Origin of the sequence: Camelimonas lactis (assembly GCF_004342915.1) — a bacterium.
Classification (GTDB): Bacteria; Pseudomonadota; Alphaproteobacteria; order Rhizobiales; family Beijerinckiaceae; genus Camelimonas; species Camelimonas lactis.
Genome location: NZ_SLWL01000004.1, coordinates 57672 through 171295 on the forward strand (window position 1 = coordinate 57672; position 113624 = coordinate 171295).

At 67.7% G+C, this 113624-nt stretch carries 102 protein-coding genes, 1 tRNA gene and 1 pseudogene (2 of these 104 cut by a window edge); 30 read left to right on the forward strand and 74 right to left on the reverse strand.

Annotated elements, in window-relative coordinates:
* Together pepN and EV666_RS06285 are read left to right on the forward strand one after the other, a co-directional pair.
* Window positions 1–351 carry the final stretch of an aminopeptidase N gene (pepN, locus tag EV666_RS06280; RefSeq protein WP_132005345.1) on the forward strand. It extends 2304 nt beyond the left edge of the window, so the window shows 351 of its 2655 coding nt (coding positions 2305–2655); its start codon lies off the left edge, out of view; it ends in the stop codon at window positions 349–351.
* A gap of 266 nt (window positions 352–617) precedes the next feature.
* Window positions 618–2882, forward strand: a complete 2265-nt coding sequence (locus tag EV666_RS06285) for a PAS domain-containing sensor histidine kinase (protein WP_245514256.1) — start codon at window positions 618–620, stop codon at window positions 2880–2882.
* Window positions 2883–2905: 23 nt separating this feature from the next.
* Here EV666_RS06285 and EV666_RS06290 read toward each other — a convergent pair whose 3' ends face one another.
* From EV666_RS06290 to EV666_RS06405, 24 genes are all read right to left on the reverse strand, one after another.
* Complete coding sequence (locus tag EV666_RS06290; protein ID WP_245514257.1) at window positions 2906–5830, reverse strand: bifunctional [glutamine synthetase] adenylyltransferase/[glutamine synthetase]-adenylyl-L-tyrosine phosphorylase; 2925 nt, start codon at window positions 5828–5830, stop codon at window positions 2906–2908.
* A 50-nt stretch (window positions 5831–5880) separates the two neighbouring features.
* A complete protein-coding gene (locus EV666_RS06295; RefSeq protein ID WP_245514258.1) occupies window positions 5881–7296 on the reverse strand; it encodes a HAMP domain-containing sensor histidine kinase in 1416 nt (471 codons plus the stop codon).
* On the reverse strand, window positions 7280–7963 hold the full coding sequence (locus EV666_RS06300) for a response regulator transcription factor (protein WP_132005348.1): 684 nt from the start codon (window positions 7961–7963) through the stop codon (window positions 7280–7282). Before EV666_RS06300 ends, EV666_RS06295 begins: the two co-directional genes overlap by 17 nt.
* 171 nt (window positions 7964–8134) lie before the next feature.
* Complete coding sequence (locus EV666_RS06305) at window positions 8135–9706, reverse strand: Do family serine endopeptidase (protein ID WP_132004796.1); 1572 nt, start codon at window positions 9704–9706, stop codon at window positions 8135–8137.
* 119 nt (window positions 9707–9825) lie between these two features.
* On the reverse strand, window positions 9826–10320 hold the full coding sequence (locus EV666_RS06310; RefSeq protein WP_132004799.1) for a cytochrome c-type biogenesis protein: 495 nt from the start codon (window positions 10318–10320) through the stop codon (window positions 9826–9828).
* Window positions 10317–12320, reverse strand: coding sequence for a heme lyase CcmF/NrfE family subunit (locus EV666_RS06315; protein ID WP_132004802.1), 2004 nt, complete (start codon window positions 12318–12320; stop codon window positions 10317–10319). The genes EV666_RS06310 and EV666_RS06315 overlap by 4 nt, the downstream gene beginning before the upstream one ends.
* Window positions 12317–12775, reverse strand: coding sequence for a cytochrome c maturation protein CcmE (gene ccmE / locus EV666_RS06320; protein ID WP_132004805.1), 459 nt, complete (start codon window positions 12773–12775; stop codon window positions 12317–12319). Before ccmE ends, EV666_RS06315 begins: the two co-directional genes overlap by 4 nt.
* A 9-nt stretch (window positions 12776–12784) precedes the next feature.
* Window positions 12785–13891, reverse strand: a complete 1107-nt coding sequence (gene ccmI, locus EV666_RS06325) for a c-type cytochrome biogenesis protein CcmI (protein ID WP_132004808.1) — start codon at window positions 13889–13891, stop codon at window positions 12785–12787.
* Between the two features lie 105 nt (window positions 13892–13996).
* Window positions 13997–15451 carry a sensor histidine kinase gene (locus EV666_RS06330; RefSeq protein WP_132004811.1) on the reverse strand — a complete coding sequence of 485 codons (1455 nt, stop codon included), beginning with the start codon at window positions 15449–15451 and terminating at the stop codon, window positions 13997–13999.
* Window position 15452: 1 nt separating this feature from the next.
* On the reverse strand, window positions 15453–16145 hold the full coding sequence (locus EV666_RS06335) for a response regulator transcription factor (protein ID WP_132004814.1): 693 nt from the start codon (window positions 16143–16145) through the stop codon (window positions 15453–15455).
* Window positions 16146–16275: 130 nt separating this feature from the next.
* Entirely contained in the window at window positions 16276–16479 is a 204-nt protein-coding gene (locus EV666_RS06340) for a PepSY domain-containing protein (protein WP_132004817.1), read from the reverse strand.
* Window positions 16480–16751: 272 nt separating this feature from the next.
* Entirely contained in the window at window positions 16752–17702 is a 951-nt protein-coding gene (locus EV666_RS06345; protein WP_132004819.1) for a glycoside hydrolase family 108 protein, read from the reverse strand.
* 43 nt (window positions 17703–17745) lie between these two features.
* Window positions 17746–19212 carry a DUF2793 domain-containing protein gene (locus tag EV666_RS06350; RefSeq protein ID WP_132004822.1) on the reverse strand — a complete coding sequence of 489 codons (1467 nt, stop codon included), beginning with the start codon at window positions 19210–19212 and terminating at the stop codon, window positions 17746–17748.
* A gap of 19 nt (window positions 19213–19231) precedes the next feature.
* A complete protein-coding gene (locus EV666_RS06355) occupies window positions 19232–23179 on the reverse strand; it encodes a baseplate multidomain protein megatron (protein ID WP_132004825.1) in 3948 nt (1315 codons plus the stop codon).
* Between the two features lie 27 nt (window positions 23180–23206).
* The gene (locus EV666_RS06360) at window positions 23207–23674 is read right to left on the reverse strand and encodes an NlpC/P60 family protein (RefSeq protein ID WP_132004828.1); all 468 of its coding nucleotides are present in this window, start codon (window positions 23672–23674) and stop codon (window positions 23207–23209) included.
* Window positions 23671–24567 (reverse strand): DUF2163 domain-containing protein, encoded by an 897-nt coding sequence (locus EV666_RS06365; protein WP_132004831.1) that lies wholly within the window; start codon window positions 24565–24567, stop codon window positions 23671–23673. Before EV666_RS06365 ends, EV666_RS06360 begins: the two co-directional genes overlap by 4 nt.
* Before the next feature lie 21 nt (window positions 24568–24588).
* Window positions 24589–25227 carry a DUF2460 domain-containing protein gene (locus EV666_RS06370; RefSeq protein WP_132004834.1) on the reverse strand — a complete coding sequence of 213 codons (639 nt, stop codon included), beginning with the start codon at window positions 25225–25227 and terminating at the stop codon, window positions 24589–24591.
* 16 nt (window positions 25228–25243) lie between these two features.
* Window positions 25244–25759 (reverse strand): phage tail tape measure protein, encoded by a 516-nt coding sequence (locus EV666_RS06375; RefSeq protein ID WP_245514276.1) that lies wholly within the window; start codon window positions 25757–25759, stop codon window positions 25244–25246.
* A 124-nt stretch (window positions 25760–25883) separates the two neighbouring features.
* A complete protein-coding gene (locus EV666_RS06380) occupies window positions 25884–26048 on the reverse strand; it encodes a phage tail assembly chaperone (protein ID WP_132004837.1) in 165 nt (54 codons plus the stop codon).
* Entirely contained in the window at window positions 26048–26506 is a 459-nt protein-coding gene (locus tag EV666_RS06385; protein ID WP_132004840.1) for a gene transfer agent family protein, read from the reverse strand. The genes EV666_RS06380 and EV666_RS06385 overlap by 1 nt, the downstream gene beginning before the upstream one ends.
* 11 nt (window positions 26507–26517) lie before the next feature.
* Window positions 26518–26931 (reverse strand): phage major tail protein, TP901-1 family, encoded by a 414-nt coding sequence (locus EV666_RS06390; protein WP_132004843.1) that lies wholly within the window; start codon window positions 26929–26931, stop codon window positions 26518–26520.
* A 14-nt stretch (window positions 26932–26945) separates the two neighbouring features.
* On the reverse strand, window positions 26946–27392 hold the full coding sequence (locus tag EV666_RS06395; protein ID WP_132004846.1) for a DUF3168 domain-containing protein: 447 nt from the start codon (window positions 27390–27392) through the stop codon (window positions 26946–26948).
* Window positions 27389–27727 (reverse strand): head-tail adaptor protein, encoded by a 339-nt coding sequence (locus EV666_RS06400; RefSeq protein WP_165909912.1) that lies wholly within the window; start codon window positions 27725–27727, stop codon window positions 27389–27391. Before EV666_RS06400 ends, EV666_RS06395 begins: the two co-directional genes overlap by 4 nt.
* An 11-nt stretch (window positions 27728–27738) precedes the next feature.
* Window positions 27739–28302 carry a head-tail connector protein gene (locus EV666_RS06405; RefSeq protein WP_132004852.1) on the reverse strand — a complete coding sequence of 188 codons (564 nt, stop codon included), beginning with the start codon at window positions 28300–28302 and terminating at the stop codon, window positions 27739–27741.
* Between the two features lie 113 nt (window positions 28303–28415).
* On the opposite strand from EV666_RS06405, the gene EV666_RS06410 reads away from it, so the two are divergent.
* Window positions 28416–29183: a S1 family peptidase gene (locus EV666_RS06410; RefSeq protein WP_132004854.1), complete on the forward strand. Its 768-nt coding sequence runs from the start codon at window positions 28416–28418 to the stop codon at window positions 29181–29183.
* Window positions 29184–29198: 15 nt separating this feature from the next.
* On the opposite strand, the gene EV666_RS06415 is transcribed toward EV666_RS06410, so the two are convergent.
* From EV666_RS06415 to EV666_RS06460, 10 genes are all read right to left on the reverse strand, one after another.
* Window positions 29199–30458, reverse strand: a complete 1260-nt coding sequence (locus tag EV666_RS06415; protein ID WP_132005357.1) for a phage major capsid protein — start codon at window positions 30456–30458, stop codon at window positions 29199–29201.
* A gap of 221 nt (window positions 30459–30679) precedes the next feature.
* Entirely contained in the window at window positions 30680–31201 is a 522-nt protein-coding gene (locus tag EV666_RS06420) for an HK97 family phage prohead protease (protein ID WP_132004857.1), read from the reverse strand.
* A gap of 2 nt (window positions 31202–31203) precedes the next feature.
* Complete coding sequence (locus tag EV666_RS06425; RefSeq protein ID WP_165909913.1) at window positions 31204–31452, reverse strand: hypothetical protein; 249 nt, start codon at window positions 31450–31452, stop codon at window positions 31204–31206.
* Between the two features lie 191 nt (window positions 31453–31643).
* Entirely contained in the window at window positions 31644–31829 is a 186-nt protein-coding gene (locus tag EV666_RS06430) for a hypothetical protein (RefSeq protein ID WP_132004863.1), read from the reverse strand.
* Window positions 31830–31868: 39 nt separating this feature from the next.
* The gene (locus EV666_RS06435) at window positions 31869–32711 is read right to left on the reverse strand and encodes an SMI1/KNR4 family protein (protein WP_132004866.1); all 843 of its coding nucleotides are present in this window, start codon (window positions 32709–32711) and stop codon (window positions 31869–31871) included.
* A gap of 108 nt (window positions 32712–32819) precedes the next feature.
* Entirely contained in the window at window positions 32820–34016 is a 1197-nt protein-coding gene (locus tag EV666_RS06440; RefSeq protein WP_132004869.1) for a phage portal protein, read from the reverse strand.
* Window positions 34017–34079: 63 nt separating this feature from the next.
* Window positions 34080–35405 (reverse strand): DNA-packaging protein, encoded by a 1326-nt coding sequence (locus tag EV666_RS06445; protein WP_132004872.1) that lies wholly within the window; start codon window positions 35403–35405, stop codon window positions 34080–34082.
* A complete protein-coding gene (locus EV666_RS18185) occupies window positions 35329–35598 on the reverse strand; it encodes a hypothetical protein (RefSeq protein WP_165909914.1) in 270 nt (89 codons plus the stop codon). The genes EV666_RS06445 and EV666_RS18185 overlap by 77 nt, the downstream gene beginning before the upstream one ends.
* A gap of 836 nt (window positions 35599–36434) precedes the next feature.
* The gene (locus EV666_RS06455; RefSeq protein ID WP_245514259.1) at window positions 36435–37247 is read right to left on the reverse strand and encodes a lytic murein transglycosylase; all 813 of its coding nucleotides are present in this window, start codon (window positions 37245–37247) and stop codon (window positions 36435–36437) included.
* 437 nt (window positions 37248–37684) lie between these two features.
* Window positions 37685–38356, reverse strand: a complete 672-nt coding sequence (locus tag EV666_RS06460) for a transglutaminase-like domain-containing protein (RefSeq protein ID WP_132004881.1) — start codon at window positions 38354–38356, stop codon at window positions 37685–37687.
* Window positions 38357–38643: 287 nt separating this feature from the next.
* Between EV666_RS06460 and EV666_RS06465 the strand changes: the two genes are divergently transcribed.
* On the forward strand, window positions 38644–39465 hold the full coding sequence (locus tag EV666_RS06465; RefSeq protein WP_165909915.1) for a L,D-transpeptidase: 822 nt from the start codon (window positions 38644–38646) through the stop codon (window positions 39463–39465).
* A gap of 6 nt (window positions 39466–39471) precedes the next feature.
* Here the strand turns inward: EV666_RS06465 and EV666_RS06470 are convergent, their stop codons facing one another.
* Entirely contained in the window at window positions 39472–40017 is a 546-nt protein-coding gene (locus EV666_RS06470; RefSeq protein WP_132005363.1) for a YcgN family cysteine cluster protein, read from the reverse strand.
* Between the two features lie 194 nt (window positions 40018–40211).
* Here EV666_RS06470 and EV666_RS06475 point away from each other — a divergent pair, with 194 nt between their 5' ends.
* Genes EV666_RS06475 through EV666_RS06485 form a run of 3 tightly spaced genes read left to right on the forward strand, consistent with a single transcriptional unit; the run spans window position 40212 to window position 43557 of the window.
* Window positions 40212–42437 carry a transglycosylase domain-containing protein gene (locus EV666_RS06475; RefSeq protein ID WP_132005366.1) on the forward strand — a complete coding sequence of 742 codons (2226 nt, stop codon included), beginning with the start codon at window positions 40212–40214 and terminating at the stop codon, window positions 42435–42437.
* A complete protein-coding gene (locus EV666_RS06480) occupies window positions 42428–43003 on the forward strand; it encodes a DUF1214 domain-containing protein (protein WP_132004884.1) in 576 nt (191 codons plus the stop codon). Before EV666_RS06475 ends, EV666_RS06480 begins: the two co-directional genes overlap by 10 nt.
* On the forward strand, window positions 43000–43557 hold the full coding sequence (locus EV666_RS06485; protein ID WP_132004887.1) for a DUF1254 domain-containing protein: 558 nt from the start codon (window positions 43000–43002) through the stop codon (window positions 43555–43557). Before EV666_RS06480 ends, EV666_RS06485 begins: the two co-directional genes overlap by 4 nt.
* A gap of 88 nt (window positions 43558–43645) precedes the next feature.
* Here the strand turns inward: EV666_RS06485 and EV666_RS06490 are convergent, their stop codons facing one another.
* The 3 genes from EV666_RS06490 to EV666_RS06500 all read right to left on the reverse strand — a co-directional run bounded on the left by EV666_RS06490 (window position 43646) and on the right by EV666_RS06500 (window position 45676).
* On the reverse strand, window positions 43646–43990 hold the full coding sequence (locus tag EV666_RS06490; RefSeq protein WP_132004890.1) for a DUF1491 family protein: 345 nt from the start codon (window positions 43988–43990) through the stop codon (window positions 43646–43648).
* A 152-nt stretch (window positions 43991–44142) separates the two neighbouring features.
* A complete protein-coding gene (locus EV666_RS06495) occupies window positions 44143–44778 on the reverse strand; it encodes a peptidoglycan-binding domain-containing protein (protein ID WP_132004894.1) in 636 nt (211 codons plus the stop codon).
* 106 nt (window positions 44779–44884) lie between these two features.
* Complete coding sequence (locus EV666_RS06500; RefSeq protein ID WP_165909916.1) at window positions 44885–45676, reverse strand: sensor histidine kinase; 792 nt, start codon at window positions 45674–45676, stop codon at window positions 44885–44887.
* 396 nt (window positions 45677–46072) lie between these two features.
* Here EV666_RS06500 and EV666_RS06505 point away from each other — a divergent pair, with 396 nt between their 5' ends.
* Together EV666_RS06505 and EV666_RS06510 are read left to right on the forward strand one after the other, a co-directional pair.
* Window positions 46073–46366 (forward strand): hypothetical protein, encoded by a 294-nt coding sequence (locus tag EV666_RS06505; protein WP_132004900.1) that lies wholly within the window; start codon window positions 46073–46075, stop codon window positions 46364–46366.
* A 227-nt stretch (window positions 46367–46593) separates the two neighbouring features.
* Window positions 46594–47019 carry a SufE family protein gene (locus EV666_RS06510; protein ID WP_132004903.1) on the forward strand — a complete coding sequence of 142 codons (426 nt, stop codon included), beginning with the start codon at window positions 46594–46596 and terminating at the stop codon, window positions 47017–47019.
* Between the two features lie 27 nt (window positions 47020–47046).
* Here EV666_RS06510 and EV666_RS06515 read toward each other — a convergent pair whose 3' ends face one another.
* Window positions 47047–48003: a DUF6456 domain-containing protein gene (locus tag EV666_RS06515; protein ID WP_245514260.1), complete on the reverse strand. Its 957-nt coding sequence runs from the start codon at window positions 48001–48003 to the stop codon at window positions 47047–47049.
* A gap of 364 nt (window positions 48004–48367) precedes the next feature.
* On the opposite strand from EV666_RS06515, the gene EV666_RS06520 reads away from it, so the two are divergent.
* A complete protein-coding gene (locus EV666_RS06520) occupies window positions 48368–50494 on the forward strand; it encodes a S9 family peptidase (RefSeq protein ID WP_132004906.1) in 2127 nt (708 codons plus the stop codon).
* 182 nt (window positions 50495–50676) lie between these two features.
* On the opposite strand, the gene EV666_RS06525 is transcribed toward EV666_RS06520, so the two are convergent.
* Window positions 50677–52452, reverse strand: coding sequence for a hypothetical protein (locus tag EV666_RS06525; RefSeq protein WP_132004909.1), 1776 nt, complete (start codon window positions 52450–52452; stop codon window positions 50677–50679).
* A gap of 619 nt (window positions 52453–53071) precedes the next feature.
* Between EV666_RS06525 and EV666_RS06530 the strand changes: the two genes are divergently transcribed.
* The 3 genes from EV666_RS06530 to murJ all read left to right on the forward strand — a co-directional run bounded on the left by EV666_RS06530 (window position 53072) and on the right by murJ (window position 58946).
* The gene (locus EV666_RS06530; RefSeq protein ID WP_132004912.1) at window positions 53072–53668 is read left to right on the forward strand and encodes a superoxide dismutase; all 597 of its coding nucleotides are present in this window, start codon (window positions 53072–53074) and stop codon (window positions 53666–53668) included.
* A 211-nt stretch (window positions 53669–53879) separates the two neighbouring features.
* Window positions 53880–54557 carry a hypothetical protein gene (locus tag EV666_RS06535; RefSeq protein ID WP_132004915.1) on the forward strand — a complete coding sequence of 226 codons (678 nt, stop codon included), beginning with the start codon at window positions 53880–53882 and terminating at the stop codon, window positions 54555–54557.
* A 2859-nt stretch (window positions 54558–57416) separates the two neighbouring features.
* Window positions 57417–58946 (forward strand): murein biosynthesis integral membrane protein MurJ, encoded by a 1530-nt coding sequence (gene murJ, locus EV666_RS06540; protein WP_132004918.1) that lies wholly within the window; start codon window positions 57417–57419, stop codon window positions 58944–58946.
* Window positions 58947–59028: 82 nt separating this feature from the next.
* Here the strand turns inward: murJ and EV666_RS06545 are convergent, their stop codons facing one another.
* The 3 genes from EV666_RS06545 to EV666_RS06555 form a co-directional block, all read right to left on the reverse strand.
* Window positions 59029–59616, reverse strand: coding sequence for a nuclear transport factor 2 family protein (locus EV666_RS06545; protein ID WP_132004921.1), 588 nt, complete (start codon window positions 59614–59616; stop codon window positions 59029–59031).
* Between the two features lie 37 nt (window positions 59617–59653).
* The gene (locus EV666_RS06550; RefSeq protein WP_132004924.1) at window positions 59654–61048 is read right to left on the reverse strand and encodes a M20/M25/M40 family metallo-hydrolase; all 1395 of its coding nucleotides are present in this window, start codon (window positions 61046–61048) and stop codon (window positions 59654–59656) included.
* A 391-nt stretch (window positions 61049–61439) separates the two neighbouring features.
* Complete coding sequence (locus EV666_RS06555; protein ID WP_132004927.1) at window positions 61440–62948, reverse strand: helicase HerA-like domain-containing protein; 1509 nt, start codon at window positions 62946–62948, stop codon at window positions 61440–61442.
* A gap of 488 nt (window positions 62949–63436) precedes the next feature.
* Here EV666_RS06555 and EV666_RS06560 point away from each other — a divergent pair, with 488 nt between their 5' ends.
* The 3 genes from EV666_RS06560 (at window position 63437) to EV666_RS06570 (ending at window position 69667) form a co-directional block, all read left to right on the forward strand.
* Window positions 63437–65383 carry a methylmalonyl-CoA mutase subunit beta gene (locus tag EV666_RS06560; RefSeq protein WP_132004930.1) on the forward strand — a complete coding sequence of 649 codons (1947 nt, stop codon included), beginning with the start codon at window positions 63437–63439 and terminating at the stop codon, window positions 65381–65383.
* A 182-nt stretch (window positions 65384–65565) separates the two neighbouring features.
* Window positions 65566–67722, forward strand: coding sequence for a methylmalonyl-CoA mutase (scpA, locus tag EV666_RS06565; RefSeq protein WP_132004933.1), 2157 nt, complete (start codon window positions 65566–65568; stop codon window positions 67720–67722).
* 502 nt (window positions 67723–68224) lie between these two features.
* Window positions 68225–69667, forward strand: a complete 1443-nt coding sequence (locus tag EV666_RS06570; RefSeq protein WP_245514261.1) for a cytochrome P450 — start codon at window positions 68225–68227, stop codon at window positions 69665–69667.
* A 64-nt stretch (window positions 69668–69731) separates the two neighbouring features.
* On the opposite strand, the gene EV666_RS06575 is transcribed toward EV666_RS06570, so the two are convergent.
* Window positions 69732–70649 (reverse strand): hypothetical protein, encoded by a 918-nt coding sequence (locus EV666_RS06575; protein WP_207906344.1) that lies wholly within the window; start codon window positions 70647–70649, stop codon window positions 69732–69734.
* Window positions 70650–70812: 163 nt separating this feature from the next.
* On the opposite strand from EV666_RS06575, the gene EV666_RS06580 reads away from it, so the two are divergent.
* On the forward strand, window positions 70813–72498 hold the full coding sequence (locus tag EV666_RS06580; protein WP_132004936.1) for an alkaline phosphatase family protein: 1686 nt from the start codon (window positions 70813–70815) through the stop codon (window positions 72496–72498).
* 58 nt (window positions 72499–72556) lie between these two features.
* Here the strand turns inward: EV666_RS06580 and EV666_RS06585 are convergent, their stop codons facing one another.
* Window positions 72557–73645: an alpha/beta hydrolase gene (locus EV666_RS06585; protein ID WP_245514262.1), complete on the reverse strand. Its 1089-nt coding sequence runs from the start codon at window positions 73643–73645 to the stop codon at window positions 72557–72559.
* 328 nt (window positions 73646–73973) lie between these two features.
* Here EV666_RS06585 and meaB point away from each other — a divergent pair, with 328 nt between their 5' ends.
* A complete protein-coding gene (gene meaB, locus EV666_RS06590; protein ID WP_132004938.1) occupies window positions 73974–74981 on the forward strand; it encodes a methylmalonyl Co-A mutase-associated GTPase MeaB in 1008 nt (335 codons plus the stop codon).
* Between the two features lie 78 nt (window positions 74982–75059).
* Here the strand turns inward: meaB and EV666_RS06595 are convergent, their stop codons facing one another.
* On the reverse strand, window positions 75060–75827 hold the full coding sequence (locus EV666_RS06595) for an SDR family NAD(P)-dependent oxidoreductase (protein WP_132004940.1): 768 nt from the start codon (window positions 75825–75827) through the stop codon (window positions 75060–75062).
* Between the two features lie 89 nt (window positions 75828–75916).
* Here EV666_RS06595 and EV666_RS06600 point away from each other — a divergent pair, with 89 nt between their 5' ends.
* Window positions 75917–76735 carry an FkbM family methyltransferase gene (locus EV666_RS06600; RefSeq protein ID WP_165909918.1) on the forward strand — a complete coding sequence of 273 codons (819 nt, stop codon included), beginning with the start codon at window positions 75917–75919 and terminating at the stop codon, window positions 76733–76735.
* 302 nt (window positions 76736–77037) lie between these two features.
* Here EV666_RS06600 and EV666_RS06605 read toward each other — a convergent pair whose 3' ends face one another.
* On the reverse strand, window positions 77038–77553 hold the full coding sequence (locus tag EV666_RS06605) for a Ros/MucR family transcriptional regulator (protein ID WP_132004946.1): 516 nt from the start codon (window positions 77551–77553) through the stop codon (window positions 77038–77040).
* Window positions 77554–78364: 811 nt separating this feature from the next.
* Between EV666_RS06605 and EV666_RS06610 the strand changes: the two genes are divergently transcribed.
* Window positions 78365–78637 (forward strand): hypothetical protein, encoded by a 273-nt coding sequence (locus EV666_RS06610; protein ID WP_165909919.1) that lies wholly within the window; start codon window positions 78365–78367, stop codon window positions 78635–78637.
* A 39-nt stretch (window positions 78638–78676) separates the two neighbouring features.
* Here the strand turns inward: EV666_RS06610 and EV666_RS06615 are convergent, their stop codons facing one another.
* Entirely contained in the window at window positions 78677–79216 is a 540-nt protein-coding gene (locus tag EV666_RS06615; RefSeq protein ID WP_132004952.1) for a MarR family winged helix-turn-helix transcriptional regulator, read from the reverse strand.
* 58 nt (window positions 79217–79274) lie between these two features.
* Between EV666_RS06615 and EV666_RS06620 the strand changes: the two genes are divergently transcribed.
* Window positions 79275–80228, forward strand: coding sequence for a quinone oxidoreductase family protein (locus tag EV666_RS06620; RefSeq protein WP_132004955.1), 954 nt, complete (start codon window positions 79275–79277; stop codon window positions 80226–80228).
* A 107-nt stretch (window positions 80229–80335) separates the two neighbouring features.
* Here the strand turns inward: EV666_RS06620 and EV666_RS06625 are convergent, their stop codons facing one another.
* Both EV666_RS06625 and EV666_RS06630 read right to left on the reverse strand, forming a co-directional pair.
* Window positions 80336–81544, reverse strand: a complete 1209-nt coding sequence (locus EV666_RS06625) for a patatin-like phospholipase family protein (RefSeq protein WP_165909920.1) — start codon at window positions 81542–81544, stop codon at window positions 80336–80338.
* A 29-nt stretch (window positions 81545–81573) separates the two neighbouring features.
* Entirely contained in the window at window positions 81574–83082 is a 1509-nt protein-coding gene (locus tag EV666_RS06630) for an amidase (protein WP_207906345.1), read from the reverse strand.
* Window positions 83083–83446: 364 nt separating this feature from the next.
* Here EV666_RS06630 and EV666_RS06635 point away from each other — a divergent pair, with 364 nt between their 5' ends.
* Both EV666_RS06635 and EV666_RS06640 read left to right on the forward strand, forming a co-directional pair.
* Entirely contained in the window at window positions 83447–83857 is a 411-nt protein-coding gene (locus tag EV666_RS06635) for a bifunctional (p)ppGpp synthetase/guanosine-3',5'-bis(diphosphate) 3'-pyrophosphohydrolase (protein ID WP_132004961.1), read from the forward strand.
* 200 nt (window positions 83858–84057) lie between these two features.
* Window positions 84058–84282 carry a hypothetical protein gene (locus EV666_RS06640; protein WP_132004964.1) on the forward strand — a complete coding sequence of 75 codons (225 nt, stop codon included), beginning with the start codon at window positions 84058–84060 and terminating at the stop codon, window positions 84280–84282.
* Window positions 84283–84394: 112 nt separating this feature from the next.
* Here the strand turns inward: EV666_RS06640 and EV666_RS06645 are convergent, their stop codons facing one another.
* The 10 genes and pseudogenes from EV666_RS06645 to EV666_RS06690 form a co-directional block, all read right to left on the reverse strand.
* Entirely contained in the window at window positions 84395–85018 is a 624-nt protein-coding gene (locus tag EV666_RS06645) for a hypothetical protein (RefSeq protein ID WP_132004967.1), read from the reverse strand.
* A gap of 42 nt (window positions 85019–85060) precedes the next feature.
* Window positions 85061–85630, reverse strand: coding sequence for a type 1 glutamine amidotransferase domain-containing protein (locus tag EV666_RS06650; protein WP_132004970.1), 570 nt, complete (start codon window positions 85628–85630; stop codon window positions 85061–85063).
* Between the two features lie 380 nt (window positions 85631–86010).
* Window positions 86011–86370, reverse strand: a complete 360-nt coding sequence (locus EV666_RS06655) for a PaaI family thioesterase (protein ID WP_245514263.1) — start codon at window positions 86368–86370, stop codon at window positions 86011–86013.
* A 476-nt stretch (window positions 86371–86846) separates the two neighbouring features.
* Window positions 86847–86924, reverse strand: a tRNA-Pro gene (locus EV666_RS06660).
* Between the two features lie 828 nt (window positions 86925–87752).
* Window positions 87753–88013: pseudogene (locus tag EV666_RS06665) on the reverse strand (MerR family transcriptional regulator); the annotation flags it as partial.
* A gap of 397 nt (window positions 88014–88410) precedes the next feature.
* A complete protein-coding gene (locus tag EV666_RS06670) occupies window positions 88411–88722 on the reverse strand; it encodes an integration host factor subunit alpha (RefSeq protein ID WP_132004976.1) in 312 nt (103 codons plus the stop codon).
* A 95-nt stretch (window positions 88723–88817) separates the two neighbouring features.
* Window positions 88818–89795 (reverse strand): beta-ketoacyl-ACP synthase III, encoded by a 978-nt coding sequence (locus tag EV666_RS06675; RefSeq protein WP_132004979.1) that lies wholly within the window; start codon window positions 89793–89795, stop codon window positions 88818–88820.
* 193 nt (window positions 89796–89988) lie between these two features.
* Window positions 89989–91035, reverse strand: a complete 1047-nt coding sequence (gene plsX, locus EV666_RS06680; RefSeq protein ID WP_132004982.1) for a phosphate acyltransferase PlsX — start codon at window positions 91033–91035, stop codon at window positions 89989–89991.
* Window positions 91036–91206: 171 nt separating this feature from the next.
* Complete coding sequence (locus tag EV666_RS06685) at window positions 91207–91749, reverse strand: YceD family protein (protein ID WP_165909921.1); 543 nt, start codon at window positions 91747–91749, stop codon at window positions 91207–91209.
* Window positions 91750–91993: 244 nt separating this feature from the next.
* Window positions 91994–92548: a ubiquinol-cytochrome C chaperone family protein gene (locus EV666_RS06690; protein WP_245514264.1), complete on the reverse strand. Its 555-nt coding sequence runs from the start codon at window positions 92546–92548 to the stop codon at window positions 91994–91996.
* Between the two features lie 279 nt (window positions 92549–92827).
* Here EV666_RS06690 and EV666_RS06695 point away from each other — a divergent pair, with 279 nt between their 5' ends.
* Complete coding sequence (locus EV666_RS06695; RefSeq protein WP_132004991.1) at window positions 92828–93289, forward strand: outer membrane protein assembly factor BamE; 462 nt, start codon at window positions 92828–92830, stop codon at window positions 93287–93289.
* A 264-nt stretch (window positions 93290–93553) separates the two neighbouring features.
* Here the strand turns inward: EV666_RS06695 and EV666_RS06700 are convergent, their stop codons facing one another.
* From EV666_RS06700 to EV666_RS06755, 12 genes are all read right to left on the reverse strand, one after another.
* The gene (locus tag EV666_RS06700) at window positions 93554–95692 is read right to left on the reverse strand and encodes a sodium-translocating pyrophosphatase (RefSeq protein WP_132004994.1); all 2139 of its coding nucleotides are present in this window, start codon (window positions 95690–95692) and stop codon (window positions 93554–93556) included.
* A gap of 673 nt (window positions 95693–96365) precedes the next feature.
* Window positions 96366–97364, reverse strand: coding sequence for a thiamine-phosphate kinase (gene thiL, locus EV666_RS06705; protein WP_132004997.1), 999 nt, complete (start codon window positions 97362–97364; stop codon window positions 96366–96368).
* A 324-nt stretch (window positions 97365–97688) separates the two neighbouring features.
* Window positions 97689–98150 carry a transcription antitermination factor NusB gene (nusB, locus tag EV666_RS06710; RefSeq protein ID WP_132005000.1) on the reverse strand — a complete coding sequence of 154 codons (462 nt, stop codon included), beginning with the start codon at window positions 98148–98150 and terminating at the stop codon, window positions 97689–97691.
* Window positions 98151–98155: 5 nt separating this feature from the next.
* Window positions 98156–98644, reverse strand: coding sequence for a 6,7-dimethyl-8-ribityllumazine synthase (gene ribH, locus EV666_RS06715; protein ID WP_132005003.1), 489 nt, complete (start codon window positions 98642–98644; stop codon window positions 98156–98158).
* Between the two features lie 101 nt (window positions 98645–98745).
* Window positions 98746–99399 carry a riboflavin synthase gene (locus EV666_RS06720; protein WP_132005006.1) on the reverse strand — a complete coding sequence of 218 codons (654 nt, stop codon included), beginning with the start codon at window positions 99397–99399 and terminating at the stop codon, window positions 98746–98748.
* Window positions 99399–100517 (reverse strand): bifunctional diaminohydroxyphosphoribosylaminopyrimidine deaminase/5-amino-6-(5-phosphoribosylamino)uracil reductase RibD, encoded by a 1119-nt coding sequence (gene ribD, locus EV666_RS06725; RefSeq protein WP_245514265.1) that lies wholly within the window; start codon window positions 100515–100517, stop codon window positions 99399–99401. Before ribD ends, EV666_RS06720 begins: the two co-directional genes overlap by 1 nt.
* A gap of 114 nt (window positions 100518–100631) precedes the next feature.
* Window positions 100632–101147, reverse strand: coding sequence for a transcriptional regulator NrdR (gene nrdR / locus EV666_RS06730; RefSeq protein ID WP_132005012.1), 516 nt, complete (start codon window positions 101145–101147; stop codon window positions 100632–100634).
* A gap of 332 nt (window positions 101148–101479) precedes the next feature.
* Window positions 101480–102775 carry a serine hydroxymethyltransferase gene (gene glyA / locus EV666_RS06735; RefSeq protein WP_132005015.1) on the reverse strand — a complete coding sequence of 432 codons (1296 nt, stop codon included), beginning with the start codon at window positions 102773–102775 and terminating at the stop codon, window positions 101480–101482.
* Between the two features lie 374 nt (window positions 102776–103149).
* Window positions 103150–104427, reverse strand: a complete 1278-nt coding sequence (locus tag EV666_RS06740; RefSeq protein ID WP_376885375.1) for a L,D-transpeptidase family protein — start codon at window positions 104425–104427, stop codon at window positions 103150–103152.
* Window positions 104428–104848: 421 nt separating this feature from the next.
* Window positions 104849–105232 carry an arsenate reductase (glutaredoxin) gene (gene arsC / locus EV666_RS06745; RefSeq protein WP_132005018.1) on the reverse strand — a complete coding sequence of 128 codons (384 nt, stop codon included), beginning with the start codon at window positions 105230–105232 and terminating at the stop codon, window positions 104849–104851.
* A 4-nt stretch (window positions 105233–105236) separates the two neighbouring features.
* Window positions 105237–105692: a DUF6163 family protein gene (locus tag EV666_RS06750; protein WP_132005021.1), complete on the reverse strand. Its 456-nt coding sequence runs from the start codon at window positions 105690–105692 to the stop codon at window positions 105237–105239.
* A gap of 241 nt (window positions 105693–105933) precedes the next feature.
* Entirely contained in the window at window positions 105934–106992 is a 1059-nt protein-coding gene (locus EV666_RS06755) for an enoyl-CoA hydratase/isomerase family protein (RefSeq protein ID WP_165909922.1), read from the reverse strand.
* A gap of 238 nt (window positions 106993–107230) precedes the next feature.
* Here EV666_RS06755 and hemB point away from each other — a divergent pair, with 238 nt between their 5' ends.
* The 6 genes from hemB (at window position 107231) to EV666_RS18595 (ending at window position 111936) form a co-directional block, all read left to right on the forward strand.
* A complete protein-coding gene (gene hemB / locus EV666_RS06760) occupies window positions 107231–108262 on the forward strand; it encodes a porphobilinogen synthase (protein ID WP_132005024.1) in 1032 nt (343 codons plus the stop codon).
* Between the two features lie 29 nt (window positions 108263–108291).
* A complete protein-coding gene (locus tag EV666_RS06765) occupies window positions 108292–108867 on the forward strand; it encodes a hypothetical protein (protein WP_132005027.1) in 576 nt (191 codons plus the stop codon).
* 183 nt (window positions 108868–109050) lie between these two features.
* A complete protein-coding gene (locus EV666_RS06770; protein ID WP_132005030.1) occupies window positions 109051–109524 on the forward strand; it encodes an RDD family protein in 474 nt (157 codons plus the stop codon).
* 277 nt (window positions 109525–109801) lie between these two features.
* A complete protein-coding gene (locus EV666_RS06775; protein WP_132005033.1) occupies window positions 109802–110548 on the forward strand; it encodes an arginyltransferase in 747 nt (248 codons plus the stop codon).
* Entirely contained in the window at window positions 110545–111564 is a 1020-nt protein-coding gene (locus EV666_RS06780) for an acetyltransferase domain-containing protein (protein WP_132005036.1), read from the forward strand. Before EV666_RS06775 ends, EV666_RS06780 begins: the two co-directional genes overlap by 4 nt.
* 183 nt (window positions 111565–111747) lie before the next feature.
* A complete protein-coding gene (locus EV666_RS18595; protein ID WP_245514266.1) occupies window positions 111748–111936 on the forward strand; it encodes a hypothetical protein in 189 nt (62 codons plus the stop codon).
* 87 nt (window positions 111937–112023) lie between these two features.
* Here EV666_RS18595 and EV666_RS06790 read toward each other — a convergent pair whose 3' ends face one another.
* On the reverse strand, window positions 112024–113217 hold the full coding sequence (locus tag EV666_RS06790; RefSeq protein ID WP_132005039.1) for an acyl-CoA dehydrogenase family protein: 1194 nt from the start codon (window positions 113215–113217) through the stop codon (window positions 112024–112026).
* A 64-nt stretch (window positions 113218–113281) separates the two neighbouring features.
* A protein-coding gene (locus tag EV666_RS06795; protein ID WP_132005042.1) for an acyl-CoA dehydrogenase family protein crosses the window boundary here: on the reverse strand, window positions 113282–113624 show its 3' end. Its footprint extends 806 nt past the window's final position; the window shows 343 of its 1149 coding nt (coding positions 807–1149); its start codon lies off the right edge, out of view — the gene reads right to left on this strand; its stop codon occupies window positions 113282–113284.

Here is a 113624-nt window from a genome sequence, read left to right on the forward strand (position 1 = left end):
CCCGAGGCGGGAACGCTGGACCGCGTCCGCCGGCTGATGTCACATCCTGGCTTCACCATGACCAACCCCAACCGCGTGCGGGCGTTGCTCAGCGCCTTCTCCCTGTCCAATCCGACGCAGTTCGCGCGCGCCGACGGCCAGGGCTTCGAGCTGATCGCCGACGCCATCCTCGAACTGGACCGGATCAACCCCCAGGTGGCCTCGCGCATGCTCACCGCCTTCCGGGCATGGCGGACCCTGGAGCCCGGCCGGCGCGTCCGCGCCCTCGCCGCCCTGCAACGCATCGCGGCCAGGACCGGACTTTCGGTGGATGCGCAGGACATTCTCAACAGAATGCTGGCGGCGAACTGAAACGCACCACACCTACAACATCCAGGGGGAGAAATTAACGCTCCCCCTACCCCCAGGACCACCATCCAGCCACGGCGCCAACCCCCGCCAAGCGGACGGAAACCACTCTGGACAAAGCAACAAAATACGATTCAGATGGTGATGATTCGGGAAGATGCGGCACATCAACCTGATGGTTTTTGGCGGGATTCCGAAGGGGGACTGAGATGGCGCGCGTCCAAGCGACGCCCGCACGCGCACCTGCGCGCGCGGCCACCGTTCTGGGAGTGGCGAAATCCATCACGCACCCTGCCCTGGGCAGGCTGGTCGCCGCTGAACCCTGGCTGAAACTCGCCGTCCCCTGCCTTCTTGGCGTTTTCGTTCTCACCCTCGCCTTCAGCGCCGTGCTCCAGGCCGTCAGTTCCCGTTCGGAAGCCGTGGATGACGCCGCAATCACCATCGACCTGCTGGCCGCATCGCTGACCCATGCGGCCGCGACGCCCGGCGCCCTCAATTCCAGCAGCCCCGCAACCGCGGGCCGCGCCCTGCTCGAAGCCCATGCGCCCTCACAGGCGCTTGGCGCCGGCCGTTCCGTCATCGTCACCGACGCCGCAGGAACCATTGTCGCCGCAGCGCCAGCGGGCGCGCCGACCCGGGGGCGGCTGGCCACGTGGCTGGGGCCTTCCCAGCCCCTCACCACCTTCGCCGACCGCGCCGGCGTCATGGAAATCTCGCTCGCCAACAACCAGAGGGTGCTCGCCACGGTCCGCAACCTGCCGGCTCCACTGGGGCAACTGGCGGTGGTCCAGCCGCTTGACGACGCCCTCTCTCCATGGCGCGCCCTGACGCGAAACTACGGAACCCTGCTGCTGACCGCCTCGCTGGTCCTCATCGCCGTCGCGGCAGCCTATTTCATGCAGTCAGCGCGGGCCCGCGACGCCGACGACATCACCGAACGGGTGACCGAGCGCATCGACACGGCGCTGAACCGTGGCCGCTGTGGCCTCTGGGACTGGGACATCGCCCGCGGCCGCATCTACTGGTCCGACAGCATGTACGCCCTGCTCGGTCTGACCCGGCAAAACGAATTCCTGTCGTTTGGCGAAGTCAACGCCATGGTTCACCCGGACGACGGCGATCTCTATGGGCTCGCCGACATGCTGGCGGGCGCCCGCGCCGATACGGTGGATTACGAATTCCGCATCCGCAACGCCGCCGGGGAATGGATCTGGCTGCGTCACCGCAGCGAACTGGTGGAGCGCGGCGATGACCAGGATGGTCCGCACCTGATCGGCATCTCGGTCGACATCACCGAGCAGCGTCGCATGGCCGCGCTGAAGAAAACCTCCGACAACCGTCTCAGCGACGCGATCGAGAGCATCTCTGAGGCCTTCGTTCTGTGGGGGCAAGACCAGCGCCTGGTCACCTGCAACTCCAAATTCCGCAGTCTGCACCGCCTGCCGCCGGAGCTTCAGGTCGCCGGGATGACGCAGGAAGAGCTGATGCAGCAGGGCAATCTGCCGATCGTGCAGACCCGGCCCATCAACGGCGCTGTCGCCAGCCGCGACGCCCAGACTTACGAGGCCGAGCTGGCCGATGGCCGATGGCTGCAGGTCAACGAGCGCCGCACCAAGGACGGCGGCCTGGTCTCCATCGGCACCGACATCACCGGGCTGAAGCGCCACGAGGAACAGCTGGTGGATTCGGAGCGCCGCCTGCTGGTGCTGGTTTCCGACCTGCGCCGCTCCCGCCAGGCGCTGGAAATGCGCGGGCAGCAGCTTGCTGATCTGGCGGAAGGTTATCGCGAGGAAAAGGGCAAGGCTGAAGCAGCCAACCGCGCCAAGTCCGAATTCCTGGCCAATATGAGCCACGAGCTGCGCACGCCGCTCAACGCCATTATTGGCTTCTCGGAAATGATGGAAGGGGAGATGTTCGGCCCGCTCGGCAACGCCCGATACACGGATTACTCCCGTGACATCCGGGGCAGCGGCCAGAAATTGCTGGCGATGGTCGAGGACATTCTGGAAATGTCGCGCATCGACACCGGCAGCCGGAGAATTGAGCCCCAGCCCATTGACGGCCGGGCTGTCATCGACGCCGCCGTCTCGGCCATCAGCGAAGCAGCCAGCGGCAAAGGACTGCATCTTGAGGTTGACGCTCCGGCGAAGCTGGGTATGGAGGCCGATCCGCGCGCGCTACAGCAGATCCTCGTCCGCCTGCTGCGCAATTCGGTAAAGTTTACGCCAGAGGGCGGCGCGATCACCGTGCGCGCCCGGACAACCGGCGACCTGGTCGACATCCACGTCATCGACACCGGCGTCGGTATCGCCGCCGAGGCGATCGACACACTTGGACGTCCGTTCGAGCAGGTGGAGGGAGAATTCAACAAGGCCAACAAGGGCGCGGGGCTTGGCCTCGCCATCGCCCGGTCGCTGGCGGAGATGCATGGCGGCGGGCTGAACATCCAGTCACAGCTGGGGCATGGCGCCATGGTGACCGTGCGCCTGCCGCTGCACGCCCCCGTGCACGACGCCGACCACGTCGCCGCCTGAGCCGCGCCGGTGGGACATCTCTCTTAACCGCCCAACACGCGCCTGAAGGTGGCGCGCACATCACCGCGCAGCGTCGCCAGGTGCGCCTCCAGCATCTTCACATCCGGCAGGCCCACCGCATTGGCGATGCGCTTCAACACCGCCGGCGCGACGTTCCTGGCATTGAAGTCGCCGTCCACGGTCAGGCGCTCCCACTGCAACACGTCTTCCATCACCGCATAACCGGCGCAAAGCGGCTCGCCGTCCCCAGGCGGCAGCACACCCTGGTCAATGGCGGCATGGATGATCTGCCCAGCGTCAGACCGCTCCAGTCCAGCGGCAAGGCCCGGCCAGCCGAGCGCCAGATATTGGGCGACGAACTCCACGTCCATCAACCCGCCGGAGGCCAGCTTAAGGTCCCAGGGATTGCGATCGCCCTTCTCCCGCGCCACCAGGGCGCGCATGTCGCGCACGCTTTTAGCCAGCGCCGCGCGGTCGCGCTGCTGGTCGATCACGGCGCGCACCGCATCCGCGACGCGTTGGGCCAGGCCTGTATCGCCAGCGACAACGCGGGCGCGCGTCAAGGCCATATGCTCCCAGGTTTCCGCTTCGGTGGTCTGGTAACGGGTGAAACCGGAGAATTGGGTGGCGACGGCGCCCTTGCGACCATCGGGACGCAACCGCATGTCCACGTCGTAAAGACGACCGCGTCGGGTCGGCACGGTCAGGGCGCTGACCAGACGCTGCGTCAGGCGGTTGTAATAGACGGAAGCATGCAGGGGGCGGGCGCCGTCGCTCTCCGGCTGCTCCGGATCAAAGTCATAAATAACCACCAGATCGAGATCGGATGAGGCGGTGAGCTGGCGCGAACCGAGGCGGCCATAAGCCATCACCACGATTTCGCCGCCCGGGATGTCGCCATGGTCCGCCCGGAACGCCGACAGCACGGCGTCAAGCGAGGCGGCGATGACCGCATCGGCGATAACAGCGAAGCCCTGTCCCGCCCGCTCCGGCGCGTAGATGCCGGTGAGCATGCGGGCGCCGACGACGAACTGGGCGAGTCGGGCGGCGTCCCGGGCCCGGTCGAGAAACTCCTCGAAACTGGCCGGTTTGCCGATATGGCCGCGAATGCGCGCGGCGAGGCTGTCAAGGTTCTGGGCGTCCTCGGCGAAGGCCGGGTCAATAATGGCGTCCAGCACATGCGGACGCTCCGAAACGATGTCGGCCAGACGTGGCGCCGTGCCCAGCAGATCGGCGAACAGGTTCAGCAAGCGCTCATTCGAGCGCAACATTGATAACAGTTCGACTGCGGCGGGCATGCGGCCGAAAGCACGATCCAGAGCGGCCAGCGCTCCATCGGGATCGGCGGTGCGGCCAAGGGCGCCGAGCAACCCGGGCGTCAGCTCGGTCACGACCTCCCGGGCCCGGGCGCTGGTGATGGCCGGGCGGCGGCCAAAATGCCAGCCACGGATGGTTTCCGTCACCACCGACGGGTCACGGAACCCGATGCGGCGCAAGGTTTCGAGGGTGTCGGGGTCGTCGCTGGAGCCGGTGAACACAAGGCTGCCAGCCTCAGTGGCCAACGCCGGGCCTTCTTCGAACAGCAGGCCGTAATGATGCTGGACAGTGCGCGCAATTTTCTCCAGCGCCGTGCCCAGGGCTTTCGCCGAAGCGAAGCCGGCGAAACGGGCGAAATCCTGCAGCCGCTCCGCATCGTCGGGGAGGCGCTGGGTCTGCTCATCGCCGACCATCTGCAGGCGATGCTCCAGCGTGCGCAGGAATCGGTAGGCGTCGCTGAGCTCGTCCCGGGCTTCGGTCGAAATCCAGCCGTCCTCAGCCAGGGCGGCCAGCATGTCGAGGGTGCGCGCTCCGCGCAGATTCTCGCGCCTGCCGCCGAACACCAGTTGCTGGGTCTGGACGAAAAATTCGATCTCGCGAATGCCGCCGCGGCCGAGTTTGATGTCGTGGCCCGCCAGGGCGATCTGGTCGTGCCCCTTCACCACATGGATCTGCCGCTTCATGGCGTGAATGTCGGCGATGGTGGCGAAGTCAAAGTATTTGCGCCAGATGAACGGGCGCAAATCTTTCAGGAACGCTACCCCGAGCTGCACGTCGCCGGCGATCGGCCGCGCCTTGATATAGGCGGCGCGCTCCCAGTTCTGGCCCACCGTTTCATAGTAAGAAAAAGCGGCGGGAAGAGAGATGGCCGGCGCGGTGGAGCCAGGATCGGGGCGCAGACGCAAATCGACCCGGAAAACATAACCGTCCCCGGTGCGCTCCTGCAGGATTTTGGCCAGCGACTGGGTGAAACGGACAAAAACCTGGGAAGCGGCGAGCCCATCCCTGAGCGGGGCGTCCAGATCATAAAACACAACGATGTCGATATCGCTGGAATAATTGAGCTCGCCGGCGCCGTGTTTGCCAAGGGCGAGAATCGTCAGTCCACAGCCCTGTTCGGGATTCTGCGCGTCAGGAACCAGCAGGCGACCCTGCCGCGCCAGTTCGGCCAGCAGGAACCGCGCCGCTGCGCCGACACAGGCGTCGGCAAACGCGGTCAGGGCGCGCGTCACCTGCCCGACGTCCCACACACCGCCAAGATCGGCCAGAGCCACCAGCAACGCATTATCGGCCCGCAGACGGCGCAGCGCCTTCATCAGCGCGGCCTGATCACCAGCTTGGCGCCAGGCGTCGGCGGCCTCGGCCACAAGGGCGGCGTGCGTCGCCTCGGGCGGCGTTAGCAAAAACCCGTCGATGCGACCCGCCCGCGCCCGCAGCAGGCGCGACAGGAAGGGAGAATGGGCGAAAACGCCAAGCAACACGTCGCGCACCAGCGGCGTTTTATCCAGCGCCGCAGCAAGGGCGCCGCCCTTTTCGCTGTTCTCCGCGACCAGTTCGGCCACGCTCGCCCGGGCTGCCCGCATTGCCGCAGCGTCGCCCCCCTTGGGGGCGCCAACGAAACGCGTGGCCATGGCAGATTGTCCTGGCGTTGCGGCGTCCGCCTGCTCTCCCGATGTCCTGCTCATGCGGATGCACCCTTCCCTGGCAGTTCGAGTATGACGCGCAGCCCCGGGTGATTGTCTTCGATCCGCAACCGTCCGCCATGCAGTCGGGCCACCGCCGATACAAGGCTTAACCCAAGTCCGAAGCCGGGGCGACTGCGCGATCCCTCCAGACGCACGAAACGCTCCACGACGTGGTGGCGGCTATCTTCCGGAATGCCCGGCCCGTTATCGGAAACGATGATTTCCACACCCGCCCCTGCCCTGGCGGCGGAGATGCACAACGCCGGCGTCGGGCCCCTTGCCGTCCCTTCGGGCGGGACAGCGTATTTGAAGGCGTTGTCGAGAAGGTTGGCGAGCGCCTGCCCCAGCAGTTCACGGCTGCCATACATGGGCAGATGCGCGGGCATGTCGACGGAAACAGTCATGCCGGCGTCTTCGGCAAGGGGCTCGTAAAGCTCGACAACACTGCGGGCCACGTCGGCGGCGTCAAACTCCGCCATACTGTCCTGCGGCTCACCGCCAGCCTCAAGGCGCGCAATCATCAACAGGGCGTTGAACACCTTGATGAGATTGTCAGACTCCTCGATGACAGCTCCCAGCGCCGCCGCATACTCGTCCGGCGTGCGGCTGCTGCGCAACGCCTCCTCGGCGTGATTGCGCAGGCGGGTCAGCGGCGTTTTGAGGTCGTGAGCGATATTGTCCGAGACTTCTTTCAGCCCGTTCATCAGCTCGCCGATGCGTTCGAGCATGGCGTTGAGGTGCATGGCGAGACGGTCAAGCTCGTCGCCGGCTCCCGTCACGGGCAGACGCCCGGCCAGATCGCCGCCCATGATCGTCTTCGCCGTGTCCGAAATGTCCTCAACGCGCTTGAGGACGCGCCGGGTGATGAACCAGCCGCCAATGCAGCCGAGAATGGTGATGAAGGTGAGCGAGATGCCGGCGGCGCGCCACATGACGGCGCGCAGGCGCTCCTGCTCCTCCAGGTCGCGGCCAACCAGCAGACGAAAACCGCCGGGCAGGACATAAACCTGCACCAGCGCCCGGCCATTGATCTGCCTGTCCTCGTGGCGATCATCGCGGCGGTATTCGATGACGCGCGTCGCCTGCTCGTCCAGGACGCCCGCCGGCAGTTCGCCGACATTGCCGGCAAGACGCTCGCCGGTGAAGGTTGTGAGGAGGTATAGCGAGGCGCCCGGCAAGCGCGTGCGGCGCTCGACCACGTGCACAAGGCGGCGGACGCCGCCAAGGCGATATTGCTCGGCCAGGCCGCTGGTCTCTGCAGCGATGGTCGAGCGGGTCTGTTCCAGCAGGAGTTCGCGCGCGCTCTGCGTGACATAAGCGAGCACGCAGCCCGCCATCACCACGAAGACGACGAGATAGGCAAGCGTCAGCTTGAAGGCGGTGGCGCGGACGAGCTTACCGAGCGCTGTCACGGATCATGTATCCAGCGCCGCGGATGGTGTGAATAAGCTGGACGGCGTGGCCCTTGTCGACCTTGGCGCGCAAACGCGAGACATGCACGTCGATCACATTGGTCTGGGGGTCGAAGTGATAATCCCAGACATTTTCAAGTAACATGGTGCGCGTCACCACCTGTCCAGCATGTCTCATGAGGTACTCGAGCAGCCGGAACTCGCGCGGCTGCAATGCAATCTCCTTGCCGCCGCGCGTGGCGCTATGGGCCAACCGGTCCAGCTCCAGATCGCCGACCCGATAGGTGGTCTGCTCGGCAGCCGGCGCATGGCGGCGGCGCGACAGCACCTCCACCCGGGCCAGCAGTTCCGAGAAAGCGTAAGGCTTGGGAAGGTAATCGTCGCCGCCGGCGCGCAGGCCCTTCACCCGGTCATCAACCTGGCCAAGCGCTGAAAGGATGACGACCGGCGTCTCAACCTTCTGCTCGCGCAGGGAACGGATCAGCGAGAGGCCATCGAGCTTCGGCAGCATGCGGTCGACGACGAGCACGTCATAGGTTTCCTCACGCGCCAGGGCGTAGCCCTCAAGCCCGTCGGGGGCGTGATCGGCCACATGACCGCTTTCCTGAAACGCCTTGACCATATAGGCGGCGGCCTCAGGATCATCTTCGACAACCAGAATCTTCATATCGGTCATGATAGCGCGCCCATACTGAAAACAAGAAGTCGCGCGCAGCGCGTGATCATCAAAAAACAGGCGGCCCGGTTTGGCGTAACCGGACCGCCTCGTAACGTCTGGCCTTGCACCGGATGTTCCGGCCCCGGGGAGTGAGTGAGCCAGGGCCGGAACGCCGTAAGGTCAGCCGGTCGGCAGGGTCAGGGCCAGGAAGCGGCTTCCCTGGGGCGAAGCCAGTTGCAGCAGCACGGCCTTACGCCCCTCCTTGCGGCTCTTTTCGATGGCGCTGGCCACGTCCTGCGGAGTGGAGACCTTCTGACCGCCGGCCTCGGCGATGACGTCGCCGGCGCGCAGCCCCTTTTCCTCAGCCTGGGAGCCAGGCTCCACGCCGACGATGGCGACGCCCTTGCCTTCCATGCCGCGCACCTCATCGGCCGGCGCAAGCGCAAGGCCGAGCCTGCCAAGATCGGCGGCCGAAGCAGGACCCGCAGCCGCGGTTTTCTCGCCCGGCATGGCCCCCAGTTTCACCTTGACGGTTTCCGTCTTGCCATTGCGGTAGACGGAGAGCTCCGCCGTGGCTCCGGGGTCAAGCATGGCCACCGCGCGGCTCAGGTCGCGGGCGTCCTTCACCGGCTTGCCGTTCAGGGCGGTGATGGCGTCGCCGCTCTTCAGGCCAGCCTTGCTGCCGGGGCTTCCCTCTTCAACCCGCGCCACCAGGGCGCCCTGAGCCTTGTTGAGGCCAATGCCCTCGGCGATATCCAGGGTCACGGGCTGGATTTGCACGCCAAGGAAGCCGCGCTTCACCGAACCATGGTCCTGAATTTCCGCGATCACCTTGCCAGCGGTTTCGGACGGCACGGCGAAAGCGATGCCGACGCTGCCGCCGGAGGGCGAAGCGATGGCGGTGTTCACGCCCACAACCTCACCAGCGAGATTGAAAGTCGGGCCGCCAGAGTTGCCGCGGTTCACCGGCGCATCGATCTGCAGGAAGTCGTCATAAGGTCCGGCGCCAATATCGCGGCCGCGCGCCGAAACAATGCCGGCCGTGACTGTGCCGCCGAGGCCAAAGGGGTTGCCAACTGCGATCACCCAGTCGCCGATGCGCGGCGATTCCTTCGCAAATGGCACGGCCGGAAACGGGCCTTTGTCTTCCGTCTTGAGCAGGGCCAGGTCGGTCTTCGGATCAACGCCAACGACCTTCGCAGCAAGGGTTCGCCCGTCGTCGGTGGTCACCTCGACCTTGGTCCCCTTCTCCACCACGTGATTGTTGGTGACGATGTAGCCGTCGCTGGTCACGAAAAAGCCCGAGCCCTGAGCCTCACCGAAGCGCTTCGGAGCGGGACCGCGGCGCATGTCGCGTCCAGGACCATTGCCGGGGGCATTGTCACCGAAGCGGCGGAAAAAACGCTCCATCGGGCTGCCAGGGGGAAAGCCGAAATCTTCGCCGGACGAAAAACCGCTTTCCTCAGGAGCCGCCGTTTCAGCGACCTTGACGCGGACCGACACGACAGCCGGCTTCACCTTGGCGACGACGTCGGCAAAGGAGGGCTGCACGGCCGCGGGATTGGCGGCGGTTGTCGCGGCGACCGCCTGATTGTACGGCGGCAACAGGGTTCCCTGGGCCAGGCCGGCGACAGTCACCGCGCCGAGGGCAACAGCGCCGAGCAGCAGGGAGGCGCGCCGGTTGCGACCACGCTTGCGCAGGCGGCTGCTGGCGTCAGAAGTATTCGTCTGGTCGTTGTGATTATCGATCATGGCTTCATTCACTCCATGGCGTATTCGCCTTGTTCTGGAGTGGACCATGACGCCCGAAGGCTTACGGCAACCTCACGGCAACATGACAATTTGGTAAGGGGCCCAGGCCGCCGAAAAAATTAGGTGGGAGGCTCCCGCTCCCGCTCATCCAGCAGCTTCCGCAATTGCGCCTGTTCGGCGGCGCTCAGGGCCGGCGCGCCGGCGCGGGAACGCCCGCGGCCCCACAGCACGAGCACGGCTCCGCCCAGCAAGACGATGGCAGGACCCAGCCACAGCAAGAACGTGCGCGCATTGAACGGCGGCTTTAACAAGACGAAGTCGCCATAACGTTCGACAATATAGGCCCGGATTTCGGAATCACTGTCACCCGCCACGAGCCGTTGCCGGACAACGCGGCGCAGATCCTGGGCGACCTGGGCGTCCGAATCGTCGATGGACTGGTTCTGACAGACCAGGCAGCGCAGTCCCAAAGAGATATCGCGGGCGCGCTGCTCGAGCTTGCGATCCGGCAATACCTCATCGGGCTGGAGCGCCTGACCTGGACTGGCGGCGAAGACCAGAGCGCCAAGGGCGATAGCGGCGGCTACGGGCAATTTTATTCCACGCTGGCTCATTGCGCCGCCACCGTCGCCATAGCCGTGGCGTCCTTCGCGGCTGGCTGCTTGCGCCGCCCACGTGTTGGCGCGCCAACGCGCAGACGCCGGTCGCTGAACGAGAGCGCGCCGCCGATGGCGGCGATCACGGCGCCAATCCAGATCAGCAGCACCCATGGCTTCCAGTACAGGCGCACGCCAAGGCCGTGCTCACCGGCGTCGCCCAGCGCCACATAGACCTGGCCCAGGCCGATGGTGGAAATGCCGGCCTCGGTCGTCGACGTGTTCCGCGCCGGGAAAAAGCGTTTGGAGGCATCGACCGTGCGGATGATTGCGCCGCCCTGCAACACGTGGAAGCGGGCGACGTCCTCGCGATAGTTAGCGACCTGCCTGGAGAAGCTGTCGGTGAGCACCACTTCGTAAGGGCCAACGGCCAGTGGCTGGCCTGGGCGCACCGAGGCGAGCGTCTCGATACTCCATGCCTGCGCCGCAAGGCCAATGACGCAAACGCCAACGCCGGCATGGGCCACGGCCGCGCCCCAGGCCGAACGCGGCAAACCCGCCGCCCGGCGCAGAACAACCGACAGCGACGCCCCCCGTTTCCAACTGCGGCTGAGGATTTCGTTGACGCCACCGACAAAAACAAAAATGCCGAGCCAGAGGCCAATGACCGCCAGCACCGGGCCCCCGTGCTGCATGAAGACAATGGCCAGACAGGCGACGATTGACAGGCCCATCACGAACAGCAGCCTGGACACGGCGCCTGCAAGGTCGCCACGCTTCCAGGCCAGCGCCTGACCAAAGGGAATCAGCAGCAGCAACGCCATCGCCAGCGGAACGAAGGTGGCGTCATAAAATGGCGGACCAACGGAAATCTTGTCGCCGGTGAGCCCCTCCAGCGCCAGCGGATACAAAGTGCCAATGAACACGGTGGCGCAGGCGGTGGCGAGCAGCAGATTGTTAACGACCAGCGCGCCTTCCCTTGAGACTGGCGCGAACAGGCCGCCTGTTTTCAGCAGCGGCGCGCGCCAGGCGAACAGGGCGAAGCCGCCGCCAATGAAAAAGACCAGAATGGCGAGAATGAACAAACCGCGGCCGGGGTCGGTGGCGAAGGCATGCACCGAAGTCAGCACGCCGGAACGCACCAGGAAGGCGCCCAGCAACGACAGGGAGAATGTCAGGATCGCCAGCAGAATGGTCCAGACCTTCAGGGCGTCGCGCTTCTCCATCACGAGGATTGAGTGCAGCAATGCCGTGCCGGACAACCACGGCATGAAGGAGGCGTTCTCCACCGGATCCCAGAACCAGAAACCGCCCCATCCCAGTTCGTAATAGGCCCAGTAGGACCCCATGGCGATGCCGAGAGTCAGAAACGCCCAGGCGATGAGACACCAGGGACGCACGGCGCGGGCCCAAATGGCGTCGATGCGTCCGCCAATCAGCGCCGCGGCGGCAAAGGCGAACACCAGCGAAAAGCCCACATAACCGATGTAGAGCAGCGGTGGATGGATGGCGAGGCCGATGTCTTGAAGGATTGGGTTGAGATCCTGTCCCTCGGCCGGCGGCGCGACCAGTCGGGCGAAGGGATTGGAGACGCTGATGATAAACGTCAGGAAGGCCACGCTGATCAGCCCCTGAACCGCCAGGGCGTCCGCCCGCAGCACGCCCGGCGCCATGTTGCGCGCAACCGCCAGCAGCGCGCCGAACAACGCCACCACCAGCACCCACAGCAACATGGAGCCTTCGTGGTTGCCCCACAGGCCAGTAATCCGGAACAGCAATGGCTTCAGGGAGTGGGAGTTCTCGACCACGTTACGAACGGTGAAATCGGACGTCACATAGGCCCAGGTCAAAGCGCCGAAGGCAATGGCGACACAGATGAACACCCCGACGGCGGCAACAGGGCCGATGCCCATCAACGACGCGTCGCGCGCCCGCGCCCCCCAAAACGGAAGCACCGTCTGGATCACGGAAAGCGCCAGCGCCAGAACCAGCGCGTAATGTCCAATCTCAACGATCATGGGCGCGCGGCTCCCGCTGTTTCCTCGCCCTGCCAGACGCCCTGCTTCTTCAGGGCGTCCGCCACCTCGCGCGGCATGTAGCGTTCATCGTGCTTGGCCAGCACCTTGTCGGCCAAGAACGTACGGTCGGGTTGCAGAACGCCCTCGGCGACCACGCCCTGGCCCTCGCGGAACAGGTCAGGCAGCAGCCCCGCGTAGGATACGCGCACGTCCGAAGTTGAGTCGGTAATGGCGAAGCGCACCTGCTGGCTGGCAAGACGCTCCACCGAGCCTTCCTTCACCAGCCCGCCAATGCGCAAACGGGCGCCAGGCTGGATGTTCTTCTGGGCCAACTCCGTTGGCCCATAGAAAAACACGATCGTATCGCGCATGGCGAACAGCACGAGCCCAAGGGCCACGCCCAGCACGGCGACGGCGGAGCCAATCAGCAGCAGCCTGCGTTTCTTTCGCGTCATCGATCGTCCTCAAGGCGTCTTTGGATGAACGCCCAGTTCACGGGCAAAGGCTTCAAGCCGGGCTGCTTCGTCTGGGCGCGCGCCAAGAGCGCGAACGCCGTCGGCCAGCGCGGCGCCTGCTTCTGTCTTTCGGCCCAGCACCACATAGGAACGCACCAGCGTGCGCCAGCCTTCGGGATTATCCGGGTTGGCCTTTAGCCGCTCCGCCAGGCCCTGCACCATGCCGGCGATCGCCGCTTGCTGGGCCTCGGCGGGCGCGGAGGCGATGTCTTTCGCCATCGCCTGCCGCTGCAAACCTTCGATGCGGGCTTCGACCGCAGCGCGCCACGGCGCATCGGGCGGCGCGCTCTTCAGCAACGCTTCAAACGCCTTGCGCGCCCCGTCCATATCGCCGTCCTGGGCGAGCGCGACAGCCAGATAGAATTTTGGCATGGGCGCAGCTGGATCACCCTTTGCCGCGCGCTCGAACAATTCGCGTGCAAAAGATTCCACCACGCCGTTGGAGGAGGCCACCAGCGCCTCGCCATAGCTGGCCAGACGCGCCGGCGTTTCTCCGCGCAACTTCAGTACGCTGGCCCAGGCCTTCACGGCGTCATCCGGGCGCCCCATGCGCAGATAGACCGGAGCCAGCAATTCCCACCCGGCTCCATCGTCCGGTTTCGCGGCCAGATGACGTTCCATCCGCGCCACCAGATCACCAGCGTCAGCCTGGGCGACGGGCCGCGCGCGACGCTCGGCGATGGTCAGGGATCCCAGGTCAGGCGAGCCTACAGCGCCATAAATCGCCAGGGTAACGAGGGGGATCGTCGACAGCGCGATAGCTGAAGCGGCGCGGCGTCGGCGCAGTGCATATTCGCTTTCGCCATCGGCCAGCCCCATCGGAGCTGAACGGCTTTCCCGCAACAGGCGCCGCGCTGCCTCAGCCCGCGCGGCGTCGGCCTCAATGGCGCTGATATAGCCGCTGCCAGCGTCGCGGTTGATCTCGGCAAGGCGCTGTTCATAAAACGCGCGCTCATCCACCTGCCCCGCCGGCGCAGGCGCGCGGCGCGACAGGGGCCACAGAACCGCACCGATCGCCAGGCCGGTCATGAGCGCGAAGATGAACCAGATCGCCATCCAGGCCGTATAACCTGGCGAGCAGCTTCGTCAGATGGCGCGGCGCGGCGACATAAAGTCACGCGAATTCAGAAACATCTGCAATGATCTGTAAACATTAGTGAATCAGTTGACTGCCTGCGGAAGCGCCACAACGCCAGGAAGGGACAACTCTGCCCGCAAGCCGCCCAGCGCCGATTTCTGCAACTGCAGGGCTCCGCCATACATTTCAGCCAGATCCGCGACGATCGACAGCCCCAATCCCGAACCTGGCTTTGCCTCATCAAGCCGCTTGCCGCGCGCCATGGCGTCTGCCCACGCCTCCGCCGCCAGCCCCGGCCCATCATCATCAACCGCAATCCTGATGGTTGGAGCGCCGTCGGCATTCATGACCCCAGCCGTGATGACGACCCGCGAACGCCCCCATTTGAAGGCGTTGTCGGTAAGATTGCCAATCATGTCCTGGAGATCCTGCGCTTCCCCCCGGAAACGCAACCCCTCCTCTACCGAGACATCCAGGGCAATGTCGCGTCCCGCATGAATGCGGAGCAGGGTCCGGGTCAGGCCGTTCACCACCGGCCCCACGTCGGCGAACGCGCCCAGCGCACCGGCCAGCGCCGCGGCGCGGGCGCGGTCCAGATAGTAGTTGATCTGGTTACGCATGATCGCCGCCTGATCCCGGACACGTGTCGGGAAGCCCGATCCGCCAGCCGCGCCCGCGATCTGCTCCGCATCGTTGACGATCACGCTCAACGGCGTCTTCAGCGCATGGGCCAGATTGCCGACCTGAGTGCGCGCCCGGTCCAAAATCTTGCGATTTGCGTCGATCAGCAGATTGAGTTCCGTCGCCAGCGGCGCAACGTCTCGCGGATAGGAGCCGCCTATGTGATCGGAATCGCCGTGGCGCACTTTCTCGATGGCGCTGCGCAGACGGGTCAGCGGCGCGAGGCCGAACCTGACCTGCAGCAGCGTCGACAGGGCCAGCGCCAGCCCCAGCAGCACGAAGGTGAGCGTGACGTAAATGATGAATTCCCGCTTCTCCGCCTCGATTTCATCGGCCGGGCCCGCAACGGCGATATCGAAGCGCCCCTCGTCCCCGAAATCGATGGTGCGGGAAATCACGCGCAAGCGCCGGTCATCTGGTCCGACCACATAGCCTGAACGGACGCCGTCATTGCGCGTCGCCTCATGACGCGCGGCGCGCGGCGGCAATGGTTGCAGTTGCGAGCCGAACAGGGAGCGGGAGGCGCGAATATCACCGGGGCGCCCGCCAGTGCGCGCGATCTGCCAGTACCAGCCGGACAGGGGCAGGTCGAAACGCGGCTCGCCAATGCCCACGCGCTCCTTGCCGTCAGCGCCGACAGGGGCGGCCATCTCCGACACGAGCCCGGTCAGATAAACCTGCAGGCGCTCATCAAAGGCGCGTTCCGTGGCCCGATTGTAGATGGCGGTGAGAATCAGACCGGCGACAACGAAAATCAGCACGCACCAGCAGATAGCCGAAATCACCAGGCGCTCGGCCAGCGATGAATCCCGGCGGATCAGTTGCCCCAATCGCGCGACGCCTTGCCTCAGGCCCATGTCATGTCGCCGTTTTTCCTGCCAGCTGGCCGGGCGCATGGACCAGGATTCGATAGCCCAGTCCCCTGACCGTTTCGATAATTTCAACCCCAAGCTTGCGTCGCAACCGGCCGATAAAGACTTCGATGGTATTCGAGTCGCGATCGAAATCCTGATCATAGATATGCTCGACCAGTTCGGTGCGAGAGATCGTCTTGCCAGGATGGTGCATCAGATAGGACAGCAGCCGGAACTCGTGGGATGTCAGCCGGACCTCGGCGCCGTCCACCGTAACGCGCGCCGCCCCCACATCCAGCCTGACGGGTCCACATGCGAGCACGTTGCTCGCATGCCCGGCGGACCGCCGCAACAGGGCCCGCAGGCGCGCCAGCAACTCCTCCATGTGAAAGGGCTTGGAGACATAATCATCGGCGCCAGCGTCGAAGGCCAGCACCTTGTCATTCCAGCGGTCGCGCGCCGTCAATACCAGAACCGGCGTCGCAACGCCGCCGTCGCGCCATTGCTGGAGAACGGAAAGACCATCAAGCCCGGGCAACCCCATATCCAGAATCGCCGCGTCATAAGGTTCCGTCTCGCCGAGAAAAACCGCCTCACGTCCCTCCAGCGCACGGTCCACCGCATAGCCAGCGGCCTCAAGCGCCTGAGATATCTGCCGGTTCAGCTCGGGGTCGTCCTCAATCACAAGCAATCGCAACCGCGCTCTCCGCCCTGTCCGGCCCGCCGGCGGCCACCGCCTGAGCCTGAATTGTCGAAACGCCATGCTGACTGATGCCAATTACCGGCGAAAACATGGAGACGCCTGCTCCGCCAGGTTTCAAACGCTTCTACCGGGGCGCGTCCGGTCTGGGCGCGCGGGCGTTGACCACCTGATGGATAACGCGGCCATCACGCCTCAGGAGCGTGAGGCGGTAGACATATTGGCCATCACGCCGGCACAGCAGGGCCCGCAGCACCTTTGCTCCTGGCCCAACCGTGGCGCGGGCCTTGCGCAGCACCACGTCCGGCGGCAGCACAGCCTTCTGGCTCACCAGCTCGCGAACCTCCCCCTGCCCCAGACACTGGTCGTCGTTCCTGGGCCGGGCCTGAGCCTGGGAGGTTTCAGTCGCAAGGCATGCGAAAGCCAGGCAAAGCCCCAGCATTCTTATCGCCGATGTCATTTCCGGAAGGCCCAGACAGTTCAGCACGCTTTATCACCCCCGCGCCAGGCCATGCGCGACCCATACCCAAGGGCAATATTGGCATGAGCCGCGACCAGCGTCATGTGGGTAACGCCTGGGATGGGCGCGCGCTACAGCTTACGTTATCGCTCCCCGAACTTTGATCCGCCCGACTGGCCGGGCGCGGGCTCCCACCCCCACATGCGCGACGCCAGGCTCCCGCGCTCCATCGTCCCGTCCATCACACCGCCCATGGCGCCGTCGATCAGGCGCCAGCGCCAGGCGACATAGAGCCGCCAGCCCACGCCCGCGACGAGAAGTACAAGGCCAAGGGCGGTCATCATTGACGCCATGGCGGCGAAGGCGGGAAGCTGCTGGGCCGCCTGGCCAAGCTCCGTCGCCGCCTGGCGCAGGCTGTCGCCGAGCGTTTCCGCGGCCGCAGCCGTGGCCAGGCCCGCGCCAGCGATCGTCTGGGCAAGACCGGCGCCAGCAGGCAGGCGAATCTGGGCCGGGTCAGCGCGGGCGCCGCCATTCCCCGGAACCGGCCTTCGTTTGAGGGGAACCTGTTTCGAGCCGGCCGCCAACATGAGGGCGGTTCGCTCAACGTCAGCAACACGATTTGTCCAGCCGGCGCCGAAACGCCGCCAGGTACGTAATTGTTTCAAGAAGGCCATCCGGCGCGCGCACACGGCGGTGATGAGTGCGGCAATCGCCGGGTGCGACCGCGTCGCAGCCAGCGTCACCTGACCGACAACGCCGTCCGCACGCACGCCAAGCTCCCGCTGCAGCCATTTCACAGCCTGTACCGGGCCGGAATTCACCGCAGCGTCGAAAATTGCGTAATCCAGGCCGGCCGGCAATTCATCGGCGCGCACGCGGCGCCAGTATTGTTCCAGATAAATCGCCCTCACCTCAGTCATTGTGGCAAGGAATACATCGCGCGGCGGTTGCCCCTTGCCCCGTCGCCAGGCGTCATAAACGCGCTGGGTGACGCCGCGGCTCGTCCGCCCTCCCGGATCGCGCGGGTCATCCACATTCCCCCCCTCGTGGGCGAGCACGCGAGCAAGCGCGGTCTGCTGACTGGTCGCTACCATGGCTTCCCCCTTTTTCAGTTTTCACTCTGTTTCTGCCCCGGAATCAGGCGCCGAGATGCGCCAGCTTCGCCGCGAGCGCCGTGGCGCGGCGGGCATTGCCGGAGATCGAGGGATGGACGCCGTCGCCCGACATGTATCCGGCGGCTTCCGCGGCGGCGAAGTCGCCCAGCGCATCCCGCTCATCGAAAAAGGCGCAGCCATGAGCCCATGCGGCGCTCTTCAAAACGGCGTCATGGTAGCGAATGCCTGTGGCGGCCGCGTCGGCGGGGTCCGGCGGCCGCGTCAGCAACAGGCGCGTGCGGGGGCAGCTTTGCAGGCGATCGATGATCCGGCGCAGGCTCTGGCTGAAATCCGCCGCGTTGCGCCGCGCTTCCACATCGGTCTGGGGCGGGAAGCCCCGGTCGTTCATGCCGGCGTTCAGGATGAACACGTCGGCCTGCAGCAGGCCGGCCCACATGCGCATGCGCGCATCATCGAGGCTGGCCCAATCCCGCGCCGCCGCTGAAGGCGTGCCGATATCGAGGACCTGAACGCCGTCGTGACCGACGCCCGCGCCATGCATCTCCACGGCCCAGAAATACAGCGCCTCACCGCAACAGACGATGCGCTCGATATTGATCCCCTTGCCGGCGTAAACCCCACCAATGTCGAGCAACAGCGTCAGCTTGTGGACCACGCCGAGTTCAGGATAATCCGCCTGGCGCACCAGCACGGCGTTATCCAGCACCTCTGTCGGCCATTGCCGCAGCCGGAACGACTGGCCCGGCGCCGTCCACTCAAAATACAGGTCGACCGCGTGAACATCGCTTGCTGGGCCTGAGAGCAGAAGATAGTCGCTGGTCGCCAGTTCATCGGTCGCGGCGTTGAGGCAGAACAACCCCTTGCCGAACAGGCTGCGGCGACGCTTCGCATCGCTCCACGGCAGCGCCGCGATATTGGTAAAGCCGGAACTTACGGCATAGTCGCCGCCGGCCATGCGCAGGGCGATGGTTTCATGATCGAGTGGCAGCAGGCCCGGCCCGGCGTCTCCCAACGATGCTGTCAGCAAACTGCGCAGATTGTCGGTGAACCCCGGCTGCCCGCCGCTGCTGCCGAGGCTGTCCAACCCGACGACGACGCGCTTGCGGGCGCGGCCGCTGAACGGCCCCGCGAATGGATCGGCGAAGCCGGATGCAGCGGCGGCCTCCCGCCAGCGCGTTCCGTCCCAGGCCGTGAAGCGATTGCTCGCCTGCACGTAGGCGACCCAGCCGACTCCCGGCGCATAAAAACGCCAGGCGCCGTCCTGCCACACGGCTACCTCCCCATCCGCGCCGGCCCAGGCGCCAGTTCCCGCTCCAACGATATGGCGATCGCCTTCCGCCGGCGCGGCAGGCGGGGCGGCGCGGCCGGCGTCGCGCACGGCAAGCTGAACCAGGTCGTCCAGAATGGTGAGGCCTTCATTGACGGTGACGTGTTTCTGCGATTGCCCGGCCGCCACCAGGGGAAGGCCAAGGCGCAAGGTCCCGGTCATGGAGAACTCCGCAAAGGTTTCAGGAAATCGTGACAATCGCGCGCGCGGGGAAACCACGCCCGGCGACAGCGCTGATCTGCATGACGGCGAGATCAAGCGTCGCCTGGGCCGCGCCGAAATCAGCCAGTTCCGCCGCGGCCGGATAAAGGATCGCCGGCGCATCGCCACTGAGGGTGCGTTTCACGCCGTCGCCGACATGGATATCGATGTCGTAGCGTTCAAAAGCTTCGCCCAGCGGCGGTTCAGTTTCGCCCCAGGCGTCGGCAAGCAGGCGGCTGCGGCGCACGAAACGGATGAGAACGCCTTCCGGCCCACGCCGCGCCCGGATGTGCACGGGCGCAAGCGGCCGTAGCGCCAGCGCCGAGGGCACCGCCACAAGCTCCTGAAAGGCTCCGTCGCCATGGTCATGGCCGGCAGGTCCCACCCGGTAGCGCATGGTGCGACCAAGATCGTTCAGGTCGCTGGTCAGCGGCGTCAACGCCCGGTCGAGCGCGACGATCCTGGCGCCTGGCGGCAGCAGGCGCGCCGCCGTCGACTCGCTGCCGCCAAGGCCACGCAGCAGCCGGCTGAAGCGCCACATTCTCCCGCCCTGGTCCGCCTCGCCAACCAGTTCAACGCGGCCGGCCGCAAGAATTTCCGCCAGACCGCTGTCATCCAGCAGCGCGAACATATTGGCGCCGCCGAACAGGGCGGCGTCATCGACGGAGGCGATCGCGCCGCCACGAATGACCGCCGTAAAGGCGTTGACGTGGTCAAAACGCCATAGCGGCCCCGGCGGTAGCGGCGTGGTGGTCCGTCCCGCCATGGCGGGAGCCGCGATCTGGCCAACATGATCGAAATGCCCGCCGTCGGCCGAGCGCCACACCGCCAGCGTTCCCGGCCATGGGTCGGCAAAGGCCGCCAGATATTGCAACGGCTCAGGCTGGGCCAGCGCCGCCGGCAGGTCGAGGGCGAGCGCCAGCGGCGGCCCCGGCAGCGGCGGCGACGGGCGCGCCGTGGGCCGCCAGGGAGCGCCGGCGCCGTCCGGCAGCGTCAGGGCGATGGCCTCGGCCTCCAGCGCGCGGCAGGCGCCATCGACGATGCGGGTAATGCGCCAGGTCCGCCACAGGCCGTCGATGGCCACGGCGATCACGTCCCCAGGCTCAAGGGCCAAAGACCTTGGCGAGATGCGAAGGCTGATGTGGTCACGCGCCTGCCAGAGCCGTTGCAGCCAGATGTCAGCCAGGCGTTGCGCCGCGCCGCGGTGGGTCACCGCCGGCACGTCCGCCGCCGCGGCGCGCTGGCTGAAACCGGCGAGTCGATGTGATGTGGCGGCGGCGCGACGATAATCGCCGTCACCATCGGTGAAGCCGATGCGGGCCTCACGCGGCAACTCGCTCTCCTGGGCCCGGGTCAGCAGCCATGGCGCGCCATCGTCATCGGGGAACAGATCGTCCGCCGTGAACCAGGCCGAGATCGCGCCCGAAGGGCCACAAAACCGCACGGTTCCGCCGCTGACGGCGGCCTGGCAACCGTACAGATCGCACAGGGGCTGCAACGCTTCACGCGCCGACATCGGCCGATCGACTACATAGCCGTCGAGATAGCCGTCCACCTCAACGGCGCCGACAGGCGCGTCGGGATCACCGACGCCAAAATCCACCAGCATCTGGCGCAGCAGCGCCGCCACCTCGACGCCCTCCAGCCGGCCGGTGAGCCAGTGGCCGCAGCCCCAGTTGGCGGCGTCGCCCCAAACACCGGACATGGCCGGGAACGCTGGAAACGGTCGCGCGTCCCACGCCCAGACGTAAATGCGCGATGGATCGACCATGCGCCCGCCATAGAGAGGCGAAACCGGGTTCCAGCCGTCGTTCGCGCCAAAGGCGGGGTCAAAGCGGCGGATAATCGCCTGCACGCCGCGCATTTGCATGAGATCATCGCGAAAGCCGAGCGAGAATGGCGGCGCGGCGTTCTCCGACGACTTGGGATCGGGAAAGACGTTGGGGCCGTTGGTTCCCTTGTCGACGGCGGGCACGCCGATCTCGGTCAGCCAGATGGGTTTGCCGGCCGGAACCCAGGCCGTGGGGCCGATCTCGACACCGCCGGCGCGGCGCAGGTGCGGATTGCTCCACCAGCCAACCAGATCCTTGGCGCGATAGATCCATGGCTTACCCCATTCGCCATCGACGATGGGTGAGCGAACCTGCGCCGCCCTGTCGGACCCGGAAGCGTAATACCAGTCGAACGCCTCGCCCGCGCCCAGTTGCCCGGTGAGATAATCCAGATCGTAGACGCTGCCAGCCAGTCCGGCGTCCGCATGGCCGGCGCCGTCACGCCAGTCAGAGAACGGCGGATAATAGTCGACGCCGACCGCATCAATGTGCGGGGAAGCCCAGACCACATCGAGGGGAAAATCCACGTCGGCGCCGCCATTGCGCACATGGGCTCCATATTCGGTCCAGTCCGCCGCATAAACCAGCTTGCAGCCGGCGCCGAGCACGGCGCGAACGTCCCCGGCCAGCGCCGCGAACTGCTCCGCCGCCGGATAACCCGCGGCGCCGCGAACCCGCGTCAACCCAACGAATTCCGAGCCAATGACGAAAGCCTCGACGCCGCCGGCCAGCGCCGCGAGCGCCGCGTAGTGCAGGATAAAGCGGCGATAGCTGCATTGCGGCGCGCCGGAAAACACCACCGTGGCGAAATACGGCGTGAATTCTTCCGGCGCCGCGTCGCCGAAGAAACGCGCCACCTGCGCCGCCGCCGCCGCCGATCCATCCGGCGTCCCGGCCACATCCGGCCCCGGATGGCAGGTCATGCGGCCACGCCAGGGAAACGGCGCCTGCTCGCTCCCGGGATTGCGTGGGTCGGCCCGGCCATTGCCAGGCGCGATATCCATCATGACGAAGGGATAAAGCGTCACGGCGAGCCCGCGCGCGGCCAGTTCCTGAATGATGCGGATCACCGCGGCGTCGGACGGGGTTCCGCCATAGGCTGGCCGGCCGTCGATCAGGCTCACCGGGCGGGTCAACGCGCGGGCCTCGCCGCTGACCATCCATGGATCGCCAGTGGCCGGTTTGTCGTGGCGCTCGACGCGCGGAGCGATGGAGCAGTCGCCGGCGCGCAGGTCGTCGCCGAACCAGCTGACCACCAAGGCCACGCGTTGCAGATTGGGGCACAGGGCCTGCAAGGCGTCGAGCGAGGCGGCGATGTCGGTGGGCCCATGCAACTGATGGCGATTTTCTGGCGCGCTGACGCCCTCGGCAGGCGTTTGCACGCGCCAGAGCGGATCGTAGCCATATTCGGTGGAGCCAGGGATCAGATCGACGGCGCGGATCATGGCGCACAGGCCGTTGACCGGTCGCACCACCTCGAACGAAAACTGTGGAATGCGATTGCCGAAATCGGCCAGCGGCAGACGCTCGAACACCACATAGGCCAGGCCGCGATAGGCCGGCGCGTCGCTGGGGCCCTCCTTCGCGACGATCAGCGGATCAGCCTGCTGATCAGCCGCGCCGGCATGCATGCGCATGGTCACCGTCGCCAGGTCCAGCTCATCGCCATCGGCCCAGACGCGGCGGACAAAGGCGATGGGCCCCTCGCACAGACCCACGGCGAGATTGGCGAAATAGCTCCAGGTCTGATCCGCGCCGCTCCCCGCGTCGGACAGGGCGCCCTTGCCGCCGGCGCCGCTGCGGGCCGACGAAAAGCTGGCGACGCGTTCGATCCGCGTCGCCCAGATCAGTTGCCCGCCAATCCGCGCGCGCCCGTAAACCTTCGGAATCGGAGCGCCTTCTGTGGATGTGAGGCCGGGCACATCGGTCAGGGCCGGCGCGGCGGTCGCCTTGCGGCCGTCCAGGGCGGACAGCAGACTGGAATCGACGGCGCTGCCCGCCAGCGCGCCAAGCGCCCGCCCGGCAATGGCGCCAGCCGGCCCGGCCACGGCCGCGCCCATGGCTCCGCCCGCCACCTGTAACACCAGCGTCGCCATGACAGTCTCCCATCGGGTTTGATTGCATCAGCGGGTCGCGGGCAAATCAGGAAAGGCGAAGGCATACGCCGCATGACGTCGCCACCAGCGGGTGAGCGCGACCTCCGTCACCACCGCGCCGTCGTGGGCGTGGATCATCAGCCCTCCGCCGGTGAGGATGGCGCAGTGCCTGGCGGGCGCGTAAGGCCGGAAGCGGAACAGCAGCACGTCGCCGGCGGCGGCCTCATCCAGCGCGATCTCGCGCAAGTGCCGCCGGGCGGCGTCGCGGAAGCTCTCCTGGCCGCCGGCCTCGGCCCAATCGGGCGCGTAAGGCGGCGGGGTCTCGGGCTCGGCGCCGTAAATCTCGCGCCAGACGCCGCGCACCAGCCCCAGACAATCGCAACCAACGCCGCGCAGCGACGCCTGATGCAAATACGGCGCGCCAAGCCAGCGCCGGGCCTCGCGCACGACCGCGACGCGGACAGCGTCGGCCGTGGGATTATCGCCGGCGCTCACCGGAACATGCTCCCGCCATCCATGGCGCCCCGGCCCGAGGCGCCGCGACCGATGGCGAAATCATTGCCGGGCATGTGCGGAAAACCCCGAAAGTTCGCCACATTGGCGAAACGGTCGCGGCAGCTTTCCAGGCTCCTGTCGCAACCGGCGGTGACAGTAAAGGCGTCGCCGGCCGCTACCGGCTGCACGGTTTCGCCCCACAACATGAGTGCAACGACGCCAGCCAGGGCGTGGTGCTGCTTCACCGCGAAAACGGCGCCGGCGTTGGCGCCCGAGGTCCAGACGAACCGGCCGTGCGTGAACCAGCCGCTGGCGTAGCCGGCGAGGCCGTCGCAGCGGAAGCTGCTGCGGCTGTCACCCGGCTCCGCTACCGTGCCGGCGGCGCGCATACCGGGGCGGTCAAGATCGACCCCGCAGCGCGCGTCGCCAAGGTCGGCGGCGCAGGCGGCGCGATAGACGCCGCCGCGGGTTTCATCCAGCCGGTGCATGACGCTGCGCAGTTCGGCTGTGAAGGCATGATCGCTGCGGCTGACCTCGCCAATGCCGCCGACGTCGAGCAGCAGGCGATGTTGTGGCTCGCGCCAGTCCACCAGCCAGATTTCGACGCGGGCGCCGTCGTAACGGCCGGCCATGATGTCGTCGCCGGTGATGGCGGCGGAGGTCAGGACGCCCGCCGCTTCCCCGCCGCCGATGGCGAACCCCAGCTCCGCCGTGCGTTCGGCCGCCTCAAGCCCGGTCGCCGCCGCGTAAACCACGTCGCCAAAAGCGATATCGCGGTCGTGGTCGGTGAAGCCAAGGACAACGCCGTCAGCACGGGCCAGCCGCCAGCAATGGGCAAGCGTCGTCGTCTCGCTGGCAAGGCGCGCAGCGAAGCCTTCGGGAACAGCGCGCATGACGCCTCCTCGTGAGTCATGTCAGGGAAGAATCTCCACCACCGGGATCGACGGAATGTCCCCGGCGGCGAAGGAGGCCAGATCGATGTCCAGCACGTCGGTATCGAAACGCACCGGCACGTCGAACAAAAAGCCGGCGGTGACGCTGGCGCCCGCCGGTGGCGCGCTCCCGGTGGCAAAGGCGATCTGACCGCTGGCGTGGTCAACGGCGAACACGGCAGGCGACGCCTCCACGCCATTGACGGCGACGCGCACCGAGCCGGCGACCGGCTTGCGGATGCTCCGCGTCCAGGGCGCGAAGCCGCCGCCATAGGTTTTCGCCAGCTGGAACGTCGTCTGCGCCCCGTCGCCAACGCCCACCGCCTGATCAACAGCGGACGGCGCCATGGAGGGCGCGCAACTGCGATCATCAAGCCGGTCACGCCAGCGGAAACCGTGCAGGCGGCCGCGACGCTCCTCAAAGAAGCTCACCACCCCGGCCAGCGCGTCGAGGGTTTTGATCCCGTAACCGGCGTCATAACGCCGGCGGGAGTCGGCCCAGCGGGCGTTGCGATGCTCGCGGCCGGAGCCGAGCGTGACGATATCGGTGCGGCGCTCCGGTCCGCCGCGCGCGCCCAGCGCCACATCGACAGGGAAGCGCACCTCATGAAAATCAGCCATGCAGGCCCCCTTCGGCTCACATGGCCCGCTGGCCGCGCGCCACCGCGCGAGCCACGGCGGCCGAGACCTGCGCCCGCGAGGCGCGGAAACTTTCCACGTCGCGGGCGGCGATGTTCACGGTCACATTGACCGGCCGGCCACCGGCCGCCTGCACGCCAAGCCGGCCATCGGCGCCGCGCTTCAATGGCATGATCGCCTCGGCGCCCTGCTCGCCCATCAACCCGACGCCGCCGGTCATGGGGAAGAAGGTCGGGGCGGCGACGACGCCGCCTTTCGCAAATGGCTGCACACGGCCGCCCGAGAACACATTGCCTTTGGCGCTGGCGGTGACGCCGCCAAGGCTCGCCCCCAGGGTTTTCACCAGGGATTCGAGCCCGGAGCCCAGGGCGCCCTCCAGCGGCTTCAGCGCGGCGTTGAGGGCGATGTTGCTGAGGCGCGCGCCAAGGTTGACCAGCACCTGATCGAGGCTTTTGCCACCCGCCATGCCGCTGGCAAACGCCGCCGTCATGGCGCCCCCAGCCCGGCGGGCCATGTCATCGAGATTGCGGAACGCCTCGGCGGCGTCCTGCACCGCCGAGATATCCCAGGAGGAGCCCTGCCCTCCTGGGCCCATGTCTGGATCATCCGCCATGCAGTTCCTCCATTTTTGCGGGGAATCAGTCCGGGAACGCCGCGGTCAAACCGGCGAAATCGGCGCGCGCCGGCGCATCGGGGGTGGGGCCTGTCTCTCCCGTCCCCCGCATGGCGGCGGCCAGTTCGCGCGGCGTCATCGCCCAGAAGGCCTCGGGCGCAAGGCCAAGCCGGCCAAGGCCGAAAGCCATCACCGCATCCCAGGGAAAAGGCCGCGCGTCCGGATCAGCAGCCGCCGGACAAAAGGGCGCTCTGGCCCCTCCTCCGGCGCCGCGGCGCGCGCCGCGTCAGGATCACCGAAGGTCAGCGCCAGCAGTTCGGCAACCGCGCGCGCCAGGCCAGGCAATTCGCCAGCCACCGGCAGATCAGCCGCTTCGGCGTCGGTGACGCAACGCCCGGCGCCCCGCATGGCCACGGTGACGATGGCCTGCAGATCGCGCGCCGACAGCGCGCCCCGGCCAAAGCGGGCGGCGAGTTGCGCCAGATCGTCGACCTGAAAGGCGGTTTCCAGTTCGGCCAGGGCGCCAAGCGTCAGACGCAGCCGCACCGGCTGGCCGCCGATGGTCGCCACCACCTCGCCGCGCCGGCGGTTGCCCGAATGGCGGAACGCCAGGAAACCCGCCGCCAAAGGCTGTATCGAAACAGACATGAAGCCCCCTGTCAGACCGGTGTGAACGCCAGCGCGCCGGCGGATTCCAGGGCGAGGTCGAAGGTCACCTCGCCCGCGTGTTCGCCGCGATATTCCATGGCGGTGATCTGGAACGGCCCGTCGATGCTCCCGAAGCCGGGAATGACGATGCGCCAGGCGCGGATGTCACCGGCGAAGAACGCCTCGCGCACCAGCGCGTCGCTGGCCTCGTCGAGAAAGACGCCAGCGCCGCTGACGGCGGCGCGCCGCACCCCGGCGCCGGCCAGCAATTCACGCCAGCGGCCGCTGGATTCGGCGTTGGTCACATCCACCGCGTCAGCGTTGAATGCGATCTGCCGCGCCCGCAAGCCGGCCACCGTCATGAAAACGCCGGGCGTTGGCCCGGCGATCTTCAGCAGCAGATCCTTGCCCTTTTGCGCTCCCATCCCGTGCTCCTGTTTCAGGTGACCCCATTCCCGGTGATGGCCGTCAGCGTCAGCCGCACCTGCGGCAGGCCGCTTTGCGGATCGCGACGCACGTCCTCGCGGGCAACGCGCAGCAACACCAGACGATGGCCGGCCAGCGGCAGGTCCGCATCATCCAGCAGCGCCCGGATGCGCGCCGCGGCTTCCAACGCCGGCCGGGGTCCACCCGGCCGCGACCAGACGGTCAGGCTGAATTCATGACTCTCGCGGCGCTGCGATCCGGCCGAGCGGTCACGGGCGGTCGCCCCATCGAACACTACGTAAAGGCCGGAGACGCCGCGCGGCGCGGCGTCGTAGACGCGGGCGCCGCCGAGCATGGCGACCAGCGGCGCATCCGCCGTCAGGGCGGCGTGAACCGCGACGCGCAGCGCCAGAACCGGGGAAAAAATCGTCCCGTCATCACCAGGCTCCGCCCCGTTCATGCCGTTTCCTCCTCGACGCGCACATCAAGCCACGCCTTTCGCCCGTCCGGATCGCCGCCGCCGAGGATGGTGAAAATCCGCGCGCCATCGCGCAGCCGCCGGGTTCCATCGAGATCATCGCGCCAGCGCAGGCGCACGCTCCACACAACCGCCAGCGCTGGCCGGTCAGCCATGTCGCGCGGCGCGGCGCGGATCAGGCGAAACGACGCCCAGACGGCCGCCTGAGGGCTCCAGACACGGCTGAATCCGCCGGCGCCGTCTGGCGTATCGACAGCCTGCTCGATGATGATGCGACGGCGCCGCGAACCGCCGCCGTTGACGCCAGTCGCGTTCATGCGAGCCTCATTCATACGAGCCTTATGGGCCGGAACGGCGCCAGCAGGGCGCGCACCGCATCGGGCAGCAACGACGCGCCGCGCGGCGCCGGGGCCTCGCCCCGGTTATCAAACCAGCAGGCGACCATGGTCCGCACGGCGAGGCGCAACGGCTCCGGCACATCGGACGCCGCCACGCCATGACCCACGCTCACATCGATCTCGACGTGACCGCCAGACAGCTGCGGCGGCGTTGCCGGCATGGCGATCATCCCGGCGCCCGCATCGGCGCGAAACCCCGCGACGTCGAGCGCGGCGGCCTCACCCGCCCGCGACACCAGGCGCACCGCCTCGATGCGGCGCAGCGGGCCAATGGGCGGCGCGACAATGCCGGCGGCGGGCCAGGCGTCGAGGCGAATGCGCCACACCTGTTCGAGCAGCGCCAGATGGGTCGCCGCCTCCACGGTCATGCGGCCGGCCCGGATCATCGCCGTCACCAGCGCGTCCTCGGCGTCGCCGTCGAGCCGCAGGTAAAGCTTCATGTCGTCGAGCGTCACCGGTTCGACGGCGGGGCCGTTGACAAGCATCAGGTTCATGCTTCACCTCCCGTCGCAAAGGCTGGCTTCCCCAGGCGCATAGCCTGGATTGCAGCCACGAATTTCTGTTGGAACGCCTCATCCCTGGTCGGGAAGAACGTGCGAGACGAACCATGCGAGCCCACCGTTCCCACGCTTGCCGCTCCCGGCGCGCCGGCGTCCTGGTTCTGGCGCTGCTGCTGGCGCCGGCGCCGGCGCACGCCATCATTGGCGGCGCGGTCGATAGCGGGCCGGCCAGCGCCGCCGCGGTGATGGTGCTGGGCGCTGGCGGCGCCGTCTGCTCCGGCGTGGTCGTTTCGCCCCGCGCGGTGCTGACGGCGGCGCATTGCGCCGATCCGACGCGCGAGCACCGGGTGCACTACATGGAAAACGGCCAGCCGGTGCTGCTGACGCCCACCGCCTCCGTCACCCATCCGGATTATGTGAAGGACGCCATCCGCCAGCGCCGCCAGTCGGTCGATATGGCGCTGGTGCGGCTGGCGCAGCCGCTGCCATCGCGCTTTGTCCCGGCGGCCCTCTCGGTCGGGCCGCAGCCGCGCGCCGGCGCCACGGTCAACGTCGGCGGCTATGGCTCCGTCGGCCGGCAGCCAGCGGACGGCCGTTTCCGCTCCGTCGCCGCGCCGGTGGTGGAACCGTGGGGGCCGGGCAAGATCCTGCTGTGGATCGGCGCGCCGAAGGGCAAAAGCGCCGGGGCCTGCGCCGGCGACTCGGGCGGCCCCATCTCCGCCATGGATGGCGAGGTCGTCGCTGTCACCAGCTGGTCGAAGGGCGCTGGGTCGGCTCCCTGCGGCCAGACCACGCAAGGCGTGCTGCTGGCTCCGCAACGCAACTGGATCGACGAAACCCTGGCCGGCTGGGGCCTCAGCGCCGGCTGGCGCTGAGGCGGGGCGCCCTGCTCAGGCCGCGAACTTCAGCAGCTTGATGGCGTCGTAGTCCTGGACGCCGCCGCCGACGCGCTTGGTGGTGTAGAACAGCACATAGGGCTTGGCGCTGTAGGGATCGCGCAGCACCCGCACGCCGGCCCGGTCGACCACCAGATAGCCGCGCCGGAAGTCGCCGAAGGCGACTGAAAAGCTGTCCGCCGCCACATCCGGCATGTCCTCGGCCTCCACCAGCGGAAAGCCGAGCAGGGAAGCCGCGCCGCCCGCCGTCGCCGGCGGCGCCCACAGATAGCTGCCGTCGCTGGCCTTGAACTTGCGGATCAGGCTCTGGGTTTTGCGGTTCATGACGAAGGCGGCGTTCTGGCGGTAGCCGGCCTTCAGGGCGTACACCAGATCGACCAGCGCGTCAGAGGGGTCGCTGGCGGCGAAGGCGCCGGCCGCGCCCGTGGCGACGAAGCCGAGGCTGCCCCAGGCCCAGCTGGCGTTGGCGACCTTGGGTGAATTCAGGAAGCCGCGCGGCCGGGCGACGCCGTCGCCATTGACGAAGGCGGCGCTTTCCTGCTCCGCGAAAGCCTGCTCCACCTCCTCGGCGATCCAGCGGTCGATATCGACGATGGCGTCATCGAGCAGGGTCTGGGTGGCCGCCGGCTGAGCGTACAATTCCATGGCCGGGAAGTTCAGCTCGGCCAGCACCGGCGCGTCGGTCTGGGGTCGGGCCGCCGTCTCGGCCACCCAGCCGACGGCCGGACCGGTGGTAGAGAAGGCCTTCCGGTATGTCCCGGACGAAATCATCCGCACCGAGGCGACGCTGCGGATTGGCGACAGCGCCGCCAGGCGACCGAGCACGTCGCGCTCGACCTCCACGGGCGCCAGATAGCCGCCGTCGGGGCCGGAACCGGCCGACAGGGCGCGGGTTTCCAGTTGCTTGAGGCCGGCCGCCTCGCCGCTGCGCACATAAGCGGCGAAAGCCGATTTGTGCTGGCGTTCAAGCGGGTCCGCCCCCTCTGCCGCCGCCCCCAGCATGGGGCGGGCGCTGTCGAGGGCGGCGCGATCATGGCGACGGCGGCTCTCGTCCAGCGCCGCATCAATGCGCGCCAGCTTTTCCTCCAGCAGCACATCCCCGGCGCGCTTTTCCAGCGAGCGCAGCCGGGCGTCATTCGCTTCCTGATACGCCGCGAAATTGCGGGAAAACTCCTCGAAAGCCTGCGCGACGTCCGGCGACGGCGGCGCGCCGTCAAGAGCCTTGCGCTCCATCCTGGGCGTCTGCTCCGGCATGGCGATTGCGGTCATGACCACTCCATCATCAGGGTTCAAGGGTTGCAAATGGATGCGTGCGGGCAACAAAAAACCGCCGGCGAGCAGCCGGCGGTTGAGGAAAGCTGTTACAGCGAACGGGCCGCGAACCGGGCCCCATGCCCGACGCGACAACGCCGCCGTTTTCGCTCCCTCTCCAGGGGCGACGCATTCGCGCGCTGGAAAGCCCAGGCCGTTCAGGGTCAGCCTGAGGCGGCGCCTTGCAAGGCGCCGGACATGCGCCTGATGCTTGCGAGCAGCCCCTGTTCCAGCGCCCGGTCGCCACGGGTGTCCATCACGCGCGCGGCCGGCTGCATCGGAAAGGTCACCAACGAGATTTCCCAAAGGTCCACATGCAGCAGCCGGCGCAGGCCGTTGCGCCCGTCCCGGCTGGCGCGCACGGCGTGAAAGCCGATGGACAGGCCGTCGACGGCTTTCTGCGCCATCAGGGCCTGCAATTCGCGGGCGCGCTGCACCGCCAGATTGAGCTTGCCGCGCACGCGCAGGCCCCGCGCGTCCTCACGGATATCGAGCCACTGCCCCAGCGGCTGGGCGGCGTCGTGCTGCCACAGCATCCGCACGCGTCCCGCCCCGCGACGGCCCAAGCTGGCCGCGAAAGCGCCGCGCTGGATGATGTCGCCGCCCAGATCGGGGACCTCGAACAGGCTGGCGTAGCCGGAAAAAGTCCCGTCAGGGGTAACGTCCTGCGCTATATGAACACCCATGTTCAAGCCTCCGCGACAGTCCTGACGGCGGCCGCAGCTTCCCCGGGGGAGGCCGGATGGTTGGCCGCGCGGGCCGCGTCGAGGCGACTCAGCACGCCAACGAAGGTGGCGATCACCTCCACGGCGGCGCCCGGCTCATGTTGTTTGCGGCTGCGCCCCCAGCCGGCGGAGATAGCCGTGAACCGTGGCTGTTCCGCGGGCCAGCCGGTCGCATCGGCGCGACGGCATACGGCCCGGGCGGCCAACTTCAATCTTCTCACCATCAGTCCCCCCATCTTCATCACATTCCCGGCGGAGCGGACCTTCTCCATCGCGCCGGACAAATGCGTCGAAATAACGATTGGCGATGGCCAATGGGCGATGCGCGGGATACATCGTCCATGGTCAGGCGGTGTTTGGACTTTTCACGGCGCTGATGCGCGCGTCTTCGTCAGGCGATTTCCTATTCGCCGCCAAAACGACGGTTGAAACGCGCCAGCTCCTGAACAAACAGATCAAAGCGACGGTTGGCGGCCCCCAGTTGCTGCATTGCGGCCAGCAACAGGCCTGTGACGCCAACAGCCCATAGCAACAACGCAAGGTCTGCCAGATCGGCGCGGGAAATGAACGCGTCGAGAACTGATCCCATCGCCGGTTCCTTTCCCAATACTGAAGCAGATAACGATGATTACGCCGACCAGCGTCCCAGCAATGGCCCAAAGGTCAGAGGGGGCGCCGCCACATGCGAGGGAGCGCGCTGGCTGGAGGGCGGCTGGCGCGCTGCATTCCCGTCGCCGGCGGCCCGACGCGGCGCCTGGCGAAGCCCCAGGACGAAAGCAGAAAAACTCTCAGCCAGCGGTATGAAATCCTGCTCCCGCCATTCGCCGGCGCGCCAGAAATGGTCGATGCGCCACAATGCAACCGGAGCCTGACGGGCGGTGTCGCCGCCGCGCAGATCCAGACAGACATAATCGCCAGCGCCATTGCCGGCGATCGGGATCACGCCGTCCGGCGCGCCGCCGGCATACAGCTGGCGCACATAGTCCAGGTTGCAGGTCGACCACGGGAGGCCAAAACCGAAGAAACATTGCAGCGCGTCAAACCCGCCATCCGCGTCCGGCGCGTCAAAAAACCGGGCAATCTGGGCGGTGAACTGGCCTGCCCGCAGAAACTCCACATAATCGCGCGGCAAGGGCGCGCCGCAGGCGTTCTCAAAGGCGCCGATCTCCTGAAACGTCGCTGGTCGCCCGAAAACGCCGCCAGCGGCGATCTGCTCCAGCTGCCGGCGCATCGCGTCATCCGATGGGCAGAAAAGCGCGTCGTCCTCCTGCCGGGGTGGCGGCGGCGGCGCGGCGCCTAGCCGGCCCTGGCGACGCCAGGCGTCTTCCGGCGCAAGGTTTAGCGCGCCGCCTGGCCCCTGCTCGCGCCACACCCAGCCCGGCGGCGTATTGCGAAACCCGTTGCAGCAATTGGCCAGTTCACGCCGGCCACAATCACCGGACGCCCCAGCAAGAAACAAGACAACGCTCATTCAACACCCCAAATTTATACATCAACAATGATCCATTAACAGATCATTTCATGAAATCAACTTATGTAAAAAAGATTAATACCTTAGAAAAATACTGTTGTATATTCATCATGACCGGTCAGATCCATAGCCCACGGCCTCGCGTTTTTCGCCATCACTCAGGAACGACGCCGCATTGACCCGCCGCCAGAGCGCCTCCCGCTCCGTCGACAGGGCTTCGATGGCGTCCAGGTCCGGCTCCAGGCGCAGGTCGCCGCCCCATGCCGGCGCAAGCCAGTGCGCCAGGCTGGCGCCGGTCCGGCGCGCCAGCGGCAGCACGGTCTGGCGCCAGAAAGCGCGGCTGGCCTCGGCGTAATTGCTGTAAGTGCTGTCGCCTGGCAGTCCCAGCAGCAGCGGCGGCACCCCAAGGGCCAAAGCGATTTCCCGCGCCGCCGCAGCCCGCGCCTCGATGAAATCCATGTCTTTTGGCGTCAGCGACAGCGGCTTCCAGTCAAGGCCGCCATCGAGAAGCAGAGGCCGGCCGGCGTTGGCGGCGCCCTGGAACTGCGCCTCCATCTCGGCCCGCAGCCGGGTGAACTGGGCGTCGCTCAGGCCCGCGCCCTGGGCGCCGGAATACACCAGCGCGCCAGACGGGCGGGCCGCGTTGTCGAGCAGCGCCTTGTTCCAGGCGGACGCGGCGTTGTGCAGGTCCAGCGCCGTCGCCGCGGCCTCCATGGCGGAGAAGCCGTAATGGTCGTCGGCGGGGTGGAACTGCTTCAGATGCAGGATGGGGCTGAGGCGCCCGGCGGCCCGCCGGAACCGCACGCTGCGCCCGCCCACCGTGTATTCCCAGGCTTCGGGCCAGCCATCCGCGCCCGGGACAACGCGCATGCGATCAGGCCGCAGGACGTAGAGTTCGCGCGGAACATCGTCGAGTTGCACCGCCTCCACATAGGCGTTGCCCGCCACCAGCAGATGTCCGTAGATCGCCTCCATCAGCACGCCGCCGCCCTCGTGCGGGTTGGGCCGGGCCAGCAGATCGAGCAGCGGATGGCTGGTCAGTTCACGCCGCCCGTCATAGAGCAGCAGGGGCGTCGAGGCGGCCGCTTCGCTGACCAGGCGCACGCAGCGGTGGGCGATGGCGTTGGCCTGAAAACCCTCCTTCGCGAAGGCGCCGCAATCACGCGCCGACCACACCGGCCTCCCCGGCGTGGACCAGGCGACGAACGCGCCGGCGGTCGCCGACCGCCGCTCCGCCGCTCCGGCCAGGGGCGCCCCTGGCGCCGGCGAAAAACGATCCAGCAACCGGCGCAACAGACGCGGCATGGCATGCTCCCTGTATGTAACGGATTCTGCTGCGGATTCAGACGGCGCGAACCGGGCCCGACGTCACAGGGACCGGATGCGTGGCGGCGCGCCATCGCCCATCAGGGCGGTGACGGCCCAGACCATGGCGTCCATCCGGTCGGGCGAGCGCCCGCCGGACAGGCCGTCCGGCCCGAAATCGCAAAGTTCGTCTTCCAGTTCGGGGAAAACTCCGCAGAATTTCAACCGCCCCTGTTCCGCCAGGGCGGCGACCGGCTCGGCGCGCACATATTTGCCGCGCGTCGCCCGCACCGGCGTCACCGGCGCGGCGGCGTCGCACTGGCGCAGCACCGCCGTCGCCATCTCGCCGCCCTGGTTCACTTCCACCACCAGCGCGTCGGCGACATGCCGGTGATAGAGCGCGATGGCGCGGGCGGCCCAGGCGGCGGGCGTGGCGCGGGCCAGGGTTGCGTCCTCCAGCACATGGATCACGCCATCAGCATCCCGCCCCGCCGCGACAATCCCGCAGCGGTCGGCGCGCCGGCCGGAGCTGGCGGGCGGATCAATGGCCACGACGAGGCGAACGAACGGCGGCGCCAGCGTGACCCGCGCCGCCTCGATGGCGCCGCGCGACCACAGGGCGTCGGAGCGTTCCTCCACCAGTTCCCCATCCAGCTCCTGACGCCCCAGCCGCGTGCCGGCGTAGCGGCCAACCACCGCCTCCAGAAACGCCGGAGCCAGATTGGCGGCGTTGTCCCGGGTGCGGGCCCGCGACAGCACGGCGCGGGGGTCGGCCATCAGGGCGCGCAGCAGCGGCATGGGCCGCGGCGTGGTGGTGACCAGCTGGCGCGGACGGACGCCAAGGCGCAGGCCAAATTGCAGCATGTCCCAGGTTTCCCGGGCGTTGCGCCATTTGCAGAGCTCATCACACCAGGCGACTTCGAACTGCGGACCGCGCAGTCCCTGCGGGTCCTCGGCGGAAAAGGCCTGGGCGACAGCGCCATTGGGCCATTCCAGCCGGCGCCGCGCCGGCGACCAGGCCGGCCGGGCGGCCCCTCCGAGGGACAGCAGACCCGAGACGCCCTCGATCATCACATCGCGCACATCGGCGTAGGTTTCGCCCACCAAAGCGATGCGCCCTGCGGGCGTCGTGGCGAAGGGCGGCAGACCGAGGGCCATGCCGCGCACCCATTCGGCCCCGGCGCGGGTCTTGCCGGCGCCGCGCCCGCCAATCATCAGCCAGATGTTCCAGTCACCTGGCGGCGGCATCTGGTCGGCCCTGGCGAACAGCGGCCAGTCGGCGGCGAGGCGCGCCAGAACCTCGGGCGGCAGTTCATCCAGAAACGTCGTCAGCAGCCCCGCGTCGGCGCAATGCAGCAATGCGCGCCGCAAGCTCGCGACGGAATCCATCGGCATCGTCAGGCAGTCCCGCGCCGGCGTCATCGCCCTGGCCTCCCTTGCCTGAAGGTTCGCTGGCGATGGCGCGCTCCAGCGCGGCGAGGCCAGTGGCCACCCGCACCAGCATGGCCATCAGCTTCGCCTCGCGCTCGCGGGCGGCGCCATCGCCAGGCTCCGCCGCCAGGGCGGCTTCGATTTCGTTCATATGGCGCCCGGCGGCGGCCCAGAGCCGCGCCACAAGCTCTGGCCGGGTCGCCCCTGCCGCGTATGACGTTTCTCCGCCAGGCGCATGCCCGACCCCGGCAGGCGCTCCCCTCCCCGCCCGGCGCCTGGAACGCGGCGGCGGAGCCCGCCACTGCTGCTCCTTGCGAATGGCGCTGAACCGGCGGGCCGGAACCCCAAACTCGGCGGCGAGCCCCGCCAGCGTCGCCTCGCCAGCCTCGAAGCGCTGGCGGCAGACGAGCAGCTGTGCGACGGTCAGGCCCGGCGCGGGACGCCTGCCGGCAGCCGCCGCTACGCCTGATGGCGCCGCCCGTCTGGTCCGCCCCCGGCTCCGGCGCTTTCGCGCCGCCGGTCCGACCGCCATCCTTGGCGACGCCGGCGCGGCGCGGCCAGAAGGTCCCGTTCCCCCGCCTCCCATATCCATCAGGCCTCCAGGTTTCCGGTGAAAAAGTCGGCCAAATCGGCGCGTCACGACAATAAAAAAACCGCGCCAATGGCGCGGTTCAACACGAATACCTGAAAAACTGGCGCACGCGCTCCCGATCCAATGGCCAGCCGGAGACGACCGGAACCGGAACGAAGCGCCCGCCTCAGCCCTGACGCTGCAACATCAGCGCTTCAGCTACAATTTCTGAGCATGGATGAACCTTATCCCGACAGCGTGCGATTGTCAAGGACAATTTTCCCATAATTTATTATCGCGTCCCTTTGGGGGACCTTTTGGCGGCTACTGCCAGGGCCAGGATGGGCGCGCATCCGGGCCCTGAAAAGCGCATGCGCCGTCCGGCTTGACCGATACGCGGCGGGTCGGGCGCTGGCTCAGTTTTTCAGCTTGTCCGCGAAATAACCGAGCGCCCTTGCATAGACTTCCGCCTTGTTCCACTCGCGCATCACCGCGAAATTCGGCTGGCCGGGGTGGTAACCGGCGCCGCGCGACCAGCCGTGACCGCGCAGGTAATTGGCGATGGAGCCCAGGGTGTCGGCAGAGCTGTTGATGAGATCGGCGTGGCCGTTGCCATCGTAATCCACCGCGTAGTTGTAGTAGGCCGAGGGCATGAACTGCGCCTGGCCGATCTCGCCGGCCCAGGCGCCGCGCATCTGCTGCGGGCTCAGATCGCCGCGCTGCACGACGCGCAGGGCGTCCATGAGCTGCCGCGTGAAGAAGCTGGAGCGGCGGCAGTCATAGGCCAGCGTCGACAGGGCGCGGAAGGCCGGGGTATTGCCCCGCACCACGCCGTAGTCCGTCTCCATGCCCCAGATCGCCACCACGATCTCGCCGGGCACGCCGTATTGCTGCTCGATGCGGCGCAAGGTGCTGGCGTGCCGCTGCATCATCTGCCGGCCCTTGGCGATGCGGCCGGGGCTGACGCGGTTGGCGATGAATTTCTCGAAGCTGACCCTGAAGTGTTTCTGGTTGCGATCCAGGCCAATGACGCGCCGGTCATAGGCCACGTCGCCGAGCGCGGCGTTGATGACGGCCGGGCGGATGCCGGCCGCGGCGGCCTCCTGCTTGAACTGGGCCAGCCAGGCGCCGAAACCCTCAGGACCGTTGCCGCACTGGGCGGCGCTGGCGGCGGTGGCCGCCAGGGTCATGCCGGCTCCGGCCAGCGCCGCGATTGCCAAACCTCTCATGCTTCCGAAGTTCATCTGTCGCTCCACTGCATGCGGGCCGTTATGGCGCGCGTTGCCCGTTGGGAAAGCCGGCGCCGCCAGGACCCGGCCCGGTAAAAGCCATGCGCCCTCCGCTGGCGACGCGCCTCCGGCAGGGTCCGCGTCCCACCAGAAGCCAGCGCGTCGAATGTGACGGACAACTGGTTAACGATCCGGCGCCCGCTCCCGGAGGCGGCTCCTGGAGGCGGCTCCCGCCTCCAGCAAAATCGCCATCGGCGGAAACCGCTGCGGTTTTCAGCCCCAACCACGCCAGTCTTGACCGCGTTAGTCTTGACCGCAGTAATCTTGACCGCAGTAGTCTTGGCCACGTTAGTCTTGGCCACGCTACCCTTGGCCACGCTACCCTTGGCCACGCTACCCTTGGCCACGCGACTCCTGCCCGCATTCTGGCGCGGCGCTCAGCCGGCGGCCAGGGCCGCGGCTTCAGTCTCCATGTCGGGTTTGACGCCATCCCGGGTCAGCGGCTTTGGATAGCGCAAGGCCATTTCCGCCATGATGTGCTTCGCCGGCACGTCGTGGAAGGCGCCGTGCTGGGCCAGATAGGCCATGAAGGCGTTGCCCGCCCCATCGAACGCCTGCATGAGCGCGTCGTGCTCGCCGTCGAACTCCAGCGGCTCCACCCCCAGCTTGTCGCACAGGGATGCGTTGAAGGTCGGGCTCACCTTGATCCAGCGCCCCTCCGGGTTCACTTCGGTGAAACCATGCCAGTAAAAGATGTTGGAGCCCATGCGCTCCAGCAGTTGCGGCGTCGCCAGGTGATTGGTGACGTCGGCGAAGGCGACGCGGGCCGGCACGCCGGCGGCGCGACAAGCGGCGGCCATCAGCGACGCCTTGCCGACACAATAGCCGCGCCCCGCGGCAAGCACGCTGGACGCGCGGAACACCTCCGGCCCCCAGGTCACATAGGGATCGTAGAACAGTTCGCGCACGGCCCTGTAGATCAGCCGGGCGCGCTCGCGCGGCGTCGCGGCGGCGCCGGCGACATCGCGGGCGAAGGCGATGACGGCGGGATGATCCGAATCGACATAGTCGCCAGGCCCGGTCCAGATCCGGAATTCATCTTCGGTCATGGCGCTTTCTCCCATTTCTTTCATGGCCGGACTGTCGCGGAGGCCAGGCCCAAGGTCAAGGCGGCGCGGGCGTTTGCACCGTCCTGGCCATGCAGGCCGGCCATGATTGTGGCGCAGATGTGTTGCAGCATCCCCCGCTTTACGCCATCGTCGCCAGACCCTGATTTCAAGGAACGTTTTCCGGACGTCCCCCACCCGTTTCATCCTCCGAACACGCCCCGTCGTCAGACGCGCAGCCGGACCGGGACCGGCCATGTGCGACGGAGCCCGCCATCGCCGGAGCTGTCATGCAGGTTCTGTCTCGCCGTTGCTTCCTCGTGGCCGCCTCCACGCTCACCCTCGCCGCGTGCCAGACGCGCGGGCCCGGCAGCCTGGAGAATGAACTGCAGAAAACGGCGGTCGCTCCCGGCAGCGCCCTTCCGCCACAAAATCAGCCGCCGCCGGCGCCGCTGGGCGATCCGACGCCGGATGATTACGCGGCCATGTATGCGCCGGTTCCGGATGACAAATTCCCGGTTCCAGGCGTGCCCCAGGGCAGCATCAATCCGGCGTTCCTGCGCCGCAAGGTGGCGTATAACGGCCCGGAGGCGCCAGGCACGATCGTCGTCGATCCGGCACGCCGTTATCTGTATCTGGTCCAGCCTGGCGGCTCCGCCATCCGTTACGGCGTTGGCGTCGGCCGCGAGGGTTTTGGCTGGTCGGGCGAAGCGACCATCAACAGCAAGCAGGAATGGCCGGACTGGTATCCGCCGAAGGAGATGATCGACCGGCAACCGGAGCTGAAGAAGGTCGTCGTCAAGCTGCAGAGCGGCGTCGGGGTGGCCGGCGGCCTGCGCAACCCGCTCGGCGCCCGGGCGCTGTATCTTTACCAGAATGGCAAGGACACCCTGTTCCGCATCCACGGCACCAACGAACCGCGCACCATCGGTTCGCGCGTGTCGTCGGGCTGCATCCGCATGGTCAACCAGGACGTGATGGATCTTTACGCCCGCACGCCGCTTGGCGCGAAGGTGGTGGTGCTCTCCGGCCCCGGCCACAACGGCATGACCCAGCCAGTCGCCGGCCGGCCGAAGAAGAAGCGCAAGCCCGCGGAAAGCGCGCCGGCCTGACCCCCTTCAGGGGAGCTTTCTGGCGCGGCTCCGCGCTGCGCCGGCCAGCCGTCTGGCAACCGGGGCTGGCGGCCCCTTCGCCTGGCGCGGCGTGCGATCCGGCCAGCGCACAATGCGCTCGATCAGCTCCTCCGGCTCCATGTTCTGTTCAGAGCCGCTGAGGCGGCCGCGCACCGAAACGCCAGCCGCCACGACCGTTTCCGGATCGCCGGACACCAATGGATGCCACCAGGGCAGGTCAGCGCCCTCGCGCAGCAGGCGGTAGGCGCAGGTGGGCGGCAACCAGGTCAGGGTGCGGACGATGTCCGGCGTCAGCCGCACGCAGTCGGGCACCTGGCTCTGGCGGCCCGGATAGTCCCGGCAGCGGCAGGTTTCGCCATCAAGCAGCCGGCAGCCCACATCGGTGTAATGGATGCGGCCGGTGTCCTCGTCCTCCAGCTTGATCAGGCAGCAGCGTCCGCAGCCGTCGCACAGGCTCTCCCATTGCTGGTCATCCATGTCTTCCAGCGCCGTGACGCGCCAGAAGGGCTCCGGCGCATCCGCCGGGGCCATGTCAGGATTGCAACGCTGCTTAACCAAACAATTGCTCCCACATCCGGCAAGGCTGACGGGCCGCCCCCTCGCCTGCTATACTACAGAAAGCGTGGACGCGCCCGTGCGGCGGCGTCCACTGGAGGCAGGGATCACGGACTGTGGCGCCAGGCAAGGGTTCGCTGACGACGAAGATCCGGCATCTCGCGCTCGCCATGGATGCGCGCATCGACTCCGGGCTGTATACGCTCGGGACGCGCGCGGGTGAAGCGTGGCGGACGTGGCGGGACTTCACCGACAGGTTCGCCGTATCCGGCTTCCGGAAGGCTGTCGTCGATCTGTCCTGCGAGGCGCTGACCCTCAGCGTCGGCGCCGGCGTGGTGCTGGTCGCCCTCGCCCAGCCCGCCTTCCGCCTGACCGAGGGCGAGAACTGGCTGAAGCAGACCGATCTGGCCGTCACCTTTCTCGACCGTTACGGCGTGGAGATCGGCCGGCGCGGCATCCGCCAGAACGATGCCCTCGAGCTCAGCGACTATCCCGATTATTTCATCAGCGCCGTGCTGGCCACGGAGGACCGGCGCTTCTTCGATCATTATGGCATCGATCCGATGGGGACAGCGCGCGCCCTCACCGTCAACGCCAATTCTTCCGGCGTGGTGCAGGGCGGCTCCACCATCACGCAGCAGCTCGCCAAGAACATGTTCCTCAGCAACGAGCGGTCGCTCGAGCGCAAGATCAAGGAAGCGTTCCTGGCGCTGTTTCTGGAAACGCGGCTGAGCAAACAGCAGATCCTGAAACTGTACCTGGACAGGGTCTACATGGGCGCCGGCAATTTCGGCGCGGCGGCGGCTGCGGATTTCTATTTCGGCAAATCGGCGCGCGATCTCACCCTGGCCGAGTCCGCCATGCTGGCCGGGCTGTTCAAGGCGCCGACCCGCTACGCGCCGCACATCAACCTGCCGGCCGCCCGGGCCCGCGCCAGCGACGTGCTCGACAACATGGTCGACGCGGGCATGCTTACCGCTGGCCAGGTGACGTCGGCGAAGCGCAATCCGGCGACGGCCCTGGACCGCAAGCGCGACTTCAGCCCGGATTACTTCCTTGACTGGGCCTATGACGATATCCGGTCCATGGCTGAAGCCGGCAAACTCGGCGACGAGCGGGTGCTGACGGTGCGCACCACCCTCGACCCCCTTGCGCAACGCAGCGCCGAGAGCGCCATCGAAAACGCCCTGCGCCAGTATGGCTCGCAATGGGGCGCCTCGCAGGCGGGCACGGTGGTGATGGAGCCGGACGGCGCCGTGCGGGCCCTGGTCGGCGGCCGCGATTACGGCGCCAGCCAGTTCAATCGCGCCACGGATTCGTTGCGTCAGCCCGGCTCGTCATTCAAGCCCTACGTCTACGCCACCGCGTTGCTCGCCGGCATTGTCACCCCCACCAGCACGGTGGTCGACAGCCCGGTGTGCATCGGCAACTGGTGCCCGGCCAACTATGGCCGCTCGTTCGCCGGCTCCATGTCATTGACCACGGCGCTGGTGAAATCGATCAACTCCATCCCCGTGAAACTGTCGATCATGCTGGGCAAGGGCAACGCCCGCATCGGCCGCGCCCGCATCATCGAAATCGCCAGATCCATGGGGCTGGAGCATGAATTGCGCGATTCAACCTCGCTGCCCATCGGTTCGGCGGAGGTGAAGATCATCGAGCACACCTCTGGCTTCGCGGTGTTCGCCAACGGCGGCTTCCGCGCGAAGGCATGGAGCGCGGCGGAGATCCGCACCAGCCACGACAGGATTTTGTGGCAGCATGACCGGGACGCCCCGCCGCCGGCGCGGGTGTTGCCGGCGGGCGTGGTGGCCAACATCAACCAGATGCTGACAAAAGCGGTGGAGGAAGGCACCGGCCGGCGGGCGCGGATCGACGGGGTGCGCGTGGCCGGCAAGACCGGCACCACCAACGCCTACCGCGACGGCTGGTTCGGCGGTTACACCGGGAACTACGTGGCGGCGATCTGGATGGGCAATGACGATTTCTCGTCGACCAACCGGATGACCGGCGGCACGCTGCCAGCGCAGACCTGGCGGGAGATGATGGAGCCGCTGCATCGGGCGGTGCGCCTGCGGCCGCTGCCGGGCGTCGATCCGGCGCCGCCAGCCAGCGCCGCGCCGAGCCAGGCGCCAGCGATCGCCAGCGCCGACGCCGCCGCGCGGGCGGATGTGGTGTCCGCCCACAGCGCCCCGGCGCTGAACGATATCGGAGCCCTGTTCTCGGGCGTGCTCAGGAATGTTTCGGGCAGGGCGGCGGAAACGGCCGGTTCACCGCCGCCATTCGACCGTCGCAACCCAGCCCCGGCTTCGCCCCGCGCCAACGCCAGCACGCCGGCGGGCTGCGACGGCGGCGCCGGAAGCAACGCCCAGAGGAGCAGTCTGCGTTGCGGCTGATTGTCATGACCTTCATCACCCTGCTGGTCGCGGCCATCACCGGATTTGGCTCGACCTGGCTGGCGCTGCGCGAGCAACCGCCGACCGGCGCGGTGCAACTGGGCCAGTGGCGGGCATGGCCCTCGACGGGCGGCCCGGCCATCGACCCTTACGCCCGCGCCATCATCCAGCGCAGCGGCGCGCTGCAACTGGGAACGGGCGAAGGCGTCGAGCTTGTCGCCGACCTCGACAGCGAGGGCCGCCCGCTGTCCGGCGACTGCGTCTACGACATGACCGGCCCTACCCCGGAAGCGCGCATCTGGACGCTGACCGCGACGGCGACCGGCGGCAAGGCGTCCGGTGAGCCGCCCTCCAGCCTGACATCGGAAGGCCTGCTGCGCGGGCCTGGCGGCGCCCTTGCCATCGCGATCGCGGCGACGCCGGAGCCCGGGGCGTGGCTCCGCGTCCCGGCCGGCGAGCCCTTCCGCCTCACCCTGCGCCTTTATGACAGTCCGACCGGCTTCACCACCCGCCCGCATGTGGCCGACCAGCTCACCCCGGTCATTCGCCGCAGGAGCTGCTCATGAAGCTGCGCGGCTCCGACATCGTCATCTCGATCATCGCCGGCATGCTGCTCGGCGCGATCATCCATCTGGTCATCGTCCTGCGCATTCCGGCGGTGGCCCGGGCGGATGCGTTCACGCGCCATGTCGGCCTCGGCGCCAATGGCGAGGCCCAGTTGATCCCCCATGACGCAAAGCGGACGGCGGGCATCGGCGATGATCCGGCCGTGGCGCGCGGCGTCTGCGCCTGGGATCTGCACGACGGGCCGGTGCGCGTCGTCATGCCGTCCTCGGGGCTGGTGCAGACGCTGTCGATCCACGATCGCAATGGCCGGGTGATCTACTCCCTGAGCGACCGGGCCGCCGTGCGCGGCGCCGTGACCCTGACGATCATGACGGCGGCGCAGCAGGAAGAACGCCGGCTGACCCAACCTGACGATGCGGAGGACGACGCTATCGAGGTGGTTTCGCCCACCGGCCGGGGCCTGGCGGTGATCCGCGCCGTCACTGCCTCTCCCGCCTGGCGGGAACGGGCGGCAAGGGCGATCCTCGGCGTGACCTGCACGCCGGAGGACTGACGCCAGCGCGCAAGGGCAGCCAACTGACCCGGCCGGGGGAAAGGCTGAACCTTCGCGCGCCTTTCCCGGAAGCCCCGAAGGCCTTCTCTCACGCCAGATCGAGGAAATGCCGTCCGGCCCGATCTTCGACCTCGACGATCCAGAGATCCCCGTCGAAGTTCAGTTCGCGGCGCAGTTTTTCCTCGGCCGCCAGCGGCGTATTGTCAGACAGCGGGATTTCAATAAAGCGGCGCACGCCATCATCGTCAGTCGCCAGACTCTGCGGCGCCGGTCCGAACAGCCGCGCGGTTCCATCGAGGCAGTCAAGCTTGACGAATATGGCGCCGGCTTCCGCCGCGCCGCGCCGGCGCAGCACGGCGACAACGTCCTGCGCGGCGCAGCGGCGGATATAGGCGGACACCCAGAAATCGGAGCGCAAGCGCGCGGCGCTCATGGCTGCTCTCCCTGCAGTTTTTCCCGCCGTCAAAATCCTGGCGGCGCGAAGCGGCGGCGTTCCGGGGCGGCTACGCCAATCCCTTGTACGCCAATCCCGTGTCCGGGGCATTTTCCTGAAGGAAGGCGGGACCCAATGCTTGCGGCAATGCCCTAGCGGATCGGCGCGCCGGCCGCCGCCCCCAGGGCCTTCAACGTTCTGGGGTTGAGTTCGCCAGTCACCGGCAAGCCCCTGGCTTTTTCAAAGCGCTCGATGGCGGCGCGGGTGCCGGGGCCCATCAGGCCATCGGCGTTGAGCGCGCCAAACCCCAGCTTGCCCAGCGCCTTCTGGGCGGACATGACCTGGGGGACCGGCTGCGGTTTCGGCGGCGCCACTGGCTGCGCGGCCTGCGGCGGCGGCGCCAGGACAGGCCGCGGCGGCGGCACTGGCGCGGAGCCTCCCCTCAGCAGGTCGCCGATCGCATCCTGCCGGCGCGGCGCGTGCTCCGGCGCTGGCGCGGCGGCTGGCCCGGCCGGAACCTCCCGCGCCGCCGGCTGTTGCGGCTGGACCACCGGTGGCTTTACCGGCTGCGGCCGGACGGCGGCCGGCGGATGGGCCATGACCGTCACCGGCCGGTTGCCGCCGAACATGGGATTGGGATGCGCGCCGTTCTGAAGTGTCAGGGCGTTGATGAACACGCCCATCGTCAGGCCGGCGGATGCGATGATAAAGGCCGCCCGACCCGGCCGCGCCAGCAGCCGGCGCCGCAGCGCCACGAGCACGCCGCCCGCGTCGCTGGACCGGGCCATGGCGCTGACGCCGCCCGACCGGGCGCGCGCATTCGCCTGCGAACGCCGTGGGCTTGCAGCCGGGCGCTCGTACTGGACAAAGTCGTTCCGGGATCTGGCGAGAGCTTCACGCAAGGCAGGGCACCATCATGTGGGACGCGCACGTTGATCCGGCGCTGGTTTCATTGGCGGGAGCGGACAGTCCGGACGGCAGGACGACGCGCGCCACCGTCCCGGCGTTTTCGCCAGCGTGAATCGAGGCTTCGCCACCGTGCAGGCTGGCGAGGGAGCGCACGAGCAGCAGGCCAATGCCAAGGCCCGCGGCTTCCGGACCCGGCGCGCCCACCCCCGGGCCACACGCACTGGCGGCGACGTTGCGAACAGCGGTCTGGCGAGCAGAGGTTTGGCGAGCAGCGGTCTGGCGGGCAGCGGTCTGGCGTCGCCGCGCCTCATCAAAGCCAATGCCGGTGTCGGAGACGGTGAGGACCACCATGGCGCCCTCAAGCGTAGCGTCCAGGCGCACCTCGCCGCCGGGCGGAGTGAACTTGATGGCGTTGGCCAGCAGATTGAGCAGAATCTGGCGAACGGCCCGGGGGTCGCAATGAAGCTCCGGGCCCGAACCCGCCCGGGGGCCATGGAGCGTGACGCCGCGCGCCGAAGCATCGGGCCGGACGAAATCGCAGCAGTCCGCCGCCAGGGCGCCTGCGTCCACCGTTTCGCGGCTGCTGGACGGCGCCCCCAGCCCCTCGACGCCGCTTTCCAGCACGGAAGCGACAAGCGCATTCAGATGGCTCGCCGCCGCGTGAGCGCTGGCGGACCAGGCGCGGCGTTGCGCGTCCGTCAACTGGTCGGCGCCGGCGAGCATTTCCGTATAGCCCATGAGGGCGGCAAGGGGGGTGCGTAACTCGTGGCCAAGCATGGCCAGCGACCCGGCCGCTGGCTGCGCGGCCCCAGGAAGGCCGGATGCGGCGTCCGCCTTGACAGACGACGCCCTGTCGCCGCCGAACAGGGCGTTCCACGCGCGCAGAGTCCTGGCCGCCGTTAGCATGCGAAACACTGCCGAACCCTCTTTCCCTGCCCCCGCGTGCGCACGGGTCTTGCCGAGATCCTTGCCTGGGCCCTGTCGGGACAGGCCCTGTCAGGGACCGGCTTCCCGTCCGGCGCGACGGCGATCATCACGCCGTCACGCGCCTTCATGGCCTCTGCGAAGACAATGTCAGACGGCCGTTTACGCAATGCTAAAACGGTTCGCGAAACAGTGAGGCCATCCACAGGGAGCTGGGAGTGGTTTCCCCGGACAGGACAGGCCGTCGCCATGCGTCTACTGAAGTGCATCATCTGCATCGCCATCGTTTACGCCCTGTCGCCGGTGAATGGCCTGACGGAGCGCGAAACCCTGGATGGCCTCGCCAAAGCGGCGATCGCCGCCCAGTCAACCCTGCCGGAAGCGCGCAAGGCGGCGGCGATCGCCGCTGCCGGCGGCGCGGAGCAGGCCGGGCTGTTGCACTGGCTCATACAGGCGCTCTCCCCCGCGCCCCTCTCCTCCGCGAAGTCCGTCCCGCCACAGGGAAAGGACGAGGCGGGCCGCAAGGAAAACGCCAGGCTCTGACGCCGCCGTGCGATGGGCCATGGGTTTCGCGCCAGGTCATGGCTTTGTAGCCGCGCCGGGCGCAGGACGTGACCGCTTTCGCACGCCGGATGTACGCGACGTCAAAGCGAAACCGGATTGCCGTCTTCGGGTTGGGGGCCGGCTGGCGCGGCGAGCCCCCCTTGCTGGCCCCGCGTCTGCCATCGGCCCGTAGCCACCCTCCCCCGAAATGCTTTATGGATGGGCGCATGTCCGCAGCCATCGACACCATCATCGACGACTTCGCCTTTCTCGACGAATGGGAAGACCGTTACCGCTATCTGATCGAGCTTGGGCGCAGCCTGCCGCCGATGCCCGAAGCGGCGCGCACCGACGCCAACAAGGTGCGCGGCTGCGCCAGCCAGGTCTGGCTGGAAAGCCGGGTTGAGCAGACCGGCGCCGGGCCGGCGCTGCATTTCACCGGCGACAGCGACGCCCATATCGTTCGCGGCCTTGTCGCCGTCGCCCTGGCGTTCTTTTCGGGGCGCCCGGCGCAGGAAATCATCGCCGCCGACGCCCAGGGGCTGTTTCGCCAGCTTGGCCTCGCGGAGCACCTGACGCCGCAGCGCTCCAACGGTCTTAACTCCATGGTGAACCGCATCAAGGCCGACGCCGCCAGCGCCCTGGCCGGGTGACGGCCCCCACGGCTCCATGGGCCGCGCCTATTCCCGCCAGGCGCGCGTGCGGCCGCGCTCCGGCCCCTGGGCGGCGGACAGGCCATAGTGGGCGGCGAGACGCGCCAGCGCCATGCGCAGGATGAGCTTGCCAGACCGGGCCGGCCAGCCCCGCTCCCTTTCCACCTGCTCCAGCCCCTTGAGGAAGCCGCAGACATCCACCAGCACGCCGGCGAAGTCATCGCCCGCCGCCGCCAGGGCGCGGCTGACGCGCTGGCGCGCCGCCAGGGCCATATCCCCTGGCTCCTGGCGCAAGCGCCCGCCCGTGCCGGCGGAAACCGGCGTTTCCCAACTGGCGGTGACGCGCGGCGTCATCTGCGCCCGGGTCATGTCGGCGCGCAGCCGCTCGCCAGCGGCGAAGGCGGCTTCATCAATCATCGCCTCCCCGGAGCGGTCGCGGCGGCGGCGCAGCCATGCCAGCGGGCTCTCGGCGTGATTGACCCGCACCCGTTGCATTTCGCCGTCAACGCGCCGCTGTTCGTGACCCAGATCCGCATGTTGGGCCAGCCAGGGGTCGGCGTCGCCGGCGCCGGCCGTCGCCCTGGCCCGCCGCAACCGCGCCTTTCCTGCCTGCGACAGCACCAGACGCTGACGCGCCGCGCCGGCCTCCTCTTCCAGCGCGCCGGCCGTGAGCAGCGTCCGCACCGTCGCGCCATCGACAGCGCCGGCGCCGAGGCTGACGCCGCCGCCGTTGGCCAGGCGGCGGGCGCCGGTGAGGCCAATACTCCAGGCGTCCCGGCCATCGACGGACGGCGTGAGAAAGGCGCCATGAACCGCGAGGCGCGCCAGCAGCCGCTCCGCCCTGTCCGCATCGCCAGCCGCCCCACCGGCGCGACGGGGTTTGCCGGCCTCCCGGGCGCCGCCCCGCGCTCCGGTTTTCACCCCCGTTTTCACCTCCGCGACGACTGAACGGGGGACGGAGGCGTACACAGGATAGTTGTTCACTTTTTGTTCCATATGTTATACCCTCCACAACCAGACCTGCCTGTCAGCCGCCGCCTGACGACGCCCGCGCCTGACAGTTTCAGGGCAAATGATTTATAGGTAATAATTCCTAAATCAGCGCGAGAGTCAAGCCGGATTTCATCACGCGCGCTTTCGGCGACCTGCGCCAGCGGTCTCCGGCAGCGGCATGCGGGGCAGCTTGCGCGCCCCTGACGCCTGCTGATGCGCCTGGGGACTGGCTGTGCAGGACCCGATCCTGATAACGTCGCTGTCGAGGCGCATCTGGTAAGGCTCCAGAGGTTTTCGCCTTTTTTGCCCCTTCATTCCGGCCCTTCCGTCCGCCGGACCAGTCCAGGAACACATCATGACAGACAGCGCCAGCACGCCTTTTCCGGCCGCTCCGGTTACGCCGGCGCGACCCACGACGCGCGTGATCCACGGCGAAGCGCTCCATGACGACTACGCCTGGCTCAAGGCGGACAACTGGCAGGACGTGTTGAAGAAGCCCAAAGCCCTCCCGGCCGATATCCGGGCGGTGCTGGAGGCCGAGAACGACTATTGCGACGCGGTCATGGCTCCGGCGGCCAAACTGCGCAAAACCCTGATCAAGGAAATGCGCGGCCGCATCCGCGAGGACGATTCCGAGGTCCCCGCCCCCGACGGCCCGTGGCTGTGGTACGAGCGCTTCGAAACCGGCGCGGAGCACGGGCTGATCTGCCGCCGTTCCCGCACCGGCGGGCCGGAACAGATCCTGATCGACGCCAACGCCATGGCCGAAGGCAAGCCATTTTTCGATCTGGCGGCGGCCGACCACGCGCCGGATTTCAGCCGCATCGGCTGGAGCGTCGATGAAAAGGGTTCGGAATATTACGACATCCGCGTGCGTGAGGTCAGCGCCGACGGCTCCTTGCGCGATCTGGACGACCTGATCACGGACACCACGGGCGAACTGGTCTGGCAGGCGGACAGCGGCGGTTTCTTCTACGTGATGAACGACGCCAATCACCGGCCGAGCAAGGTGTTCCTGCACCGCCTCGGCCAGCCGCAATCGGCCGACCGGCTGGTCTATGAGGAAGCGGACGCCGGCTGGTTCGTCCACATCGACCAGACCCAGTCCAGCCGCTACCTCATCATCGGCGCGGGCGACCACGAAACCAGCGAAACCTGGCTGGTCGATCTGGAGGCGACAGAGGCCGGGCCGTTGCTGGTGGCGCGTCGCGAGCCGCAGGTGATGTACGACGTGGAGCACCACGGCGACCAGCTGATTATCTGCACCAACGCCGGTGGCGCCGAGGACTTCAAGCTGGTGACCGCTCCGGTCGGCGCGCCGCAGCGCGACAACTGGCGCGATCTGGTTGCGCATCGCCCAGGGGTGATGATTCTGTCGCACCTCGCCTTCGCCCGGCATCTGGCCCGCATGGAGCGGGAGGACGCCCGGCCGCGCATTGTCATCCGCGAGATGGCCAGCGGCGAGGAGCATGTCATCGCCTTCGACGAGGAGGCCTATGCGCTCGGCATGGACGGCGGGCTGGAGTTCGACACCGACGACATCCGCTTCGCCTACGCCTCGCTGACGACGCCAGCGACCACCTACGCCTACAACATGGCGACGCGGACGCGGGAGGTGCTGAAACAGCAGGAAGTCCCTTCCGGCCACAACCCGGCCGACTACGTCACCCGCCGGCTGATGGCCCGGGCCGACGACGGCGCGCTGGTTCCCGTCTCACTGCTGCACCACAAGGATACGCCGCTCGACGGCAGCGCCCCGGCGCTGGTTTATGGCTATGGCGCCTATGGCAGCTCCATGTCAGCGTCGTTCCGCACCAACCCGCTGTCACTGGTCAACCGGGGTTTCGTTTACGCCATCGCCCATGTGCGCGGCGGCACGGAGAAGGGCTGGGCCTGGTATCTAAACGGCAAGCGGGAGCACAAGCCCAACACTTTCAGCGATTTCATCGCCGTCTGCCGCTGTCTGGCCGCTGAAGGCTACACCGCTCCCGGCCGCATCGTCGCCCATGGCGGCAGCGCCGGCGGCATGCTGATGGGGGCCATCGCCAACATGGCGCCGCAGCTGTTCGCCGGCATTATCGCCGACGTGCCGTTCGTCGACGTGCTCAACACCATGCTGGACGACAGCCTGCCGCTGACGCCGCCGGAGTGGCCGGAATGGGGCAATCCGGGCGCCAGCAAGGAGGCGTTCGACCTCATCCGCTCCTACGCCCCCTATGAGCAGGTCAAGCCGCAGGCCTATCCGGCGATCCTGGCGCTCGGCGGCCTCACCGACCCGCGCGTGACCTATTGGGAGCCGGCCAAATGGGCAGCGCGCCTGCGCGCCACAATGACGGGCGGCGGCCCCATCCTTTGCAAGATCAACATGGACGCCGGCCACGGCGGCGCCTCCGGCCGCTTCGACGCCCTGAAGGAAACCGCGCTGATGTATGCCTTCGCCCTGATGGCGACGCAGGGCTTCGACAGGACGCCAGGCGCCTGAACGCTGGACCCGCGACCATAAAAAAGGGCCCGAACCGGGCCCTTTTCGTTGGATGAGACAGATCCGCCGCTGACAGGCAATTCCCCCTGATCGGGAGCTGGGCGCCGGCGGCGTCAGGCCGGATCACGCCCCGACGCCCGCCCTCACCCGCCTTCAGCCCGAAGCTGTTCAACTCCCGAACGTCAGCCCTTGTCGCCTCTGGCCACGTGCGCTTTCAACGCGTCCAGCGACGGGAAGTGCAAAACGCCAGAGTCAGTCTGGGCTTCAATCGAGCCATCCGAATACATGACATACAGCGACCCGGCGGCGGTGTAGCTGCCGACGACTGTCGGCGGGCCCGCAGGCGCCGCGGCCGGCGCGGGCGAAGGCTTCGCGGCCGGGCCGGAGACGCCCGGGACCTCCGGCGCGACAGCGGAACGGGCTGCGGGCGCATCGTCGCCTGCCACCAGCGGGCGCGGAGCCAGCGGGCGCGGAGCCGGACGCGTCGGGAACACCACATCACCGGCCCCGGCCCTTGCCGGCGCTGCGGCGGGCGCCGGGACGCCGGGCTGGGCGGAAGCTGGGGCAGACGGCGCTGGCGCGGCTGGAGCCGGCCGCGCGGGAACCGGTCGCGCAGGAGCCTCCGGCGCGGCGGCCGGACGCGGCGCCGGGCGCTCGGGGAACACCGGCATGGCCTTGCCGCCGCTGGCGGATGCACCGGCGGCGGAATGCCTGGCGCCAGCTGCATCATCTGCCCTGGAGCCGCGACGGCTAAACAGCGAGCCGATGCGGGCGGCCAGATCGGATTTCGTGTCTGGCGCCGAAGGCCGCGCGGCGGCTGGCGCGCCAGGAGTTGCGGCATCCGGCCCGCCGGCGGCGCCGCGACCGGGGACGAGATTTGACAGGTTTTTTGACAACCCGGACAGACCCGCCAGGGAAGCGCCGCGCGACAGTCCCCCAGCCGGAACCGCCGGTTGGGCCTGGGGCCCCTCCCCCTTGCCGGGGGCCCCTGCCCCAACTGGCGCACCTTCCGGGGGCGCCGCGGGTTGCGGCGCGGCGGCGCGCGCCGGCGGCGCTGCCGGGGCCTTCAAGTCCGGGAGCACGCCGGACAGTGGGTCGGGACGCGGCGCTGGCGCCGGTTGCCGCGCGGCCATGGCCGGCGCGGACCTGGTGGGCGCGGGCCCGGTGGGCGCAGCCGGAGCCGGGGCGTTGGCGCCTTCTGCCGCGTCAACCTCAGCCACGCCAGGGCCGCGCGCCAGCGCGCCTGGCCGCAGCAAGTCGTTCAGACGTCCTTCCACCGCAGCGGGAATCGCCGACGCGGCCCTTGGCGCGGCGGGAGCCGGGACGGGGGCAGCAGGCGCAGCCGGAGCCGGGGCGGCGGGAGTTGGCCTGGTGGGGATTGGCGCAACAGGGGCTGGGGCGGCGACACGGTCGCCCGGCTCCTTTCCGCCAGAGGTCTGGTCCGGCTTTCCACCAGCGATCCCGGCCGGCGCGACGGGCGGCGACAGGTTGGGCGCGGCGGGAAGAGGCGGCGCAGCGGCTTTTTCAGCCGTCAATGGGGCGGCGGCGGGTTTGGGCGGCGCGACCGGGACCGCGGCGCTTGCGGCGCTCCTTGTCCCGACAGCTGGCGACGGCGCTGTGGTTTCCGGTCTGGCGCCTGGCTGCAGATCGGGCGAGGCCTGACGGGCTGGCGCAGCCTTCGCCGACGCGGCGCTCCGCGCCTTCCGCTCGGCCGCCTCACCGGCCGGAGCGTGGGCCGGATCGTCGGCGTAACCGGCTTCCAGCATGTCGGGCAACTGCCGCAGGGCGCGCACCACCATGGCCAGCGCGAAAACGATGGCGCCGCCGGTCAGGTACATGCTGCCGGATATGACCCACGTCCAGCCGCGCTCCAGCACGATCATCGGAATGCCCCACGCCAGGGCCCACACGCCGCCCACGGTCAGCGCCAGCGCAATGGCATAAAGTATCAGCAGCATTATTGCCTCTCTTGACAGGCGTTGCCCCGGGCGCCGGGGTCATAAACCGGATAACGACCGCCCCCTGGCCCTGATTTGAAACACGTCCCGGGCAAATTCGCGATCATCCACCAAAATACATCCTGACCATTCCAGCCCCCAAGGCTGCAATGCACCGGACCAGGCCATGCAGACGCTGACGCGCCCATGGCCACCAGGCCCGTGCCAGAGGGCGACAGCCCACGCCTGTCGTCCCCGGGCCATACCGATATCTTCCATACGCTCACCCGCTGGGCAGCGCACACGAATCCCATGCCGGCCGCCGGCCAATCCGGCTTTTCGCGGATCACTTTTGTGATGCGGCGACCAACCGCCGGCGTGAAATACGCGGCGACCTGACATTTCCTCGCGGCAAATGGTGAACAAAAGATCACGCAATTGCATTGTTCAATCAAAGTCTGCAAGGCGCGGACAGTTTTTTCGCGCGGCGCGCGCCGGCGCGTCGCCTGATCCCGCAACCCGGCCGCCCCCACCTATCGGCGGCAATTGTCTTGCCCGCGCCGCCTGCCCGGCTTAACAAGTTGCATCCGGCCGCCGACGCCCGCGCCGGCAAGCCGTTTTCCTGAGGAGGAAGGAAGTCATGACTTTCAAGCTGCCCGAGCTCCCCTACGCCTACGACGCGCTTCAGCCCTACATGTCGAAGGAGACGCTTGAGTATCACCACGACAAGCACCACCAGGCGTACGTGGACACCGGCAACAAGCTGCTCGCCGGCACGGAGCTGGAAGGCAAGAGCGTCGAGGAGATCGTCAAGGCCTCCTATGGCAAGAACCAGCCGCTGTTCAACAACGCCGGCCAGCACTACAATCACCTGCACTTCTGGAACTGGATGAAGCCGAACGGCGGCGGCGCCATTCCGGGCGCGATCGAGAAGAAGATCGTCTCGGATATCGGTTCGGTCGAGAAGTTCAAGGAAGACTTCGTCCAGGCTGGCGTCGGCCAGTTCGGTTCGGGCTGGGCCTGGCTTGCGCTCAAGAACGGCAAGCTCGAGATCATGAAGTCCCCCAACGGCGAGAACCCGCTGGTGCACGGCGCAACGCCGATCCTCGGCGTCGACGTGTGGGAGCACTCCTATTACATCGACTATCGCAACCGTCGCGCCGACTATCTGAAAGCTTTCGTCGAAAACCTGGTGAACTGGGAATACGTCGAGAAGCTGTTCAACGAAGCGACGTAAGCGCCGCGCCAGGCCTGGCTCCGGGGCGCCGCTCTCGCCACCCAGGATCGGAGCCCGCCCCTGCCGCATTTGCGGCGCCGCGCCAGCCCGTCGCCGGGCCGCGCCGCCGCCCTGACGAACGGCCGCCGCTGGCGGCCGTTTTCCGTTGCGCCGGATGTGACAAACGCCCGACCCGCACCGGCGCTTGCCGGGAACCGCCGGCGAGTTCTTCATGATCGATGTCCAGGCAACCTGCCGAGAGGAGTCGATGATGAACCGGGCCGGCGTAATTATCCTGTCAACGCTTGGAGCGGCCACCGGTCTCGCCGGCATCGGCCTGCTTGGCTATGCCGGGCGCCGCTACTGGCAAGCTTCCCGCCGCCCCCGCGAGCGCTACTACCCCATGCTCGAGACCAGGGACCCGTACGACTTCCTCAATCTACTCAACCACCACTTCCCCCTGTACCCTGGGAATAACATTGAGCAGGCGCAAGCTTCCGGGGAAACAGGCATGCTGCCTCTCGCCTCCCCTGGGGTTCCGTCCGCACCGCTCTTGCAGCACGTCAGGCGTCCGGCGGACCCGGAGGGGGCGCCCCCAGGCGACCTCCTGGCCGAATTGTCGCCGGCAACCCAGGCCAGCGTCCACGCGCCCACCGAAGACGCCATGTCTCCAACGCCCGAAATATCGGCTCCCGCAGCCGAAGATCTCCTTTCCATCCGCCCGCCGCCAAGCGGTTTCGCAGCCAAGGGCCGCCCACCCATTCCGAAGCCAAGAACCATATTCAATCAAGGCTCACCCCAGTCCTCGATGCCACGCGCAGCCGAAAGCGCGCAATACGGACGCGTCGTTCATCATAGCGACCTCACCGACGAAATCCTCAGTGAGGACAGACTCTGCATCGCCTTTTGACGCGCTGGGCTGGCGAGACGGGCAAAAAGAGCGCATCGCCGCGCGTTCAAACGCCATGGGTATGCCTCCCAGGTAATCTGGCCACGCCGGATGGGCTCCTCCGCGAGGCGCGCCCACTGGGGTCGTTCGGCTGAGCAGGACGCTTGCCCGCTTTTCAGATAGCGCGCTGTGAGGCGACACGGTTTTTCCATCCAGCGGCCAAGGATGGCGGACGTCTGACCCATGCCAGCGCTTGCCGGGAAACGCTGGAAGCCCTTCATGATGGGCGCCGTCCGAAGGAGATGCTTATGCACCGGAGCGAAATTATCCTGGGAGCGCTTGCAACGTTCGGCGTTATCGGCGCCGGCGGCCTGCTCGGCCATGCCCTGTATCGTAGCTGGCAAAGCCGTAACACCCTGCAGGGCCCATTCAACGTCAGGTTCCTGGAGCGCGTCGAGGCGCCCTCATCGCCCGGGGCGCAGCCGTTCGTCCCTGACGAACCGCGGCCCCGCGGAGGGGCAGCGCCATTACTTTTCCCTGTCCGTGAACCGGACCTCCCCATACCACTTCCACGCCACCTCGACCGTTCGGCAACCCCGTCGCATGAAGCCCCTCCAGACGACCCCATGCCAGAGTTGTCGCCGGTGGCCCGGAGCAAAGCGCCAGCCGCCGGTGAGGACGGCGCGCCAGCGATCCCTGAAATATCGGTTCCGCCGCCCAAGCCGCCGAGAACCTTCAGGCACGACTTCAAGAATGATTCCGGCGCGTCCTCGATGCCCCGCTCGGTCGCAGATACGCGAGCCGAACGCGCCGTTTCTCATAGCGCCGCCCATGACGATCTTCTTGAGGCGGGCCTGTTTCCCTTTTGACGCCACGCCGGCGCGTGCCTGCCAAGGCTGAAACAGCCAGGCGCTGCGAAGTTCAGACGCCAGGCAGCTCCTCGGGCAATCTGGCGGCGGCTACGCCGAAAAGCTGTTCAACGCGGCGACAGGCCGACAGGCGCCACACGGCGGGGACATCCCTCACGGCGAGACAGAAACGGTCGCTCCGGCGGCCGTTTTTTTATGCCCGAAGCCAGGAAGCGCGATGCGGGCATGATGCGGACGGGATGCCCCAGCGTCGCGCACAGGCATATCCGGGCGGGCCCGGAGCCACGCCTGCCTGACGCCGGTTTCCAGGCCAGACGACCCTGGCAACTCGCAATGCGCGATAAGCAATCGGATTACAATCCATGCCACATCGCCCCCCTGCCAGCAAAGGACGCCGGACGCATGGGCAGAAATACTCCAATCATCGTCGAAATTGGCGGGCTGGCTCTCCTGGTCGGAGGAGCAGGCCTCGGCTTCTATTTCCTGGACCGCTGTAGCGGCAGAGGAGCGCCTTCGCCAACTCCGGGCCCCAACGGCTCCCAGCGCGTTCGCCGGTCCAGTGGGGCCGCGCAGTATGAAACGCAAGCGCCAGACGGAATAGTGACGCTCCGGCTTGGCGGCGATGGCGTATCCGCCATGCCCGGATCAGCCGCTTATTCCGTTCTGGGAGAGATCCGCAGGCCTCCGCCGGGCTATCAGGAAAGAGAAGAATCTCCGCCGCCCTATTCGGAACCGACAACACGTCACGCGACGTTTGCGGATTCGCCAGGGGAAATCCTGACAACAGGCGATGTGGCCGGCGACACCACCGCTCTCGCAGGAGAACAGGGCGCCATTGCACAGTTCCCGTTGAGCGCTCCCCAACCTTTCAGCGCAACCATGCGTCGGCACACGGAAATCGGTCCGCCGTCCTCGAATCCATCACGCGACGTCCGGCGCCCAGGTTCAAGGTCCGCGTCAATGACCAGCAGCGATTCCGCCGCCCCATCCCTCCCGGCGGCGGCGCCCGGGGCCCGACAGGCGTCGCGGGTCGGCAGCGGAGACGCCGCTGTTTCCGACGCAGGCTGGGATGCCCTGAGGTTCACTGAGGGATTTTTTGTGTAAGGCGCGTGGGCGGGTTGCAGGGGGCGATCGGGAGCGCCTCCCCGAGCAGACGGGTGGGAGCCCCCATCGCATATGAGAAAAAGGCGATCGCACAGTGCGCCTCCGTCTTATATCGTGAGACCAGCTGCTGAATACACTGGCTTTTAGGCCTCATGCCGTCTATTCAATACTTATAAAAAATAGAAGGAAATAAAAATGGGATACTCAAGTGATAAAATGCAGGGTCAACACTACATTATGTTGGGGATAGTTACAGGACTCGTGGCTGGCATTCCAATTGGAATGCTATTTTATTATTGTTGCTTTGCTGATCGCAATCGGGCGTCCGCGGATCAAAGATTACAAGCAGATACGGCCGATTGGGGGAGACGCGCCCCCGTTCCAAACTATTTGGAGGCGCTCGGACGCCCAAGTATAACGCCTCCCCCCGGATATGACAGGGGCAGCCGCATCTCGTCTGATTCACCATCACCCCGTGCGAGTGCATTGTTAGACCATGGCCAGAGTTCTTATTCCGGGGACGACAGCTTCGACCCTACGCGTCCGGACGCCTCCGGCGAAGCTCCACCAGCCGATTTCCCCTTCATCGATGAGAGTCTGGAAACAAGCATCGGCCCCATCCCCTCCACCAGCGCCGCCATCACCGGTGAGCGTTCAGACCTGGCGCAGAATTTATTGCATACCCTGGAAGCGCCCCGGGCGACAGGCCCAGCCTCCATGCCCAGTGGAGCCCAAGGCGTGCATGCAGGCCGCGTGTCCTACCGTCGCGGAGAGCGGGGATTGGACGGAATGATTGACCTGGGCCTGGATGTCGTCTGAATCCCGCCGGCAGCGAGCCGTTAAGCAATTCGCCTTATTCGGCTGACAGGATCAGGCCCCGATCCTGGCCTTCATGGGCGACCTTCACATGCTGCGCAAAATTCTTTCCTTCAGCGGTTTCACCCTGCTGTCCCGTCTCACCGGCTTTCTGCGCGACGTGATGATGGCGGCGGTGATGGGGGCCGGGCCGCTGATGGATGCGTTCGCCATCGCCTTCAAGCTGCCCAACCATTTTCGCGCCATCTTCGGCGAGGGCGCGTTCAACAGCGCCTTCGTGCCGGCCTATTCGCACGTGCGCGCCCAGGGCGGCGAGGCGGCGGCGCGCAGCTTCGCCGACCGGCTGTTCACCGGCATGCTGCTCGTCCAGCTGATCGTGCTGGCGCTGGCGCTGGTTTTCATGGGGCAACTGGTCAGCCTGCTGGCGCCCGGCTTCACCGACGATCCCGCCCAGTTCGCCTTCACGGTGACGCTGACGCGCATCACCTTCCCCTACCTGCTGTTCATGACCCTGGTGACGCTGGTCACCGGCGAGCTGAACGCGTCCGACCGCTATGCAGCAGGGGCTTTTGCCCCGGTGCTGCTCAATCTGGCGATGATCGGCGGCCTCGCTCTCGCCTTCCTGTTTCCCACCAGCGCCCACGCCGTCGCCTGGGCGGTGACGGTTTCCGGCGCCCTGCAGCTGGCGCTGGTGATGGCGGACGCAAAGCGCGCCGGCCTGTTTCCCCGGCTGCGCCGCTTTGTCTGGGACAGCCAGATGAGCCGGTTCTTCCGCACCCTGGGACCCGCGATCATCGGCTCGGCCGGCGTGCAGATCGCCATGTTCGCCGACACCATCATCGCCACGTTGCTGCCCGCTGGCGCGGTGTCATCGATCTATTTCGCAGATCGCATTTACCAGTTGCCCATTGGCATCATCGGCATCGCCGTGGGCACGGTGATCATGACCGAGATGAGCCGTCGCCTCGCCGCCGGCGATGAAGCCGGGGCGCACCGGGCGCAGAACCGGGCCATGGCGCTCACCCTGGTGGCCGCCGCGCCCTTCGCCTGCGCCTTCCTGGTCATTCCCACGCTGATCATGGAGGCGCTGTTCGCGCGCGGCGCCTTCACGGCGGCGAACGCGGCGGCCGCCGGCCAGGTGCTGGCCGCCTACGCCGTGGGCCTGCCGGCGATCGTGCTGATCCGCTCCGCCGTCTCCAGCTTCTACGGCCGGCGGGACACCATGACGCCGCTGATCGCCTCGCTGTCGGCGGTGGCGGTGAACGTCGTGCTGAAGATCCTGCTCACCAGCCATTTCGGCGCGCCCGGGCTGGCCATGGCCACCAGCGTCGGCGCATGGGTCAACCTGGGCCTGCTCGTGCTGCTGGCCAGCCGGCGCGGCTGGATGGGCGCGGATTCATATTTCATCAAAACCGTGTTCTGCGTCGCCCTCGCCACCCTGGCGCTCGCCGTCGCCGCATGGGCGCTGGAACCGCACGCCGCCCGGGTGGCCGAACTGGCCCCGCGCTGGCGCAAGGAAACCCATTTGGGGCTGCTGGGGGCCGCCGGGGCCGTGATTTACGCCGGCGCGCTGCTGATGGCGCTGCGCCTCTCGGGCGTGCGGTTCCGCGGCCTGCGGTAAAAGGGCCAGCGGTAACGGGAGTTGCGCTGAAGGGACGACGCGCGCGGCCCGCGCCGCCACAGCCCGCCTGCGCGCCGGATGGCTATTCCGGTTTGGGCAGGCGGTTGGCCTGGCTGAGGGCGAGTTTCCAGCCGCCCTTGTCGCGCACATACAGGGTGAGCCACTGGAATGCGTCGCCCTTGCCCTTGCGCCGGCTGTCCCTGATGACGCTGACGCCGCTCAGCACGGCCGTGTCCGGGCTGAAAGTCTCCACAAGCGCCTGATCGGTGGACGCCAGTTCGACGCCGTTCTGGCCGGACAGCAGCAGATCAATCCGCTCCTTTTTTGTCTCGGCCCGGCCGGTTTCGCGCAGATGGGTGAAGCGGTCGTGATACATCGCCTCCAGGGCGGCCCGATCCTTGCGGGCGATGGCGTCCTTCATCCTGCGGCGCAAATCGAGAATCTGGTCGGCGACGCGCGCCTCCTTCGGCGCGTCCGGCGCGCCGTCCTTGCTGGCGGCGGGGCCGACGGGCGCGCCGGAGGTCCCGGCCGGCGGCGGGGCGGCGGGCGCCGGCGGCTTTGACTCCGCCGCCGCGCCCATCGTCGTCATGCCCGTCATCGCCGCCGTCGCGGCCAGCACCGCCGCCAGCGTCAGGCCCAGGACAGGCCTCTGCCCATTCCGTACAGTCATGCGTCCCTCATCCCTGTCTGTTGTTTTTATCGCCCGTTCAGGCTGAAAGCGCCGCGAGGATGCGCGCCCAGCTGCGCGAACCCTTGTGGAAGCTGGTCAGGTCATATTTCTCGTTCGGCGAGTGGATGCGGTCGTCATCAAGACCGAACCCCACCAGCAGGGTGTCCACGCCAAGCAGGCGGCGAAAATCGCCGACAATCGGGATGGAGCCGCCGGAACCGATGGTCACCGCCGGACGGCCCCATTCGTCAGCCAGGGCGGCGGCGGCTTTTTTCAGGTCCGGCAGATCGAAGGGCAGCGCAATGGCCCGGCTGGCGCCATGATCGCCGAACGTCGCCGTGCAGTCGGCCGGCAACATGGATTTCACATAGGCGCGAAAACTGTCGCGCACCTTCTGCGGGTCCTGATCGCCCACCAGGCGGAACGACAGCTTGGCCGTTGCCTCCGCCGCGATCACCGTCTTGGCGCCGGGGCCGGTGTAACCGCCGAAAATGCCGTTGACGTCGCAGGTCGGGCGCGACTGGATCTGCTCGATGACCATGCGGTCGCGCTCGCCCGCCGGCTCCGACAGGCCCACCGGCCCGAGGAAACGGGCGGCGTCGAGGCCAAGGCCGCGCCACTGCGCCAGCACCTCCGGCGGCGTTTCGGGCACGCCGTCATAGAAGCCGGGCAGCGTCACCCGGCCGGCGTCATCGTGCAGGCCGGCGATGATGCGCGACAGCACGCGGATGGGGTTCTGCGCCGCGCCGCCGAACAGGCCGGAATGCAGGTCGCGATCCGCCGCGCGGATGGTGACTTCCTCATAGACGAGGCCACGCAGGCCAACGGTAATGGCCGGCGTATGAACGTCCCACATGCCGGTGTCGCAGACCAGGGCCACGTCAGCCCCCAGTTCGGCGCGATGGGCGTCGACGAAGGCAGGGGTGTTCTTCGAGCCGACCTCCTCCTCGCCCTCGACCATGATGGTGACGTCGACCGGCAGTTCGCCATGCACCGCGCGCCAGGCGCGGCAAGCCTCGACAAAGGTCATCACCTGGCCCTTGTCGTCGGCGGCGCCACGGGCGACGATCGCCCGGCGACCATCGGCCAGGGTGACGATCCGCGGCTCGAACGGCGGGCTGTCCCACAGTTCCAGCGGCTCCGGCGGCTGCACGTCATAATGACCGTAGAACAGCACGCGCGGCTTGCCGGTGTCCGGGGTTTTCGCCAGCACGATGGGGTGGCCGGGGGTGTCGCGCACCTGGGCGGCGAAGCCCAGGGGCTCCAGGGCGCCGCGCAGCCAGTCCGCCGCCGCGCGGCAGTCCGGGGCGTGGGCCGGATCGGTGGAGATCGACGGAATGCGCAGCCAGGAGGACAGCCGTTGCAGGGACGCCTCCAGATCGGCGTCGAGGTGCGCGAGAACGGCGTCGAGCCGATCGTTGTCGTCAGCCATGAAAATCTCCTGCGCCGGGCGATGTCCGGTCGCCTGAACCGGGATTTGCCCCGCCATGATTTACACACGTTATAGGACGGGTTTCCCTGCCCCGCCATGCCAGCGCCGGCTGCGGGCATCCACAAACGGCTGCCGACGCTGACGTGCAGGCGCGGCGTGACGTGGACCGCCGGGGCAAGCCCGGCGTGACGCGCTGGCGTAACCCCGGGCCCGGAGGCTGGACATCCGCGAACGGGCCTTCGATGCCCGGACGCGAGCCGCCGGGCAGGGCGTGACAGGCAGGCCATGACGGGGCGGAGAGGCGCGGCCTTCCCGCCCTGCGCCAGAACCTGGTAACGCCCCCAGGAAGAACATCGTCGACGGGCCGCCGCGTCCCCCAGTTGGGGACGGCTCAGCGCTTGCCGATGCCAAAAACCCCCTTGAGGATGGCGTTGCCGATTTTCGTGCCGATGGTGCGGGCGGCGGATGAGGCCGCGTTGGTGATCACCTTTTCCGTCAGGCTCTGGCCGCGCCGGCCCTTGCCGGAGCCACCGCCCAGCACGCCGCCGAGCATGCTGTCCAGCAGGCCGCCAGATGCGCCGCCCTCCTCTGCGTCTGGCGCGGCGGCGCCGTCCAGCTCGGCGATGCGGTCCCTGGCGCTCTTGCGCGGTTGCGCGGCGAAATGCTCCGGCCGGAACGGGCTGGCGGCGATGACCGCCTGACGCTCCTGCGGCGAGATGGCGCCGACGCGGGCCGATGGCGGCGCGATGAGCGTGCGCTCGACCATGGACGGCGTGCCCTTGCCTTCCAGCACCGAGACCAGCGCCTCGCCCACCGCCAGCTCGGTGATGACCTTCGCCGCATCGAAAGCCGGGTTCTGGCGGAAGGTGTCGGCGGCGGAGCGGACCGCCTTCTGGTCGCGCGGGGTGAAGGCGCGCAGGGCGTGCTGGACGCGATTGCCAAGCTGGGCCAGCACCGTTTCCGGCACATCCAGCGGGTTCTGGGTGACGAAATACACGCCGACGCCCCTGGAGCGGATCAGCCGCACCACCCGCTCGATCTGGTCGAGCAGCGCCTTCGGCGCGTCGGAGAACAGCAGGTGCGCTTCATCGAAGAAGAAGGCCAGCTTCGGCTTGTCCGGATCGCCGATCTCGGGCAGCGCGTCGAACAGCGAGGTCAGCAGCCAGAGCAGGAAAGTGGCGTAGAGCCGCGGGCTGTTCATCAATTTGTCGGCGGCGAGAATATTGATGACGCCGCGGCCGCTGGCCGGATCAACCCGTAACAGGTCGCTGATGTCCATGCCCGGCGCGCCAAAGAACTGGTCCGCGCCCTGGTTTTCCAGCACCAGCAACTGGCGCTGGATGGCCCCCACCGACTGGCTGGCCACGTTGCCGTAGGTCGCGGCCAGGGTTTTGGCGTTCTGCCCCACATAGACCAGCAGGGCGCGCAGGTCGGCAAGGTCGATCAGGGGGATCTGCTGCTCCTGCGCCACGCGGAAGGCGATGTTGAGCACGCCCTCCTGGGTGTCGTTCAGTTCGAGCAGCCGGGCGACCAGCAGCGGCCCCATGTCGGACACGGAGGCGCGCACCGGATGCCCCTGAACGCCAAACAGATCCCAGAACACCACCGGGAACTGCTCGGCGACATAAGGGAAGCCGAATTCCTCAGCCCGTTTGACAAAGGCCGGCTGGGCGTCGCCCTTCTGGGAAACTCCGGACAGGTCGCCCTTGATGTCGGCGGCGAACACGGCGACCCCGGCGCGGGACAGGCCCTCGGCCAGCACCTGCAGGGTGACGGTCTTGCCCGTGCCCGTGGCGCCGGCCACCAGACCATGCCGGTTGGCGAGGCGCAGCGACAGGGATTGCGGTTCCGGATCGGGGCCGTTGCTGAGGCCGATCAGAACATAGCCATCGTCCGCCATTGCGTCTCCCCGATTCAGTTTTCACCCGGCTTTATATAACAGCAGCGGCGAACCGGCGCCAAAGGCGCGCGCCGCCGCCCTTCAGGGAGCAACGGGGCGGCCTGCGGAAGGTCGCGTCGCCCGGTTATTTCGCCGCCCCAACTGCTTTCATTTGAACAAACGCTTGAACACCTGGCGCATCATGGCCTAAACCGGCGCGGCTCCCATGGGGTGGCGACGACGTCATCGCTTTGTGTTTGACGACCTCCCCTATGGAGACTAGAGCGTTTCTGGATTGGGCGGGGCCGGGGCGTATTCCGGCCTGAAGGCCCGATCATCAGGAAATCGTTCCGGTTTGTGGCTCCGGCCCCAGGCTCCGGCGTTGACGGCAAGACCGTCGGACGGGAGCGGCGGGATGGGGCCAGGCCGGTCCAGAAGACAACTGAACGGGACGACGCGCGCCGCTCCGGCGACGCCGTTCCCCAGATCACGAAAGCCGGCCTGCTCCCATGGACGATACGTGTCTTGCCCCCGCTTTTCCGGAATTCTCCAGGGATGACTGGCGAAAGCTTGTCGACAAGGTGCTGAAGGGCGCCGACTTCGAGAAGAAGCTGGTGACGCGGGCCAGCGAAGGCATCGCCATCCAGCCGCTCTACGACAAGGCCGCCGGCGACGTTCCCCGCGCCGTGCGCGCCGAGCCTGGCGCATGGGCCGTCACCCAGCTCGTCGACCATCCGGCTCCGGCCGAAGCCAACCATCTGGCCCTCGTCGATCTGGACGGCGGCGCCAGCGGCCTCGCCCTGCGTTTCGCCGGCGCGCCGGCGGCGCGCGGCGCCGGCGTGGCCATCAACACGCTGGCTGATCTGGAACAGACCCTCGACAAGGTCATGCTCGACCTTATCCCCCTGCGGATCGAGGCGGCGCCCTGGCTCAGCCGTCACACCGCCGCCCTCGTGGCGGCGCTCGTCGACGCCCGCAAGCTGAAGCCGGCCGACGTGAACATTGATTTCGGCCTCGATCCCGTCGGCGACATCGTCCGCACCGGCGCCTCGCCGCTGCCGGTCGACGCCCAGCTCGACCGTCTCGCCGACACGGTGCGCGATCTGGCCGCGCGCGGCTATCGCCGCACGCTGGTGCGCGTCGACGCCCGCCCGGTGCATGAGGCCGGCGGCTCGCAGGTCGAGGAACTGGCCTACGCGCTGGCGACCGGCGTGTACTACCTGCGCGCCCTCACCGACCGCGGGCAGTCGATCGAGGCGGCGCGCGACGCCATCGCCATGCTGCTGCCGGCCGACGCCGACCAGTTCATGACCCTCGCCAAATTCCGCGCCGTCCGCCTGCTGTGGGCCCGGGTGCAGGAGCTGTGCGGGCTGGAGCCGAAGCCGCTGCATGTCTCGGCCGAAACCTCCTGGCGCATGACCACCCGCCGCGATCCGTGGGTGAACATGTTGCGCGTGACGGAGGCGGTGTTCGCCGCCGGCGTCGGCGGCGCCGACAATGTCACGGTGCTGCCGCTGACCGCCGCGCTTGGCCTCGCCGACGAGTTCGCCCGCCGTCAGGCGCGCAACACCCAGCTGATCCTGCTGGAAGAATCGAACCTGTGGCGCGTCGCCGATCCGGCGGCCGGGGCCGGCGGCGTCGAGCAGCTGACCCGTGAGCTGTGCGCCCTGGCCTGGGCCCAGTTCCAGAAGATCGAAGCCGCCGGCGGCGTGATCGCGGCGCTGAAGAGCGGTCTGATCCAGGGCGAGATCGCCCGGGTGCGCGCCGCCCGCGAAAAGCAGATCGCCCGTCGCCAGCTGCCGCTCACCGGCGCCAGCGAGTTTCCGAACATCCATGAGGCGCCGGTTGAGGTGCTGAACCCGGCGGCGCCCGCGCCGCTGGCCGGCGACGCCCGCCGCATGGACGTGTCGGCGACGTTCGAGGAGCTGGTCGATCAGGCCCGCGCCGGCGCCGGCCTGCCGGAGAACCTGGCCCGCGTCGCCTCGCCGGTCGCGGAAGCCCTGCCGGTTCATCGCGACGCCGAGGCCTTCGAGGCCCTGCGCGACCGCGCCGACGCCGTGCTTGCCGAAAGGGGGGCGCGTCCGAAGGTGTTCCTGGCCAATCTCGGCCCCATCGCCGCCTTCACCGCCCGCGCCACCTTTGCCAAGAACTTCTTCGAGGCGGCTGGCGTCGAGGCGCTTGGTAATGACGGCTTCCCGTCGCTGGACGCCATGACCGCGGCGTTCCGCGCCTCTGGCGCCCGCATTGCCTGCCTTTGCTCCTCGGATGCTGTTTACGACGAGCAGGCCGCCGCCGCCGCCAAAGCGCTCACCGCCGCCGGCGCCGGAACCGTCTATCTCGCCGGACGCCCGTCCGCGGAGCTGGAGGCGGCGCTGAAGGACGCGGGCGTCACCCGCTTCGCCTACATGGGCGCCGACCTGATCGCCGTGCTTTCCGAGGCCATCGACCTCGCCTGAAGCCATATCCCCTGACGGCGGCCAGCGCCGCCGTCAACGAGCATGCGTCAGGGCGAAAATCGCCTGATACGGCGGCGGGTTGAGCCGCCCGGGGCTCCGGCGCTACAATGTCATCATGAGAACGTCCATTGCGCGCGATCGCGACGCGGGCGTTTCTGGCAGATCGAGAAGTGGCCAGTCACATGACCAGGATTCCAGACTTTACGTCCATCAGCTGGGAAGCGCCGCGCGTCGCGGCTCCCGTCGCCTCAGGCGAACCGTGGACCACGCCGGAAGGCATCGACGTCAAGTCGGTCTACACCGCCGCTGACCGCGACGATCTGGCCTTCGTCGACACGCTGCCGGGTCTCGCGCCATTCGTGCGCGGCCCCTACCCGACCATGTACGTCAACCAGCCGTGGACCGTGCGCCAGTACGCCGGCTTCTCCACGGCCGAGGACTCCAACGCCTTCTACCGCCGCAACCTGGCCGCCGGCCAGAAGGGCCTGTCGGTCGCCTTCGACCTGGCAACGCACCGCGGCTATGACAGCGACCATCCGCGCGTCTCCGGCGACGTCGGCATGGCGGGCGTCGCCATCGACTCCATCTACGACATGCGCACCCTGTTCAGCGGCATCCCGCTCGACCAGATGTCCGTGTCGATGACCATGAACGGCGCGGTGCTGCCGATCCTTGCGCTCTATGTCGTCGCCGCCGAGGAGCAGGGCGTGACCCCCGACAAGCTGGCGGGCACGATCCAGAACGACATCCTCAAGGAGTTCATGGTCCGCAACACCTACATCTATCCGCCGGCGCCCTCGATGCGGATCATCGGCGACATTTTCGCCTACACCTCGGCCAACATGCCGAAGTTCAACTCGATCTCGATCTCCGGCTACCACATGCAGGAAGCCGGCGCGACGCAGGACCTGGAGCTGGCCTACACGCTGGCTGACGGCGTCGAATACATCCGCGCCGGCCTCGCCGCCGGCCTGACCGTCGACCAGTTCGCGCCGCGCCTGTCGTTCTTCTGGGCCATCGGCATGAACTTCTTCATGGAAGTGGCCAAGCTGCGCGCCGCGCGCCTGCTGTGGGCCCGCCTGGTGAAGGAATTCGGGCCGAAGAACGACAAGTCGCTGCCGCTGCGCACCCACTCGCAGACCTCGGGCTGGTCGCTGACCGCGCAGGACGTGTTCAACAACGTTTCGCGCACGGCCATCGAGGCCATGGCCGCCACCCAGGGCCACACCCAGTCGCTGCACACCAACGCCCTCGACGAGGCGCTGGCGCTGCCCACCGACTTCTCGGCCCGCATCGCCCGTAACACCCAGCTGTTCCTGCAGCAGGAGAGCGGCACCACGAAGATCATCGATCCGTGGGGCGGCTCCTATTATGTGGAGCGCCTCACCGCCGAACTGGCGAAGAAGGCGTGGGAGCATATCGAGGAAGTCGAGAAGCTGGGCGGCATGGCCAAGGCCATCGAAGCCGGCATTCCGAAGCTGCGCATCGAGGAAGCCGCCGCCCGCACCCAGGCGCGCATCGACAGCGGCGCCCAGTCGGTGATCGGCGTCAACAAGTTCAAGCCCGAGAACGAAAAGCCGATCGACGTGCTGAAGGTGGACAATTCCGCCGTGCGCGCCGCGCAGCTCGACAAGCTGAAGCGCCTGAAGGCCGAGCGCAACCAGGCCGAGGTCGACGCCACGCTCAAGGCGCTCGAAGACGGCGCCCGCGGCAACGGCAACCTTCTGGCGCTGGCCATCGACGCCGCCCGCGCCAAGGCCACCGTTGGCGAAATCTCGCTGGCTCTGGAGAATGTCTTCGGCCGCCACCAGGCGGAGATCCGCTCGATCTCGGGCGTTTACAAGCGGGAGGCCGCCGCCATGAGCGCCGTGCAGCGCGTGCAGGACCTGGTCGAAACCTTCCAGGAGGAGGACGGCCGCCGGCCGCGCATCCTGGTCGCCAAGATGGGCCAGGACGGTCACGATCGCGGCCAGAAGGTCATCGCCTCGGCCTTCGCCGACCTCGGCTTCGACGTGGACATCGGACCGCTGTTCGCCACGCCGGACGAGGCCGCCCGCCAGGCGATCGAGAACGACGTGCACATCGTCGGCGTGTCGTCGCTGGCGGCCGGCCACCTGACGCTGGTGCCGGAGCTGAAGGCGGCGCTTACCGCCCAGGGCCGCCCGGACATCATGATCGTGGTGGGCGGCGTGATCCCGCCGCAGGACTTCGACGCCCTGTACAAGGCAGGCGCCTCGGCCATCTTCCCGCCCGGCACGGTGATCGCCGAGGCCGCCGAGAAGCTGCTCAACGAACTGCGCCAGCGCCTCGGTTACCTGCCCGGCAAGGCAGCCGAATAAACAGGGGGCTCCACCCCTTGCCGTAACGCCGCGCTTTCGGCAGAAGGCGCGGCGTTTGCCATGGTTGCAATGGTCAGCGGCTGGCGCAGAAACTGATTCCGGATTTCTGGCAAAGCCTCTGGTGATTCAGCGGCTTTTCAACGGCCCCACGCGGCGGGCCGCCAGGCCGCCTCCCGCCAGATTGATTCAGGAAACAGACGTAAATATCTGGTTTTACTATAATTTTCACCTCACCCCATATGCGCGGCAGCGCGTCATCATATGGTCATGGTGAGGTCGGAAACCTCGCGGCGGCTTGCGGAATATTATCCGCTCAAAGTGGCCGCTGATCTGGAGCAAACCGGGGCTGAGGGCGCACATGCTGGACCGGCGCTTTGCTCCACTTCTTTGAATTCACGCATATTTCCTGCGCAAGGCGGCCGCCTCCGCGCCGGGGAATGCTGGCGGGCGCCGGGATGACGTGGATCCTGGCCCAGGGGCCAACGACAGGGACATGATGCAGATGAGCACCGGCATCGGAAACGCAGGCAGCGGACCAGAGAGCGCCGCCGTCAGGGAGCCCGCGCGCACAACCGCCCGCCATTCCGCCGGCGTGCGGGCGGTGCGGCCGGCGCGGCTGCCCGGGACGCTGACCATCCTGCGCACCATGATCCGCAATCCGATCGAGGGCTGGCCGCCGGAGGTGTATGAGGCGCCGCTGCTGCGCTCCTCGCAGGTGGGGCGGCCGTGCCTGTTCGTCATGGCGCCGGAACTGGTGCACGAGGCGCTGGTCGAGAAGGCCGACATTTTCGTCAAGGACAATGTCATGCGCCGCACCCTCGGGCCGGCGCTTGGCGAGGGCATCCTCACCGCCAACGGCGCGCACTGGCGCTGGCAACGGCGCCTCGCCGCGCCAGTGTTCCGCCACGACCGGGTGATGGGCATGGTTCCCGCGATGATCCGCGCCGCCGAAGCGACGGCGGAGCGCTGGGCCAGCCAGCAGGGCCAGCGCGTCGACGTCGCCCACGAAATGATGCGGACGACCTTCGACGTCATCGCCGACACCATGCTCTCCGGCGCGCCGGACATGGACGTGGAGCGGGTGGCCGAGGCCATCACCGATTCACTGGACAGCATCGGCTGGCCGCTGGCGCTGTCACTGCTGGGGGCGCCCAAATGGATGCCTTATCCCGGCAGCCGCAAGGCCGCCGCCGGGCGGGCCTATCTGCGCGGCTGCATGCAGGCGGCGATTGACGCCCGCCGCGCAGCCGGGGCGACGGACGGCGCCGATCTCACCAGCCTGATGCTGGACGCCGCCGACCCCGAAACCGGCCAGACGATGAGCGACGAGCAGATTATCGACAACCTGCTCACCTTCATCGCCGCCGGCCATGAAACCACCGCCCTGGCGCTCACCTGGTCATTCTGGCTGCTCAGCCAATATCCCAAGGCGGCGGCCAGGCTGCGCGCCGAGGTCGAGGCCGTGGCGCCGCACGGCGTGACGCCAGAGAATATTGACCAGCTGGTTTTCACCCGCCAGGTGCTGCAGGAGGCCATGCGGCTGTTCCCGCCCGCGGCCGTCATCGTGCGCTCGGCCACGGAAGACACCACGCTGGGCGCAGAGCCGGTGCACAAGGGCGAGGCGCTGATCTTCCCGATTCACGCCATCCACCGGCACAGGACGCTGTGGGAGCAGCCGGACGCCTTCAACCCGGACCATTTCACGCCAGAAGCGGTGAAGGCGCGGCCCCGCCATGCGTTCATGCCGTTTGGCGGCGGGCCGCGCATCTGCATCGGCATGATGTTCGCCATCCTGGAGGGCGTCGCCATTCTGGCCACCCTCGCCCGCCGGTTCGCGCCCGAGCCGGAAATTCCGATGACGCCGGAGCCGCAATTGCGCATCACCCTGCGCCCGCGCGGCGGCATGCCGATGCGGCTGAAGCCGGCCGGCGACGCGGGAATCTGACGGGTCGCCCAACGCCCAGAAAGGGCGCGGATGCTTCCGCGCCCTGCCCTTTTTCGCCAGAGGCTCAACGCCTGATGGTTTCACCCGAGGCGACATCCAGCGCCGAGCCGTCCTTCAGGCTGATGCGGTAGACTTCGCGGGTGACATTGCCGGCGAAGCCCAGTTCGACGATCGACACGGTCCCGAAGGTTGCCGGCACGCCCCCGGGGAAGATGGCGTTAAAGTGGGCGGCGAGGTCGTCCATGGCCGCGCTGATCGCCGGGGTGAACGGCTTCGTGCTGTAGACCAGCGTGTTGTGCGGGTTGTGGGCGCGGACCTCCTTGCCGTCTTTCACGACATTGACGCCGCTGACGCCCATGGCGCGCACCAGCTCCCTGCCCGCCTCACCCATCCTGGCGTGGACCGGGCCGGTGACCCGCGGTAGCGGGCCATCGCGCAGTGGCGCCAGGGCCGCGGCGGCCGCCGTGTTGTACGACATCAGGGTTTCGTAGCCATCGCCCTGCTTCACCACACCCAGGTCCAGCCACCAGGGACTGCCGGCGCCTTTGGCCGCCTCGGTCGTATAGAATTTTTTCAGTTGCACCTGCACGGGGCCCGGCGGTTTCGGCAGGGCGGCCAGCATGCGGGCGGGCGTTTGTTCATCCGGGTTGTGGATGTGGACCACGGTGACGTGGGGAATATTGGCGCGGATGGCTTCCGTCTCCAGCCCCAGAGCCAGCAACTGCTCCTTCAGGGGGCCGGCGACGGTGGCGTTGAGCTTGCCGACCACGTCTTCCGGCAGCGTAAACACCAGCCCCCATGTGCGGATATGCGGGCGGAAGGCTTCCTGCCCAATGGCGCTGTTGTCGATCTGCGGCGCCCCCCTGTCCGCGGCGGCGGGCGTGACCGCAAGGCCGGCCGCCATGGCCACGGCCAGCGCGGGCGCGCTCCAGAATCGCGCCCCTGGCCTTGCCGCGCTCCAGCCTGCAAACCTGTTCAGCATGTTCCCCATCCCTTGTTGGCGGCGAAGCGTTTTCGCCAGCCGGCAGAGGAAGCACGCTCTTGCGAAGGCCAGATGACGCTGGCCTCCGTCGCCCTGCAACAAATCTGTGACCTGGCTGCGCGACAATGGCGTTGATTCAACGGCATGAGAACCAGGGCGCACGATGGGCAGGGCATTCGGAACAAACGCGACGCATATGGTTGCGGCGGCGCTCGCCGGCTTCGGCTGGCTGACCCTGCCGGCCGCCGGCGAAACGCCGGTGGCCCAGGCCGGCGACAGCTACTTCCAGGCGGCGCAGCAGGATTTGCAGGCCATCCTCGCGCGCAAGCCGGTGCTGGGCCGCGCCCGCAACGTCATCCTGTTCATTGGCGACGGCATGTCCGTTCCCACGGTGACGGCCTCGCGCATTCTGGAGGGACAGCGGCGCGGCGTTGACGGTGAGAGCAACTGGCTCACCTTCGAGCGCCGGCTGCCGAATGTGGCGCTGTCCAAAACCTGGACCCATGACGCCCAGGTGGCGGATTCCGCCCCCACCGCCACGGCGCTGGTGGCCGGCGTCAAATCGGTGAACGGCGCGCTCGGCGTCACCCAACAGGTTCGCCGCGGCGATTGCGACAGCCAGAAGGCGGCGGCCGTCACCACCCTCTTCGAGCTGGCGGAACAGGACGGGCGCGCCACCGGCATTGTCTCCACCGCCCGCCTGACCCATGCGACGCCGGCCGCCACATACGCCAAATCGGCCGAGCGCGACTGGGAGAACGATGCGGCGATTCCAGCGGCGCAGAAGGCCAAAGGTTGCAAGGACATCGCCGCGCAGATGATCGAATGGCCGGCTGGCGACGGCTTCGAGGTGATGCTGGGCGGCGGCCGCGCCAACTTCCTGCCGAAGGCAACGCCGGACCCGGAGGACCCGAAACGCGCAGGCGCGCGCGCCGACGGCCGCGATCTGGTTGAGGAATGGCGGCGCAGGCGCAATGACGCGGTTTATGTCTGGAACCAGGCCCAGTTCGACGCGGTCGATCCCGCTCACACCGGACGGCTGCTCGGCCTGTTCCAGCCCAGCCACATGCAATATGAGGTCGACCGGGCGAAGGACCGGGCCGGCGAGCCGTCGCTGGCCGAGATGACCGGCAAGGCCATCGACATCCTGTCAAAGAACGACAAGGGCTTCGTGCTGATGGTCGAGGCCGGCCGCATCGATCACGCCCACCACGCCGGCAACGCCTGGCGGGCGCTGACCGACACCATTGCCCTGGACGCGGCGGTGAAGACGGCGCTGGACAGGGTGAACCTGGACGACACCCTGGTGGTGGTCACCGCCGACCACAGCCATGTGTTCACCATGGCCGGCTACCCACCGCGCGGCAATCCGGTGATGGGCCTGGCCGGCAAGGGCGCCGACGGCAAGCCATACAGCACGCTGGGCTACATGAATGGCCCGGGCTCCAGCCAGCCGGCGGCGCGCGAGGAACTGGACGCCGGCAAGACCAGCGATCCCGACCACAGGCAGCAGGCGCTGGTTCCGCTGCCATCAGAAACCCATGGCGGGGACGACGTGGCGATCTACGCCGGCGGCCCGTGGGCTCACCTGTTCCAGGGCGTGATGGAGCAGAACGTGATCTTCCACATCATGGCCCATGCGTCGGGCCTTGACGGGGAGAAGGCCGGGAACCCGGCGCAGGCGCAGGGCCCGGCGCAGGCGCAAGACCCGGCGCAGGCGCAAGACCCGGCGCAGGCGCAAGGCCCGGCGCAGGCGCAAGGCCCGGCGCAGGCGCAAGACCCGGCGCAGGCGCAAACCCCGGCGCAGGCGCCGGGCCGGACGAAGGCCGGGGAGCCGTCAGGAAAGTAAGCGCGCCGGCCGTCCCGCGATCAACGCCGCATATCGATCCCGGGGCGTGACCTGCGCGTCAATCCTGGGCTCTTGCGCCGCGATCGATGGCGCGACGCACCACGGCGCGCACGTCCTTGTTGGACAGGAACACGTCGTGACCGATGACGCCCCAGCCATAATCCGAGGCGTCCACCACCTTGACGCCCAGCGGCTCCAATTGGGCGCGGACCGAGGCGCCCACCCGCGACACACCGCCCGCGAGCTGGCCGGAAACCGCCAGCGCCCGGTCCTTCGTCGAACCGATCACCGTGATGTGCGAGGCCAGCGGCCCGATGCGCTTCAGCGAGGTGGCGAACAGGTCCACGTCAATATCCGGCGCAGCCAGCACGATGGCGCCGATGCGCGCCGCCAGATCGGTGGAGCCACTGAGCGCCCAGAGCTGGCGCAGGGTTTCAAGGGTCAGCAGCGCGCCCATGGAATGGGCGATGATATTAAGCTTGCCGCCAGCTGGATTGCGGCCCAGGGCCTCGAACACGTCCTGCAGGGCGTCGCGCGACCACATGGCGCTCTCTCGGTCGTAGCCATAGTCAATCAGCGCGTCTTTCGACGGCCAGGAGAAGGCGACGGTCTGCCCCTCGAAATCAATGCCGCTGGCCAGCTCATGGGCGTCCAGAACGCTGGTTTCGAATGAGGTCTTGTAGCCATGGACGTAGAACAGCAGATCCTGGCCAGCAACCGCGCCGACGAGGGTCGTCACCGGATCGTTCGGCCCCAGCCCCTCGACGCGCAGCAGGCTCCAGCGGCCAGTGACGGTGGAGACCGCCTTGCCCAGCAGGGATTTGCCGCCGTCCTTCAGCACCGCCCGGACGACGCGGGTGCCGCCGGAGCGCTGCCAGCTGAACCAGGGGCGCTCCTCCGCGCCCTCAACCGGCTTGCGGTTGGTCACCACATACACGTCGGCGTCGCCCTCCGCCGCCAGGGCGGGGCGGGCGGCGAGGCCGGCCAGAACGGCGCCGCCGGCAAGGGCAAGCAGGTTGCGGCGGCTCACACGGGGCGCGCCGGAGCCGAAGCCGCGCGCCGCCCCGTTCGGACGTGATGCAGGTTCCAGGCGCGACGCGGCGTCCGCTTCGCCCGAAAATGCTTTCATGAATGGCGTATCGGTCATGACTGTTCAGCGCAAATGAATCGGAAGCGGCGCACAAGGCGCCAGCATGTGGGCGCCATCATGGCGCCGCCGTCCGCCCGAAGGTGATCTGACGGACTGGCCGGAATCGGTTCACCGGGTTATGGCTTGCCCAGACGGAGCCGCCGCCCGCCAGGAACGGCGATCCGCCTGCAGCCATTGCGACCGGACACGACGGGATGAGCGCGACCTGGCCGGTCCGGCGCGCTCCGGACATCGTCCCGGTCAACGGATATCGCCGTCTCTCTGATTTGACGCGCCTGATCTCATGCAAGGCAGCGCCTTGCCGGAAAATGCCGCTGGAGCGAACATGACCGTCCCGATTTCCTCCCGTCCGCCGGCTCCCGACGTGGCGGCCCTGGCCGAACGCCTGGTCGCTGGCGATCGCGCCGCGCTGGCCCGCGCCATCACGCTGGTGGAATCACGCCGGGAGGACCATCGCGCGGCGGCGCGCAAGCTGCTGCAGATGTTGACGCCGCGCACTGGCGGCTCCATCCGCCTTGGCGTCACCGGCGTGCCGGGCGTTGGCAAATCCACCACCATTGATGCGCTCGGCTCCAACCTCACGGCGGCTGGCCACAAGGTGGCGGTGCTGGCGGTGGACCCGTCCTCGACGCGCACCGGCGGCTCGATCCTTGGCGACAAGACCCGGATGGCGCGGCTGGCGGTCGATCCCAACGCCTTCGTGCGTCCCTCCCCCAGCGCCGGCACTTTGGGCGGCGTCGCCGCCAAGACCCGTGAAACCACGCTGCTGTGCGAGGCTGCCGGCTTCGACGTGGTGATCGTGGAAACCGTGGGCGTCGGCCAGTCGGAAACCACCGTCGCCGACCTCACCGATTTCTTCCTGGTGCTGATGCTACCAGGCGCCGGCGACGAATTGCAGGGCATCAAGAAGGGCATCATCGAGATGGCCGACATGATCGCCGTCAACAAGGCGGATGGCGACGGCCTGAAGCGGGCGCGCGCCGCCGCCGCTGAATATCTGGCGGCGCTGCACATTCTGGCGCCGGCCTCGAAGGTCTGGTCGCCGCCGGTGGTCACCATCTCCGGGCTCGCCAACACTGGCCTCGACAAGATGTGGGAGAACGTGCTCGACCACCGCCGCAAACTGGACGCGGCAGGCGAATTGCAGGCCAAGCGCCGCGCCCAGGAAGTGCGCTGGATGTGGACGCTGGTGGAAGAGCGGATGCACGCCCGCCTGCGGCGGGACCCGGCGGTGCGCGAGCGCGTGCCGCAGATCGAAGCCGCCGTGCGCGCCGGCGAAACCACAGCCACGGTCGCCGCCGAGGAAATCTGCGAGTTGGCCGGGCTGGGCTGAGGCCTTCGGAAGCAACAAAAAGGGGCCTCGCGGGCCCCTTTTTCATATGCGTTTTTCGTATGGGGCGCTGGCGGTGCCTCAGAGCGGCGACGTCAGGTGGCCGCCGTCAACGGTGATCACCTCGCCGGTCATCCAGCTGGAGGCGTCGGTGGAGAGCAGCAGGATGGCGCCGTCGAGGTCGGCCTCCTTGCCCAGCCGGCGCATCGGCACGCGGCGGATCATCGCCTTGCCAGGCTCGGTTTCGAAGAAATCGCGGTTGAGATCGGTGAGGATGTAACCGGGCGCCAGCGCGTTGACGCGAATGCCATAGCGGGCCCACTCAAGCGCCAGCGCCTTCGTCATGTGGACGACAGCCGCCTTGGAGGCGGCGTAGGGCAGGATGGCCTGGGCGACGCGATAGCCGGTGATCGAGGCGATGTTGACGATGACGCCGCCGCGCTCCGCATCGCGCCAGCGCCGTCCCGCCTCGGCGCACACCAGCCAGGCGCCGCGCAGGTTGGTGTTGACCACCTCATCGAAATCGGCCGCCGACAGGTCCATGGCCAGCGCGGGCCGCGAGATGCCGGCGTTGTTGACCACCACGTCGACCGGCCCCTGGGCGGCCTCGGCGGCGGCGAAGGCCTTTGCGACCGATTCCTCGCTGGTCACGTCGAGGGCGACGGCGTTCGCCCGCCCGCCATTGGCCTGCAGTTCAGCCACCAGTTCGGCCAGCTTGCCGGCGTTGCGGGCCGCCACGCTCACCACCGCGCCGCAGGAGGCGTAGAGCCGGGCGAAATGCGCGCCAAGGCCACCCGAGGCGCCGGTGATGAAGACATGCTTGTTGCTGACGAGCGCGCCAAGGTCCATTGGTATTCCCCTTGAGATATTCCCACGTGATGGTCCGAACCGGCCGGCCAGCCGTCACGCCTTGCAGATCCGCCGGCGCCGGAGAGCCAATGCAGGACCAGTGCGTTCCCATCGCAACGCCGGTCCGTCAGGTCAAGCTGGCGGGCTACACGATCCAGGTCACCGACAGCAAGCCAACGTTCTGGGCCCGGGTGTGCGCAGGCGACTGGGAACCCGGCGCCCTGGCCGCCATCAGCGCCCATGTGAAGCCGGAAACCTGGTTTCTCGATCTGGGCGCCTGGGTTGGCCCCACCACCTTGCTGGCGGCGCGGCTTGGCGCGCGCTGCATCGCCGTCGAGGCCGACCCGCAGGCGCTGCGGGAGTTGCGCGGCAACCTCGCGTGCAATCCGGCGCTCGCCGCCCGAACAACGGTGATCGACAGGGCCGTCAGCCCGACGCCGGCGCCGGTCACCCTGGCGGCGCGGCGCAAGCCCGGCGACTCCATGTCCAGCGCCCTGCTGGCGGAGCAGACGGAGGCCGGGCGCATTCGCTGGCGCGTCGACGCCATCACGCCGGCGCAACTGGCGGCGTCCGTTCCGGCCGAGGCCCCGCTTTTCATCAAGCTCGACATCGAAGGCGGCGAGTTCGCGCTGCTGCCGCATATGGCGCCATTGCTGCAACGGGGTGGGCCAACGCGCGTCCTCGCCTCCTTTCACCCCGGCGTTTTGCGGGAAACCGGGGCGCCGGAGGACGCGATCCACGCGCGAACGGCGCTGGCGCTGGCGCCATTCGCCGGCTGGCATGGGGAGGAGATCGATCCTTCCGCCGGAAAATCAGGCGATGGAGCGCCGCCGGACGCGCGGCTGATCGCCAGCGGCCAGCAGAGCGACAGCTGGATGTTCACGCGCCGGGACACTGGGCCAGACTAAGGATTGACGGAGGCCCTCCAGGGGCCACTGGCTCTCCTCCTGGGCTCCCGGAAGCCTGGGCTCCCGGATTCCTGAGCTCCTGGGCGCCGCCAGTTTGACCACGCGGCGCCTGCCATTGGGGAATAGCGCCTGCACCCGCCGCCTTCGCGCCGGAGTGACGCCTGGACGTTACCCAGGCGGGTAATCGGCAGGCGCCCAGGCGCATATCCGCCTCCCCTTTCCGCCGCATCTGCCGCGACGGAGACTGGCGCGACTGGCGCATTCGCCAGGGCGCGGCGGAACGCCAGTCCCATTGCCCAGCTTTAATGGGCGTTCTTTTCCCCACGCCCGATTTCATGCAAGGCGGCGGCCGCCTTGCGGGCGACAGGGGCCGGGTTGGCGCCGTTCTGCCCCGCATCGCCCACCATGGCGGACCTGTCGCGCGGGGCGCCCAGTCCAATATCGCGGGCGAGGCGCGAACGCATCTCGGCGTAGTTTGGCGCCACCATCGGATAGTCCGGCGGCAGCCCCCATTTGGCCCGGTACGCCTCGGGCGAGAGCCCATATGCGGCGCGCAGATGCCGGGTCAGGGACCGGTAACGTTTGCCATTCTCGAAGCAGATAATGAAATCCGGCGAGATGCTCTTGCGGATCTGCGCCGCGGTCAGCGCCTGACGCGCCGGCTCCACGGCCTGGGGCTCACCACCCGCGCCGGCCAGCGCCGCGTGCACGGATGCAATCAGCCCGTCGAGCTCCGCCGGGGGAACATTATGGTTGGAAAGATAAGCGCAAATAATCTTCGTGGCCAACCCACGAAGCTCGGCCTGCAATTCACTCATGGAACACCAAAAATATATATAAAATAAAAGCGATGTATATGTCTAATGATTGACAATTATTCACGCGATGTCAATCCGCAATCTCCATTTGTATAGTTCGACTGAACTGACGCTGTCCAAGTTGAACCATGTCGAGGCGCCGCCCTGCCAGCCCATGTGTTGATGAACCCATGCGACCCATCGCCCCGCGGGAAGCCAGGCCCCCCGCAGAGCCAAAACCTGAAACCTGGCCAAAAACCCGGCTCCCAGGAAAAATCGACCGGCCCACCGGAAATGATCGACCCAGTCAGGCGCATCGTCAGAAACAGGGCGCGGCCAGACCGGCGATAGCCTCCCGGCGATGCGCGCGCCAGCTTTTGTTTGGGTTGCGACGGCGGGGCGCCACACCCGCTTCGTGGCGTTAACAATGCTGCCGGAAGGGGGCGCATACAGCTTCGCGCTTCTGCTTTCAGCGCCGCGTCGCCCGGACGAAGTAGCACGCGGGGGGGCTTCGGCGCCACAGAAGGCGCGACGCCGGCTCCGTCCCGGCGACTGGCCGGAATGAACCTGTCCTGACCATGCCCACCGCACGGCAAGCCGGGACCGCGACGTCATGACATGCGCCAAGCCAGCAACCAACATGGCGCGCCCGCGCCCCAGAAGACGCGATCGCCGGGAACCCATCGCCCCGGAAGGGACTTGGACAGTCAGGAGGCCGATCGCCAAGGCCGATCGTCGGCCAGTCGATCATCGGGGGGCACGGCTGGAACCAGGTCAGCGGCGCGGGGGCTCGCTCCTCCCTGTTCCAGGGCATGCGGAAGGAAGCATGACCATGTACGGTTTGTTCAAGCGCGATCTCAAGGCGTCCGGTCTGGCGACGCCTGACCCTGGCGTCCCGCCGCCGGCGCCGCCCGCCACGCCCGCCAGGCCGCCGGAGGCGCCGGAGGGTCCCCATCCCGACGAGCCGCCGGGCATCCCGACGCCGGAGCCGGTTTCCCCTACGGAAGAACCGCTGCAGGTTCCGCCCGACGCCCCGCTGGAGATACCGCCGCAACAGGGGCTGGCGCAACAGGGGCTGGCGCACAGGCCGGACAACGCCGCCTGACCGCGCGACGCCGCCTGGCGGCGATTTTGCGCGACAATCTCAGGCCGCGCCGTCGTCCTGATCCGCGCCATCGGCAATGTCCGCGCCATCGGGGATGTGGAGGATGGCGTCGGCGTAGCGGCGCATCCATGCCACGAACTGATCAAGCTCCGCATCGCTCCAGTCGCCGAGCGCCGCGCGCATCAGCCGTTCGCGCGCCGCGTCGATCCGCGCCGTCATGGCCCGGCCCTTTTCCGTGATGACCGCCTCGCGGATGCGCCTGTCATGCGCGTTGAACTGCCGGGTGACCAGGCCAAGCTCCACCAGGCGGCTGACCTGCCTCGAAACCGTGGTGTGGTCGCGGCCATTGCGGTCGGCCAGCTCGACAATGCCGATCGGGCCGAACTTGCCCACCAGCACCAGCAGGGGAAACAGCGCGCGGTCGAGCGAGATGCCCGCCGCGCGCACCATCAGCGCGTCACGCTGCGGCCGGTTCATCACGGCGACAATATCAAGCACGGCTTCATGCAGGCGCCGCAGACGCTCCGACGCTTGGATTTGCTGATCGCGTGCATTTTGCACGCTTTCATTTGACGCCATGACATATCCTCATTATGTGCAAAACGCACATATATTTCCGCTTCGCAAGGAGTTTGCCATGAAAGCCGCCGTTGTTCGCGCTGCTGGCCAGGCGCCGGTTTACGCTGAATTTGACACGCCGCGCCCAGGCCCTGGCCAGGTGGTCGTCCAGGTGTCAGCGTCGGCGCTCAGCCGGCTGACGCGGGCGCGCGCCTCTGGCCAGCACTACAGTTTCGACGGTGGCTGGCCGTTTGTCGCCGGAGTTGATGGCGTGGGGCGGCTCGAAGACGGCAGCCGGGTTTTCTTCGCCTTTCCCGCGCCGCCGTTCGGCGCGATGGCCACAACGGTGGTGATCGACCCGGCGAACTGCGCGCCCGTGCCCGACGCGCTTGACGACGTGACCGCCGCAGCCCTCGGAAATCCGGGCATGTCCGGCTGGATGGCGCTGCGGGAGCGGGCAGCGTTGCAGCGCGGCGAAACCGTGCTGATCAACGGGGCGACCGGCAGTTCGGGCCAGATGGCGGTGCAGGTTGCGCGGAGCCTCGGCGCCGGGCGCATTGTCGTCACCGGCCGCAATCCGGCGATGCTGCAACGCCTGCGGTCACTTGGCGCCGACGAAACAATTCCGCTGACGGAGGACGCGGCGACGCTGCGCGCGCGCTTCGAAGCCGCCTTTGCGACGGGCGTCGACGTGGTTCTGGATTACCTCTGGGGCGAAAGCGCGAGCCTGATCCTCGCCAGCAGCGCCCGGATGCCTGATGCGGCCCGCCCCCTGCGCTTCGTCAATATCGGCGCAATGACCGGCGAAACCATTCCCCTGCCCGCCGGCATGTTGCGGTCGCGCGCCATTACGTTGATGGGCAGCGGACTTGGAAGCGTTTCCCAGGACCGCCTGATGGCGTCGCTGCGCGATGTGCTGGCCTCGGCGCCGGCGGCCGGCTACCAGATCGAGACCGAGACGGCGCCGCTTGCCGACGTGGCCGAAGCCTGGACGCGCGACACGGGCAACCGGCGACTGGTTTTCCGCATCTGACCGGCCAGAGGCCGGATCTGGCTGCTCCAGTCCAGTAGCGGTGGCGGCAGCGTCCGGAGCGCCCGTATTTCATCCAGGGATGCAAATCCGGGCCCTCAACCGGGCTTTCACCGCCCCGGGCGCAACGCGGCGACGGCGGCGGGCCCGGCCGGGCGGAAGGCAATGTCGGATTGCACCGCCGGCGGCTCGCTGGACCAGGCATGGCCAGAACGTCCGTATTCCAGGCCAAAAGCATAGAGCTTGCGCAATTCGTCCGTGTCGAAGGCCATCGTCCCTGAATTGTCGACCTCTGGCGGGATGGCCGTCAGATGGAAGGTAAGGCCATTCTTCCGCGCGAAATTGTAGGTTGCGCTGAGGGTTGTGCGCGAGCCGGAGGCAACCATGGTCGAGAGAGAACGGCCAACGATGTCGGGGATGCTTTTCTGAACCACCTCGAATGACGGATCGAGCTTGCCGTTATTGAGAATGTAGATGCTGCCGCCCTGTTTCACCGACACCCGGGGCTGCGCGTACAGCATCTGCGCCGGCAGGATGAAGACGTTGGACACAACGCCGCCGTCCACATGCATTTCCCGGAATGATCTGCCGCCGCCAGTGACCGGTATCATCGTGGGCGTGAAAATTCCCGGAATGCTGGCGGAGGCGACCATGACGCGCCGGAACAGCTCGTCGGACCCAGGGACGCCGCTGGCGGCGATGGCGCCCATGTTCCAGACAACGGGGCGCTGGGCGTCGAGGTTCGTCGTCTGGATCAGCAGTCGCCGCCCCTTGCGGTGCTCGGCCGCCACGGCGGCGATGACGTCGCGCGTCACGAACTGCCTGGCGAGCCGCAGCAAACGGTCACTGTCAAACACGCCATCCCCGAACAGGGTGCTGACAGGGTCGGGGTTGTCGACCAGGGTGATGCCATAGCCGCCGGTGTACATGTCCTTCAGGACGCCGTCATAGGCGGAGCCGAGGAAGGCGAACGGCGCGATCAGCGCGCCGGTGCTGACGCCTGAAACAAGGGTGAACTGGGGGCGGGTTCCGGTTTCGCTCCATCCCCTGAGAACGCCGGCTCCAAACGCGCCGTCACCACCGCCGCCGGACAGGGCGAGATAGCGGATCGGCCCCCGAACCTCGTGGGCGTAGCGGGCGGCGATCGTCGACGCCGCATCTGCGTCCGGCCAGAAGCGCGCGTCCGGGATACCGGGGATTTCGGCCAGCGCCTGCTCCTGGGCGGTGAACGGGATGCGCGGCGTCATGGTGCAGGCCGGCAGCGTCGCCATCAACGCCACGCCGATGAGGACCCGGCGGAAAGTCGCCGGTCTTTGCATGCCAGACCCCATGTACGGTCGCCCCTTCTTCATGTGATTTTCGGGAATGCATCGCCGGTGAACAATGGCTGCGCAACCCCGGCCCAGGCCGCGGCGAGCTGGAAAACCTTCAGGTCGTCGAACGTGTTGGTTATGAGCTGAAGACCGACTGGCATGTTCGCGGGGCCAATGCCCGCCGGCGCGGCGACGACCGGATAGCGGCCAAGCAGGTTCCAGGGCCAGGTGAAAGCAAAATCAAGGCCGGGCGCATTCCTGCCGCCGATGGACACCGTGTCCTGCGCCGGCGCCAGCCCATGGGCGGCCGGGACCAGCGGCGTCGCCATGGTGGGCATGACGATGGCGTCGAAGCCCCTGCCGAAAACCTGTTTCTGGGCCGTATTGTGATAACGCTCCAGCAAGGCGTCGGCGGCGACGAGCGCCTCCGGTCCGGTTTTTCCCTTCAGGCGCTCCAGGATGAAGCGTGTGTATTCCGCCAGCTTCTCCGGGCCCTTCATCGCTTCCGTGGCGAGGCCGCCCATGCTTGTCGAGAACAGCCCCGCGATGAAGGTGTTCATATCCCCGGCGCGAAAGCCAAGATCGACAGCCTCGACCGTCGCGCCGAGGCCGCGGAATTTCGCCAGCGCCCCGTCCATGGCGGCGCGAACCGCCGGCTCCATCGCCGACATCCCCGCGCCATCGTAGTAAGCCAGCTTCCAGCCGCTCACAGGCGCGTAGGACACCGGGAAATTGAGTTTGGGCCGCAAAGACGAATGCACGGCGGGATGTGGCCCGACCATCGCCTGGGTCAGCAGGTTGAGGTCATCAAACACCCGCGCCATCGGCCCCTGGCTTTCGTAAGGGACCTCGCTCGTCGGCACACGACCGAACGGCGGCTTGAAGCCATACAGGCCGCACTGGGAAGCGGGAATGCGGATGGAGCCGCCCATGTCGGAGCCGAGCGCCAGCGTCGTGAAGCCCGCCGCGAGCGCGGCGCCCGAACCACCGGATGAGCCGCCCGGAGAGAATGCAAGGTTCCACGGGTTTCGCGTGACGCCCCACAACGGGGTCGCGGTTGTCATCCAGGAGTAGAACTCCGGGACAGTGGTCTGGATGTGAAAAATCGCGCCCGCCGCCCGCAACCGCTCAATGACCGGACCGTCGGCCGGTTCCGGCGGCGCATGCTCCAGCAGGCGCGAGCCCATGGTGGTCACCCACCCCTTGACCGCATACTCGTCCTTGACAGCAATCGTGACGCCCTCAAGCGGCCGCGGATTCCCCGCCTTGTAACGCTTCTGGCTTTCCTCAGCCTGCCTCCGGGCCTCGTCAAAATGTGTGCGCGTAATGCAATTGACCTTCGGGTTGAAGGCCTCGATCTGGCGGATCTGGGCCTCCAGCACCTCCAGGGGCGTAAGCTTGCCCTCCCAGAAGCTCCGCAACAATTCAGTGGCGGGCGCATAGCAGAGGCGATTGACGCCGGGCTGCTGCGCCCCGGCCGCGCCGAACGCCATGGAGCCGGCAAGAAACCCGGACGCCTGGAGGACTTCACGTCGGCTCAACATTGCGAATCCCCTCGCCCGGCCATGCTTCCAGCATCATCATACAGTGCCTTGAACCTGGACCAACAACACTGGCGCAAGAAACGGCATAACGCCTGACGCAGGGTATTGGCGCTCAATTGCGCGTGATTGCCTGGCGTGACTGGCTGGCGCGCCAGCCCACGACAGACGCAAGACGCCGGCAACAGGGCCTGATGACTTTCGGAGAGGCGCGGACTGGACGAAACGCGATGGCGGCCTGAAAATCCGGCGCGCCGCGCCCCGCCGTTACACGGACGCCCCGGCCCCGTGAACCGGGGCCGGGCCATGGATGTCCAGGCTCCATGGGCGGTCAGGCAGGAGGCGGTCAGGCGCAGGAGGCGCTGACATGATTGGACTGAACGAGGCGATTACCCTGGCGGTCAGCGCGCACGCCGGCCAGACCGACAAGAGCGGAGAACCCTACATTCTGCATGTATTGCGCGTCATGCTGGCCCAGAAAGACGTGGAGGCCATGACGGTGGCGGCCCTGCACGACATCGTTGAGGACACCAGCATCACCCTTGCCGACCTCGAAGAAGCCGGCTGGAGCGCGCGCGTCGTTGCGGCGGTGGACGCCCTCACCCATCGCGACGGCGAGGACTATTTCGACTTCACCCGCCGCGCGGCGTCCGACGAACTGGCGAAACCGGTCAAGATCGCGGACCTGCGGGACAATTTGCGCCAGGCAACGGATGTGGGCGCGCAGGACCGCCGCGCGCGGTATCTGAAGGCTCTTGCGCTGCTCGGCGAAGCCTGAGCCGCGGCTCCCGCCCGCGCAGATACCCCGCGCAGACACCTGGCGGCGCAGATACCTGGCGGCGACGAAACCGTGGGATTTCATCCCGAACAACGTTTCGGTCACGTAATATACAATTGCGTTAACCACCCTGTTCTTCCGCGCAATTTGGCGTAAGCTTCAGCGTCCCAACATTCTGGATGGGACGTCTGGAGGTTGCCATGCGTTTGTGGTGGAACAGCTTTGTCCGCCGTGATCGCGCGGGGAAGCCTGTGCGCATCATCTGGTCAGAACGTCATCCTGATCTTTTTGAGATTCACGTCGGGATTTCCGGGTCTGCGGTGCTGTATCTGAACGGGCGCGAAATCGGCTCGGGGATCGACATCCTGCAATTGACGGATCAGGCCGCCAGCATGGTGGCCGGTCCCGAAGACCGGGCGGCTTGAGCCCGGGAATGCAGCCCCGCCGGAGAGCGAGGGGCTGCCGCGCGCCACGCTGCCCGCCGCACGGTGGGCAGGGCCGGCCCCCGTCTTCGCCGCTCACCGCCATCCTGGTCGCTCAGCGAGGCGCGTTGTCGCGCACCTGATCCAGCCGCTCGCGCTCCTTGGCGAGCCTGTCGCCCCTCCAGGCGTCGGCGTGCGGATCGAAATGCATCCAGCCCTCCTCCCGCCAGGTGGTTTCGCGCTCGGCAAGATCGACCGCGCCAGCTTCCCGCAGCACCGTTTCGGCCTGCGCGACCCTGGCCTCGTTCATGCGGGCGGAAACGAGGGTCCCGCCGCGCCGCACGCCCTCCGCGTAGAGATGGGCCTCGTTCTCCGTCAGGCCCGCGCCGACCAGCGCCCCGACCATGCCGCCCGCCGCGCCGCCGGCGGCCGCGCCGGCAAGGGCGCCGACGCTGGCGGCTGCCAGCCAGCCGGCGGCGACCACCGGGCCGATGCCCGGAATGGTCAGCAATCCGAGGCCAGCCAGCAAGCCGCCGGCGCCGCCAAGCGCCGCGCCGGCGCCAACGCCCGTCAGGATGCCGCCGGTCACCTCCTCGTCGATCACGGCGCCGGGATGCCATTCGTCCGCATTGTTGGCGATGATGCTGATGTCGGCGGGCGTTATGCCAAGGCCCTGAAGCTGCTCCGCCGCGGCCATGGCGTGATCCCGTGTGTCAAAAAGGGCTGTGACGGTGGTCATTGCCTTTCCTTTCCAAGTTTCTGGCCAGCCGGCGCCGTTGCCTCACGCGCTTCTGGCCTGCCCCGGATGGCGCCCCTCGCCGAACTCCTCAACGATCTTGCGACAGAAAGCCGGCAGATCGTCCGGGTTGCGGCTGGTCACCAGCCCCTGGTCGACCACCACCTCCTGGTTGACCCACTTGCCGCCGGCGTTCCTGATGTCTGTGGCGACGGTCGGATACGACGTCAGCGTCCTGCCCCGGACCACGTCGGCTTCCACCAGAAGCCAGGGACCGTGGCAGATAACGCCGACGGGCTTGCCCTGCTCGAAGAAGGAGCGAACGAAAGCCACGGCGTCATCGCTGCCGCGCAGCCGGTCGGCGCCGACCGATCCCCCGGGGATAACCAGCCCGTCAAAATCCTGGGCGCTGACCTCGCTGACCAGCCGGTCCACATGATAGCTGTCGCCAGGTTCAAGATCGTGGTTCACCGTCGCGCCTTCACCCTGGGCAAGGCCAACGACTGTCAGCTCCGCGCCCGCCGCGGCGACGGCTTTCACCGGGGCGGTGAACTCACGCTCCTCGGTTCCCCTGGGCGCGAGCAGGATGGCGATATTTCGTCCTTTCAGCGACATGGGTTCCTCCTGAATTGCATGCTGCCATTTCAGGAAGAACAGTCGCCTTGCCCGCGTTGTTCCAGGCGCGAACAATCGCCGCGCCCCGCCAGCCGACGCTGCGCCGCGCCATCCAGACGCCTCATCAAGGCGCCAGACGCGCGGGGCCAGGCGCGCGAGCCAAAAACACAATGGCCGGAAGCGCGTGCTTCCAGCCAGTTCACGTCGTGCTGATATAGGCAGGACTGGTCAGGCCGGCGGGGTTCGAACTGACGATCCACGGCCCGTCGCGGCATGACCGGCCAACACAAGCGGTGAGGCTGGCAACCACGCAGATTGCGCCGACGGTTCCCGTCACCGGTTTTCCTTCAGCCGCACGCCGGCGCCGCCCTGCGCCTGCGTCATCCGCTGGCGTTCATGGCCATCATGGTAGCGGTCACAAAGGCCACAAGCCGGTCGCCGGAGAACACTTCTGCTTTGACAAGGATTAGCGTGCGTCCTGACCTGATTACGCGACCCTGGGCGACGATCTCACTGCCGTTCGCGGGCGCCGCGAAATTGATCTTGTACTCCGTTGTCAGCACCTCGAGGCCAGGTTCCGTCAGGGTCAGGGCGGCATATCCCGCAGCGCTGTCGGCAATGGCCCCTATGGCGCCGCCATGGATGAAGCCATGCTGCTGGCTGATCTCAGGTCGTGACCGCAGGCGGATATCGACAGCGCCGGGCGCCACCAGCTCCAGCCTGGCGCCGAGGGTCGCCATCAAACCCTGCCTGACGAAGCTGCCGCGGACGCGGGCTTCGAAATCTGGATCTCTCGCGCTGTATTGCATCATTCTCGCCCTTCAATCCTTCATCGCCAGCCTTGCCCCGGACCTGCCATCCGCTGTCGCCCCAGCGTCGGGGCAGATGACGCCGGCGGATTCGAAAGCGGCGCGGATGTCGCGCAGCCTGCGCTCGCAAGGCGAGCGCTTGCCGGCCAATGCCCGGGCCGCGCCGTGGTTGCTAGCGGCTTCAACAGGGCTTCCATACGGCGCGCCATGAAGGGGGGTTCGGAAGCGGGATTTGGAAACGGTGTTCGGAAGCCGGGTTAGAAAGCCGGGGTTGGCCATGCGGCGTCAGGGCCGCCCATACCCCTCATTGTCCAACGTTGGACCTGTCAAGCATCGACCCGGCAAGCAGAAAAAACAGAAGCGCCAGAGCGGCGCTTTGTTTTTTTCAGTCTTTTCAACTGCTTGAATGGTCGGGCAGGCGGGATTCGAACCCACGACCCCTAGTCCCCCAGACTAGTGCGCTAACCGGGCTGCGCTACTGCCCGCCAGATAACCGGTCACGGGACGTATCCCGCGCACGGCAGGCATAACCTGACGTTGCTGGCCTTATAGTGAAGCACCCCGTCGAAAGCAACGGCCTGGCTGACGGAAACTGTGGGAAGACGGAACAGGCTCCTGCAACAGCTGTTTCAGTCGGCGTTGTCCAGTTCGCCGCGCGCGTGGGCCAGCAGCCGCCGGCATTCCAGCAGTTCGGCCAGGGCCTCCTGAAGCCGGGCCCGCTGCGACGCCGCCAGCGCCGGGCGGGCGTAGGCAAAGCCGGGACCGCCGGAGACGGCGTTGGGCGGCGTGTCCCAGACACCCGCTGCGCCGGCGCCTTCAGGCGCGCTCGCGTGCGACGTCTCTGGCGCATCGTTCCACAGATCCGGCTCATGGGCGGCGGCTGGCGTCGACTGCGCCAGCGGCGCGGGGCCTGGCGGCGTTTCATAAGGGAATGCGGCGGCGCCGGGCGGCGCCCCCTGCCCGCTGGCCGGATCATGCGGCCAGGGCGCCTCGCCCGCATCCGCCTGACCGGGCGGCGGATAGCTCTCGCCCCTGTAACCCGGCAGCGCGTAAGGGTCGTTGACAGGGGAACCAGAAGGGTCCGATGCGGCTTCCCGCCAATCGGACAGCGGCGGCGAGGCCAGCACGTCGGCGTCCTGGTGAGCCGAACTGTACGGTCGCGGGCGGACGACGGCCGGCAGATCATCGGCGCCGTCGCCCGGCCAGCCGCCATCGTCCCAATCTGCGCCTTGCTCCTGCGTACGCGGTTCCTGAACGCGTGATTCCTGGGCGCGCGCCCCGGGAGCATCGCCTGAGCGGGCCTCGCCGGAGCCCACCTGCTGGACGAAGCGGACGCCTTCTTCCTTCAGAATGCGCTGCACGCCCTTGATCGTATAACCTTCGCCATACAGCAAATGCCGCACGCCGCGAATCAGCAGCACATCGTCCGGACGATAGAACCGGCGGCCGCCGCCGCGCTTCAGCGGCCTGATCTGGCTGAAGCGGGTTTCCCAGAACCTCAGGACGTGCTGGGGCACGTCAAGTTCTTCAGCGACCTCGCTGATGGTCCGGAATGCGCCGGGTTCCTTGTCCACTGTCTGCCGGTCAGTCAAATCGATGGTCCGCGTTCCTGCCGCCACAATCCTTCAGAACGAAACGGTTTCCGTTTCGCGCGAAATGCTTGAAAGCGGCGTTCCGGAGCGCGCCCCGTCCAGGATACCCCCGCCCCGCTTCGTCGCATGCTGGTGAAGACTGTCAGCCCGAAACCGTCGCAAACGCAAGACCTGGTTGCGGCGCCCTCCTGACCCGGACCGGGCGCAGGTGCGAAAAACATCTCCCGAAAACCGCCCGGGACCGCGTTGGCTTGCAGCCCTGCCCTGGACCCTCACTGCGGTCAGGCTTCCGGGGGGATCGCGGCGGATCGTTCGCCACGCCATCTCATCCAGTTTCACCAGCGGCGTCCACTAACGCCGGCGCCGCCGACGCGTGTCTTCAATCTTCAGCCGTCACGGCCTCGCCGTTGATTCGGGCCTTCAGCACATTCGACGGTTTGAACACCATGACACGGCGCGGCTCGATTGGCACCTCCACCCCGGTCTTCGGATTGCGTCCGATGCGTTCGCCCTTTTCACGGACGACAAACGAGCCGAACGAGGACAGCTTCACCGTCTCGCCACGGGCAAGACAGTCGCACATTTCCCTGAGCACCTGCTCAACCAGCTCTGCCGATTCCGTCCGCGACAGCCCGACCTTCTGGTAGACCGCCTCGCAAAGATCCGCGCGCGTAACAGTGCGCCCCGTCATATTCGCCCCACCTGATGCAACTAGCTATCTATTTGGAATTACGCGTAATACCTGATGACCCGCCGGTCAATAAGACAGTGGCCGGCGCCGTGCGTTCACCAGCGGATCAGGGCGCTGCCCCAGGTAAATCCGCCGCCCATGGCCTCGATCATCACCAGGTCGCCCTGCTGGATGCGGCCATCGGCGCGCGCCGCCGCCAGCGCCAGGGGAATTGAGGCCGCCGAGGTGTTGCCATGCTGGTCGACGGTCACCACCACCTTGTCGCGGGCGATGCCCAGCTTGTCGGCGCTGGCGTTGATGATGCGGCGATTGGCCTGGTGCGGCACGAACCAGGTCAGGTCGTCCGCCGATGTTCCGGTGGCGGCGAAAGCATCCTCGATCACGTCGGTGATCATGCCGACGGCGTGACGGAAGACTTCCTTGCCCTCCATGCGCAGGTGACCAACGGTTTTCGTCGAGCCGGGGCCGCCGTCCACATACAGCTTCTGGCGGTGACGGCCGTCCGAACGGATGTGCGTGGTCAACACGCCGCGATCGCTGGCTTCACCGGGCTGCTCCTGCGCCTCGAGCACGATGGCCCCGGCGCCGTCGCCGAACAGCACGCAGGTGGTGCGGTCTTCCCAGTCAAGAAGTCGTGAGAATGTCTCCGCCCCCACCACCAGCGCCCGCTTGTGCGAACCGGAGGTGAGGAACTTGTCGGCGGTGGTGACGCCGAAAACAAAACCGGAGCACACCGCCTGGACATCGAAAGCGACGCCGTGGGTGATGCCGAGGCCGGCCTGGATCTGGGTGGCGGTGGCCGGGAAGGTGAAGTCCGGCGTCGAGGTGGCGCAGATCACCAGATCGATGTCGGACGCTTCAAGCCCGGCGTCGGCCAGCGCCGCCTCAGCGGCGCGCAGGCCAAGCACCGACGTGGTTTCATCGTCCGCCGCGATGTGCCGCTGGCTGATTCCCGTCCGCTGCACGATCCATTCATCGGATGTGTCGACGAGGCCAGCCAGCTCCGCATTGGTCACCACGCGGGGTGGAAGATATGAGCCGCAGCCCCGGACCACCGAACGCAAACGTGTCACGCGCCTTTACTCCTCAGGCTTGCCCGTCATGCCAGATCCCGAAGCGTCATCCCGAAGACGCCGCCGCATCCGCGACCTGCAAAATGTATTCTCACAACCGGCGACACATCGCCCGCAGACATGCGGAGTTGCGTCGCCACGCTCCAGCCAGGACAATCCCGCCAGAAGCCGGCCAAAACCCGGCGAGACAGGCTCACGGGATTTTGGGATCAGCCGGCGGCCCGTCTTTCCCCAGCACCATGCCGCGAATGTTCGACAACAGGTCAAACCGCGCCATGTCATAACCAAGTTCGATCGCGCTGGCGAAGCCGAGCGCGTCCGTTCCCCCATGGCTCTTGATGACGATTCCTTCAAGTCCCAGGAAAACGCCGCCATTGGCGCGTCGCGGATCCATTTTCTCTTTCAGCGAATCGAACGCGCTCTTCGCCAGCAGGTAGCCGAGGCGCGCCATCCAGCTGCTGGACATGGCGCTGCGCAGATAGCTCGCGAACTGCCGGGCGGTGCCTTCAGCGGTCTTCAGGGCGATATTGCCGGTGAACCCCTCGGTGACCACCACATCGGCGGCTCCCTTGCCGATGTCGTCGCCTTCGACAAAGCCGATATAGTTGAGATGGGGCAGATGGCCTTCGCGCAGGATACGCCCTGCTTCCTTCACCACCTCAAGCCCCTTCACCTCCTCGACGCCCACGTTGAGCAGGCCAACGGACGGCGTCTCGATATCGAGGACGATGCGGGCCATGGCCGCGCCCATGATGGCGAGGTCGACCAGGTGCGCGGCGTCGGCGCCGATGGTGGCGCCAATGTCGAGCACAATGCTTTCGCCGCGCATGGTCGGCCACAGGCCGGCGATAGCCGGCCGGTCAACGCCGCCCATGGTGCGCAGGCAAAACTTGGCCATGGCCATCAGCGCGCCGGTGTTGCCGGCGGAAACCGCGATATCAGCCTCACCCTGCTTCACCGCCTCCAGCGCCATCCACATGGAGGAATGATACCGCCCCTGGCGCAGCGCCTGGCTCGGCTTGGCGTCCATGGCCACGGCCACCGTGGTGTGCTTCACGGTCGTCGCCGCCTGCAAGGCCGGCCGCGCGGCCAGCAGCGGGCCGATCACCGCCTCGTCGCCGGTCATGACAAAGCGCAGGTCCGGGCGCCGCTCCAGCGCCATGGCTGCGCCAGGCACGGAGACCGCCGGACCGTGATCGCCGCCCATGGCGTCAATCGCTATGCGGATGGAACGTGACATGAGCTGCGTGTGTCTTCCTGGGTTCCCGGCGCCGGCCGGCCGCCGACAATAGCGGCTGGCGGCCTTCCGGCAATGTGTGCTGTGAGGCTGTAAACAACATGACGGGCACAACGCAAGCTCCGGCAGCCATCAGACCGCCGGAACGGCCGCGCCGCCCCGCAGGGAGAAAGCTCAGGAATCCCCGCCGCTTTCGCCATTACGCAGGCGCTTCAGCGCCGCGAAGGGGGAAGGCTCGCCCGCGTCCTCCGTCCACGCGAAGGACACGCCGGGCTTGCGCGGCCACGGGTCCAGCGCCAACGCCAGGTACTCCGCCGCCAGCACGCCCAGATCGATGCGGTCGTTGACAATCGGCTCGGGATCTTCACGGCGGCTGAAGCCATCGTCCTCGTTCTGCATGGCCGCGCCCTCCTCGGGCACGTCTTCGGAGAACGTCAGCTCGAAACGCTCGTCGATCTGCGAGTCGAACGCCTCCAGACTCACCACGCAGGTCTGCCGCACCTCGGCCCGCACCTGGCCTTTCAGCTTGAGGCGCCGCGCATTGCCGGCGAGCGTGAACGTCGCGGTGAGCTTCGGCAGCGCCACCAGGTCATAGGCGCTGGCTATACGGGCGCGCGACGCCTCGTCCGCCTCGATGGTCACGCGCAAACCGGCGCGCGGCACATCAGACACCCGCACCACATGCGACAGGAAAGGCGCAGGATCCTGGTCGGTCATCATCATTCTCCCTCACCCGCTCCCTTGCCGGCGCCCGCCACGATCCAGGCTCCCGCGAATCGCAAGCCCAGGGCCCGCTACCGGCCACACTTTCTGGAAGGGCGCGGCAACAACGCGATTCTGCGCGCCCGGACAGCATCCTGTCACACACAAACGCAACTTCGGCATCTGTTTGCGATGTCAAATATCTTACCCGGGAACAACGCCCCTGGGGGATGAACCTCTGCCCAAATCCAGGCTTCCCCTACCCCTGACGCACCACAGCGGCGTCGGGAAACAGCAGCTCGCCGGCCCGCCGCCCGGCCATGGGGGCGATGGCGTCGAGTTGCAGGGCGCCAAGCCGCTCTTCCGCCGCGCGAACATAACGCGCCAGCAGCGGCGCGGGTTCATCGGAGTCGAGGACATTACGGCCGAGCGCCGCCGCCAGGTCCGCATCGCCGGCGGCGTCCAGGGCGGCGTCATAGCTTTTCGCCCGCCCGTAGAATCCCTTGGCGATGGATTTCATCCGCTTCGGCACCGTGGTGTCGCCCATGCCGATCTCGCGCAGGGCGTGCTCGATCTGCTCGAACACCGTATCGACGAATCGCTGGCCGACCTCATCCGCCGGCGGCGGCAGGTCGCGCAGGCGGCGCATGACCAGCATGGCGTGCAGCTCCAGCAGCTCAAGGCGCCCCTGGGTGGTGTCGGCCACGCCGTAGTTCTCATAAAAATCCGGCTGACGCGCCGCGGCGATCACCTGGCCGTACAGGCTTTCAATCACCGGCCGCAGCGGATCCTTGCGGAAAAATCTGAACGCCACGCCGCGGGGCTCCCTGTTACGCGCGGAAAGCAGGCGGCGCGTCCGGCGCGCGGCGTAAACCGCGCGGTGTTGCCGCCCTTCTCCTTGCCAAATACACTGTCGCGGGGTACGCCTCCTGCAAGAATGATGCAAGATCATTGCGCCCGGCGGACGACCCGGCGGGCAGCGACAGCGCCCTGCGGGCGGTCATGCATGCGTGGCAGCGTGAACCCGGTCGTCCGGGCGTTACTTGCCCTTTCCGCGCGGCGGCTACCGCGCGAGCAGACAAAAGGTGATTGAATGGCGAGGGCCATACTCCGCAGTGTCGTGACCGCCGCCGCTATCGCGACCGCCGCCATCACCCTTGGCGGCTGCGCCAAAGAGGTGATTGTCCACGGTTACATGATCGACGAAGCCTCCATGGCGAAGATCAAGCCGGGTTCGAGCGTCGAGGTGGTGCTGACCGAGATGGGCACCCCCACCACCACCTCCACGGTCGGCAACAAGACCTTCTATTATATCTCGCAGACCCGTGAGCGCCGGGTGCAGTTCCTTAACCCCTCCATCACCGACCAGCGGGTGGCCGCCGTTTATTTCAACAGCGCCTTCAAGGTCGAGCGGGTCGCCCTGTATGGCCTGAAGGACGGCGAGGTGTTCGACTTCATCTCCCGCACCACGCCGACGAGCGGCCAGGAGCGCTCCTTCGTCCGCCAGCTGTTCAAGGGCCTCGGCGCCGGCAACATGAACCCGTTCGGCGCCTGACGCAGGCCGCGGATGGGCGAAAGCCTCCAGAGGCAAAAAGCTCAAAAGACAAATGGAAAAGCCCGCGATTGCCGCGGGCTTTTCGTTTTTTGTGACGCCAACGATCCAGCTCGTCGCCTGACCACCGATCCGTCCACTCTCCCGACCTGGCTCCTGACAGGCCGGGGCGGGCGAGCCTTTCTGGCGAAACGCCGGCGGCCCGGACGCCAGGCGCTCCCCGGACCTGATCAACGCGCGATGGGCGTGACCCATCGCGCGTCGACGTCAGGCCATGTGCGACAGCACCGCCAGCAGCAGCAGCGCGACAATGTTGGTGATCTTGATGGCCGGATTGACGGCGGGACCCGCCGTATCCTTGTAAGGATCGCCGACGGTGTCGCCCGTCACGGAGGCCTTGTGCGCTTCCGACCCCTTGTGGTGGGTCACGCCGCTCTCATCGGTGAAGCCATCCTCGAACGACTTCTTGGCGTTGTCCCAGGCGCCGCCGCCAGACGTCATGGAAATGGCGACGAACAGGCCGGTGACGATGACGCCAAGCAGCATGGCGCCCACGGCCGCGAAGGCCTGGCTGCGCCCGGCGGCGGCGTTGATGACGAAATACAGCACGATCGGCGCCAGCACCGGCAGCAGCGACGGCACGATCATCTCGCGGATCGCCGCCTTGGTCAGCATGTCGACGGCGCGGGCATAGTCCGGCCGGTCGCGCCCTTCCATGATGCCGGGCTTCTCCCGGAACTGGCGGCGCACTTCCTCCACCACCGAGCCGGCGGCGCGACCCACCGCCGTCATGGCGATGCCGCCGAACAGGAACGGGATCAGGCCGCCCAGCAGCAGGCCGACGACCACGTAAGGATTGGCCAGCGAGAAGTCGACGCTCACGCCCCTGAAGTAAGGGAACCGGTCGGCGTTGGCCGTGAAGAACTTCAGATCCTCATTATAGGCGGCGAACAGCACCAGGGCGCCAAGACCGGCCGAGCCGATGGCGTAGCCCTTGGTCACCGCCTTGGTGGTGTTGCCCACCGCGTCCAGCGCGTCGGTGGAGCGGCGCACATCCGCCGGCAGGCCCGACATTTCGGCGATGCCGCCCGCATTGTCGGTGACCGGGCCAAAGGCGTCGAGCGCCACGATCATGCCGGCGACGCCGAGCATGGTGGTGACGGCGATGGCGATGCCGAACAGGCCAGCCAGCTTGAAGGTGACGATGATGCCGGCGACGATGACGATGGTCGGCAGCGCCGTCGCCTCCAGCGAGACAGCCAGGCCCTGGATGACGTTGGTGCCGTGGCCGGTGACCGACGCCTGGGCGATGGAGCGCACCGGCCGGAAGCCGACGCCGGTGTAGAACTCGGTGATCCAGACGATCAGGCCGGTGACAGCCAGACCAACCAGGCCACAGATGAACAGCTTGCCGCCATTCAGCACCAGGCCGCCAGCGCCAGCAATGTCGCCCCAACCGACCAGCAGATGGGTGGCGAGCGCCAGGCCGATCACCGACAGCAGCGAGGTGGCGACCAGCCCCTTGTAGAGCGCGCCCATGATCGACTGGTTGGCGCCGAGCTTGACGAAATACGAGCCGACGATCGAGGTGACGATGCAGGCGGCGCAGATGGCCAGCGGATACAGCATCATGGAGGCGAGCACGGGCGTGCCGGCGAAGAAGATCGCCGCCAGCACCATGGTGGCCACCACCGTCACCGCATAGGTTTCGAAAAGGTCGGCGGCCATGCCGGCGCAGTCGCCGACGTTGTCGCCCACATTGTCGGCGATGGTGGCGGGGTTGCGCGGATCATCTTCCGGAATGCCGGCCTCCACCTTGCCGACAAGGTCGCCGCCCACGTCGGCCCCCTTGGTGAAGATGCCGCCGCCCAGCCGGGCGAAGATGGAAATCAGTGAAGCGCCGAAGCCCAGGGCGACCAGCGCGTCAACGATGACCCGGCTTCCCGGCGAAACGCCCATGGGGCCCGTCAGCACCGTGTAGTAGCCAGCAACGCCGAGCAGGGCGAGGCCCGCCACCAGCATGCCGGTGACCGCGCCGGACTTGAAGGCGATGTCGAGCCCGGCCGCCAGCGATTGCGACGCCGCCTGGGCGGTGCGCACGTTGGCGCGAACCGAGACATTCATGCCGATGAAGCCAGCGGCGCCGGAAAGAATGGCCCCTATGGCGAAACCGATGGCCACAGGCAGTCCCAGCAGCCACCACAGCAGCAGGAACAACACAATGCCGACGATGCCGATCGTCATGTACTGGCGGCGCAGGTAGGCCTGCGCCCCTTCCCTGATCGCCCCTGCGATCTCCTGCATGCGGGCGTTCCCCGCATCAGCCGCCATGACAGACCGGATGGTGACAGCGCCATAAACTACAGATAGCGCCCCAAGAAGAAGAATAATCAGCAATGCAGCCATGTGTATTTCTTCCCTGACGTTCTTGTCGGCGGCCAAGGGTCACACGCGCCTTTCACATGCGACAGTCGGCCACGCCCTGTTTTGCCACATTCTGGCAGTGGCATGACATGATTGCTTTTTTCCAGGGCATGGGCAAACGCCGCGCCCGGCCGACCCGGGCGGATGATCGGGCGGCGCGCCCGGGCTCCTGGGCTTCAAAACGGAAATTATTCATATATTACAGAGCGATCGCGGAGATCGCCGAAAAATACGCCGCCATAACCAGGTCAATGGCCCTGACTTTTTGAAAGAAGCATGGGCAGAGGCGGCGAATTCACGACATTTGCTGCGATCTTGCCAAGCCGGCTGCCTGCGGGCGGGAAAGTTTTCGTTTTTCATGAGGTTAGGCGCGCAGCCGCCTGACCAGGATATTTACCATCCCGGGAAATGGCGCGTCACAGCTTCGTCATCTGGCCCATATTTCAGGCCCGACGGCCCTGAGTCGCGGTTGCGGGAGCGCCGATCAGTCAGGTTGCCCCCGCCCGGTGGCTTTGCTCCATCAGGCGATGTTACGCGCGCCGGGCCGCCACCCCGCTGCGCGGCATCCGGTCGAGCTGGATTGGAAACCGCTCCAGCTGTCTCTATTGCCGGCGAATTCTGATCGATCAGCCGATCCTGCCGATCGGAAAGCGCGCTAGAAGTGGGAGAATGATCCCTTGCCGAACGCGGCGGGGGTGCCGCGCCACATGACGCGGAAGGGCTCGCTGACCGGCGTGATCTCACCGATCGGGGTCAGGCCGCATCCAGCCGCGCGCGCCGCCGCCGCAAGGGCGTCGTAATGCTCGGGCGCCACCGTCAGCAGGATCTCGTAATCGTCGCCGCCAGCGAAAATCTGCCGGGCGAGGCTTTCGTCGGCGGCGAGCGCCGCCGCAGCAGCGGCCGACAACGGGGCCAGGTCCAGATCGACGCTGGCGGAAACGCCGGAAGCCGCCGTCAGCTTGCGCAGATCGCCGACCAGGCCGTCAGAGACGTCCATGGCGCAGCTGGCCCAGCCGCGCACCGCTTCGGCCATGCAGGCGCGCGGCAGCGGCTCCAGATAGCGTTGCAGCAGCGCCCCGGCCTTCTCCTCGCCGATGGCGGCGATCCAGGCAGGAGGCGCGGCCTCGTGGCGGGCGTGACGCACGGCGAGCCCCAGGGCGCCGTCGCCGACCGAGCCGGTGACGGCGACGACATCGCCAACCCGGGCCGTGGTGCGGGCGGTCATGGTTCCACGCGGCGTCTCGCCCAGAGCTGTGATGGCGATGGTGAGCGGCCCGGGCGTGCGCACGGTGTCGCCGCCGAGCAGCGGGCAATGATAGGCCCGGGCGTCCTCACCCAAAGCAGCCGCGAAGGCCGCCAGCCAGTCGCGGGTCCAGGTTTCCGGCAGGGCGAGGGTCAGCAGAAAGCCAAGCGGCCGCGCGCCCTTGGCGGCGAGGTCAGACAGGTTCACCCGCAGCGCCTTGCGGGCGATGCTTGCCGGCGGATCGTCGGCGAAAAAATGCACGCCGGCGACGACGCCATCGGTGGTGACAATCAGTTCGTGGTTCTCGGAGAGCGCCAGGCGGGCGACGTCGTCTGCGAGGCCCAGGCCGCCCTCCCCCGCCAGCGGCGCGAAAAAGCTGGCGATCAGATCGTCTTCGGACATGGCGGCCATGACGTTCCCCTCAACGCGCGTCGCGCTCCGTACCGGTGGATGCTCCTGACGCCGGACACGGCCCGGCCGGACAATCCCGGGCGGAAGGCGCGAGAGCGCGGCGTTTTCCGACGCCAAACCGCCCAAGGTATGAGTTTGGGGACAATGCGCCCTCCCCGCAAGGCCAGGGCGGCCATGCGACGCCCTGGGCGCCAGACAGTACCTGCCCGTCTCCCGCCCCCGCCCCGGCGGCCGGTCCGGCGCGCTTCCCGAGACAGGGCGGCGCCCCGCCAGCGCTATACGCGTCAGACCATGCGGCCCTGGCGGCGCCAGGGGCTTCCGGGATCAGCGGCTGGTCAGTTCGTCGGCGCGGTTCTTGCGGGCGATGGCGTCGAGCACGCCGTTGACCATGCCAGGCTCGTCCTGCTCATAGAAAGCGCGGGCCACGTCGACGTATTCGGAGATGGTCGCTTTGGCCGGCACGTCGCGGCGGTTGAACAGTTCGTAGGCGCCGGCGCGCAGGATGGCGCGCAGCACCGGCTCGATGCGGCGCAGCGGCCATTTGTCGGCCAAGGCGCCGTCGACGTTGCGGTCGATGCGCGCCTGGTCGCGGACGACGCCGGCGACGATGTCGCGAAAGAACGCCGCCTCGGCCGGCTTGAACTGCATGCCTTCGATCTCGCGCCCCATCCAGTGGGACTCGAATTCGGCGATGGCGTCGAGCACGCCCTTGCCGGAGACGTCCATCTCGTAGAGAGCCTGAACCGCCGCAAGACGCGCGGCGCTGCGCATTTCACCCCTGGCCATCGGAATCAGCCCGCCTGTCCGGCGCGTTTGACGCGCAGCACGGCGAGGGCCGCCTCGGCGGCCCCGCCTCCCTTGTTCATGTCGCTGACCCGGGCGCGGGCCCAGGCCTGTTCGTCGTTCTCGACCGTGAGAATGCCATTGCCGAGCGGCAGGCGCCGCTGCACGGCAAGATCCATCAACGCCCGGGAGCTTTCCCCGGCGACGATGTCATAGTGACCGGTTTCACCGCGGATGACGCAGCCCAGCGCCACGGCGGCGTCCCATGGGCGGCCGGTCGCCGCGCCGGCGTCGAGCAGGATGGCGATGGTCGCGGGAATTTCCAGCGCGCCAGGCACGGTCACCACCTCGGCCGTCGCCCCCGCCGCTTCAACCGCCGCCACGGCGCCGGCGAGCAACTCGTCGGCCAGGTCTTCGTAGTAGCGCGCCTCGACGATCAGAACGCGTGCGCCGGCAAGCGGCGTCTTTGAGGCGGCGGAGCGGCGCGGCGCTACCATGGAGTTGGCCTTTCAGGTGGCGATGGAGCCCGGCTGTCGCAAAACGGATCAGCCGGTCCGGCGCAAACATATTCGTTGGTCGTAAATGACTGTGGGAGGCGTCAGTACCCCTTCGCCTGCGCCTCCGCAAGGCGGGCGGCGTAACGGGCCATCATGTCGACTTCCAGATTGATGCTGTCGCCAGGCTGGCGCAGCCCCCAGGTCGTCACCTGAAGGGTGTGCGGGATCAGCAGCACGGAAAACACGTCGTCCTCCACCGTGTTGACGGTGAGCGAGGTTCCATCGATGCAGATCGAGCCCTTCTCGGCGATGTAGCGGGCCGTGTGCTTCGGGGCGCGCAGGGTGAAGCGGGAAGTTTCGCCCCATGTGGCGTCGGCGTCGGTGACCACCTCGCGCGCCAGCAGTTGCGCCATGCCGTCCACGTGGCCTGTGACGATGTGCCCGCCCAGTTCGTCGCCGATTTTCAGCGCCCGCTCCAGGTTGAGCCGGCCGCCAACGCCCCAGCCGCCCGCATTGGTGCGGGCGAGGGTTTCCGCCGCGATGTCCACGTCGAACCATGCGCCGGCGGCGCCGTCCGCCCAGACATGGGGGCCAACGGCGACAACCGTCAGGCATGGGCCGCCGCAGGCGATGGAGGCGCCAATCTCGATGCCGGCCGGATCATAGTGCGAGGCGATGCGCAGGCGGCGCAGCGATCCCTGGTGATCCCCGACGGAGAGAATCTCGCCCACGTCGGTGATGATGCCGGTGAACATCAGCTGACCCTTTCAAATATCTGCAATGCGTCGTCGCCGACGGTTTCTGTTTCGACCAGGCCCATGGCGTCGAGAGCCGTCCGCAACTGCGGACCGACAGCCGCCACGCCCTGATCCGGCGGTCCATCGTAATCCGATGGACCGGTGAACAGCGCAACCTCCTCCACCAGGCGGGCGGCGGCAAGGGCCCCGGCAAGGGCCGGGCCGCCCTCGCAGAACACCCGGGTCACGCCCCGGGTCCCGAGCAGTTGCAGCGCCAGGGCCAGATCGGGCCGGCCCCCGGCGTCGGCGCCGACGCGCATCACCTCCACGCCAGCGCGGGCCAGGGCAATCTCCGGCGCGACCGGCGCATGTTCGGCGGTAATGATCCAGGTGGGGACGCGGCCGGCGTCCTGGACAATGCGGGCGGCGGGCGGCGTGCGCAACATGCTGTCCAGCACAACCCGCACCGGCGACATCGCCTCCATACCTGGCAGGCGCACGGTGAGGTCCGGGTCGTCGGCGAGAATGGTGTTGACGCCGGCCAGGATGACATCGGCGCGGGCGCGCATCAGGTGCACGCGGGCGCGGGTTTCCTGGCCGGTGATCATCAGGCGCGGGCCATGGCGGCGGCCGGCGACGCCATCACGGGTTTGCGCCAGCTTCAGCAGCACCGCCGGGCGACCTTCACGCACCCTGGTGAAATGGCCGATGTGATCGCGGCGCGCCTGTTCCGCGCCAACGCCGATCAGCACCTCGACGCCGGCCTCGCGCAGACGGCCATGACCAAGCCCGGCGACCAGCGGATTGGGGTCCTCGATGGCGGACACGACGCGGGCGACGCCAGCGGCGATGATGGCGTCGGCGCAGGGGCCGGTGCGGCCCACGTGCGAACAGGGCTCCAGGGTGACGTAGAGGGTGGCGCCGCGCGCCGCGTCGCCCGCGCGCCCCAGAGCGACCACCTCGGCGTGGGGGCGCCCGCCGGGCTGGGTGGCGCCGCGGCCAAGAATCACATGATTGCGCGGATCGACCAGCACGGCGCCGACCGCCGGATTCGGCCAGGCCAGACCAAGATTGCGCCGGCCCATGGCCAGCGCATCGCGCATGAAGCGCCCGTCCAGCGCCAGGCTGTCCTGCATTCCCTGCCCCCTCCCCGTCGTGGCCTGGTCCGCGTCCATGGCCGGCCTGTTTTTACCCGCGAACGCGGCGTGGGGGCCGGCGCGAAACCAAGCCGTTCACGCGCGTCATTCGCCTCATTCGTCAGCCCCGTCGGCGCGGGCGCGCAGCTTGCGCACCACCGCGCCTGTCCCGGCTTCGCCCTGCTGCTCCAGTTCGCCAATCAGTTCGCCAAACTCCCGCGCCTCGCGAAAATTGCGATAAACCGAGGCGAAGCGCACATAGGCGACGCTGTCGAGCCCCTTGAGGCCGGCCATCACCAGTTCGCCAACGGTTTCGCTGGGAATTTCCGTTTCGCCCATGCTTTCAAGCTGACGCACGATGCCGTTGATCAGCCGCTCCACCTGGTCCGGCTCCACCGGCCGCTTGCGCAGGGCCACCTGCACGGAGCGTTGCAGCTTGTCGCGATCAAACGGCGCGCGCTTGCCGGAGCGCTTGACCAGCACCAGCTCGCGCAACTGCACGCGCTCGAACGTCGTGAACCGCCCGCCGCAATCCGGGCAGACGCGCCGGCGGCGGATGGCGGCCGAATCGTCGGTGGGACGCGAATCCTTCACCTGGGTGTCGAGACTGTCGCAATACGGGCAGCGCATGCGCGGTCCTCCCGGAACTGGTCACATCAAACTGGCGGGGCCATTGCCGCAAAAACTGATGTCGCTTTTGCGTCGGGACGGCCCGGGACCTTTCCCAAGCCTGTAATCCCGGCGGACAACCGCTGGCAAGGGCAAGATTCCGGTCCATGGCGCCCGCCGGAGCTCCCGGGGATCAGATCGACCGCTCTCCCGCAGGCGGCGCTTTCCAGGCAGCAGGTCAACGCCGCGAGCCGCAAGCTGGCCGCGCCCACACACGACAACGCCGTCGCGCTGGCGACGGCGTTGCAAACCTTCACCGGCCCTCCCCGCGCGCTTTACGGGAAGGAAAAGCCTCAGGCGTAGATCGGGAAGCGGGCAGTCAGCTGCTTCACCTCGGCGGCGACCTCGGCCTCGACGGCGGCGTTGCCCGCTTCGCCGTTTTTCGCCAGACCGTCCAGCACCTTGACGATCAGTTCGCCGATACGGGTGAACTCGGCGACGCCAAAGCCGCGCGAGGTGCCGGCCGGCGAGCCGAGGCGGATGCCCGACGTCACCATCGGCTTTTCAGGATCGAAGGGGATGCCGTTTTTGTTGCAGGTGATGTGGGCGCGGCCCAGCGCCGCCTCGGCGGCCTTGCCGTTGAGGCCCTTGGGACGCAGGTCCACCAGCATCAGATGGTTGTCGGTGCCGCCGGAAACGAGATCCAGTCCGCCAGCGCGGATGGCCGCGGCCAGGGCCTGGGCGTTGTCCACCACCGCCTTCGCATAGACGCGGAACTCCGGGCGCAGCGCCTCGCCGAAGGCCACGGCCTTGCCGGCGATGACGTGCATCAGCGGGCCGCCCTGAAGACCCGGGAAGATGGCGGAATTGATCTTCTTCGCGATTTCCGCGTCGTCCGACAGGATCATGCCGCCGCGCGGGCCGCGCAGGGTCTTGTGGGTGGTGGTGGTGACCACATGGGCGTGCGGGAATGGCGAGGGATGGGCGCCGCCGGCGACGAGGCCGGCGAAATGGGCCATGTCGACCATGAAGTAAGCGCCAACCTCGTCGGCGATTTCACGGAAGCGGGCGAAATCCCAGTGACGGGCGTAGGCGGAGCCGCCGGCGATGATCAGCTTCGGCTTCTCGGCGTGGGCGATGCGGGCCACCTCGTCCATGTCGACGCGGTGGTCATCCTTGCGCACCGTGTAGTGCACCGGGCGGAACCACTTGCCGGACATGTTGGGCGGCGCGCCGTGGGTCAGGTGACCGCCGGCGGCGAGATCGAGGCCCATGAAGGCGTCGCCCGGCTGCAGCAGCGCCAGGAACACCGCCTGGTTGGCCTGGGAGCCGGAGTTGGCCTGGACGTTGGCGAAGCCGCAGTTGAACAGCTTCTTCGCCCGGTCAATGGCGAGGTCCTCGGCGATGTCGACGAACTGGCAGCCGCCGTAATAACGGCGCCCCGGATAACCTTCGGCGTATTTGTTGGTGAGGACGGAGCCCTGCGCCTCAAGAACAGCGCGCGACACGATATTCTCGGACGCGATCAGCTCGATCTCATCGCGCTGGCGACCCAGCTCCAGATCGACCGCGCGGGCGATTTCGGGATCGCTTTCAGCCAGCGTGGCCCCAAAGAAGCTGTTGGACAGGTGCGGACTGGTCTCGCTCATGAGCGCCTCGCCATACGCCGGCGCATGCGGCGCAACGGCGCGCCCACGCCAAACCGGCTCCAGAAAAATCGCGCGGCGCGCCAGTGAAGGCCGCCGCCATACCGTCACAGGCATTTCTGGCGTTCTGCCGGCGCGCCCGTGAGGGCGCGTGGGAAGCGCCGTCCGCCAATACGCCCAGGGCCCGCGTCCTGCGCCGCGCGCCCTGAACCTGCTTCATTTTGGCCGACGTCGCGCTCTTATCACGACGTCCGCCCCCCGCCAACCGCTGAAACGTCGCGGCCAGGGCCGTAAAATACAGACGGCCCGGGAAAACCCGGGCCGTCGCAATCATTGTCACATTATCACGAAGCGGCGCAGGCGCCCCGCCCGGCGCTTCAGTGCGCCGGCCCGGTCTCTTCCGCGGCGGCGGCGGCCATCGCCGCGGCCGGGCCAAGGCCATCGCGGTTGTAAATGTCGTCGCGGAACTGGGCCACGCCCTCGGGCGTCGCCCAGGAGGTGATGTAGGTCCAGTAGATCGGCAGCGGCGTCGACAGGGTGGCGTCGATGCGCTCGCCCGAATCAATCGCGGCCTGGATCGTCTGGGGGTTCCAGCCGGGCGTTTCCTGCAACAGGAAAGCGACGTAGTCGCGGACGTTCTGCAGGCGCACGCAGCCCGAGGAGACAAAGCGGAAATCGTCGCCGAACACGCCGCGCGCCGGGGTGTCGTGCATGTAAACCCCGTGTGGATTGGGGATATTGATGCGCACGAAGCCCATGGAGTTGATGTCAGCGCCGGGGTCCTGGCGGAACATGTAGCGCGTGGCTTCGGTGGAGTTCCAGTTCACCTGCGAGGGCGGAATCTCGACGCCGTTGGAGTAGATGCGGATTTTCTGGTCCGTCAGATAGTTCGGATCCTTCCGCATCTTGGGGATGAGGTCCTTGCGGATGATCGAGGCCGGCACGGTCCAGAACGGGTTGAAGTTCACCTGGGTGACCTTCGCGTTCATGATCGGCGACTGGCGGTCGATCTTGCCGACGCCGGCGGCGTGCCGGCTGACCACATGGTTGTCGGCGACGGTTTCCACCAGCGCCGCCGGAATGTTGACCACCGCATAGCGGCGGCCGGGGTTGCCGGAGAGCGAACGCAGGCGGACCAGGTTCGTTTCCATCTGGCGCAGGCGCGTCGCGGCGGGCACGTTCATCGCCGCGATGGTCTGGTTGTTCAGCGTGCCGGTGGCGTTGAGCCCGTGGCGTTGCTGGAAGCGCTTCACGCCCGCTTCAACATAGCTGTCGTAAACGTCCTGGGCGCCGCCCGACGCCTGCAGGTCGCCGGAGGCGGCGAGACGCTGGCGCAGCGCAACGACGGCCGGGCCCTTCGAGCCAAGCCGGAGCCGCTGGCCGGCCTGAACCGTGCCCCAGCCGCCACGGGCCACCGCGTCGCGCAGGCTGGCGATGGCCTGCTCGGTCGCCGCCACGGTTTCCTGGGATAGCAACGGCGTGGACGAGCGGGCGAGACGGCTGTTGGTGCCGGAGTCGTAGCTCTGCGTCCATTCGCTCTGGTCATCGAAGGCGAATTTCTGGGCGAATGCGGGCCCAATGGCGAGGCCAGTCGCAGCCGAGGCGGCGCCAAACAGGAAGGCGCGGCGCTTCATCGAAAAGGTCTTCTCGTTCATTGTCCTGGAATTCATCGTCCTGAAGCCGTGCAGATTGGAGCCGCGCAGGCCCGCCCGCGCCAGAGCATGTTCAAGCGAAAGCGGACGACAGCCCCTGAAGCGCCCCTGAGGGAGGCGTCCCGGCCGGCGCCAAGCGCATGGATTACCCTCGTAAACCCATGGTCTTACCAAACCATGATCAGCGGGGCGTTTTTGTGGCGCCAGGCCAGCCGAAAACGCGCGCCCGGCGCGGGCTCCCGTGAACGCGGAGCGCCGGAACGCCATCATCACATTGATAAGATTCATGTATTACCTGAGCACGCGCCGCAAACACGCCGGCGCGGCGATTGCCAGCGCTCGCCACATGTCCGGCGCTGTCGCGTCCATGCCACAGCTTTTGGACCCGGCTTCTGGACCCGGCCCTTGCCGGCGGGAGCGATTGTCAGCGGGACAGGAGATCCAGCGCCCGCTCGGGCGGGCGGCAGGCCGCGGCGCCGCCCGGCCCGGCGACAACCGGCCGGTTGAGCAATTCGGGATGGGCGGCGATGGCGTCGAGAATGGCGGCGTCGGTCACGTCCGGCCGGTCAAGGCCGAGCACGGGCGCCAGTTCCTTCCAGCGATCGCCCTTGCGCCGGAGCAGCGCCCCTGCCCCGCCCTCCACACGCGTCGCCAGCCGCGCCAGCGCGGCGCGGTCCGGCGGGTCCTTCAGATACAGCACGACGTGGGGCTCGACGCCGGCGGCGCGGATCAGTTCGAGCGCCTGGCGCGAGGTGGAGCACGCCGGATTGTGCCAGATGGTGACGTCTCCAGCCGTGTTTGCGCTCATGTCGTCACTCCTGATCGTGGGCGGCCAGCCACGAGATCACCAGGTAGAGCACGGCCAGCACGCCGAACATGGCGACCGTGAACACGCCGCTCGCCACCACCTGCGGCAGGAAGATCGCCATGATCATGTGGCTCATCAGCGCCAGCAGCCACATGATGCCGCCCCAGGTGCTGGTGAGCCACAGCCCGACGGCGGCAACCAGATTGAACACCGCGAAATACACCACCACCGCCTGGGCGCCGAGGCCACGATCCTCGAACGGAACGGGCGACGGCGTCAGGCCAAGAATGTCGGCCCAGGCCAGCAGGCCCATCATCATCCACAACACCGCCATCAGGCGCAGGAACCAGACGAGGATCAGCCCCCAGCGCACGCGCGGCAACGGCGAAGCGCGCAGGGCCTCAAGCACGCCGCCGGCGCGTCCGCCTTCCGTCCGGGTTTCTTCGCCTTGCGCCGCCACGGGCATTCCTTCCATCCGGCGGGTTGCTGACGACCTGATTCAGCACGCCGCCCTATCCGCCTGGTTCGTCATGCTTTTCGACCCCGGAACGAAGACCTGCCGGGATGAACGTCCATGGGGCAAAACCGGTGAAACTGATTCCGGATCGCCCCCCAAGCCATTGAACCAATATCATTTCCCGGGGAAAACGAAGACCGTCTCCCCAGGGAGCCACCCTGTCCGCCCCAGGCGCGCGTCCGCCTCAGTCGAAGGTCAGTTCCGCAGGGCCGAGAGGCGCGAAATAAGCGTCGATATCGGCCGCCGATACGTCAGCCAGCGCGGCCGGCTTCCATTTCGGGCTCTGGTCCTTGTCGACGATCACGGCGCGCACGCCCTCGTAGAAATCATGCCCCAGGGCGATGCGCGACACGATGCGATATTCGATCCGCATGGCCTCACGGAAATCGACGCCGCGACCGCGCCGCATCTGCTCCAGCGACAGGGCCATGCTGGTGGGAGATTTTGTGCGCATCGTGGCGGCGGTCTTGCCGGCCAGCTCCGAACCGCCGGCGGCGGCGGCGTCGAGGCGGGCGAGAATGCCGGCGACATCCGGGGCGCTGAACGCTTCGTCGATCATCGCCTGGCTGGAAAGCAGCAGCGAGGTCGCCGGCTTCGCGGCGTACGGCGCAAGCACGGCGTCCACCGGCTCGCCGGCGATCAGGCGGTCGCGGATGGCGCTGAACGCCGACGACGGGGCCGCGTGGGTCGCCAGCCCCAGGGCATGGGCTTCGCCCTGGTTGATGCGGTCGCCGGTGACGGCGACAAACGCGCCAAGTTCGCCCGGCAGGCGCGGCAGCGCATAGGTGGCGCCGACATCCGGGAAGAAGCCGATGCCGACCTCCGGCATGGCGAAGGTGAATTTGTCAAAGGCCACCATGTGGCTGCCATGGAGCGAGACGCCCACGCCGCCGCCCATGACGATGCCCTCGACCAGGGCGACATACGGCTTTGTATATTCCTTGATGCGGACGTTGAGCTGATACTCCTCACGCCAGAACGTCAGCGCATCCTCCAGGCGGCCGCCCTTGCCCTGCTCATACAGCGAGCGAATGTCGCCGCCGGCGCAGAAGGCGCGATCGCCCGCGCCGGTGACGATGACGCGGGTGACGGCCGGGTCATGCTCCCAGGCGTCGAGGGCCGCGCGCAGACCGCGCACCATGGTCAGGGTCAGCGCATTCAGGGCCTTCGGGCGGTTCAGAATGACGACGCCCGCCGATCCCTGGCGTTCGCAAATGATTTCGCTTTCCTGAACGTCCTGCACGACCCATATCCTTCTGAAGCATTTTCCGGCGCGGACTTTGGTCACTGACCGCCGCCGCGTCAATCGCCGCGCGCCGCGCCAGGCGGGGACGCGGCGCCACGGCGTGGCGCCGGCGCGATGCGACCCTTACGCATTTTGCCCCAGCCCTGATGTCCTGTAGAAGGCGAAAGGGGCGGACGCCGGGCGCAAAATCGCCGCCACGGCCGGGCCAGCAACCAGAGCGAGCGGAAAGCCAGCCATGTCGAACAGCAGACCGGGACCGGAAATCGCAGACAACGTCGATCTTTGCCTCGTCCACAGGCTGCGCCGCAACCGCAAAGCGGAATGGGCCCGCCGGCTGGTGCGCGAAAACGTGCTGACCACCAACGATCTGATCTGGCCGATGTTCGTTGCAGCCGGCGACAATCTGCGCACGCCGGTCGCCTCGATGCCAGGGGTCGATCGCCAGTCGGTGGACCAGATCGTGCGCTCGGCCGTCGAGGCGGCGGAGCTTGGCATTCCGGCCATCGCCCTGTTCCCCTACACCGACAACGCGCTGAAGGACGCCGAGGGCAGCGAGGCGCTGAACCCGGACAATCTGGTGTGCCAGGCGGCGCGGGCCATCAAGAAGGAAGTTCCGGAGGTCGGCGTCATCATCGACGCGGCGCTGGACCCCTACACCAGCCATGGCCATGACGGCGTGATCGCCGATGGCCGGATTCTCAACGACGAGACGGTGGCGCGGCTGGTGCGCCAGTCGGTGATCCAGGCTGAAGCCGGCGCCGACGTCATCGCCCCCTCCGACATGATGGACGGCCGCGTCGGCGCCATCCGCGACGGCCTCGACGCAGCCGGCTTCCAGGACGTGCAGATCATGTCCTACGCCGCCAAATACGCCTCGGCGTTCTACGGCCCGTTCCGCGACGCGGTCGGCTCCGGCGCCCTGCTGGTCGGCGACAAGCGCACCTACCAGATGGACCCGGCCAACGGCGACGAAGCGCTGCGGGAAGTGGCGCTTGACGTCGAGGAAGGCGCCGACATGATCATGGTCAAGCCGGGCATGCCCTATCTGGACGTGCTGCACCGGGTGAAGAAGGAATTCGGCATGCCAACCTTCGCCTACCAGGTGTCGGGCGAGTACGCCATGATCGAGGGCGCGGCGCGTAACGGCTGGCTCGACGGCGACAAGGCGATGATGGAAAGCCTGCTGGCGTTCAAGCGGGCGGGCGCCGACGGTGTGTTGACCTATTTCGCGCCGCGCGCGGCCCGCAAGCTGCGCGGCATCGCCTGAGGCGCCTTTGGGGAAAAGGAAACGCCGCCATGAACGGCCCCGCCCCCAACGCGAACGGAAAGATGGACGGCGCTCCCGGCGATCGCCGGGAGCAGCCGGCGCGTCCCGCGTCTGACGTGGTGGCCACGGCGGCGGGGGCGCGCGCGGGGAGACGCGGCCTGTCGCGGGCCGAGGGGTTTTCAGCCATCGGCGTTGGCGTCTGTCTCGGCCTTGCCGGCGTCGGCGCCTGGTGGGGATTGCAGCCGGCCGTGAACGACCGCGCCGCCCGCCTCTGCCGCACGGTGATCCCGGCGCTGAACCCCGCCGACGCGGTTTTCTCGCTGGCGGAGCCCCGGCCCGGCGCTTCACGCTCCAGCGTGCGCATCGCCTACACGGCGCAGACCCCGGACGGCCGCCTGCGCAGCCGGGAGGTGTCATGCCGCTACGCCGCGAACAAGGACGGCGCCCAGGTGCGGCTTACCGGCGTGGCCACCGAGCGCGGACCGCTGGCGGAGGCCAATTTCTATTTTCTGCGCCGCTTCTATCTCGAAGCCAGCGACGGCCCGCCGCCGGACCCGGCGGCCGCGCAGGCCGTCGCGCCGCGCCAGCAGGCGCCCGGCCAGTAGGCGCCCGGCCAATAAGCCGCCAGCCCGTGAGGCCCAATTTCCCGCGCCAGCGGCGCGGAGGATTGGGCCGTTTCCGTTTCGCGTTCCAGATCGCTACTTAAAAACGCCCCGCAAGCGCGCATATATAATGCAGAAGCGCGTCCGCACGGGCGCGCCAGACCCATGGCGGAATAGCGGGACAGCATGGCGAACACGGATTTGACGACAGGCCGTCAGGATAACGGCGGCGGACGTGAATGGCGCACCAGCGGCGTGCTCACGTCGCGGCTGTTCGCCTGGCTGATCGACCTGGTGATCATCGCCCTGTGGACGGTCATGCTGGCGATCATCGTCGGCGTCTTGGGCTTTTTGACCTTCGGCCTCGGCTGGTTCCTGTTCGCCCTGGTCGTTCCGGCGTCCGGCATCATTTACAGCATGGTGACGGTGGGCGGCTCCAGGCAATCCACCATCGGCATGCGCATGCTCGGCATGCGGGTGATGCGGGCGGACGGCGGCCGCGTTGACGCCATCACCGCCGGGGCGCACGCGCTGTTCTTCTATCTCGCCGCCAGCACCGGCCTGCTCTGGCTCGCGGATGTGGTGATCGGCGTCATCGATGACCGGGGCCGGATGGGGCACGACTATCTCGCCGGCCTGGTGGTGGTCTGGAACGACTGAACCTGGCGCGGCCGGGCCAGGGGGTCGTTCAGGGCCACGCCAGCCACGGCGTTGGATAATGGGGGGCGTCCGCGACGCTCCCTTTCTTTCATTGGCTGCCGACAGGGCCCGCCCCTGCCCTTGACCATCGTCGTGGACGATCGTCCCGGACCATCACTTTGGGGGCCCAACCCGGAAGGTCGCGCCCCGCAAGGCCCATTCCCGGAACAGGCCGGCGATGGTACCCTGAGGCCGCTGGCGATGTTTCGCCGCGCCCAGCAACGGGGGGACCAGCAGCGTGACCACCCATCCGCGCGAGACGCCCCAGTTCTATCTCACCGGACCGGCGACCTGCCCCTATCTGCCGGGGCGACAGGAGCGGAAGGTATTCACCCACCTGGTGGGCCGGCGCGCCGCAGAGCTGAACGACCTGCTGAGCCAGAACGGCTTTCGCCGCTCGCAGACCATCGCTTACCGGCCGGCCTGCGAGGACTGCGCCGCCTGCGTCTCGGTGCGGGTGGTGGCAGGCGACTTCGTTCCCGGCAAGAGCTTTCGCCGGGTGCTGCGCGCCAACGCCGATCTCATCGGCGCCATGGGCGCGCCAGCGGCCACGGCGGAGCAATACGGCCTGTTTCGCGATTACCTGACAGCCCGCCACCACGATGGCGGCATGGCCGACATGAGCGTGCAGGACTACGTCACCATGGTCGAGGACAGCCATGTGGACACCCGGCTGCTCACCTGGCGCCGGCGCGGCCCCGACACGGCCATCAATGGACGCGGCCAGGGACCGCTGATCGCCGCCGCGCTGACGGACGTGCTCGGCGACGGGCTGTCGATGGTCTATTCCTTCTACGATCCGACGGAGGAGCGCCGCAGCCTTGGCGCCTTCATGATTCTCGACCATATCCGCCGGGCCCGCGAGATGGGCCTGCCCTACGTCTATCTGGGCTTCTGGGTCGAAGGTTCACGCAAAATGGCCTACAAGGCGCGTTTCACGCCGCAGGAACGCCTGACCGGCGCGGGCTGGAGACGCCACGAATGACCCTGGACAGCGCAAGCCGTCTCGCCAGCGCAGCCCTTGCCGCGCCCACCGCATCCCCCACGCTGAAACGCCCGGCCCGCCTGCCGGTCATCGACGCGGCGCGCGGCGTCGCCCTGGCGGCCATGGTGATTTACCATAGCGCCTGGGACATAACCTTCTTCAACCTGGCGCCCATCGACGCGGTGAATTCGCCGTTCTGGCGCAATTTCGCCCACGGCATCGCCAGCAGCTTCCTGTTCCTGGTCGGCGTCAGCCTGGTGCTGGCCACCTGGAACGGAATCAACTGGATGGCCTGGGGCAAGCGGCTGGCCATGGTGGTCGCCGGCGCGGTCGCGGTGACCGCATCCACCTGGCTCACCAATCCGCACCAGTTCATTTTCTTCGGCATCCTGCACTGCATCGCCGCCGCCAGCATTCTGGCGTTGCCATTCCTGCGCGCGCCATGGCCGCTGACGGCGCTCGTCGGGGCCGGCGTCATCGCCCTGCCGTTCTTCTGGACCTCGCCGCTATTCAGCCACGGCCCGCTGATCGTCACCGGGCTGGCTGACGTCGTTCCCAGCACGGCTGACTGGGTTCCCATCTTCCCCTGGTTCGGCGCGGTGCTGCTTGGCGTGGCGGCGGCGCGGGCCTGCCTCGGCTGGTTTCCGGCCACGGCGGCTGGTCGCTGGCGCGACGCCGGCCGCATCGGCAAGGCGCTGACCTTCGCCGGCCGGCACAGCCTGATCATCTATCTGACGCACCAGATCGTGCTGATGGGTCTGTTCGGCGCCATCGCCTGGCTCGCCGGCCCGTCCCAGGCGGCGCTGGACATGCGGGTGGCGCGCACCTGCCACTTCGCCTGCGCCGCCAACGCCGGTTCCGAAGCCTTCTGCCAGAAGTATTGCGATTGCCTCGTCGGCAGCCTGCGCCAGGACGGACTGTCAGCGCCAGTTGTCTCCGGCGACATCACCCCGGCCGGCCGGGCGCGGCTGGGCCAGACCATCGACCAGTGCAGCGAAGCGGCAAGGCCGCAGTGATCGCCGGCCTCAAAGGCCGCCAGATCAAGGCCCTGTCGGTGGTTGCCCCCGGTGGAAGCTAGATCGCTGCTGGCGTGAAAACCCTGGAAGTCCGGCGCTGGGCCCCGCCCCTGACCCCGGCTGAGGATTTGCTGATCGTCGAAAACCACCGCTTTCTGCGCCAGGCTGGCGATGAAGACCCGGATGGGCGGAGCCGTGGCGATCGTGCGGGTGGCCGCCATCCGGCCGTTCACCCGCGCCGACATGGCCGCCGCCTGCGCCAGCACTTATGAGGAGGGCTGGCTCGCCTGGGAACTGGGCGACATCCGCCCGCTTGCCTGGCGCGGCGCCGTGCTGGCGGCGCGGGGCATCTATCTGGTCGACTGGCCGTAACCCAGGCGCGCGTGCGCTCCCCGGCATGAAAATGGCCGGGCAAGCCCGGCCATTTTCGCCATGCGCGGTCGGACGGCGAGGCGCCGCTTACAGACCCACCATCAGCTTGGCGATGATATCGCGCTGCACTTCGGACGAGCCGCCGAAGATGGTGAAGGCGCGGCTGTTGAGATACTCCGGCACCACCGGCAGTTCGATCTCCGGCAGCGTCGCCCGGTTCAGGCCATACAGCGGCCGGGTCGGCTCCCAGACCAGCGCGTCATAGCCCAGAACATCGACGGCCAGGCGCGTGACGGCCTGCTTGATCTCGCTGTTGCGCAATTTCAGCAGCGATGAGACGGCGCCGGGGTTCTGGCCGGTCTGGAGCGCCGACATGATGCGCAGCTCGGTCAGCTCCAGCGCGTCGATGTCGATCTCGATCTCCGAAATCTTCATCGCCAGCGCCGGATCATCGATCGGCTGGCCGGGGGCCTCGCCGTTGGCCAGCTCAATCACGTGCTGCAGGCCGCGCCGCAGACGGGCCGCCGCGATGCCGCCGCCGCGCTCGAACTCCAGCAGATACTTGCCGTAGGTCCAGCCCAGCCCCTCCTCGCCGATGCGGTTCTCCACCGGCACGCGCACGTCGTCGAAGAAAACCTGGTTGACCTCGTGGTCGCCGCCGATGGTCAGGATCGGCCGGATGGTGATGCCGGGCGAGGTCATGTCGATCAGGATGAAGCTGATGCCTTCCTGCTTGCGGCCGGTGTCGTCGGTGCGCACCAGCGCGAACATCATGTTGGCGTGGTGGGCGTGGGTGGTCCAGATCTTGGTGCCGTTGATGACATAGTGATCGCCATCGCGCACGGCGCGGGTCTTCAGCGAGGCCAGATCGGAGCCGGAGCCTGGCTCGGAATAGCCCTGACACCAGTAGTCCTCGCCATTGAGGATGCGCGGCAGGTACTTCGCCTTCTGCTCCGGCGTGCCGAACCTGATGATGACCGGGCCGACCATGGCGACGCCCATGGGCGACACGCTGGGCGCGCCGGCCTTCGCGCACTCGGTGGCGAAAATCCAGCGCTGCGCCGGCGTCCAGGTCGGGCCGCCAGCCTCCGGCGGCCAGCCGGGCGCGGCCCAGCCCTTCGACGCCAAAGCGCGGTGCCACGGATCGGAAATCTCCTTGTCGGAGAACACGGACGGCGTCATCCCCTGGGCGCGCTTCATGTCGGGCGTCAGGACGGAAGCGAGGAATTCGCGGACTTCCTCACGGAAGGCCTTTTCCTCATCGGAGAACGAAAAATTCATGGGAGTTCAACTCCTGTCGCCTCGCCGCACCCGGACAGCGGGAATGGCGCAGCGCGAAAACATTTCAGGCGGCGCGTCCGGCGGCGCTGAGGGCCGCATGGCGCTTCAGATGATGATCGACGCCGCCGAACATGGCGTCGAAGAACACCACGCGCTTCAGGAAAGCGCCGATCTCCAGCTCCTCGGTCACGCCCATGCCGCCATGCAACTGCACCGCCTGCTCGGCGACGAAGCGCGCGCCACGGCCGATCTTCGCCTTGGCGCCGGACACGGCGCGGGCGCGGGCGGCGGGCTCCGCGTCGGCGAACAGCGCCGCGCGCAGGGCCAGCGAGCGCGCCTCCTCCACCGCCACGGCCATGTCGGCCATGCGATGGCGCAACGCCTGATTGACCGACAGCGGCTTGCCG

What these genes read in the sequence shown, in the direction of transcription:
- EV666_RS06290 (WP_245514257.1), bottom strand. Translation starts at nt 5,830, where the DNA reads ATGGCCACGCGTTTCGTTGGCGCCCCCAAGGGGGGCGACGCTGCGGCA.
- EV666_RS06300 (WP_132005348.1), bottom strand. Translation starts at nt 7,963, where the DNA reads ATGAAGATTCTGGTTGTCGAAGATGATCCTGAGGCCGCCGCCTATATG.
- EV666_RS06305 (WP_132004796.1), bottom strand. Translation starts at nt 9,706, where the DNA reads ATGATCGATAATCACAACGACCAGACGAATACTTCTGACGCCAGCAGC.
- EV666_RS06310 (WP_132004799.1), bottom strand. Translation starts at nt 10,320, where the DNA reads ATGAGCCAGCGTGGAATAAAATTGCCCGTAGCCGCCGCTATCGCCCTT.
- EV666_RS06315 (WP_132004802.1), bottom strand. Translation starts at nt 12,320, where the DNA reads ATGATCGTTGAGATTGGACATTACGCGCTGGTTCTGGCGCTGGCGCTT.
- ccmE (WP_132004805.1), bottom strand. Translation starts at nt 12,775, where the DNA reads ATGACGCGAAAGAAACGCAGGCTGCTGCTGATTGGCTCCGCCGTCGCC.
- ccmI (WP_132004808.1), bottom strand. Translation starts at nt 13,891, where the DNA reads ATGGCGATCTGGTTCATCTTCGCGCTCATGACCGGCCTGGCGATCGGT.
- EV666_RS06330 (WP_132004811.1), bottom strand. Translation starts at nt 15,451, where the DNA reads ATGGGCCTGAGGCAAGGCGTCGCGCGATTGGGGCAACTGATCCGCCGG.
- EV666_RS06345 (WP_132004819.1), bottom strand. Translation starts at nt 17,702, where the DNA reads ATGGTAGCGACCAGTCAGCAGACCGCGCTTGCTCGCGTGCTCGCCCAC.
- EV666_RS06350 (WP_132004822.1), bottom strand. Translation starts at nt 19,212, where the DNA reads ATGACCGGGACCTTGCGCCTTGGCCTTCCCCTGGTGGCGGCCGGGCAA.
- EV666_RS06355 (WP_132004825.1), bottom strand. Translation starts at nt 23,179, where the DNA reads ATGGCGACGCTGGTGTTACAGGTGGCGGGCGGAGCCATGGGCGCGGCC.
- EV666_RS06365 (WP_132004831.1), bottom strand. Translation starts at nt 24,567, where the DNA reads ATGCGCGCTGTTCCCGAAGGCTTCGCTGCGCGCCTTGCCAGCGAGACG.
- EV666_RS06370 (WP_132004834.1), bottom strand. Translation starts at nt 25,227, where the DNA reads ATGGCTGATTTTCATGAGGTGCGCTTCCCTGTCGATGTGGCGCTGGGC.
- EV666_RS06375 (WP_245514276.1), bottom strand. Translation starts at nt 25,759, where the DNA reads ATGGCCCGCCGGGCTGGGGGCGCCATGACGGCGGCGTTTGCCAGCGGC.
- EV666_RS06380 (WP_132004837.1), bottom strand. Translation starts at nt 26,048, where the DNA reads ATGGCTTTCGGCCTTGGCCGGCTTGGCCTTGCGCCCGAGGCCTTCTGG.
- EV666_RS06385 (WP_132004840.1), bottom strand. Translation starts at nt 26,506, where the DNA reads ATGTCTGTTTCGATACAGCCTTTGGCGGCGGGTTTCCTGGCGTTCCGC.
- EV666_RS06390 (WP_132004843.1), bottom strand. Translation starts at nt 26,931, where the DNA reads ATGGGAGCGCAAAAGGGCAAGGATCTGCTGCTGAAGATCGCCGGGCCA.
- EV666_RS06395 (WP_132004846.1), bottom strand. Translation starts at nt 27,392, where the DNA reads ATGAACGGGGCGGAGCCTGGTGATGACGGGACGATTTTTTCCCCGGTT.
- EV666_RS06400 (WP_165909912.1), bottom strand. Translation starts at nt 27,727, where the DNA reads ATGAACGCGACTGGCGTCAACGGCGGCGGTTCGCGGCGCCGTCGCATC.
- EV666_RS06405 (WP_132004852.1), bottom strand. Translation starts at nt 28,302, where the DNA reads ATGAACCTGATGCTTGTCAACGGCCCCGCCGTCGAACCGGTGACGCTC.
- EV666_RS06410 (WP_132004854.1), top strand. Translation starts at nt 28,416, where the DNA reads ATGCGAGCCCACCGTTCCCACGCTTGCCGCTCCCGGCGCGCCGGCGTC.
- EV666_RS06415 (WP_132005357.1), bottom strand. Translation starts at nt 30,458, where the DNA reads ATGCCGGAGCAGACGCCCAGGATGGAGCGCAAGGCTCTTGACGGCGCG.
- EV666_RS06420 (WP_132004857.1), bottom strand. Translation starts at nt 31,201, where the DNA reads ATGGGTGTTCATATAGCGCAGGACGTTACCCCTGACGGGACTTTTTCC.
- EV666_RS06430 (WP_132004863.1), bottom strand. Translation starts at nt 31,829, where the DNA reads ATGGGATCAGTTCTCGACGCGTTCATTTCCCGCGCCGATCTGGCAGAC.
- EV666_RS06435 (WP_132004866.1), bottom strand. Translation starts at nt 32,711, where the DNA reads ATGAGCGTTGTCTTGTTTCTTGCTGGGGCGTCCGGTGATTGTGGCCGG.
- EV666_RS06440 (WP_132004869.1), bottom strand. Translation starts at nt 34,016, where the DNA reads ATGCCGCGTCTGTTGCGCCGGTTGCTGGATCGTTTTTCGCCGGCGCCA.
- EV666_RS06445 (WP_132004872.1), bottom strand. Translation starts at nt 35,405, where the DNA reads ATGGATTCCGTCGCGAGCTTGCGGCGCGCATTGCTGCATTGCGCCGAC.
- EV666_RS18185 (WP_165909914.1), bottom strand. Translation starts at nt 35,598, where the DNA reads ATGAACGAAATCGAAGCCGCCCTGGCGGCGGAGCCTGGCGATGGCGCC.
- EV666_RS06455 (WP_245514259.1), bottom strand. Translation starts at nt 37,247, where the DNA reads ATGAGAGGTTTGGCAATCGCGGCGCTGGCCGGAGCCGGCATGACCCTG.
- EV666_RS06460 (WP_132004881.1), bottom strand. Translation starts at nt 38,356, where the DNA reads ATGACCGAAGATGAATTCCGGATCTGGACCGGGCCTGGCGACTATGTC.
- EV666_RS06465 (WP_165909915.1), top strand. Translation starts at nt 38,644, where the DNA reads ATGCAGGTTCTGTCTCGCCGTTGCTTCCTCGTGGCCGCCTCCACGCTC.
- EV666_RS06470 (WP_132005363.1), bottom strand. Translation starts at nt 40,017, where the DNA reads ATGGCCCCGGCGGATGCGCCGGAGCCCTTCTGGCGCGTCACGGCGCTG.
- EV666_RS06475 (WP_132005366.1), top strand. Translation starts at nt 40,212, where the DNA reads ATGGATGCGCGCATCGACTCCGGGCTGTATACGCTCGGGACGCGCGCG.
- EV666_RS06485 (WP_132004887.1), top strand. Translation starts at nt 43,000, where the DNA reads ATGAAGCTGCGCGGCTCCGACATCGTCATCTCGATCATCGCCGGCATG.
- EV666_RS06490 (WP_132004890.1), bottom strand. Translation starts at nt 43,990, where the DNA reads ATGAGCGCCGCGCGCTTGCGCTCCGATTTCTGGGTGTCCGCCTATATC.
- EV666_RS06495 (WP_132004894.1), bottom strand. Translation starts at nt 44,778, where the DNA reads ATGGCCCGGTCCAGCGACGCGGGCGGCGTGCTCGTGGCGCTGCGGCGC.
- EV666_RS06500 (WP_165909916.1), bottom strand. Translation starts at nt 45,676, where the DNA reads ATGCTTGGCCACGAGTTACGCACCCCCCTTGCCGCCCTCATGGGCTAT.
- EV666_RS06505 (WP_132004900.1), top strand. Translation starts at nt 46,073, where the DNA reads ATGCGTCTACTGAAGTGCATCATCTGCATCGCCATCGTTTACGCCCTG.
- EV666_RS06510 (WP_132004903.1), top strand. Translation starts at nt 46,594, where the DNA reads ATGTCCGCAGCCATCGACACCATCATCGACGACTTCGCCTTTCTCGAC.
- EV666_RS06520 (WP_132004906.1), top strand. Translation starts at nt 48,368, where the DNA reads ATGACAGACAGCGCCAGCACGCCTTTTCCGGCCGCTCCGGTTACGCCG.
- EV666_RS06525 (WP_132004909.1), bottom strand. Translation starts at nt 52,452, where the DNA reads ATGCTGCTGATACTTTATGCCATTGCGCTGGCGCTGACCGTGGGCGGC.
- EV666_RS06530 (WP_132004912.1), top strand. Translation starts at nt 53,072, where the DNA reads ATGACTTTCAAGCTGCCCGAGCTCCCCTACGCCTACGACGCGCTTCAG.
- EV666_RS06535 (WP_132004915.1), top strand. Translation starts at nt 53,880, where the DNA reads ATGATCGATGTCCAGGCAACCTGCCGAGAGGAGTCGATGATGAACCGG.
- murJ (WP_132004918.1), top strand. Translation starts at nt 57,417, where the DNA reads ATGCTGCGCAAAATTCTTTCCTTCAGCGGTTTCACCCTGCTGTCCCGT.
- EV666_RS06545 (WP_132004921.1), bottom strand. Translation starts at nt 59,616, where the DNA reads ATGACTGTACGGAATGGGCAGAGGCCTGTCCTGGGCCTGACGCTGGCG.
- EV666_RS06550 (WP_132004924.1), bottom strand. Translation starts at nt 61,048, where the DNA reads ATGGCTGACGACAACGATCGGCTCGACGCCGTTCTCGCGCACCTCGAC.
- EV666_RS06555 (WP_132004927.1), bottom strand. Translation starts at nt 62,948, where the DNA reads ATGGCGGACGATGGCTATGTTCTGATCGGCCTCAGCAACGGCCCCGAT.
- EV666_RS06560 (WP_132004930.1), top strand. Translation starts at nt 63,437, where the DNA reads ATGGACGATACGTGTCTTGCCCCCGCTTTTCCGGAATTCTCCAGGGAT.
- scpA (WP_132004933.1), top strand. Translation starts at nt 65,566, where the DNA reads ATGACCAGGATTCCAGACTTTACGTCCATCAGCTGGGAAGCGCCGCGC.
- EV666_RS06570 (WP_245514261.1), top strand. Translation starts at nt 68,225, where the DNA reads ATGAGCACCGGCATCGGAAACGCAGGCAGCGGACCAGAGAGCGCCGCC.
- EV666_RS06575 (WP_207906344.1), bottom strand. Translation starts at nt 70,649, where the DNA reads ATGCTGAACAGGTTTGCAGGCTGGAGCGCGGCAAGGCCAGGGGCGCGA.
- EV666_RS06580 (WP_132004936.1), top strand. Translation starts at nt 70,813, where the DNA reads ATGGGCAGGGCATTCGGAACAAACGCGACGCATATGGTTGCGGCGGCG.
- EV666_RS06585 (WP_245514262.1), bottom strand. Translation starts at nt 73,645, where the DNA reads ATGACCGATACGCCATTCATGAAAGCATTTTCGGGCGAAGCGGACGCC.
- meaB (WP_132004938.1), top strand. Translation starts at nt 73,974, where the DNA reads ATGACCGTCCCGATTTCCTCCCGTCCGCCGGCTCCCGACGTGGCGGCC.
- EV666_RS06595 (WP_132004940.1), bottom strand. Translation starts at nt 75,827, where the DNA reads ATGGACCTTGGCGCGCTCGTCAGCAACAAGCATGTCTTCATCACCGGC.
- EV666_RS06600 (WP_165909918.1), top strand. Translation starts at nt 75,917, where the DNA reads ATGCAGGACCAGTGCGTTCCCATCGCAACGCCGGTCCGTCAGGTCAAG.
- EV666_RS06605 (WP_132004946.1), bottom strand. Translation starts at nt 77,553, where the DNA reads ATGAGTGAATTGCAGGCCGAGCTTCGTGGGTTGGCCACGAAGATTATT.
- EV666_RS06610 (WP_165909919.1), top strand. Translation starts at nt 78,365, where the DNA reads ATGTACGGTTTGTTCAAGCGCGATCTCAAGGCGTCCGGTCTGGCGACG.
- EV666_RS06615 (WP_132004952.1), bottom strand. Translation starts at nt 79,216, where the DNA reads ATGGCGTCAAATGAAAGCGTGCAAAATGCACGCGATCAGCAAATCCAA.
- EV666_RS06620 (WP_132004955.1), top strand. Translation starts at nt 79,275, where the DNA reads ATGAAAGCCGCCGTTGTTCGCGCTGCTGGCCAGGCGCCGGTTTACGCT.
- EV666_RS06625 (WP_165909920.1), bottom strand. Translation starts at nt 81,544, where the DNA reads ATGCAAAGACCGGCGACTTTCCGCCGGGTCCTCATCGGCGTGGCGTTG.
- EV666_RS06630 (WP_207906345.1), bottom strand. Translation starts at nt 83,082, where the DNA reads ATGTTGAGCCGACGTGAAGTCCTCCAGGCGTCCGGGTTTCTTGCCGGC.
- EV666_RS06635 (WP_132004961.1), top strand. Translation starts at nt 83,447, where the DNA reads ATGATTGGACTGAACGAGGCGATTACCCTGGCGGTCAGCGCGCACGCC.
- EV666_RS06640 (WP_132004964.1), top strand. Translation starts at nt 84,058, where the DNA reads ATGCGTTTGTGGTGGAACAGCTTTGTCCGCCGTGATCGCGCGGGGAAG.
- EV666_RS06645 (WP_132004967.1), bottom strand. Translation starts at nt 85,018, where the DNA reads ATGACCACCGTCACAGCCCTTTTTGACACACGGGATCACGCCATGGCC.
- EV666_RS06650 (WP_132004970.1), bottom strand. Translation starts at nt 85,630, where the DNA reads ATGTCGCTGAAAGGACGAAATATCGCCATCCTGCTCGCGCCCAGGGGA.
- EV666_RS06655 (WP_245514263.1), bottom strand. Translation starts at nt 86,370, where the DNA reads ATGGCGACCCTCGGCGCCAGGCTGGAGCTGGTGGCGCCCGGCGCTGTC.
- EV666_RS06670 (WP_132004976.1), bottom strand. Translation starts at nt 88,722, where the DNA reads ATGACGGGGCGCACTGTTACGCGCGCGGATCTTTGCGAGGCGGTCTAC.
- plsX (WP_132004982.1), bottom strand. Translation starts at nt 91,035, where the DNA reads ATGTCACGTTCCATCCGCATAGCGATTGACGCCATGGGCGGCGATCAC.
- EV666_RS06685 (WP_165909921.1), bottom strand. Translation starts at nt 91,749, where the DNA reads ATGACCGACCAGGATCCTGCGCCTTTCCTGTCGCATGTGGTGCGGGTG.
- EV666_RS06695 (WP_132004991.1), top strand. Translation starts at nt 92,828, where the DNA reads ATGGCGAGGGCCATACTCCGCAGTGTCGTGACCGCCGCCGCTATCGCG.
- EV666_RS06700 (WP_132004994.1), bottom strand. Translation starts at nt 95,692, where the DNA reads ATGGCTGCATTGCTGATTATTCTTCTTCTTGGGGCGCTATCTGTAGTT.
- thiL (WP_132004997.1), bottom strand. Translation starts at nt 97,364, where the DNA reads ATGGCCGCCATGTCCGAAGACGATCTGATCGCCAGCTTTTTCGCGCCG.
- nusB (WP_132005000.1), bottom strand. Translation starts at nt 98,150, where the DNA reads ATGGCCAGGGGTGAAATGCGCAGCGCCGCGCGTCTTGCGGCGGTTCAG.
- ribH (WP_132005003.1), bottom strand. Translation starts at nt 98,644, where the DNA reads ATGGTAGCGCCGCGCCGCTCCGCCGCCTCAAAGACGCCGCTTGCCGGC.
- EV666_RS06720 (WP_132005006.1), bottom strand. Translation starts at nt 99,399, where the DNA reads ATGTTCACCGGCATCATCACCGACGTGGGCGAGATTCTCTCCGTCGGG.
- ribD (WP_245514265.1), bottom strand. Translation starts at nt 100,517, where the DNA reads ATGCAGGACAGCCTGGCGCTGGACGGGCGCTTCATGCGCGATGCGCTG.
- nrdR (WP_132005012.1), bottom strand. Translation starts at nt 101,147, where the DNA reads ATGCGCTGCCCGTATTGCGACAGTCTCGACACCCAGGTGAAGGATTCG.
- glyA (WP_132005015.1), bottom strand. Translation starts at nt 102,775, where the DNA reads ATGAGCGAGACCAGTCCGCACCTGTCCAACAGCTTCTTTGGGGCCACG.
- EV666_RS06740 (WP_376885375.1), bottom strand. Translation starts at nt 104,427, where the DNA reads ATGAACGAGAAGACCTTTTCGATGAAGCGCCGCGCCTTCCTGTTTGGC.
- arsC (WP_132005018.1), bottom strand. Translation starts at nt 105,232, where the DNA reads ATGAGCGCAAACACGGCTGGAGACGTCACCATCTGGCACAATCCGGCG.
- hemB (WP_132005024.1), top strand. Translation starts at nt 107,231, where the DNA reads ATGTCGAACAGCAGACCGGGACCGGAAATCGCAGACAACGTCGATCTT.
- EV666_RS06765 (WP_132005027.1), top strand. Translation starts at nt 108,292, where the DNA reads ATGAACGGCCCCGCCCCCAACGCGAACGGAAAGATGGACGGCGCTCCC.
- EV666_RS06770 (WP_132005030.1), top strand. Translation starts at nt 109,051, where the DNA reads ATGGCGAACACGGATTTGACGACAGGCCGTCAGGATAACGGCGGCGGA.
- EV666_RS06780 (WP_132005036.1), top strand. Translation starts at nt 110,545, where the DNA reads ATGACCCTGGACAGCGCAAGCCGTCTCGCCAGCGCAGCCCTTGCCGCG.
- EV666_RS18595 (WP_245514266.1), top strand. Translation starts at nt 111,748, where the DNA reads ATGGGCGGAGCCGTGGCGATCGTGCGGGTGGCCGCCATCCGGCCGTTC.
- EV666_RS06790 (WP_132005039.1), bottom strand. Translation starts at nt 113,217, where the DNA reads ATGAATTTTTCGTTCTCCGATGAGGAAAAGGCCTTCCGTGAGGAAGTC.